Origin of the sequence: Rhodococcus sp. 15-725-2-2b, from assembly GCF_002259075.1 — a bacterium.
In the GTDB taxonomy this organism is placed as follows: Bacteria; Actinomycetota; Actinomycetes; order Mycobacteriales; family Mycobacteriaceae; genus Rhodococcoides.
Genome location: NZ_NPFL01000015.1, coordinates 57,672 through 172,396 on the forward strand (window position 1 = coordinate 57,672; position 114,725 = coordinate 172,396).

Below are 114,725 nucleotides of genomic sequence, written 5' to 3' on the forward strand. Positions count from 1 at the left end.
TCAAGACCACGCCGAGAGCGATGATGGCGGCGAGTTCGACTCCGGCAACTATCCACAGGATCACGTCGCTCATCCTTGCCTGTCGGCCGCATCCGTGGGTGCGCAACCGACCGCGAAGTGCCGTCGATACGCCGTCGGGGTCACCGCGAATGCCGAGCGGAAGTTCTGACGCAATGTGACGGGGCTACCGAATCCGCACAGCGTCGCGATGTTCTCGATACTGCGATCGGTGGTTTCGAGCAGGCTCCGAGCTTCCTCGAGTCGTTTGTCCAGCACCCAGCGAGCGGGGGTGGACCCTGTCGCGAGCTGAAACTGGCGGATGAAGCTGCGTCGGCTCATGCGCGCGCGTTCGGCCAGTCGCTCGATGGGCAACGGCTCGTCCAGTCGTTCGAGTGCCCAGCTCTGTACGTCGGCGATCGTGGTGTCTCCGGCTGCTTCGACGACCGGACGTTCGATGTACTGCGCTTGTCCGCCGTCGCGATGGGGTGCGACCACCAGGCTGCGCGCCACCCGCGTCGCCGCAGCCGAACCGAGGTGCTTGCGGACGATGTGGAGGCAGGAATCGATCGACGACGCAGTGCCCGCAGAGGTCATCACGTCACCGTGGTCGATGTAGAGCACGGACTCGTCGACGCCGGCGTGCGCGTTCCGCTCCCGCAGCTCGGGCATTTTCGTCCAGTGTGTGACGGCGGGGCGGCCGGCGAGCAATCCAGTGTCTGCGACGGCAAACGAACCGAGACACAGACCCGCGATCTCTGCGCCTCGCGTATGCGCTCCGCGAAGTGCGTTCGAGAAGTCAGTATCTATGTGCGGCAACGACTCCGGCCAGGACGTCACGATGACGATGTCGGCCCAGTCGACGGTATCGGGCCCAGCGATCCCGCCGACCGGAAACCCCTCCTCGGTGCGGATCGACCCGGCTTCGTCGGACCACACCCGCGTCTCCCAGTCCGGGGCGAGCCCGAGTCGGGTCACCTCGCCGAACACCATCAGCGGCGCAGCGAGGTGGAACATCGTGATGCCATCGAACGCGTAGAGCGCGATGCGCATGGCTGACTCCGATCTCGAACGTTGGCGCAAATCCATCGAAAGTATGCATCCGTGCCACTCGTGCTCGCAAGGCCGCCACCGCAGGATGAGAGGCGACCGAGATCGCCAGTCGAAGGAGAACACCATGACCGCACCGCGTAGAGCCTTGATCGTCATCGACGTTCAGCAGGAGTACTTCGAGGGTGTGTTGCAGATTCAGTACCCGCCCCGCGACGAGTCGTTGGCCAACATCGTTCGCGCGATCGAAGCGGCTACGGCGCAGGATCTTCCCGTCGCGATCGTCCAGCACGAAATGCCCGAGGGCGCGCCCGCATTCGTCAAGGGCACCCCGACGTACGAGCTGCACCCCGATATTCAGGCGCTCGTGCAGCCGTCCTTCGAGCGGGTCGAGAAGAAGTACAGCAGCGTGTTCGCCGGAACCGGCATCGCGAAGTGGCTGCAGGGCAACGACATCGATACCGTCACCATCGTCGGCTACATGACCAACAACTGCGACCTCGCGTCCAGCGCCGACGCCGAGGCGCTGGACCTGACCGTCGAGATCCTGTCCGACGCCACCGGCGCGATCAATCTGTCGAACGAGGCGGGCACTGTGTCGGCCGAACAACTGCACAAGGCTTTGATGGTGCTCTTGCAGTCGAACTTCGCGGCGGTAGCGACGACGGATCAGTGGATCGACGCCGTAAAGAACGGAAACGAGCTCACCGCGAACAATCTGGTGGTCTCCGCGGCTCAGGGCAACGACGCGGTGGCCTGAGCTTCTACACTTTCCACGTGACTGCGCGGGCGATTACCGATCGGACTCTCGGTGCATGGGTGATCAAGTGCAATCCGCACAAGACCGATCTCGCACCGATGGTCCAAGCTGGACGTGCGCACGAGCACTGGTGCGTCGCTGACAACTACCGAACGCGTCTGATGGCACCTGGTCATCCGGTGCTGTTCTGGGTCAGTAGTCATCCGAGACGCGGAATCTGGGGTGCAGGTCGGTTGACCGGCACCCCGGTCCCCGGCCCGCAGTGGAAGATCTCGACGAACATCGCCTTGTTCGACGAGCCGATCCTCGCGTCGGATATTCGGTCCGTCGCATCATTGTCGAATCTCGAGGTGTTTCGATCGCCGCAGCAATCGAATCCGTCCTGGCTCGACGCGTCCGCGTGGGCGTCGATCCGACCGATGCTGCCTCTCGAATGATGTGATGGCGGTATGGCACTGGAACACGAGCCGACGCAGCACGGGATGTTGGATGTCGGGGACGGTCAACGCATCTACTGGGAGCAATGGGGTCCGTCCGATGGCGTGCCGGCGGTCTACCTGCACGGTGGACCAGGCGGGACCCTGAATGCCAGTCAGTTTCGTCGCCACTTCGACCTGACCCGTGTTCGCGCAGTCGGATTCGAGCAGCGTGGGTGTGGCCGGTCCACCCCGCACGCGTCCGATCTTTCGACGTCGTTGGACACCAACACCACTGCGCACCTGATCGCCGATATCGAAGCCCTGCGTGAGCACCTCGGTGTCGAGGCGTGGATCGTCAACGGCGCGTCATGGGGATCGACCCTCGCTCTTGCCTACGCCCTCGAACATCCGACGCGTGTCCTCGGCGTCGTGTTGTGCGCAGTCACCACGACCGGCCGTGCGGAGGTCGACTGGATCACCGAGGGCGTCGGCGCGATCTTCCCCGAAGCCTGGGATCGGTTCGCAACCTTCGCCGAGCAGTCGGGCGTCGGTTATCGACGGGGCCGAGGCCGAATCGTCGACGCTTACGACCGACTGATGAATTCGCCCGATCTTTCGTTGCGCGACAATGCATCCCGAGAGTGGGCATTGTGGGAGGACGTCCACATATCGATCGGCACCGGCGGTATGAGATGCGATCCCAGGTGGGAGGATGACCGGTTTCGTCTGGCTTTCGTGCGACTGGCCGCGCACTACTGGTCGCACGACGGGTTCTGCGATCCGCCTCTGCTCGATCGCGCCGACGGTTTGCGTGATGTCCCGGGTGTCCTGATCCACGGCCGAAAGGACATCTCGGGACCCGCTGTCACGCCGTGGCGTCTGCATCGACGTTGGCCCGGGTCGACACTCGTCGTCGATGAGGGGGACGGGCACGGGGGCAGGTCCATGGCGGCGCGCTGGGACGCTGCGAACGATGCATTGAGCAACCGGGCCCTGCAGGAGCCGAATGGTGCATGATCGAGAGGTGACTTCTTTCCCGATCATCGACCTGACTCCCGACGAGTTGCTGACCACGACGCGCACCGTTCGCAAGCGCCTGGACCTGACGCGGCCGGTGCCGATGGAGCTGATCAAGGAATGTCTCGAGATCGCTCTGCAGGCACCGTCCGGCTCGAACAAGCAGGGTTGGCAGTGGATTGTCGTCACCGATCCTGATCTTCGGGCTCGCATCGGTGCGATCTACGGCGAACTGTTCACCGCGTATCAGGCGTCCAAGCATTCCGCGTCGGCGCTGTTCGCAGACGACCCGGAACGCGCCTCGGTGCAGAAGCGCGTCGGAGACAGTGCGAGTTGGCTCGGCGAGCACATGGGCGAGGTTCCGGTGCTGCTCATTCCGTGCATCCAGGCCGGCAAGACCCTCCCGGCCGGAAATCAAGCCGGTCTGTGGGGTTCACTCCTGCCCGCGGTATGGAACTATGCCCTGGCTGCGCGGGCGCGTGGTCTCGGAACGGCCTGGACGACAATCCATCTCGCCAAGGAAAAAGAGATCTCCGAGCTGCTCGGCATCCCCGAGGACTTCCATCAGGGTGCGCTGATTCCCACGGCGTACTACACGGGTGAGACGTTCAAGGTCGCTCCGCGGGATCCGATCGAAACGGTGCTGCACGTCGACCGCTGGTGATCCACGGGCAGCCCGTCCCAATCCCGGTAGCGTCGAAAGGCAACTACCTGGGCAGCCCCATCTTGTACTGCAGGGCGTAGGCCAGCTTGCCTGGTTTGTCGTCCGAGTACGGGGCCGAGAGCTTTCCGAATTCACCCTTGCCGGCTGCCTTACCGTCGTTCCACGCGTTCAGAGCGCCGAGTTCCGCTGCGGTGCGGCCACTGTCGATCACCGCGTCTTTGGGAGCCGCGACCTGTGCACGCGACACCGACTCGACGGTGCTGAGGTAGCTCGTCAGGTTGTTGCTGTCCCAGCCGCTGATGTCGACGGCACCCGAGTCGCGAACCCATGCACCCCAATAGAATTCCTGGAAGGGGATGGTTCCGGGGGTGAAGCCGATGTCGCGGGCGAAGTACGTCAGGCTGCGGTATCTGTCGTTCTGGAACTTGGCGAGGCCGACTCCCGACGGGAGTTGTTCCACCGGAACCTCGTTGCCGTCGACGTCGTAGTTCCACACCCACTTCTCGGCCTTCATCCGCGCCCAGAAATCGGATGTGCTCAGGTCACTGAGGTTCGCGGCCACCCGCAGGCGAAGGTGCAGATTCGGTCCACCGTCGGCCGTTTCGTAGAAGGAGGTCAGCGTGTGGTGACCGTCGGTCAGGTACGGCACGCCGCCCGGACCGATGACGACAGTCTTCATGGGCGCGATGGTGTCGGGCGTTTCCTGACCGACGGGGACGGTGCAGGTGAACGACGACGGATTGTCCAGTCGTGCATCGGGCAATGCGGACGCGGCCTCTTCCTGGCCGTTGGCCTCGCACCAGTCGTCGAACTTCTTGTTGATCTCGTCTTTGCCGAGTGTGTATCGCCCGAGCTTGTAGTACACCTCGTCGTATCCGAGCGAGGGTTGTGTCGCACGCACTTCGCCGATCGGCAGGTCGAGAAGCTCACCCGCTTCGGCGCATCGGTAGCCGAGGCCTGCCGACGATCCGGAGGGAAGCAGGTCAGCGACCTGACACAGCGGCGACGCTGCCCGTGCCGGCGCGGCCGTGGCAACGCTGGTCATCGACGCGGATACGACAGAGATCAATGCGAGCGTGCCCAGCAGGGCTGCTCTACGACGCGTGACCATTCGGTGAAACTCCTCTGAGTTCGAGTGAAGTTCTCCGAGAGTGCAGCCCGTGGGTCACCGGTCGATGTCGCAGAGCCGAACCGGAGGTGTTCGAGAGGTGAACGCAGCGCGCCGGTCAGCGATCCTCGCGCAACATCGCGTACACGAGCGTGTCGGTCCATTCGCCCTTGCACCACCAGTTCTGCCGGAAGTGAGCTTCCCGTCGCATCCCGACCCGCGCGGCCAGTCGGGCAGAGGCGTCGTTCCGGCCGTCCAGCTGTGCGCTGACGCGGTGGATCTGGGGTAACGAGAACACGTGCTCGATCAAGGCGGTGACCGCCTCGGTGGCGTACCCGCGGCCCGCAACGTCGGGGGAGAACGTCCAGCCGAGTTCGACGAGAGCCGGGGAACCGTCGACCAACCACGCCTCGACATTTCCCACAACCATTCCCTCGTGCTCAGCGACCATCGCGAGTGCTTGGGTGTGCAGTCCGATTCGCTTCATCCGTTTGCCCACCGCAGCAACCGCATCGGTGTGTGTCCACGCTTCGTGGAGCAGATAGCGGCAGACTTCCGGGTCGCTGTAGTAAGTGAGGATCCTGTCCGCATCGGCGGGTTCGTACAGACGAAGGGTCAGGCGCTCGGTGTGGATGGGCTCGACGGTCATATGTCCGATTCTGCCCGACTTGTATTCACGCTGATTCGAACCCTGGTCCAGGACCCGACGTGTGATGGATGGTGGTGAGTCGAACCTGCCCGCACTCAACCGGAAGGCCTGTACCCATGGTCATGACGTCGTATGCCGCTCCCGCGGGACCCGTGGACGTGAGCGACAGCGATGCCTCCGACATCGGCTCCACACCCGTCTCGCCGAAAGGGTCTGCGTGGCAGCGGTACCGCTGGACCGTCGTGCGGGCTTTGTCGCCGGTCGTCCTCCTTGTTCTGTGGCAGATCGCCAGCGCTGCCGGAGTTCTCTCCGAACGAGTGCTGCCTGCACCGTCACTGATCTTCGATGCAGGTCTGGAGTTGCTGCGCAACGGTGAATTGGCCGACGCTCTGGCCATTTCCGGAACTCGCGTAGTCCAGGGACTCGTGCTGGGTGGGGTGATCGGGGTGGCGCTCGGAGCGCTCGTCGGACTGTCCAAACTTGCCGAGGCAACCGTCGACCCGCCGCTGCAGATGCTGCGCGCGCTACCGCACCTCGGTCTCATCCCGCTGTTCATCCTGTGGTTCGGAATCGGGGAGACTCCCAAGATCCTGCTCGTTGCTCTGGGAGTCGCATTTCCGTTGTACCTGAACACATTCTCGGCGATCCGCCAGATCGATCGCAATTTCCTCGACACGGCCGTCGTACTCGGTTTCTCGTGGCGTCAGCGGTTCACCACGATCATTGCGCCGAGCATCGCCCCGCAACTGCTGGTGGGACTTCGTCAGTCGTTGGCCATCGCCTGGTTGTCGCTGATCGTGGCCGAGCAGATCAATGCCGAATCCGGGCTGGGCTACATCATCAACAATGCACGGGACTTCCTGCGGGTGGACACCATCATCTTCGGACTCGTCGTCTACGCCCTGATGGGAATCGCTACCGACGGCATCGTGCGAGTACTCGAAAAGCGCGCCCTCCGTTATCGATTGGATGCTTGATTCATGACTACGACGACGACCTCCGTCGCCACCCTGCACGGCATCGACAAGTTCTACGGATCCAGCCACGTGTTGAAGGGCGTCGACCTGTCCATCGAACGCGGCGAAATCGTCTCGCTGGTCGGACGATCCGGCTCCGGCAAGTCGACCATTCTCCGTGTCCTGGCAGGACTGTCGACCGACCACACGGGGGAGCGGCGTGTCGCCGGACATCCGGCGGTGGCGTTCCAGGAACCACGACTGTTTCCGTGGCGGTCGGTCCGCCAGAACGTGTCCTACGGTCTGAACACCGCGGGCGTGACGGGTAACGAGGCGCTGATCGCCGCGGATGCCACCCTCGACGAGGTCGGTCTCGCCGACAAGCGAGACGCATGGCCACTCACACTGTCCGGTGGGCAAGCTCAGCGCGCTGCACTTGCGCGGGCGTTGGTGGGGGAGCCCGAACTGCTCCTGCTCGACGAACCGTTCGGCGCTCTCGACGCGCTCACCCGGCTGTCCATGCAGTCGCTGCTGCTCGACCTGTGGGGTCGGCACCGATTCGGCATCCTCCTGGTCACGCACGACGTCGACGAGGCAATTGCGTTGGGAGACCGGGTGTTGGTGCTCGACGGGGGTGGCGTGGCCGAGACCGTCACCATCGACCTGCCTCGTCCACGCGACCGAGGAACAGCCGGATTCTCTCGCATCTGCACTCATCTGCTCGGGGCGCTCGGCGTCCACTGAACCGATCGATTTCACCGAACTCATCGATTTCACTGATACGAAGGATCGTTCACGCATGTCGTCACACGCTCGTTCCCGATCGCTGCGCGCCGTCGGGATACTCGCTGCCCTGTCCCTGACGGTTGTCGGACTCACCGGCTGCGTCTCCCGCGGTAGCGACACCACTTCCACCGAAGCGCCCGAACTCGTCTCGAACGATCAGCTCGCCACCGTCACCCTCGACGTCGGCGACCAGAAGGGTGGCACCGAAGCCCTGCTTCGTGCGTCCGGTGAGTTGGACTCTGCGCCGTACGATGTCGCGTTCTCCACCTTCACCTCCGGCCCGCCGCAGGTGGAGGCCGCAACGGCCGGTCAGATCGACTTCGCGGTCACCGGCAACACACCCCCAGTGTTCGGAGTCGCAGCCAACGCGCGCATCAAGGTCGTCTCCGCCTACAGCAACGACGCGAGCGGGGATCAGATTCTCGTGCCGCCCGATTCGACTCTCGCCACGTTCGCCGACCTGCGCGGCAAGAAGATCGCCGTCGGCAAGGGAAGTTCCGCGCACGGCCATGTCCTGCTGCAGTTGCAGAAGGCAGGGTTGACCACCGATGACGTTCAGCTGGTCTTTCTTCAGCCAGCCGATGCGCTGACGGCGTTCACCTCGGGTGAGGTCGACGCCTGGGCGATCTGGGATCCGTTCACCGCGATCGCGCAGGTCCAGAACGGCTCGATAACGCTCACCACCGCAGAGGGCGTCGCCAACGGCTACGGCTTCGGCATCGCCTCGCAGCAGGCGCTCGACGATCCCGCGGAGAACACTGCCCTGCAGGACTTCGTGGTTCGTCTGGCCAAGGCGTCCGCCTGGGCGAACGCCAACCCGGCCGAGTGGGCGGCGGCGTACTCCACGGCCGTCGGCATCGACCCTGCCGCCGGTGAATTGGCCCAGGGACGAAGCCAGCGACCCGCAATTGCGCTCGACGACACGGTGATCGAGTCCGAGCAGGCACTCTTCGATGCCTTCGTCGAGAGCGGAAGCATTCCCGGCGGCAACACGTTCGCGGACTTCGTCGACACGCGGTACGCCGACGCCGTCGCCGACGCCACCCTCTCCAGCAACTGACGAGCCACCAACTGATCACCCACCACGTCGTAGGAGTTCACTCGTGACCGCACGCATCTTCTGGTTCCTTCCCACCGCGGGCGACGGCCGTTCCATCGTCGGCGCCTCCCACGCATCCGGTAACCTCCGCGAACCCGCCGGGTTTCGTCGCCCGTCGCTGCGCTACCTCACCGAGGTGGCGCAGGCTGCGGACCGACTCGACTTCGAGGGCGTGCTGACTCCGACGGGAACCTGGTGCGAGGACGCGTGGCTGACCACGGCTGCTCTACTGCAGAGCACCCGACGGCTGAAGTTCCTCGTCGCCTTCCGTCCCGGCCTCACACCGCCGACGTTGGCGGCGCAGCAGGCGGCGACGTTGCAGCGCTTCTCGGAGGGACGGGTGTTGTTCAACATCGTTACCGGCGGCGACGACGTCGAGCAGCGTCGGTTCGGGGACTGGATAGACCACGATCGTCGCTACGCCCGCACCGACGAGTTTCTCGAACTCGTCCAACGCATCTGGACCGAGCCGTCGGTCGACCACAAGGGCGAGTTCTTCGAGGTGGCCGATGCACGGGTGTCCGAGGCACCGGATCCGTTGCCGGAGTTCTGGTTCGGTGGTTCGTCCGAGCCGGCTCTCGAGGTTGCGGCCAAGCGAGTGCAGACGTACCTGACGTGGGGCGAGCCGCCGGCCGACGCTCGCGCCAAGATCGAGAAGGTGCAGGCGCTCGCGGATGCCGAGGGCCGCAAGCTCACTTACGGCATTCGCCTGCACACCATCAGCCGTGACACGTCCGAGGAGGCCTGGGCTGTCGCGCAGAAGCTTCTCGACGAGCTTCCCGAGGATCAGGTGTCGCAGGCTCACGCACTGCACTCGTCCTCGCAGTCCGAGGGTCAGCGCCGGATGGCCGCCTTGCACGGCGGCAGCAAGGATTCGCTCGAGATCTACCCGAACTTGTGGGCGGGTGTCGGACTCGTTCGCGGCGGAGCCGGGACGGCTCTGGTCGGTTCGCACGAGGAGGTGGCGAACCTGATCGGGGAGTACCACGATGCCGGGTTCGACGAGTTCATCCTCGCGGGCTACCCACATCTGGAGGAGGCGTACCACTTCGCCGAGGGAGTGCGTCCCATCCTCGACGCGCGAGGAATCACCGTTCCGGCCCGCCGGGTGTAGTTCTCGGTTCGAGTGGGTGGGCTACCAGCCCTGGGCAACACTGCGGGGGAGCAGGTGGCCCATGTGAGCGCGCTTGGTTTCGAGGTAGTGAATGTTCGCCTGCGCCGCGCCCACGACGATCGGTAAGCGGGTACTGACATCGACACCGTGTGCTTCGAGGCCGCGAATCTTGTCCGGGTTGTTCGTCAGCAATCGAACGGTCGTCAGCCCGAGGTCGTGCAGAATGGCTGCCGCGCCGCCGTATTCGCGTCCATCGGCAGGCTCGTCGAGTTCGAGGTTGGCATGCACGGTGTCGAATCCCTCGTCCTGAAGTCGGTATGCGGCAAGCTTCTTCAGCAACCCGATTCCGCGACCTTCGTGACCGCGGAGGTAGACGAGTACGCCTCCTTCGGTGGCGATCCGCTCGAGAGCGGTGGTGAGTTGTGGGCCGCATTCGCAGCGCTGCGACAGGAACGATTCGCCGGTCAGACACTCCGAGTGAACGCGAACCATGGCGTCGTTGCGGACATCTCCCGAGACGAGCGCCACGTGCTCGGCGCCGGTTTCGAGGTCGAGGTAGCCGAACATCCGGAACTCGCCGTGCGGTGTCGTGAGAACGGTCTCCACGATTCGTTCCACACGAGCGGGGAGGGCTACCGGCGCGGGATCGACGAGCCGGCGATAAGCGATGAGTTCCTCGATGGTCAGTACCGGCAGATGCATGCGAGAGCCGAGGCGTTCGATCTCGTGGAACTGCATCATCGAACCGTCGTCGGCGACGAGTTCGGCAATCACACCTACCGCGGGAAGTCCGGCGAGCGCACACAGGTCGACGGCTGCTTCGGTATGACCCGGCCGCTCGAGGACGCCACCGGGGCGTGCCCGGAGCGGTAGGACGTGGCCGGGACGGATGATGTCGGTGGCAACGGAACCGGGATCGGCCAAGACCTGCAGGGTCCTGGCTCGATCCGCTGCGCTGATTCCGGTGGTGATCCCTGCGGCCGCGTCGACGGTCACGGTGTAGGCCGTCTTCTTCGGGTCCTGATTGTTCGACACCATCGGGGGTAGCTCCAGGGCATCTGCCCGTGCGTCGCTCATCGGAGCGCACAGCAACCCCGAGGTGTTGCGGACGGTCCAGGCCGTCCACGCGGGACTGACGCGGTCCGCGGCCAAGATCACGTCGCCCTCGTTCTCCCGATCGGCCGAATCGGTGACGAACACCGGCTTTCCGGCTCGGAGGGCATCGAGGGCATGTTCGACGGTACTCATCAGAGGTCTACCGCCAGTCGGCGAAACTTACTGCCGTGGAACACCATCGGTGCGACGCCGTCCTTGATTTCCAGTTCGTTGATGCGCATCAGAACGATGTCGTGGTCACCGGCTGTGACCTGCTCGGTCACCGAGGCGTCCAACCACATGCTCGCACCGTCGATGAACAGGGCACCGTCCTCCGTCGTCATGGTCGTCAGCCCCTCGAAGCGGTTACCTGTCTTCGCCGCGAGAGTGCGAGCCGCGACGTCGTGGAGTTCGCCGAGAACGCTGATCCCGATTCGCGGTGCTGCCGCGAACTTGGGCCACGTGGTCGAGGTGTCCTGAACGCAGAATGCAACGAGAGGTGGATCGATCGACACCGCGACGAAGCTGCTCGCCGCCATCCCTACCTGTACTCCGTCGATCTCGGCGCAGACGGCGACGACGCCGCTGGGGAACTGTCCGAACGCGTTTCGTAGCACGGACTGGTCGAAGCTTGTGGTGCTCAGGGTCATGATGCATCCGTTCGGGTTCGGGCAGCGGCGAGAATGGTGTCGCCCCAGCGAGTTACGTAGTCGGTGATTCGGGAATCGGTGGTGTAGGTCGAATCGATGAGGTAGAGGCCGGGGGCCGGTGCGACCGCGCCGAGTTCGACGAGAACGTGTTTGAGAAACAGATCGGGTGCCATGGCGTGGGCGGGACCGGCACCCAACATGAGCGGAACGGCAACGACATTCTTCAGTCCGGTGTCGCCTGCGAACTGGTCGAGGAACAACTTCAGCACTCCGGTGTACGTCGCCTTGAAGGTCGGACTTGCGAAGACGACGAGATCGGAGGACGACACGGTGTCCACTGCAGCCCGAACTGCGGCGTCACCCCATCCGAGGAGCCCGGGCCCGAGGGTGATCACGTCGACGGTTCCGCCCGGCTCACCCGTCAATGCGGTGGCGAGAACGCGGGCGGCGTCGAGTGTTCGTGACTCGGGTTTCGGATTGCCCGCCACTACGGTGATTTTCATACGTGAACCTTTCGTTGGGGCGATGACACCAGCAAACAGCACGTGCGTAGCACCCTCGAGACTTCCCGGTTGCATGTCGATTGCGCCGTGTCGTGCTCGGCGATGCAGACCGTCGAGCTGGGGAAACGCCGAAATCCATGGGGCACAACGCCACCTGCATCAGAAGGCAGCGAGGTTCTCTCGGAACGTGGTTCGCGAATAACCGTCGCGAATCGCTCCGCGACGACGCAGCGCCGGAGCGAGACCGTCGGAGATTTCGGCGATGGCTTTGCGTGTGACAGGAGATGCGATGAGGAAGCCGTCTCCGCCGATGAATTCCATTGCCTCCTCCATCTTCTCGGCCACTGTCTCGACCGTTCCGACGAGCTCCATCGATTCCGTGGTCGGATAGTTCGCCACGATCTCGCGCAGGGTCTTGCCGGTTTTCGCCATGTCCGCGAGCGTGCTCTGGTGCCCGTTGTACTGGGTCAGATCGGGAACCGGCGCGTCGATGTCGAACTGTGAGAAATCGGTGCTGCTGAAGTACGACATCGCCGACAGGATGCCGTCGATGTTGTTTCGCTGCACTTCACGCATCCGATCGCGTTTGACCAGAGCTTCCTCGTCGGTATCGGCCATGATGGGGCTGACCAGGAACAGCACTTTGACATCGTCGGGCTTGCGGCCGTACTCGACGAGCCTGCGGCTGATGTCCTCGCGGTATTCCTTCATGGCATCCAGTCCGCGGACATTGGCGATGATGGTGTCGGCGTGTTTTGCACCGAATGCGCGGCCGGCGGGAGAACCTCCGGCTTGGCAGATGACCGGACGCCCCTGGGGGCCGCGCGGCACGTTCAACGGACCTCGCGAGGCGTAGTACTTGCCCTCGAAATCGACCGTGTGGATCTTTTCGTGATCGGCGAACACTCCGGATTCCGAGTCCAGAACCAGGGCGTCCTCGTCCCACGAATCCCACAGTTGCGTGACGACGTCCACCCATTCGTCGGCCATCTCGTAGCGGAGATCGTGTTCGATCTGCTTGGCCAATCCGTAGTTCTGTGCGGCTCCGTCGGCGCTCGCGGTGACGAGATTGATCCCGACCCGGCCCTCTGTCAGATGGTCGAGAGTCGACATCAGTCGGGCGGCCAGGAACGGCGGATAGAACGTCGTGGCGACGGTGGCGATGATGCCGATGCGCTCGGTGGCGTCCGCCATCAGCGGGACGAGGGGCATCGGGTCGAAACGCACCGTGGTGCCGCGGCGTACGGAGCTCTCGAACGTCCCACGGTAGACGTTGGACAGTACCGACGAATCCTCGAGCATGATGTAGTCGAAGCCTGCACGCTCGAGGCTTCGCGCGGCATCGACGAAGAGATCGGGTCGACCGACGTCGGACGCCACGTTGCCCGACCACGGCTGGTTCCAGCCGTAGACCCCGAAGCCCGTCGTGAAGAACCAGCCGAGATGCATCATGCGGCGACGCCTGCGTCGATTCGACCGGTGGCCGACTGCGTCGACACGACGCTGTCGGCGGGAGCGTGGTTGTTCATGCCAATCCCTCTCGTGATGGTGGGCAACGTGACGGTTGCCGATGAAGGAAGCCTGCTGCAATCGCATTACCGAACGTGGCGCGGGCGTAAATGAGTTATTACGCCGCAAACATCACCTGCTCGGGCGGTTTGTCGGTTCCGATAACGCCGCTCGATGTCGGCACGAAGGCTGGTCGAGACCTACGTCACTGCGGCGTTAATAAAGTTCCGGGGGCTCTGACCAGCGGATTCGATCGGCGTAATACTTCAGTTACGCCGGAGGTCGTCTTCAGTAACGCGTGCCGAGAATGCTGTGCCCATCGAGCAATAGCTCTGCTGAAGACAATCGGCTTGGAGGATCGTGATGAGTGGCAACCTGCGCGCAGCGTATGCCGAGATCGACGCCGAACATGTGTGCAAGAGCTTCGATCGTCGCGGCTCGGGATCACCGGCTGTGGACGACATCAGCATGAAAGTGACGTCGAGTTCGGCCATCGGAATCGTCGGCGAGTCCGGCTCCGGTAAATCGACATTGGTTCGGATGATGTGTGGATTGCTCTCGCCCACGACGGGTTCGGTGCGATACAACGGAGCCGAACTGAACGGGGTCCTGTCCTCGAAGGCCGGCAGGCGTGAATTCCGGTCGAAGGTGCAGTATGTCGCGCAGGACACGATATCGTCCTTCGATCCACGCCGAACACTGCGTGATGCGGTACGACTACCTGCCGTCCGGCTTCTCGGTTTGGACAACAAGGCCGCAGACGCACGAGTGGACGAGACATTGGAGTCCCTCGAAATCCACCCCTCGATGGCCGACCGATATCCCTCGGAGGTCTCAGGAGGTCAGCGACAGCGTTTTTCGATAGCCCGGGCGTTGGTCGTTCGGCCCCGGATATTGCTGTGCGACGAGGTGGTGTCCGCGTTGGACGTCTCGGTGCAAGGCGCGATCCTGAACATGCTTCGTCGGTACTGCATCGAATCGGAGTGCGGGCTGGTCTTCGTCTCGCACGGACTTCCCGCTACGGCGTTCATCGCCCGCGACCTCGTGGTCATGCGGAACGGAGTCATCGTCGAGCAGGGCAGCACCGACGATGTCGTCGAGCGACCACAGGACCCGTACACGGCGGAGTTGCTCGACGCGTACCGCGGTGACGAAGCAGTCGAGCAGCTCGCCGTGGCGGCAGCGCGATGAAGACATTTCTCGGACGTCAACGGTGGTGGCTCGGCCGAGTGGCCGTCCTACCGCTGCATCTGTTGGTCTTCGCGGTCGCCGCGTTCTTCCTGGTACGCGCTATCCCGGGTGACCCGGCCCGTGAAGTGGTCGGTCCCGAAGCCACCGAAGCCGATTATCTGGCGACGAATGCCGAGCTCGGTCTCGACGGCAGTTTGTGGTCTCAGTTGATGTCGTATCTGAGCGACCTACTGCACTTCGACCTCGGCAACGCGATCATGACCGGTAGGCCGGTGACAACCGATATCGCAGACCGGCTACCGGGCACACTCGAACTCGCAGGAATTGCGTTCTTCTTTCTCCTGGCGATCACTTTGCTGCTGTCGGCAGTAGTCGTTTCCAGACCCAGATCCATTGCTGCGCGAGCTGTTCGCGGCTACGCCCAAGCAGCCGGAGCCGTTCCGGAATTCGTCGTCGGAGTGGTCGGAATCTTCCTGTTCTACGCCACGCTGCAGGTGGTTCCCGCCCCTACCGGCCGAGTGCGGGCCGGATTGACCGAACCCGAGCCGCTCACCTCGTTCCCGCTGCTCGACGCGATTCTTCGTGGAGACACCGTTGTGGTGTCCTCGATGATCTCGCACCTGCTGCTCCCGATTGCTGTGCTGGTGCTCTCGGTCACCCCGATTCTGCTCAAACAGCTTTTGACAGCGCTCGATTCGAGCCTCACCGCGCAACCGACGATGTTCAAGATCGCCACCGGTTCGGCCCGCAAGTACATCTATGCAAGTGCGTACCGGCGAGCGTTGCCGCCGACCGTCGCGTTGTTCGGCATGGTCTTCGGTTCTCTTCTCGGCGGTGCGGTCATCCTCGAGACCCTGTTCGGCCTCGGCGGAATGGGCCGATACGCCGTCGAAGCTGTCGCGGCGACGGATCTGATTGCGCTGCAGGGATTCCTGCTCGTCGTCGCGGCGATCTCGCTGATCGTGTTCCTGTGTGTCGATCTCGTCAACATGTTGCTCGACCCTCGTCGCAAGCCGGGCCGAGCAGGAGGTGGTTCCTGATGGTTGCTCTGGTACCGAAGAAAGTCGAGTCCGATACTCGCAGTGCGAGGCCGCCGACTCGAAGGTCGGTCTCGGTCGGCACCGTCGTGCTCTTCGTTCCGCTGGCCGTGATTCTGCTGATCACCCTGATCGGGCCGTGGATCGTCCCGTTCGATCCGACCAAGGTCGTCGGCGCACCCTCTCTGTCACCGGATTCCGAGTTTCTTCTCGGCACCGACTCCAACGGACTCGACGTGTTCTCCCGCACCATCGCCGGTGCCCGCATCGATGTGACGATCGCCCTCGCCGTCACGGTTGCCGCAACCGTGGCGGGAATTCTGATCGGACTCACCATCGGAATGAACGAGGCCGGACGCGGACTCGGCGGTTTCCTGGCCCGAGGCGCGGCGCGTTTCCTCGATCTGCTCGAAGCCGTACCCACAGTGATTGTCGCGCTGGTTGTCGTGTCGTTCTTCGGAACGTCCTCGATCACCATGATTTTCACGCTCTCGATCATTCTCGCGCCGATTCAGGCCAGGCTCGTCCGTACCGAAGTACTGCGGGTGCGCGGCGACGCGTATCTCGACGCGGCCCGTCAGGCAGGACTGTCCGAGACGCAACTGGTGTTCCGACACGTGCTGCCGAACTCGTCGGTTCCGGCACTGCAGAACGCGTCGGTCGTGTTCGGCATGACGATCATCCTCACCGCCGCGCTCGGCTTTCTCGGTGTCGGTCTGCCGCCGCCCACCCCCGAGTGGGGTTCGATGATCACCCGCGGTGCAGGCGACGCCGCCATCGGAAAGCTTTGGTCGGCAGGCGCTCCCGCGTTCGCGCTGTGCCTGACAGTCGCCTCGGTGGCTATCGTCGGTCGCAGGCTGACCAAGGGCACCCGCCGCTCCCATTGACAGCGGCCGTCTGCCGCAACGGACAGTGCGGTCCGCGAAAACCTCTCTCGTACCTCATCCCGCGATCGAAGCCGTTGGCTCGACCGGTGATACCCCCCGGCGCTCGTGCACCCAAGAAGGAGACCAACCCATCGTGAAATCCTCATATCGTCTTTCCATCGGACTCAGGTGGACGGTCCCGTTGCTCGTCGGTGCCCTCGCGTTGAGTGCCTGTTCGGACAGCGGAACCGAGTCCTCGGCGTCGACCCCCGGCGAAATCGTCGTGGTGACACCGGATCAGGCGTCGAATGTGGTGCGTGACTACGGCTACACCGCCGGCACCGACAATCAGGACGTCACCAACAACATGCACGCCCAGCTGATTCGCAAGCCGTACGTCGAGGAGGACGGCTCGGATGCACTGGTGCAGGACTACTACAATTTCGAGCCGTACCTGGCCGACAGCTACGAGGTGAGCCCGGATCAGCTCGTCTACACGTTCACGCTCCGTCAGGGTGTGATGAGTGCGCACGGCAACGAGCTCGACGCCGATGACGTGCTGTGGTCCTTCGAGCGCAAGTTCGCCACCCCGGGCGGCGGTATGGCCGGCTATTACAAGCCGATGTTGACCGACCCGGCGACCCAGATCGAGAAGGTCGACAACTACACCGTCAGTTTCACGGTGGAGAAGGCCGGCTACGGACTGACGCTGCTGGCCAACCTCGCCGAGAACATCGGGTCGATCTACGACAGCAACTACCTCATCGAGAACGCCACTCCCGAGGACCCGTACGCCGTCGCGTGGGGTGCCGAGGACATGATGCGCGGCAACTTCGGTTACGGCGCATACATGTTGGAGTCCGTCACTCCCGGCCAGGAGATCGTCATGACGGCGAACCCCAACTTCGTTCTCGGTGAGCCCGAGGTGAAGCGCATGATCCGACGCGTCGTGGCCGACCCCGCGACGAGAGCGAACATGGTCACGCGCGGCGACGCAGATGTCGCGCTGGCGTTGCGCTCGTCGGACCAGGCGACGCTGGAGAGCAACGACGCGGTGACCGTCCCGACGACAACGTCGAATCAGTACCTGTTGTTCTCGATGAACACCACGACGGCTCCGTTCGACGATGTGCGCGTTCGCCAGGCGATGGCATACGCGATCCCGTACGACCAGATCATGTCCGACGTCTTCTTCGGCAGGGCCTACAAGTACAACCACGTACTCGACGACAAGGCGCCGAACTGGGACGGGAGCGATCTTCCGCAGTACGACAGCGACCCCGAGCGAGCCAAGTCGTTGCTGGTGGAGGCCGGCTTGACCGATGGTCTCGAGTTCACCCTCAGTGTGAACAATCAGCTCCCGGCGGCGCAGGACACGGCGATTCAGATCCAGTCCTATGCAGCCGAAGCGGGCATCGACGTCACGATCGCGGAAGTGCCTGCAGCGCAGCTCAATGCCGACACCTTGGCCGGAAAGGTGCAGGCCAGCCTCAGTATCGGTGCGTCGGTCACGATGACCCCGCCGTACTCGCTGCAGTTGCTCACGCAGCCGGGTGGCGGCTCCAATATCGCTCTGTGGAACGACCCAGAGTTCCTCGCGATGGTGGATCAAGGGCTCGATGCCGGTGATGCACTGAGCCCCGAGGCCGGAGCGTTCTGGAATCAGGCAGAGCTCCGCATGACCGAGCAGGCACCCTACATCTTCATCGCCAGGGTGCGGCCCTCGGTGGCCCTCGACGCCGGCATCGGCGGGTTCGTACAGCGCACCGATTTCCGAATCGACTACTCCAATCTGACGCTCGGTTCGTAGAACGCACTCCCACAGGCAGTTCGGTCGGTGGTCATATCGGGCTTCCCGACCGAACTGCGTGCGGAAACGCCCGTGATTCGCGGCGAAATCCGACGGCTACCGAGAACGTGGCCGGGCGAAACATCCGCGCGGTGTAGTTGACCTACACCGAGGAAGAACGACCAGCGAGGAACGAATGTGACCATGACAGACAACAGATTTCATCTCGGTTGGTTCGGCAGCTTCGTCCCGACGTCCTGGAACACCGCATTCGAGGGTTCCGACAGTGGGGATTGGTTGAACGGAGACTTCTACGTCGACTTCGCCAAGACCCTCGAGCGCGCATGCTTCGACTTCCTGCTCCTCGAGGATTCGTCGATGGTGTCCGATACCTACGGTGGCAGCTCGGAAGCGACCCTGAAGACCGGCGGGTGGGCACCGAAAGGTGATCCGATGGCGTTGGCTCCCTTGCTCACCCGGGCCACCAGTCATCTCGGTATCGCCCTGACCGCATCGACGTCCTTCTATCCGCCCTATCTCCTCGCACGCTCGATCTCCTCACTCGATCACCTGTCCTCGGGTCGTATCGGGTGGAACGTGGTGACCTCCAGCGAAGATCGCGCAGCCCAGAACTTCGGTATGGACGCACTACCTCCGCACGACGAGCGCTACGTGCGGGCCGACGAGTACGTGGAACTGGTCGAGAAGCTCTGGGACTCCTGGGATACCGACGCTGTGGTGATGGACCGCGCAACGTCCACCTACGTCGACCACACCAAGGTCCACACCATCGACTTCCAGGGCAAGTACTACTCCTCCCGCGGACCGCTCAACACTCTGCCCTCACCGCAGGGAAGACCGGTCATCACGCAGGCAGGCGGCTCGCCGGCCGGCCGCGACTTCGCGGCCAAACATGCGGACATGATCATGGCGCTCCCCAAAGGTGTTGCAGCGATGAAGGAATACCGGTCCGACATCAGGCGCCGGATGGCACTGCACGGCCGCGATCCCGATTCGGCAAAGGTGATGTACGTGGTCTCTCCCATCCTCGGTGAGACCCACGAGGATGCGCTCGCGCGAAAGGATCGCAAAGCGGCGGCGGTTCGCGCCAATCCTGCGGGGGTGCTCATCGGCTGGTCGGCAAGCATGGAGATCGACTTCTCCACGTTCGATCTCGACAAGCCGATGCCCGAGGACGTGCACACCAACGGACACCAGTCCACGTTGGAGAACTTCCGCAACTGGGCCGACGGCCGAACGCTCCGCGAGGCCTGCGTGGCCTACCGAACCGAATCGATGGAGCTGGTCGGTACACCGGATGCTGTTGCCGCGCAGATGGGCGACGCCATGGCAGAGGTCGGCGGGGACGGGTTCTTGATCTGGAGCCAGCCGCACAACCGGCGCTACATCGGTGAGATCGCAGACGGACTCGTGCCCGCTCTGCAGAGCCGAGGTCTGATGCGGACCGAGTACAGCAGCGATCATCTGCGCGACAACCTGCTCGAATTCTGACCCTCTCACTCGTTTCGTATCTGGAGAAAACTATGACTGCCAACAAATTTCACCTCGGATGGTTCCTCGGAGCCGGTTTCGGCGTCCAGTCCTGGAACCAGCCGTGGTCGGGTACCGGTGCGACCGACTGGATGATGCCCGATCAGTACGTGGACCTGGCGCACTCGCTCGAGCGGGCGTGTTTCGACTTCCTCATCATGGAGGACTCGGTGCAGGTCTCGGACACCTACAAGGGTTCGATGGAGTACTACCTGGCCACCGCATCCGCGGCACCGAAACACGATCCTGCCGTCCTCGCCGGAATCCTGTCGTACACGACCAAGCACCTCGGCATCGTTCCGACCCTGACCACCACCTTCTACCACCCGTACACCGTGGCGCGTCTGATGTCGACGCTCGACCATATCGCCGAGGGACGAATCGGCTGGAACATCGTCACCGGCAGCAACACTCGCGCCGCGCAGAACTACGGATTCGACATGCCCGAACACGATCTCCGCTACGACATCGCCGACGAGTTCGTCGAGCTCGCCTGCAAACTGTGGGATTCGTGGGAAGACGGTGCGGTGCATGCGGACACCTCGCCGGGCGGCATCTACGCCGACCACGAGAAGGTCAACCGAATCGATTTCGAGGGCAAGTTCTTCAAGTCGAGGGGACCGCTGAACACCATCCCCAGCCCGCAGCGTCGGCCGGTGTTTCTGCAGGCAGGTGGTTCGGACAAAGGTAAGGAGTTCGCCGCCAAGCATGCCGACGCCATCATCTCCAATCCCCATGGGACCGAGAAGATGCGACGCTACCGCGAGGACATCCGCCAGGGTGCCGTCGAGGCCGGCCGCAACCCCGACGACGTCAAGGTGATGTACCTGATCTCCCCGATCCTCGGTGAGACGACGGCCGAGGCCAAGGCCAAGCAGAAGCGTCGAGCAGATGCAGCGTCGAGCAACATCGACGCGCTTCTCGCCGGGCGTTCGCACCTGTCCGGTATCGATCTGAGTCAGTTCGACCTCGACGAGCCGTTGCCGGCAGATCTCGAAAGCAATGGGCACCGAAGCAGTTTCGCCGAGTTCAAAGGCGACGGGTCGCAGACCCTGCGCGAGCGCATCACCGGCCACAGCGCCATCGACACCCTCGATTTCGTCGGCACTCCCGACGACGTTGCCGACATGATGGACGGCGTCATGCAGGAGGTGGGCGGCGACGGCTTCCTCATTGCGGGAGCTCCGATGAACCGGCGCTACGTCGCCGAGATCACCGACGGGTTGGTGCCCGCGCTCAAGCGACGTGGACTGACTCGAACGTCGTACGAGCACAGCCACTTCCGCGAGAACCTTCGCGCATTCTGATCGACCGACCGTAGGTCTCGACACAAGAGGAGAAGACATGTTCCACCTTGGTTGGTTCTTGAGCTGGCAGGTGCAGTCGTGGAACCAGATGTGGTCGGGGGAGGGCGGCACCGAATGGAACCACCCCGAGCTGTACATCGACATGACTCGATCGCTCGAACGTGCCGGATTCGACTACATCATGTTCGAGGACGGTTCGTTCGTCCCGGACTCGTTCGGTGGTTCGTCCGAGTGGTGGCTGGCCAATGCGCGGTCGGTGCCCAAGCAGGACCCGAACTCGTTGCTTCCCATTCTGAGTCAGCACACCGAGCGTCTCGGCCTCATCGCCACGATGACGACGTCGTTCCATCCGCCGTACATGGCGGCCCGCACTGCAGCCACGCTCGACCACCTCAGTAACGGGCGCGCCGGGGTCAATCTGGTGACCTCGCACAACGTGCGCACGGCACAGAACTTCGGCTACGAGGAAATGTTCGAGCACGACCACCGGTACGAGATGGCCGACGAGTGGATCGACCTCGTCAAGCAACTGTGGTCCTCGTGGGAGCCGGACGCAGTGCGCCTGGACCGAGAAGCGGGCGTCTTCGCGGATTTCGCCAAGGTCCACAACATCGACTTCAAGGGCAAGTACCACTCTTCGCGCGGGCCGCTGAACACCACTCCGACGCCGCAGGGCCGACCGGTGATCTGCCAGGCCGGCGGTTCTCCTGCAGGCCGCGGCTTCGCAGCCAAACACGCCGAAACCATTCTGGCTCAGGTCGAGAGCGTCGAGGCCATGAAGACATACCGCGACGACGTCCGTGCCCGTATGATCGTGGAGGGGCGGGACCCGGATTCGTGCAAGATCATGTTCATCGTCAGCCCGGTACTCGGCGAGACCGACCAAGAAGCGCAGGACAAGAACGAGCGGATCCTCGACGGCTTCCGCAACAACATCGAGATCAACCTGGCCTCGATGTCGTATGCGAGCGGTATCGACTTCTCGAAATTCGATCTGGACGCGCCGATTCCCACCGTCGAGACCAATGCGGGCAGAGGGACGATGGCCCTGATCGGTGCCAACACCACCGGGATGACACTGCGCGAGGCGGCCAGCTCGGACATCAGGAAGTCCGTGCAACTGATCGGCACAGCCGACGCGGTGGCCGAGCAGATGGGTGATATCGCGGCCGAGGTCGGCGGCGACGGGTTCCTCATCGCAGGAAGCGTGAACCGGCGGTACATCAGCGAGATCGCCGATGGTCTCGCGCCCGAACTGCGTAAACGTGGACTGATTCGTGATGGATATGCGCACGAACTGTTCCGCGACAACCTGATGGACTTCTGATCGTCGCTGCAGGGGTCGGCCCGTCGACGCAGGTGCGACCCGACTCGTATCCCTGGCGCGTGCTGTCGGTCACCGGACTCGGGATGAGCATCACGTTCGTATCGGTGTCGATGCTCCCCGTCGCTCTACCGGATATGAGCGCGGGACTCGGAGCCTCTGCAGCGCAAACTGATTGGTTCATGCTCGCGTACCTGCTCACCACAGCAGTGTTCATTCTGGTGCTCGGCAAACTCGCCGATCTCGTCGGACGCCGCCCGGTGTATCTCGCAGGCTTGGCCTGCCTGACCGTCAGTGCCGCGGTGATCGCGTCGGCGACGGATCCGGACATCGTGATCGGGTTGCGCGTCGTGCAGGGTATCGGCGCGGCGGCGGTGATCACCAACACCACTGCGCTGCTCGTCGAAGCGTTCGAGCCGCAGAAGCTCTCGATCGGTATCGGCTGGAACATCACGATCATGTCGCTCGCCATCTCTGTCGGACCGTTGCTCGGTGGCGTTCTGACCGAAACCGTCGGGTGGCGTGGGGTGTTCGGAATCGTCGTTCCGCTCGGCGTTATCGGGACGGTCTGGGCATGGATCACCCTGCGCCGGACACCGCGGCCGAAGGCAGGGGCACCCCTGGACTACGCCGGTGCGCTGGGCTCGATGGTCATCCTCGGTGGCCTGGTCTACGGGGTGAATCGCGGTGGCAGTGACGGTTTCGGGTCGTGGCAGTCGGTGGTACCGCTCGCCGGTGTTGTGGTCGCTGCCCCGCTGTTCTGGTGGTGGGAGAAGCGAGCCACAGACCCGATCGTGGATCCGAAACTGCTCGCGGACAGATTCCGCGGCAGTGCCTACACCGCATCGTTCCTGGTGACGATGGCGGAAGGCGCGGTGGCCGTGACCATGTCGCTCTACCTCCAAAGTGTCGTGGGCTCGAGTCCCATCGACGCCGGATTGCAGATCACCGCACTCGCCGTCGGCACCACCGTGATGTCGCCGATCGCGGGCACACTGGCCACCCGAGTCTCGACGCGGACGTTGACGACGCTGTCCACGCTCGGCACCGCAACGGTGCTGTCGGTACTTGCCCTGCACATCGCGGGGCCGGCCCAGGACGTCCCCATCGTCGCTCTGTTGTTCGCTCTCGGTCTCAGTGGCGGGATTTTCAAGACGGCCAATGCGGCGGCGATCAACGTGGGGGTGGCACCGAACCGTTCGGGGATGGCGAACGGACTTCGTGTGTCCCTCGACAACACTGCAGTCACCCTCAGCACAGCGCTCGCCCTGGTCCTCGTGGTGTCTGCACTGCCGCCGACGCTGCGTGAATTGGTGTACTCCGGCGACACCGAGATGTTGCCGGACGGCGGATCCGATTCGTTGACAACGGGATTCGTCATCGCCGTGGCCGCCATGGCATTCGCAGCGCTACCGGCGAGCGTGGCGTCGGGCCTACGCGGAATCCATCCGAAGGAACCTGCCGAGCTGTCTCGGCTGCACAGCAGTGATCTACCCACATCGAGAGCAAGGAGCACGGCATGACCAAATTTCATCTGGGGTGGTTCACCAACTTCTCCAACCCGCCGTGGAACACCACCTGGGCCGGCGACGAAGGCAGGACGTGGGCCAACGGCGAATTGCATGTCGACTTCGCGCGGTCACTCGAGCGAGCCTGCTTCGACTACATCATGCTCGAGGATTCGTCGATGGTCTCCGATGCCTTCGAGCAGACGTCGAGGGTGGACCTGAAGTACGGACTGTATGCGCCCAAACACGATCCCGTGACGCTGGTTCCGATGTTGACCGCCTCGACGAAGCACCTCGGCATCATCGCGACGTGTTCGACGTCCTTCTACCCGCCGTGGTTGCTCGCGCGCAGGTTCTCCACTCTCGATCACCTCAGCGGCGGGCGCGTCGGCTGGAACGTCGTGACGTCCAGCGAGGACCGCGCCGCGCAGAACTACGGCATGGACAAGCTGGCCGAACACGACCAACGGTACGAGCGCGCCGACGAGTTCGTCGATCTCGTCAAGCAGTTGTGGGCTTCGTGGGAGGAGGACGCAATGGTCCTCGACCGGGACACCGGCACGTATGTCGATCACACGAAGGTCCATGTCACGAACTTTCGCGGCAAGTACCACGCATCGCGCGGACCGCTGAACCTACCGCGGTCACCGCAGGGCGAACCGGTGATCTGCCAGGCCGGCGGCTCACCGCGGGGTCGTGAATTCGCCGCCCGCAACGCGGAAACCATCCTCAGCGCGGCCAAGGACCCGGCCGCGATGAAGGCGTTCCGCGACGACATCAGGATGCGGATGGAGAAGGAGGGCCGCGATCCGGACAGCTGCAAGATCATGTTCATCACCCAGCCCGTCCTGGCCGACACCGAATCCGACGCGCGCGCCAAGGTGGAGCGTATGACCGCCGATGTCGATTCACGCATCGAGTCTGCGCTGGGCCACATTTCGGCGCTGACCGAAATCGATCTGTCGACCTACGAACTGGACGAGGAGTTCCCCGAACTCTCCACCAACGGACACCGGACGACGCTCGGCGACTTCCTGTCCTACGGGAATACGCCGCGCAAGGCGGCACTGGGCTGGTCCATGAAGAACGTGCACTACGTCGGCACCCCTGACTCTGTTGCCGAGCAGATGGGCGAGACGATGGACTTCGTCGGTGGCGACGGATTCCTGATCACCGGAAGCATCGGCCGACGCTACGTCGGCGAGATCACCGAAGGCCTCGTCCCCGCGTTGCAACGACGCGGCCTCGTCCGTACCGAATACGAGCACGACATGTTTCGTGAGAATCTCATGTCCTTCTGATGCGGTTGCTACGCAGAGACTCGGTGGTACCGGGCCCGGTGTATGCGTTGGCCTTCGTCAACGTGTGCATCGGTCTCGGCTACGGCGTTGTGGCTCCGGTCATTCCGGTCTTCGCCAGAGACTTCGGGGTGTCCGATCTGGCGGCCTCGTCGGTGGTGAGCATCTACGCGTTCACCCGAGTGTTGGCCTCGTTCGGTGCATCCCGTCTGCTGATGAGGTTCGACGAACGCACGATCCTCACCGCGGGACTGCTGCTGGCCGCAACATCCTCGCTGGCAGCAGCATTCGCTCCGACGTTTCTGTCACTGTTGTTGCTCCGGGCCGTCGGCGGCGTCGGAACGGCGATGTTCACCGTGGCCGGGCAGCAGCTACTCTTCCGCTACAGCAGCCCGGAAACCGGAGGCAGAACTGCGTCCGTCTTCCAGTCCGGCTTCCTCATCGGCGGGGTACTGGGACCGGTGATCGGCGGTACGGTCGCTCTCGTCTCGCTTCGGGCCCCGTTCCTCACCCACGCACTGACGCTGATCGTCGGGGTCGCCGTCGTCTGGTTCGCGTTCCGATCCAGTGACAAGAAGGACGCCGTAAACGGTGTCGTGCACGATACGACAACACGACCGGAGCCGATGACGCTGCGAAGTGCGCTCGGCCACCGTGGATTCCGTGCGTCGATCGCGTCGAACTTCGCCAACGGCTGGGTCGGCAACGGGGTGCGGTTCACCCTCATCCCGCTGTTCGTCGCGACGGTGATCGGCGGCAGCCCCTTCGTCTCGGGGTTGGTTCTCGTCGTCGGCGCCGTCGTGCAGATCGTCGTCGTCAAACCTGCGGGCAAACTCGTCGACAGCTGGGGTCGACGGCCCATGCTGGCCTTCGGATCCGGTCTGATTCTGCTCGGGATCGTCGTTCTCGCCCTCGTTCCGACTCTGCCGATCCTGGTGCTGACGATGGTGCTGTGGGGAGTGGGCGGCACGTGCGCCATGGTGGCGAGCGCTGCGACCGTCGGCGACGTGCTGGCGGGGCGAGGCGGCAGTCCCATTGCGGTGTACCAGGTCACGTTCGATGTCGGCACCATGCTCGGCCCGCTCGTCGCCGGTGCCGTCGTCGCTCAGGCGTCCTACTCTCTCGCCTTCACCGCCTGCATCCCCGTCGCGGCGTTGGCCGTCCTACTGGCACTTCGGCCGTGGCGGACCGTCGCCGTGTCGACCCCCGAATCGAAGGTGGTCGTCACCGAGGAATCCGCCGTCCCTGCCCCGACCATTCACGACCACCACTTTGGAAAAGAGGACCGATGTCACAACCGTTCACTCTCGGTTGGTTCACCAACTACCTCGTCCCCGACTGGACCGGACCCTATGCCGGAACCGGTGGAACAGACTGGGCCGACGGAACTTTCGCTGTCGACGTCGTGCGCGCGCTCGAGCGAGCGGGAATCGACTTCGTGATGCTGGAGGATTCGACCGCGCTGACCGATATCTACGGCGGCACGTTCGAGTCCGAACTGAAATGGACGCCCCGGGCACCGAAGCACGACCCGATGGCACTGGCCTCGCGCCTGGCGTACGAGACCGACCGAATCGGCATCGTCGTCACCGCGTCCACGAGTTTCTACCCGCCGTTCTTGCTCACCCGGCTGCTGTCGACCCTCGACCACCTCAGTCGCGGACGGATGGGGTGGAACATCGTCACCTCGACCGGGGACCGAGCGGCACAGAACTTCGGCAAGGACACGCTGCCGACCCACGATGCCAGGTACGAGATCGCCGAGGAATTCGTCGACGTCGCGAATCAGCTGTGGGCGTCCTGGGACGCCGATGCCGCATCCCCGATCGGCCCCGGCCTCGAGTCCTACGTGGACCACACCAAGGTCAGAACCATCGATCACGTCGGCGAGCACTTCTCGGTCCGCGGCCCGCTCAACACCCTGCCGAGTCCGCAGGGCAAGCCGGTGCTGTGCCAAGCGGGAGCGTCGAAGTCCGGGATCGATCTCGCGGCGCGAGTCGCCGATCTTGTTGTCGCCGCGCCGAAGGGGCGAGACGCAATGCGCGAGTACCGAAACACGGTGCGGGCCCGTGCCGCAGAATTCGGACGCAACCCCGACGACATCAAGGTTCTCTACATGGTAACGCCGATTCTGGGGGAGACCGAGGACGACGCGAAGCGCAAGGCCGAGCGCTACTACGAGGCGACCGATGCCGCCATCGCACGCCGGCTGATCATGCTGTCCGGGGACATCGACTTCTCGACATTCGATGTTGACCAACCGATTCCGGACGACCTGAAGACCGAGGGGAGCACCAGCATTCTGGACAACCTGCGGAAATGGGCGAAGGGCAGGTCGATTCGCGAGACCGTGGCCACGGAACGGACGGAATCCTTGCGACTGGTCGGCACACCGGCCGCGGTGGCAGACGAGATGGAGAGTGTCATCGACGAAGTCGGCGGGGACGGCTTCCTGTTCTTCGGGGGCGGCGGCGGAGTGCTCAATCGTCGGTACGTCGACGACGTGTGCGACGGGCTGATGCCCGAACTCGCACGACGGGGCGTCGCAGGCACCGGATACCGCGGTCGCAATCTCCGCGAGCACCTGGCAGGTGCGCGATGAGTACACCGCGCATGCATCTGGGCTGGTTCACCAGCTTTCGTCCACCGGTGTGGAGCTCGCACTGGACCGGATCCGATTCCGATTCCTGGGCCGACGGGCGGTTCCACGTCGAGATGGCCCAGGCGCTCGAGCGTGCAGGATTCGACTATCTGATGCTCGAGGACTCGTCCATGGTGTCCGACATCTACGGCGGCACCACGGAGTTCGATCTGGCGAAGGCGCAGTACGCGCCCAAGCACGATCCGGTCGCACTGGTGCCGATGTTGGCCGCGGCAACGTCGAGGCTCGGGATCGTGACCACGATGTCCACCAGCTTCTACCCGCCGTACCTGCTGGCACGGGTGGTGTCGACTCTCGATCACATGTCCCACGGACGGGTCGGGTGGAACGTGGTGACGTCGAGTGAGGACCGCGCCGCACAGAACTTCGGCATGGACGCACTGCCCCCGCACGACGAACGGTACGAGCGCGCCGAGGAGTTCGTCGAGGCAGTCGACGCGCTCTGGAAGTCGTGGGAACCGGACGCACTGGTGATGGACAAGGCGTCGAACACCTACGTCGATCACACCAAGGTGCACGACGCGAATTACGTCGGCAAGTTCCACCGCACGCGCGGCCCGCTCAACACGCTGCCGATGCCCCAGGGCAGGCCCGTGATCTGCCAGGCCGGTGGATCACCGCGCGGACGCGCATTCGCCGCTCGCAATGCCGACACCATCATCTGCCAGGCTCAGGGCATCGAGGCGATGAAGGCCTATCGTGACGACGTTCGGGCGATGGCCTCGGACGCAGGCCGCGATCCGGATTCGATCAAAATTCTCTACATCGTCTCCCCGGTACTGGGCGACACCGACAGCGAGGCTCGCGAACTGGATGCGCGGTCACGTGAGGCGACCGATGGGCGTGTGCACGCTGCGTTGGCGCACATTTCCGCGGTGACCGGCAACGATCTGTCGACGATGGACATCGATGCACCGCCGCCGGATCTGACGACCAACGGGCACCGCACGACGCTCGCGGACTTCCTCGCGGGTTCGGGCAGCAGCAAGTTCAACGAGGACGGAACTCCGAAGACGTTGCGCCAGTTGGCTGCCACGTGGTCGATCACCTCGGTTCCGCTGGTGGGTACTCCGGACACCGTGGCAGGGCAGATGGAGGAGGTCATCGATGCTGTCGGCGGAGACGGTTTCCTGATGACCGGTAGGCTCGGGCGTCGGTACTACACCGAGGTGACCGACGGTTTGGTTCCGGCCTTGCGTCGTCGAGGATTGGTTCGAGACACGTATGCACACACGCAGTTCCGCGACAATCTGCTGGACTTCTGACTGATCGACACCAGGGGGTCGGTATTCGCACGACCCCCTGGTGTCAGTTCAGGGTGGTGGTACCGGCAGTGACCGTAGACCCGATGATGGCCACTCGATCGGCTCGGAAGTGAGTGAAACTGAGCTCGGACGGACGGCCAGCGGTATCGCGAGTGATCAACTCGCGCAACAATACCGGTGATCCTACCTGCATCTCGAGCAGCTCGGCCGCCCGTTCCTGGCAAGAGATGGCCTCGACGACGGAGCTGCTTCCGCCGTAGGTGGTTCCGAAGATTCGGTGGTGGGCCACGGCGATGGGTGGATACTCGCCGTGGTTGCTCTCGACGCGCTGGATGAATTCGTCGACCTCGAAGTCCGTGATGCAGTAGCCGACACGGAGGTAGAGCGGTTTTGCGTTCATCCGGCCGATCTGTTCGAGCAGAATCACCGACTCCACGTCGCTACCGATGAACTCCTGAATGACCGCAGGTGCAGTGATGCGTCTGCATTCCAGTGTCTCCACCGTGAGTCGGCCTGCATCCGGCATGCCCGCCCACGCTCTCGGGCCCACTTCGCCGTCGCGTACGGCCACGATGTCGTGAGCGATCGACGTCCCAGCTCGACGCGCCCGCAGCACGACGCCATCGTCGGCGAGCATCTGAAGTGCCTTGCGCACAGCATTTCTCGTCGCTCCCAACGTTTCGATGAGATGCTGCTCGGAGAGAACCTCGTCGTGCGGCATCGTGCCGCGGCGGATTCCCGAGCGGATCAGTTCGTACACACGGCGGGGGGAGGTCACGGACTTCGCGCCGCGGTTCGATTGCGCGCGAATGTATCTGGCGCGTTGCTCGTCGGCCTGTCTGCGTAGATGGGCGGCAACGGATCCGGATTGGTCGTCGAAGAAGGGGCGAGTCATCTGTCATCGCCTTTCGGGGATGCGCATGGGAGATCCGAGGTGGCCGCAGCGTCGAGATCACCGATGATGACTACGAGCATATCGGACATCGGCGTTCGACCCGTTGTCAGCGCTGCGGCCTTAACGAAGAAAATTACGAAACAAATACCTGCTCAGGGACGTATGGGCGCGGCGCATGTACTGCGTAATGCGCTGTTTACCGCCGACGCGGCTCTGGGAAACACCGTGCCGCGACCATGGACACCGTACTCAAATCGACGGCGTATCGGCAGGAGTTCCCTATGACGACAACCGCAGAGCGAGAATCGCTTTCGCTTTCCAGTCGCGATCATGACACCGATGACTACTCGCTGGTAACCGACCGGCCGGTTCTCGGTGTCGAGGATCTCACTGTGACGTACGGAACCGGTGACTCTGAGGTGGTCGCGGTGAGGAAGGCATCGTTCGAGATTGCACCCGGTGAGCGAGTTGCTCTGGTGGGTGAATCGGGTTCGGGGAAGTCGACCTTGGCCATGACGATCGCGGGATTGCTCGACGTATCGGCGGGCGCAACAGTCGAATCGACGCGTCTCGAATTCGAGGGTAGCCCGGCCCGGCCGGAGACCGGTCGCAGCGTGCCACGGCGCACCGACGGAATTGCGATGGTGTTTCAGGACGCCATGACGGCACTCGATCCGGTGTGGACCATCGGGGGCCAGTTCAAGCACGTGCTCGCGGGAGCGGGAATCAAGGGCAGGCGTGAGCGTGCGGATACGACCGCGTACTGGCTGAACAAGGTCGGGCTCTCCGACACGAAGCGGGTGATGCGGAGTCGGCCGTACGAGTTGTCCGGCGGAATGCGGCAGCGGGTGATGACGGCTCTGGCGTTGTGCGGGTCTCCGCGACTGCTGATTGCCGACGAGCCGACCAGCGCGCTCGATGCATCTCTTGCTCGCGGAACGATGGAGCTGCTGCAGAACCTGACCCAGGAGCAGGGGACTGCGCTGCTCATCGTCAGTCACGACATCAAGCTGTGCCTCGAGTTCTCCGACACGATGCTGGTCATGTACCGGGGTGAGTTGGTGGAGCAGAAGGCGTCCGCGGAGATCGTCGCGACCGCGACGCATCCGTACACCAAGGGGCTGCTGGGTTGCGTGCCCACGCTCGCGAATCGCTCGGCGTCGAGACTTCCCGTGCTCCGGGATTTCATGCCGGCCTGAGATCGGGTCGGTTCCACGTCGCCTGCAGCCGTCGAACGAGACGGATCCGTTCGTACTCCGAGGCCCGAGCGGTCTCGACTTTCCAACCGCTCAGGATCCCGTCGTTGCCTGGTCCGGCGCGAGAACGATGTCGAATTGCACTCTCGACCAGGTGTTTTCTCCGAGGTCGCGACCGTCGGGGGTGCGGGTTCCGGCAGGCTGTTCCACGAAGTCCTTGATGAGCGAGTCTTTGACGCCGAACACCGAGTCGCGATCGAGCAGTTCGTCGCCGCGTACGAAGATGTGGGTGATCAGGGTCCGCTGCCCCTCGGCGGTGACCATGAAATGCAGGTGCGATGCCCGCATCGGCGAGCGTCCTGCGGCGTCGAGCATCCGCCCGACGGGTCCGTCGAACGGGATGGGGTACGGAGTCGGGGTGAGGCCCCAGAACGCAAACTTTCCGTTCTCGTCGGAGAGCAGGTGACCGCGGGCGGCGACCCGTCCGTCGGAGTACTGGACGTCGTAGAAGCCGTCGTCGTCGGCCTCCCATACTTCGATCCGAGCATTCGCAACGGGATCGCCTGCGATATCGGTGACGGTTCCCTCGACCCAGCAGGCCTGGCCCGGTGCGCCGTGGGAGATGTCCCCGCCCGACTCGATGGCGGGGGCGTCGTCGACGAAGAACGGACCGAACACCGTCGCCTCCGTCTCGCCTGCGATCGCTTCGTTGTTGACGGTCACGGTCTGCATCGAGGCCCCGAAAACGTCGGAGAGCAGAATGAATTCCTGACGTCGGTCATCGGTGATGTGACCGACCTCGGTGAGGAACTCGATGGCCGTGTTCCATTCGTCCTGCGTCAGCCGGACCTCTCGGATGAACGCGTGGAGATGCTCGGTCAATCCCGTGAGCAGTTCTCGCAGTCGCGGATCGGGGGTGTCGGCGAAACTGGCGACGACCTTGTCGGTCAGTGCCCGCTCCCGGCTGCTCTGCTCGGCGGAGATGTCGGTGCGACTGTCGATACCCATGTCAGCGTCCCTCGTTCTCGGAAGTCGTTCCGGCCCAGGCGTTACGGAGCAGTATCATGAGCGATTCAGCAGTGACCGGCCGCGGATTGGAGGCGGGAGCCGCGTCGAGAACGAGTGCGACGGCCTCATCCAGATCGGACTCGTTCATCCCGTAGTCGCGCAGCGCGGTAGGTGCGTCGAGTTCGGTTCGGAGCGACCACAGTCCCTCGACTGCAGTGCTGCTCCCGAAGGCACTCGCGATGCGCTGCTCGGCCGTCGGTGCATACGGAGCGTTGTATTCGAGTACGTGTGGCAGCACGATCGCATGGGTTTGGGCATGCGGCATGTTGTACGTGCCGCCGAGCACATGACAGATCTTGTGGTGCAGTCCGGACCCTGCGGACGCGAAGGCGACCGCGGAAAGGTAAGCGCCGTACAGGGTTTGCTCATGGCCGGATTGGCTGGCGGAATCTCGTTTGATGTCTCGAAGTCCGCTGGACAGTGCAGTGATGGCCTCCACCGCGAGCGTCGAGTTGATCGGATCCGCGCGCGGAGCCCACATCGAGTCGACGGAATGCGCCAGAGCGTTGAGTCCCGACGCCACGCTCAACTCCACCGGCAGGGTCAACAGCGAGAGCACGTCGTAGATCACGGTGGTGGGGAGCACCCGCGCGTCGACGCCGGTGGTCTTGCGCGAGGACTCGGTCAGTCCCCACACGTTCGTGGCTTCCGAGCCCGCGTACGTGGTGGGAACGGCGACGATGGGGATACCGCTGGTGAGGGCGACGGCTTTCGCCAGGCCGGTGGTCGACCCGCCTCCGATGCTGACCAGCAGATCGATGTCGTGCTCGTGAGCTGCGGCTCGCGCCTTCTCCGCCGTCTCGATCGGAACATGCTGGACCACTTCGGAATACATCAGTCGCGGCTCGATCTCGCTGCACACCGAGTTGGCCAGATCGGTCTCGGCGGGGCCGGCGATCACCATGACGGAGGTGGCACCGAGTCGAGCGACCTCGGCAGCGAGATTCGATGCTGCTTTGCCTGCTCCGAACAGAACGCGTTGTGCGAGTGAATCGTGCTCGAATTCGAGCATCCGTGCCTCCGGTGTGTCAGTGAGCCGAGTGAGTGTCAGTGCGAGGGGCGCGGAGTCGGCTGGTAGGCGAGGAGCAGCCACTGGTCGTTCTCCTTGACCCACACGGCGATCGAGTTGTTCACCAGTTCCTTCTCGGTGCCGTTGGCGGTGATACTCGCGTTCATCTCACCGACCACCACTGCGGTGTCACCCGAGACCAGAATGTCGTCGGTGGGGTGGTCGATGCGGTGGTAGACGTAGAAGCCCGAGGTGACCTTCTTCAGGTACGAGTCGACCGTATCGCGGCTGCCGTCGGAGTGGGTGTAGACGAGATTCGGGTGGCAGCAGCTGGTGAAGGCATCGAGGTCGCCGTCGACGATCGCCGTGTAGCGCTTGTTCTCGAGCTCGGAGATCGTGGCCTTGATGGCGTCGATGTCGAGTTCCTGGGCCTGTGTCATGGGTTCTCCTGAAAAGTCGAGCGGCTGCAGGTGTGCCGGTGGTGATGACGGTAGGCAGCCGGACGGTGAGTGTCAACTGTCACAGAACATTCCCGACCGTGACGAAACGGTCTTCCTGTACTTCGGTCGGCGCGAGACCGCCATATTTTCAGCCGAGTAAGTGCAGCTAGAGGCATCTGCATGCCTGTCAGAAGTGGCCCACAGCATTGCGTGCTTGACAAAGTGACCCACTGCACAGTTCAATCAGGACAGGACATTCATGCAGCGCTGGTGGACATTCTGAAGCTCTATGTTCGCCTGCTTGTGCACAGCCGAGTTTCACGCAGCGAAACATCCCGCTGGATTCACAACCCTCATCGCCCGATCAACGGAGAACTCTCGTGACATCACATGGTCAATCGGCTGGGGGACCCGCGCCCTCGACGGGAATCGGGCCCACTCCCGGCAACGAACGATCGACGGCAGGCGGACTGCGCACGGCCCTGAGCGGACGAGCCAGAGGTGCCGTCGCCATCGGAATCGCCACCGTCGTTCTGTTCCTGATCAGCGCAGTACTCGCGCCACAGAGTGTCAGCGGTGGGGCGATCTCCGCGATGCTGCCGTTCGCCGCGATCCTGGCGGTCGTCGCGATCGGGCAAACCCTGGTCGTGCAGCAAGGCGGTATCGATCTGTCGGTACCGGGCGTGTTCTCCCTGTCCGTCGTCGTGGTCACCAAACTCGCGAGCAGCGGCACACCCGGCGCGATCTTCCTGGCAGTAGCCGCGGCCCTTCTCATCGCTGCGGTGGCCGGAGCCGTCTCGGGCTTCGTCGTCGCGCGGTTGAACGTGGCACCGATCGTCGCGACCCTCGGCATGAATGCGCTCCTCATCGGTGCAACCTGGGCGGTCTCCGAGGGTGCCGCCCGCCGTACTCCGACCGGACTGTCCGATGTCATCGGATCGACGCTGCTCGGAGTTCCGGTGACCGTCGTCGTCGCGATCGTCCTGACCGTCGTCGTCGGGGTCGTCGTTCGACTCACGCCGACCGGACGCATCTTCGAGGCCGTCGGTGCCAATCCGCGGGTCGCCGTCGCGGCCGGTATTGCACCGTTGCGCTACACACTGGGCGCGTACTCCGTTGCGGCAGTGCTGTATGCCGTCGCCGGCGTGTTGCTGACCGGCATCGTGAACACCCCGGGAATCAGTGAGGGCAACACCTACCTGCTGCCGTCGGTGGCTGCCGTCGTTCTCGGTGGTACATCGCTGCTCGGCGGTAAGGGCAGTGTGCTCGCCTCGTTGATCGCTGCAGTCTTCTTCACTCAGGTCGACCGGTTGGCCTCGACTCTGGGACTCGCCTACGGCTGGCAGATCCTCATTCAGGCTCTCGCGCTCGGTCTCGGTGTCGCTTTCCACAGCGGTTTCCGGCCCGGCGGCAAGCGTCGCGCCCCGGCCGTCGAGGAACCCAGAAAGCCGGTCGAGGTGGCATGACCGCCGGCACACGGCACCTGGCCCGTTACGACATTCGTTCTTCCCCCTTGACTCGAGGACATCATCGATGAAGCTCACGACCTACACCCTGCGGATGCTCACGCTGCTGCCCGTTGCTGCCCTGATCGCGGGCTGTTCGGTGGGCGGCTTCGAGACCGTGTCCAGCAGCGAGCCACGTCCCGACTGGTGCGGCCCCAACGAGGCCGTCATCGGGTTCGCCGACGGTAGCGGCGGAAACAGTTGGAAGCGAACCAATTTCGCCGAGCTGCAGGACGAGCTCGCCAAGTGTTCCTCCGTCACGGACTTCATCACCACCGATGCCCAGGGTGACACCCAGAAGGCGATCGCGGACATCAAGAGCCTCGGCGCTCAGGGCGTCGACGGCATGCTCGTCTTCCCCGACGCGGGGCAAGCGATTCTTCCGGCGCTGCGCTACGAGTACAAGGCCGGTGTCGCCGTCGTTCCCTACCGGATATCTCCTGGTGGATCCGAGGGCTCGGAGTACACCACGTTCGTGGCCGCCGACTTCGGCGCGATCGGCCGGTTGTACGCCGAGTGGCTGGTGAAATCGCTGCCGAACGGCGAGGGCAACGTGCTGTTCCTCGGTGGTCCGCCCGCGAACTCCCAGGACCTCGCGGAATACGAAGGCATGCAGGAGGTCCTGGTCGATCATCCGGGCATCAAGTTGATCGGCGACCAACCGTTCACCGTCACCAACTGGACGCCCGCGGAGACCCAGCAGGCCACCTCGGCCATGCTCTCGCGGTTCCCCCAGATCGATGCGGTGATGACGGACTTCGCCGCGACCAGCATCATGACGGCATTCCAGCAGGCCGGACGTCCGCTGCCGCTGATCGCGTCGGCCGACTCCAACGGACTGTCCTGCCAGTACGCGCAGCTCAAGGACGCCAACCCCGGGTTCGAGTTGTTCACGGTCACCTCGCAGACCTACATGGTGCGCCTCGCCGTCCAGCACGTCGTGGCCGAAGCAACCGGGGGCATCGCACCCGAGTCCAAGGTCGATGTGCCGGTGGCGTTCGAGGATTCGATCAGCGCCGAACCGAGCGCGCCGATCTGCAACCCGGCTCTACCCGAGGATGCCCTCCTGTCCAGCACCCTCGATCCGCAACGCATCGGAGAGGTTCTGCAATGACACGTCCGATCACACCGCAGCCAGTGCTGTCAGGAGCTTCGATGAACGAGACATTCACGTCCACAACCGTTCTCGCCGAGCCGTACCTTCAGGTTCGCGGCATCGGCATGACCTTCGGCCCCGTCACCGCACTGTCCGGTGTCGACATCGACATCAGACCGGGACAGGTGCACGCTCTTCTCGGCGAGAACGGCGCAGGCAAGTCGACGCTGATGTCGATCATCTCGGGAACTCAGACACCCACGTCGGGATCCGTCGTCGTCGACGGCGTCGAGCGGACCGCTCTCACCCCGGCCGACGCGTTGGCTCTCGGCATCTCCATCGTTCACCAGACTCCGGCCCTGTTGCCGGACCTGACGGTCGCCGAGAACCTCGTGCTGGCCATTCCTCGGACCATGCGTCCCTCGGTGTTCGAGATGGGCCCGTGGGTCACCGAGAAGTTGGCGGTGGTGGGCTGCACCGTCCATCCCGACACCAAGTGCGGCGACCTTCCCATCGCGGAGCGTCAGCTGATCGAGATCGCCAAGGCGCTCGCGACCGACACCAAGGTGCTCATTCTCGACGAGCCGACCGCGCCGCTGGTGCAGGACAAGGTGGATCTGCTGTTCGAGCAGGTGCGCCGGTTCGCCGCAGCCGGGGTGGCGGTCGTCTACATCACCCACCGCATCCCCGAGGTCAGGGAACTGGCGGACACGATGACCATTCTTCGCGACGGCCGGGTGCGCGGCTCCTACGATCCGCAGTCGCTCACCGACGACGAGATCATCACGCTCATCGCAGGCCGCGACGTCGACGCCGTGTTCCCGCCCAAGGGAACCGGGCCGAGCACAGACGGTCTCGTGGTCGAGAACCTGTCGAGCCCGGATTTCGACGACGTCTCCTTCACGGTCGGCGCAGGTGAGATCGTCGGACTCGCAGGCGTCGCGGGCAACGGACAGGTGGCACTGCTTCGAGCCCTAGCCGGCCTAAGCGAGTCCACCGGAACCGTGCGGTTGGGCGGTGATCGGTTGACGCTGAAGTCCTCGGCGGACGCCCACAAGGCCGGCATCGCCTTCATGCCCGCCGACCGCGCGGGAGAAGGGGTGCTGCCGGACTTCTCGATCCGGGAGAACTCCGCGCTCGGTGCGTTCGGTCGCTTCGTCCGCCACGGGATCATCGACAAGAGCCGCGAAAGGAAACTGACGTCGGCGATGGCCGACTCGCTGACGGTGAAGGCACCGAGCGTCGACACGGCGGTGGGAAATCTGTCGGGCGGAAATCAGCAGAAAGTGGTGTTGGCCCGAGCGCTGCTGTCGAAGCCCGCGTTGATCCTGGCCGAGGAGCCGACTCAGGGCGTCGACGCCGGTGCGCGCGCCGAGATCTACCGCGAGCTGCGCGACGCCGCCGACGCGGGCATGGCGATCGTCGTACTGTCCTCCGACGCCGTCGAACTCGAAGGACTGTGCGACAGGGTTCTGGTTCTCTCACGCGGCACCGTGGTCGAATCGCTCAGTGGTGATGCGGTGACCGAGCACAACATGATGCAGGCGATGGTGTCGGCGACCGGTCACCGAAACAGTGCCGCGACATCCGGTGCCGGCGCGGTGGACACGCCGCCCAACAAGCTCGTTCGATCGTTGCCCGCGTACATCCTGCTCGGGGCCATCGTCCTGCTGTCACTGATCGCCACGACGCAGAACGTGCGGTTCCTCGGTGAAGCCAACATCGTGTCGGTTCTGCTCACCACCACGGCGCTCGGCTTCATCGCGCTCGGCCAGATGCTGGTGGTGATGACCGGCGGTATCGATCTGTCGGTGGGACCGCTCACCGGATTGGTGCTGGTCATCATGTCGTTCTTCTGGTTCGACGGGGCCTCGGTGGCGAGTCTGCTTGCCGGTGTCGCCGTCGCGGTGGTGGCAGCGATCGTCGTGGGTGCAATCAACGGCGGACTGATTCGAGGCCTGGGGTTCACCGCCGTCGCAGCAACTCTGGTGACCTACATCGGTATTCAAGGAATATCGCTGCTGCTTCGGCCGGAGATCGACGGATACGTCGACTTCGCGATTCTCGATGCGATCAACTACAGCATCGGTCCGATTCCGGTGGCGTTCCTGATCGCGGTACTCGCCGCCGTCGCGCTCGGCGCGGTTCTGCGATACACGCGACCCGGAATGGCCCTGCGCGCGTCGGGATCCGACAGCAGCATCGCCGAGAAGATGGGCGTGCGCAACGGTCTCACCGTGACCGCGGCCTACATCGGCTGCTCGTTGATGACGATGCTCGGCGGGATCATGTTGGTCGGTCAGGTCGGCGTCGGTGACCCCAACCAGGGGATCGGTTTCACCCTGTCGGCCATCACCGCGGTCGTCGTGGCCGGAACACTGTTGCGCGGCGGTAGCGGTTCGCCGGTAGCGGTACTGCTCGGCGCGCTTCTGCTGCAAGTGATCCTGGCCCTCGCCAACTTCCTGCGTCTGGGCACGGCATGGCAGTACTGGTTGCAGGGCGCCATCGTCATCGTGGCCGCCGTACTGTATGTCGCTTTGCAGCAACGTAATTCGGCCCGCAAGCACTGATCGCCCGCATATCAACGTCCTACAGAGGAGACAACAGTGAAAGCACTCAGGTTCGTCGGAGAGAATCGGGCCGAGGTCGCCGACCTCGACATCCCGACCATAGCGGCGGACGAGGTTCTGATCGCCTCACGATCGGTCGGCGTCTGCCATTCCGATATCGAACTGCTCGAGGGCCGCTACATCATCCCGTTCGAGTACCCGATCATTCCCGGACACGAATGGTCCGGTGAGGTCGCGAAGGTCGGTGCCGACGTCGACGGCTTCCAGGTGGGCGACCGTGTCGTCGGAGAATGCGTCATCGGCGATGACCACTTCGGGTTCTCCATCAGCGGAGCCGCGGCAGAGTTCTTCGTCGTCAAACCCGCATGGCTGCACAAGCTTCCCGACGAGGTCTCGTTCACCAGCGGCGCGCTCGTCGAACCGTTCAGCTGCGGCTACTACGGACTGATGCGCGCCGGAAACGTCAACGCGAGCGACGTACTCGTCGTACTCGGAGCCGGACCGATCGGCCTCGGGGTAGTGGCCGGCGGCGCAGCACTGGGGGCGACGACCATCGTGGTGGAACCATCCGAGGGACGTCGGCAGGCCGCGCTGAAACTCGGTGCCGCCCACGCGGTCACCCCGGAGGAGGTCGACGAACTACTCGACCGAGTCAGCGGCGGCCGAGGTGCCGACGTCGTCGTCGAGGCAACCGGCCGACCCGAGGTGATGGCCAGTGCACTCGAACTCGCCGGGCACAGGGCACGGGTGGTGTACATCGGCATCGACGTCGGACGATCGGCACCGGCGAAACTGGGGCTCATCCAATCCAAGGAGCTCGACATCCGCGGTGCGATCGGCTCGCCGGGCGTGTGGCCTGCGACCCTGCGCTTCATCGCCAGGAGTGGGCTCGATCTCGGTGGACTCGTGACGCGTGAAATAGCGGCCGACGATGCCGTGACCGCTCTCGACGAGGCACAGAAGCCGGCCGAGAACATCAAGGTGCACATCACTTTCGACGCAAGCCTCTGATTTCCGAACCCATACGACACCGAGGACCCTTCATGTCTCGTCTGACCGACAAAGTCGCCATCGTCACCGGATCCGGCAAGGGAATGGGTCGCGCTATGGCGACGCTGTTCGCTGCCCAAGGAGCCGCCGTCGCGGTCACCGACGTCTCCGAGAGCGACGGACTCAAGACCGTCCGGCTGATCGAGGAGCAGGGTGGCCGGGCGGCGTTCTGGCGATTGGACGTCAGTGACGAAGCCGAGGTGTCCTCGGTGTTCGAGCAGGTGACCGCGACGTTCGGAAAGCTCGACATCCTCGTCAACAACGCCGGCATCTCCGGTGTCGACAAGCCAACCCACGAGGTCACCGAGGCCGAGTGGGACGCAGTGTTCGCGGTCGATGTGAAGGGCGTCTTCTTCTGCACCAAGCACTCCATCGGGCACCTGCGGGCCAACGGCGGTGGCAGCATCGTCAACATCTCGTCGATCTACGGGCTCGTCGGCTCGCACGAGATGGCCCCGTACCACGCGGCCAAGGGCGCGGTCACGATCATGACGAAGAAGGATGCGGTGACGTACGGACGCGACGGCATCAGGGTCAACTCGGTGCACCCCGGCACCATTCTGACTCCGTTCGTGCGTGAGCTGGCCGAACGTAGCGAGGGTGGATTGCGCGGCTATCTCGACATCATGGAGCCCAAGCATCCGATCGGTCACGTCGGTGAGCCGGAGGACGTCGCCAACGCGGTGCTGTTCCTGGCCAGTGACGAGGCGCGTTTCGTGCACGGCGCGGCACTGGTGGTCGACGGCGGTTACACGGCGGTGTGAGACCGCATCACTTCTGTCGGCCGACCACGAACCAGATTGCGACGCAGGTCTCGTCGTGTGGGTTGCTCAACCGGTGCGGAATGGACGAGTCGAAGTGGAGACTGTCGCCCGGGCCGAGCACCTGGCGAGCGAAGGCGACCTGAATCTCCAAGCGTCCGGACAGGATATGGATGTATTCCTTGCCGCCGTGGTTCATCAGGTTGTCCGCGGGGCAGGATTCGGTCCCGGCAGGGTAGGTGACTCGGAGGAACTCCACGTCCGGATCGTCGTCCGGGGTCAGGCGTTCCCACCGGACTCCGCCGAGGTACAACTCGGGCCGTTCGTCGGCACGCTGGAGACCCGGGAGCACTCCCACTTCGGGGAGCGGCTGAACCGAGGATGTTCGCGAGCTGCCGTTCGCATGTGCCACCTCGGTGCGGTCCGTGAGCGTCGGCCGTGCCGAGGGCGTGGGCTGTGGGGTCTCGAGGTCGTGTGGTGCCACGTCTTCGGCCATCAAGGAGTCGAGGGACAGACCCAGCTCGGTGACCATGGCATACAGCGTGCCCACCGAGGGTGCCGTTCGGCCGAGCTCGACCTGGGAGATGAAGCTGGGGGACAGGTGAACTCGACGGGCCATCTCGCGCAGCGACATGTTCGCCTTCTCACGCGCTCCGCGTAGACGCAGGCCCATCTGCGCGTTCATCTGAACAGCCGTCTCGGTCGATTCGACCTGGACAGTTTCTTCGGTCATTCTTTCGCCGCCTCCCACCTCTGCCTTCACCGTCTCCCCCTGCTGCCGGGTGTACGCACCCACTGGACGGACGGTAGTGCATCGATTGTCTCATTGCTCGGTCATTCCGCTGTTCCGCGTTCGTACAAAGGTTTTCACGGTGTGACGCTTGGCACTGAACATGTGCAGTGTTACTCTACACTCAAGAAGTAGCGTGCATCACATTCAATGTTCGTCCAGGAGGAATCGTGCCCGACACCATGCAGGCCGCCGTGTACCACGGCGCGCGCGACATCCGCGTCGAGGAGGTTCCCGTTCCCCGACGCGGGTCGGGTGAGGCGCTCGTACGCGTTCTACGCTCGGGTATCTGCGGTACCGACGCCTCGGAATGGGTGGCCGGACCCAAGACCTTTCCGGTACTGCGCCGGCATCCGAACAGCGGGCATCAGGGCCCGTTGATCCTCGGCCACGAATTCGTCGGCGAGGTGGTGGAAGCAGACCCCGACTCCGAGACGAAGATCGGAGATCTGGTGGCCACCGGAGCCGGAATCTGGTGTGGCACATGCCGACGCTGCCGGGAAGGCCGCACCAACCAGTGCGCGACCTACAAGACCTTGGGACTCAACGTCGACGGCGGCATGGCGGAGTACGCGAGCGTCCCGTCGAAGACATTGCGCGCGCTGCCCGAGGGGCTGTCCATCGACCACGCAGGACTCGCGCAGCCGTTGGCCGTCGGGATTCACGCGGCCCGGCGCTCGGGTGCTCGTGACGGGGACAACGTCGTCGTCATCGGTGCCGGTGCCATCGGCTCCTTCGTCCTCGCCGGACTGCAGCACCTGGCCGACGTCGAGGTCACCGTCGTCGACTTCCCGGGGAAGAGACTGGATCGCGCCTCGCGCCTCGGAGCACACCGCACGATCACCCCGTCCGACGACCTCGGCGCGGACATCGTCGAGGCTCTGGGCGGAAAGAAACCCGATGTCGTCATCGAAGCGAGCGGAGCGCCCGGCCAGCTGGTCTCGGCGTTGACCATGGTGGCCGACGGTGGCCGCGTGCTCGCAGTAGGAATTCCCAAAGAGAAACCGGAGCTGGATGTGCATTCGCTCGTCTTTCGAGAGATCACTCTCGAAACCACCTTGGCCCACGTGTGCGACACCGATCTGCCTGCCGCACTGGACATCCTGAACACCGGACCACTCGGCGGAGAGCTGGCCGAGACGCCCGTCGGACTGGCGGCACTGCCCTCGGAGCTGGACAGACTCTCGACCGGCAAGGTCGAAGGCAAAGTCCTCGTCGATCCGGCGATCCGATGAGCGCGCCCAGCAGAGCGGCACTCGTCATCGGTGCCACCGGCATTGCCGGCCAAACGATCTCGCGTCAACTCGTCGACGCAGGGTGGACCACCTACGGTCTGGCCCGCGGCACGGCCAATCCGGTCGAGGGCGTGGTGCCGGTCTCGGCGAATCTGCTCGATCCGGAGTCGCTGGCTGCTGCACTAGACGGGGTCGACCCGGAGATCGTGTTCATCACGGCCTGGATGAAGCAGGACTCGGAGGCCGAGAACATCGAGGTCAACGGGAGCATCGTCCGCAACGTCCTCGGTGTCATGAAGGGCAAGTACGCACTGCGTCACGTCGCGCTGATGACCGGCCTGAAGCACTATCTCGGCCCGTTCGACGACTACGCGACCGGTGTCATGGCCGAAACCCCGTTCCACGAGAGCGAACCCCGGCTGCCGAACCCGAACTTCTACTACACCCAAGAGGACGAGCTGTTCGCAGCGTCGGAGAAGCAGGGGTTCACCTGGAGCGTGCACCGAGCGCACACCGTCTTCGGCTACGCGGTGGGCAACGCGATGAACATGGCACTCACCCTCGGGGTCTACGCCGAGATCTGCCGCGAGACCGGAGCACCGTTCGTGTTCCCCGGCTCGGACACCCAGTGGAACGGGCTGACCGACATCACCGACGCAGACCTTCTCGCCGAGCAGATGATCTGGGCGGCAACACATGCCGAGGGCGAGAACGAAGCGTTCAACATCGCCAACGGTGACGTGTTCCGCTGGCGCTGGATGTGGCCGCAGATCGCGGAGGCATTCGGCGTCGAACCCGTCGGATTCTCCGACGCCCCCAAGCCGCTCGACGACCGCATGGAAGACGCCCCGAAGGTATGGGCGGAGATCGCCGCGAAGCACGATCTGGTCGAAGCCGATGTCGACCGCCTCGCGTCCTGGTGGCATACCGACGGCGACCTGGGCCGCGACATCGAATGCCTGACCGACATGACCAAGAGCCGCAAGGCCGGCTTCCTCGGGTTCCGATCCACGTTCGAGAGTTTCATGGACAAGACCGAAAGCTACCGCGCGGCCGGAATCCTCCCGAGGAGTCAGCGATGAACGAGCAGTCGCAGTTCACGAACAAAGGTGCCATCGTCACCGGTGCCGGCAGCGGAATCGGTCGAGCGGTGGCGCATCGGCTGGCATCCCTGGGTGCGCGTGTGCTCGCCGTCGACATGAACATGGCGGCCGCGGAGCGCACCGCAGCGGAGTCGGACGGCGAGATCCATCCGTTCGCCGCCGACGTGTCCGTCCACGATCAGGTGAAGGCCTATGCGGATGCCGCGACCTCGCTGATCGGTGAACCACGACTGTTCTTCAACAACGCCGGGGTCGAGGGAGTGCACAAGTCCATCGTCGACACCACCGAGAGCGAATGGCGATCGGTGGTCGACGTCAACCTCAACGGAATGTTCTTCGGGCTCAAGCACGTACTCCCACTGCTGCGTCGGTCCGGAGGTGGAGCGGTGGTCAACACCGGTTCGATTCTCAGCCTCAAGGGCGCTCCCGATCGCTCCGACTACGTGGTGACCAAGCATGCCGTTCTGGGTCTGACCCGCAGTGCTGCAGCCGAATCCGCCGCTCACGGCATTCGAGTGAACTGCATCTGCCCCGGGCCGGTCGACACCCCGTTGATGTCGAGGTCCGAAAGTCTGGTCAACCCGGACGATCCGAACTTCGAGCGCGACCGATTCATCGAAGGCACACCACTTCGGCGCTACGGATCACCCGAGGAGATCGCCGAGCTGGTGGTCTTCCTCCTCCGCGAGGACGTCGGCTATCAGACCGGTTCCGCGGTCACCATCGACGGTGGAATCACCGCGGTCTGACGCGGACACCCCCTGCACACAGAACATCGACTACAGGAGAAAGCTATGCGCGCCGCGGTATTTCACGACCGACACGATGTACGGGTAGAAGACGTTCCGGCCCCGAAGGTCGGCCCCGGCGAGGTTCTGCTTCGTCCGTTCTTCTGCGGCATCTGCGGAACGGACCTGCACGAGTACGCCTTCGGTCCGATCGTCATTCCGACCGAACCCCACGCACTCACCGGCGCGAAAGCCCCGCAGGTGTTCGGCCACGAATTCTCGGCGCGCGTGGTCGAGATCGGCTCCGACGTGACGTCGGTCGCGGTGGGCGATCGCGTGTCGGTGATGCCGCTCGTCACCTGCGGCAAGTGCTACTACTGCCGACGCGGACTCAACCACCTGTGTGTGATCATGGCCTGCACCGGGTTGAGCTGGGGCGGCGGAGGAATCTCCGAACTGGTTGCGGTGCAGGAACAGCAGGTATCGGTGCTCCCGGACAGCGTCAGCGACGTCCAGGGTGCTCTCATCGAGCCGGCAGCGGTGGCCGCCTACGGTGTCGACTGCACCGGCCTGCGAGCAGGCGACACCATTCTCATCACCGGTGCGGGACCGATCGGTGCCCTGTCCGCTCTGTACGCACACGCATCGGGTGCGGCGAAGATCATCGTGTCCGAGCCGAATGCGAAGCGCCGAGCGCTGATCGAGGCCTTCGGCATCGCCGAGGTACTGGACCCCACCGTGCAGGACGTGCCCGCCGCGGTCCACGCACTGACCGGCGGTATCGGAGTCGATGCCGCAGCAGAATGCTCGGGCCACCAACACGGACTGACGGCCGCACTCGGCAGCGTTCGCTCCGGCGGAACCGTCGCCCAGGTCGGTCTGCACGTCAAGCCGGCCACGATCGATCCGATGGCCATGTCCAACAAGGACCTGACCCTGGTGGGTACCTGGTGCTACCCGGTGTACGACTGGCCGCGCATCATCGCCCTGGTCGCATCCGGACGCTACCCGGTGGAGAAGGTCGTCAGCGAGATCATCGACGTCGAGAACATCGTCGCCGACGGATTCGAGCGGCTGCTGGACCCGAACGGTGACGCCCAGAAGCTTCTGGTTCGGGTCGGCGACGCACCGGCGTCCTGATCGACACGACAGTACTTGCAGCGACCTTCCGCCCCACGCTAGGAGAAACAATGCACATCGGATTCGCCGGAGTCGGCCGCATGGGTACCCACATGGTGCGCCGCCTCCTCGAGGCGGGCCACACGGTCACCGCCTACGACATCTACCTGACGGCGGAAACCGCGCCGGCCGAACTGGTCGATCTGGGAATGACGATCACCACGACGCCCACCGATCTGGCCCGCGCCGAGATCTCCTTCAGCATGTTGCCCGATGCGGCAGCGACCGAGGAGGTGCTGTTCGGTGAGCACGGAATCGCCACGGCCGGTGCGTCGGAGCACCTCCATGTGGTGATGGGAACGGTAGGGCCGACGGCCGTGCGCGAATTCGCCGAGCGCGCAGCAGGTTCGGGCACCGCGGTGGTCGACGCCCCGGTCTCGGGCAGCGTGAGCCTGGCCGATACCGGGCAGATCACGACGATGGTCGGGTGCGACGACGAACAGTTCACCTACCTCAAGCCCATCCTCGAGGCGGTGACCCGCGCGCAGTTCCACACCGGTCCGGCCGGTACCGCCTCGGTGGCCAAGCTCGCGGTCAATTCGGTTCTCGCAGCACTGAATCAGGCTGTCGCCGAGGCGTTGATTCTCGGTGAATCGGCCGGCTTGGCACCGTCCGCCCTGTACGAGGTGCTGGGCTCGAGTGCGGTGGCTGCGCCGTACGTCGGCTACAAGAAGGAGCACTTTCTCGATCCGGACGCCGCGGGTGTGGCATTTCCGTTGTCGCTCTTGCACAAAGACGTGGGCCTCGGACTTGCATTGGCCCGCGATCATGCCCTCGATCTGCCCCAGGCCACGACCGTCGGAAACGTTCTCGACCGGGCGCTGGATTCCGGACTCGGGGCGAAGGACATGGCCGCAGTGCTCGAATTCCTGAAGCCCGCCGAATCCTGACCGTCAGTCGAGGGCGGCGTAGACCGCGCGCACGTACTGCTCGGCTCGGTCGGAGCCGATGATGCCCGGTCCCATGCGGTTCATCACGTAGGAGATGGTCAGCTTCGAGTCCGGGTGCAGAACGGTCAGCGATCCTCCCCAGCCGCCCCAGAAGCAGACCTTGCCGTCGGGGATGTAGCGCATCGATTCGGGCTGTGGCAGAGCGAAACCCAGGCCGAAGCGCAACGGAATGCCCAGGGCCAGATCGACTCCGTCGGATTGCTCCTCGAAGATCGTGTCGATCGTCTCCGGGCGCAGCAGTCGTACGCCGTCCACGGTTCCGCCTCGGGAGATGACGGACAGGATTCTCGCGACCGATCGGGCATTGCCGTGCCCGTTCAGTGCGCCCATGTCCGCGGCGCGCCACGCCGGGGTGTTCGCCGACGAGGCCTGCACCAACGGACCGAGAAAGGTCCTGCGACGCACCAACGTCGGATCGGGTACGCCATCATCGGTCGGCGGTGGTGGTGGTACGACGTCGGCGATCCGATCCCAGTCGGACTCGGCGGCACCGATCTGGAAGTCGGCACCGAGAGGGCCGGCGATCTCGTCGGCCACGAACTGCCGCAACGATGTTCCGGTGACTCGGCGGACGACTTCTCCGATCAGGTGGCCCTGGCTGGCCGCGTGATAACCCGAGGTAGTGCGCGAATCCCACCACGGTGCCTGCGCCGCCAGCCGCGAGGTCGAGAGTTCCCAGTCGTAGAGGTTCTCTTCGCTGAACGGTCGGTCCCAGCCCGAGACCCCGGAGGTGTGCGATAACAGGTTCCGGATCGCGATGTCTTCCTTGCCTGCGGTCGCGAACTCGGGCCAGTACGACGCCACCGGCGCATCGGGATCGAGCAGTCCGCGATCGATCAGCATCAATGCCGCCAGGCACGTCACCATTTTCGTCGTCGACCACACGTTGGTGATGGTGTCCGACTCCCACGGCAGGCGACGTTCGGTGTCGCGGTAGCCGCCCCACAGGTCGACGGCGGTGTGGCCGTCGATGTCGACCACGATCGATGCGCCCAGTTCGGTACCGCTGTCGAGGTTGGCGCTCAACGCGTCACGTACCGCCGTGAAGCCTGCGTCGCAGTGACCGTCAATCGCCATGCGCTGCACCCAGAATGCGGTGGACCGCCAGTTCGACGTACCCGTCGGCGACGTCCTCGATGCTCAGCTCGCCGCCGTCGTGGAACCAGTTGCTGATGCCGTTGAGCATGTCGGTCAGGGCGAACGATGCCAATCGCGCGTTCGGGACGGTGAATTCACCGCTGCGCATTCCGGCGGTGATCACGTCGCGGACGCGTCGTTGGTACTGGCGGCGGTAGTCCTCGATGACGGTGCGGTGCTCAGAGGTCAGTGAGGCCAACTCGTGCAGGCCGACGATGTACTCCACCCGTCTCCGGTTCAGATGCACCAGGTGCGCGCGCACCAGAGACGACAGGCGTTCGGTGGGGGTCCCGGCCGCGTCGAGCAGCGGCAGGTTCTCCTCGGCCGGTTCCTGCGTGACCGTCAGACAGATCGCGAAGAGGATGTCTTCCTTGGACGGGAAGTGGTGGTAGAGGCTGGCCCCCTTGATGCCGACGGCGTCGGCGATGTCGCGCATCCCCACGTTCGAGTAGCCCTCACGCGCAAAGATATTCGCGGCGTTGGCGACGATGTCGTCTCGTCGTTGTTTGGTGCGAATCTGCCGGGGTAGCGGAGTCACAGCATCGGGCTGCGTCATACGGTTTCCTCCACCGCCGCCAACAGTCGTAGTTCACGCTTGAGGATCTTCCCCTGCGGGTCGACGGGCAGTTCGGCCACGATGTGTACCGACTTCGGGGCCTTGTACGACGCCAACTCGGTGCGGCAGTACTTGATGATCGCGGCCGGGTCGGCGGTCACTCCGTCGCGTGCGATGACGAAGGCGGTCACGGCCTCGGACCAGTAGGGGTCGGGTACTCCGACGACGGCGGCGCGCAGCACGTCCGGGTGCGTGTGGATGGTGCGTTCCACTTCCTGCGACGACACGTTCATCCCTCCCGACTTGATCATGTCCTTCATTCGATCGTAGAAGAACAGGTTGCCGTCGGCGTCGATACGGACCATGTCGCCGGTATGTACCCAGCCGTCCCGGAACACCTCGGCGGTGCGTTCGGGGTCCTTGAAGTAGCCGAGCATCACCGACGGTGTGCGGCAGAGCAATTCACCGATCTCGCCCTCGTTGCCCGCAGGGTCGACAACCTTGATCTCGAGGTGGGTGACGGGCTTGCCGATCCACGACGCGTCGCCGTCGGGGATGTCGTCGAGGCTGGAGAACCAGCCCACCGAGCCGAGCTGCGAGAGTTCCGACTGTCCCCAGTAGGTACCCCAGATGGCCTCGGGTGCTGCGGTGGCCCAGGCGCTGATCGTGTGTGGCGACACCTGGCCACCGTAGGTGAGGCAGCGCCTGACCTGGCCGGCGGCCTCGGGGCCGAACTGCGCGTCACGGGCCAGGGCCAGGTAGAACGTCGGCGTCTGCGCGATGACGGAGATTTTCTCGGCGGCGATGATGCGCAGCGATTGTTCCGGGTCGACTGTCGCAGGCAGAACGAGCGTGGCACCCATCAGCGTGAGGGTTGTCATCGAGCCGAGTCCGGCTATGGTGTGGAACGGCATGACGAACAACCAGGTGTCCTCCGGCCCTGTACGCAGGCCCCAGCTCCACGCGGGCGCGGTGGAGATGAGGAAGTTGCGGTGCGGGATCATCACGCCCTTGGGAGCCGCTTCGGTTCCCGAGGTGTAGATGACCATCGCGACGTCGTTCTCGTCCATCTCGACGTCCGGCTCGGTGGACGGGGTGTTCGCCGTCAGTGTCTCGTATTCGGACCCGAATGTCACCAGGGTGGTGGCGTCGGGCTTCACCGAGGAGATGATCTCGGTGTAGGCCGGATCGGCCACCACCACAGTCGGTTCCGCATGTTCGAGTTGGTGCTTCACCTCGGCTGCGCGGTACATCACGTTGATGCCGGTGAAGGCTGCTCCGGCTTTGAGCGTGCCGTAGTACGCGACCACCACGTCGACGCTGTTGCGAGCCATAGAGGCGACGCGGTCGCCCGTGGTCACTCCGAGATCGACCAGCAGGTTGGCGAACCGGTTTGCACGAGAATCGAGTTCGCCGTAGGTCGTGACCTCGCGGGTGCCGTCCGCCGCGTAGCTGATGAACGCGACCTTGTTCGGCTGCGTCCGCGCATGACGACGCAGCTGATCGCCGATGGTGGCGCGTCCGATGGGGGAGCGATGGTGGGTGGCAGTACCGGGCACGGCGGACTCCTTCAGGTACGAGCTTCTACAGGGCGGGGGAGAGTGCAGCGGAGTCGAACATCGGCTGCGAGAACGTCTCTGCCGCAACGATCTGCTCGACGGGATCGCGAGTGAGCTTGCGCGGGAACGACTTCTCCGGATAGCCGACGGCGATGTGTGCGGCGGTGATGTATTCGTCCGGGATGCCGAGCAGTTCGCGGATGGCCGGTTCCTCGTGGCACAGCAATGTCGTCACCGCGGTGGCGACGCCCTGATCGCGCAGGCTCAGGCACAGATTCTGCACGGTGGGGTAGATCGATGCGCCGCCGACGACGGAGAGTCGGCCGAGTTCGTGGTCGGTGGGGTGCAGTCCGTCCAGCGCGGCGCAGACCACCACGATGGCGGGCACCTCGGCGAGGTGGCGGGCGAAGTAGTCGGCGTCCTGCACGGTCTTGGGCAATGCGCCGACGGCGACGGTTCCGCCGGTGATGCCGGCGAAGTAGGCGTCCCACATCGGCAGGTAGAGGTCGGCGAGGGCCTGCTTACGGGCGGCGTCGCGCACGACGATCCACCGCACGGGCTGACGGTTGCCGCCCTGCGGGCCGAAGCGGGCGACGTCGAACGCGGCCTTGAACACCTCGTCGGGAACGGGATCGCTGAGGTACCGCCTGCAGGTGCCGGTGGTACGCATCGCCTCGGTGAGTTCCATGGGTGAATCCCTTCGCCTGTCCATTGTTAGGTAATGCATTGAAGCATTGTGTGGCGTGTGCCACATTGTCAAGGGTCAAAAAGCTGTGAATATCGAGATCGCGAATCCCTTGCGGGAAATTGCCTAACCGTGGTTAGTTGAGCTGTCGGAGTCGGATGGAGCAGCTCGCAACAGGAGGTACCGGTGTCCACAGACGCAGCAACGGCAGCGGAAACCGTGGGTGGGGTTGATCGGGACCGGGTGGATCGGGACCGACTCTCACGGGCTCTCGCCGCGGCCAACCTGCCCACGCTGGTGGCGGTGCTCTATCAGTTGACCGGCGATCGCACTTGGCTCGCCGATCCGTATCGCCCTACGCGCAGTCGGGGCATGGACGACAACGACACGGGCGGATTCGACGACGCAGTAGCCGACCGCATCCGTGCCGCGGCCCTCGACGCAATCTGCGCCTTCCACGAGGGCGAGCCCATGGCGGTGCCCTCACCCGACTCGGAGCACCTCGTCGAGATGATCAGCCTGGCCGTCGGTGAACAGGTGCCTCCCGAGTTCGGCGTCATGGTCGCCGAGGACATGGGCTTCGTGGTTGCGGAGACTCCGGTGGCCGCACCGAACGATCTGTCGGTGATCGTGATCGGTGCCGGTGTCTCCGGGATGCTCGCCGCCATCAAGCTGCGCGAGGCGGGCATCAGTCACACAGTGCTGGAGAAGAACTCCGACGTCGGCGGTGGCTGGTTCGAGAACACCTACCCCGGTGCGGGCGTCGACACCCCGAGTCACCTGTACTCCTACTCCTTCGCGCCGCGGGCCTGGAGCACGCACTTCGGCAAGCGCGACGAGGTGTGGGAGTACCTCAGCGACGTGGCGTCCGAACACGATCTGCGGCAACGCATTCGCTTCGACACCGAGGTGGCGACCGCCGAGTACGACGCCCAGCGGCAGGGCTGGACCGTCACGACGGTCGACGGCGAGACGCTGACCGCAGACGTGGTGATCACCGCTACCGGTCAGCTCAATCGGCCGAAGGTGCCGAATATCCCCGGCCTGGAGTCGTTCGACGGCCCGATCTTCCACACCGCGAACTGGCCGGCCGATCTGGATCTGACCGGTAAGCGCGTCGCGATCGTCGGTACCGGGGCCAGCGCCATGCAGGTGCTGCCGGCCATCGCGTCGACGGTGGGGCATGCGACGGTCTTCCAGCGCTCACCTCAGTGGGTTGCGTCGAGTGACGTCTATTTCACCGAGATGAGCGACGACGCCAACTACCTCATGGATGTCGTTCCTTTGTATCGCCTTTGGTACCGAACGCGGTTGGCCTGGAACTTCAACGATCGGGTGCACAGCTCGCTGCAGGTCGATCCGGAGTGGGAGCATCCGCAGCGCTCGATCAACCCGGTGAACGACGCCCATCGACGCGTCTTCACCCGCTACATCGAAGCCGAGCTGGAGGGCCGACCGGACCTGATCGAGAAGTCGTTGCCCGATTACCCGCCCTTCGGCAAGCGGATGTTGCTCGACAACGGCTGGTACGCCGCGCTCAAGCGCGACAACGTCACCCTAATCGCCGACGCGGTCGCGTCCATCACCTCGAATTCGGTTGTTGCGCGTGATGGTTCGGAGACCGAGGTCGATGCGGTGATTCTCGCGACGGGCTTCGAGACCCACAAGCTGTTGACGCCGATCGACGTGCGCGGACGATCGGGGGAGTCCATTCGCGATATCTGGGGCCCGGAGGATGCGCACGCATATCTCGGCATCACTGTCCCGGACTTCCCGAACTTCTTCATCACCTGCGGTCCCGGAACAGTATTGGGCCACGGCGGCAGTTACATCACCATCGCCGAATGTCAGGTGCGCTACATCGTCGATGTGTTGATCGACATGGTGGACAAGCGAATCGGAGCCATCGAGTGCAAGGCCGATGTGGAAGCGGAGTACGTCCGCAGGCACGACGAGGCGCACGCCAAGATGATCTGGTCGCACGGCGGCATGGACAACTGGTATCGCAACGAAGCCGGACGCGTGGTCTCGACGTTGCCGTGGCGCATCGTCGACTACTGGGAGATGACGCGGCGGGCCGATCTGGACGACTTCGTCGTGGAGCCTCGACGGGATGAGGCTCGCTGATCAGTTGGATGTTGCCTGCTGCATCGACAGCACGAATCCGTGCCCGCCGCCCGCGTCGCAGATCATCGCCTCGACGCGGGAGAAGCACGTGAAGCCGTTGAAGGCGATGGAAGTGTTGTACTTCAACACTTTCTGACCCTCGGCTCCGAACACCCCCTGGTTGAAACACGTGGGGGTGACGTGTCCCGGGTCGAGGTAGAAGCCCTTCGACAGCATGTCGACGCTGAACGTGGTGTTCGGTGCGCAATCGGTGCCTGCGCCATCGGGTACCGGCGCATCGGATGCCTGGCAGCCGGAGGAGAAAGGGCCCGATCCGATCTTGCAGTACACGTTGCCGGACGGGGACTTCCATGCAACTTGATTGTCGGTCACCGAGTAGCTGGCCGGGTCGACCGGTGTGATGGGCGCGGTGTTGTTCGCGGGATTGTCGGCCGTCGGTTCCGTACCGGTCGCCGAGGGCGTGTCCGTCGATTCGTCGGCACCATCGGTGTTCGACGGCGCTGCGATGGTCACCTGTGGTGGCGTGGGCATCTGTGCGGTGACGCTGGTGCTCTGGGTCGGCGCGGCAGCCGGGGTGTCCTCGCCGCCACAGGCCGTCAGCGCGAAAGCGGTCAGTGATGCGGCGGCAGCGAGGAGGGCGGTTCTGCGGAACACTCGGAGCTCCCTCATCAGAACGCGATGTTGACGTCGCGGGAGATCATGAAGCCTCGGTCGCCGTCGTAGCAGGTGATGCCCGCTTCGGTGGAGCGACAGAAATTGCCGGTGACTCCGATGACCTGACCGTATTGGAGAACCTGGGTGTCGCCGTTGTTCGGATCGCCGACGAAGATGCCCTGGTTGGTGCAGATCTGTTCGACGGTGCCGTCTTGGGTGATCTGCACCCCGTAGGTGTTGTTCGCCGTGTTCGCGCATTCTCGGCCGGTGTTGCCCGGTACCGAGTAGCGGACCTGGCAGCCCACGATGGTCCCGGGAGCGTTGAACGAATTGAATGCGCAGAACACATTTCCGCTGGGTGATTGGAAGAAGTACTGGCCGCCGGGCTGCTCGTAGTCGCGCGCATCGACGTTGACGTCGTCGCGGTTCGGGGCGGGCGGTACTGCTGGTGTGTCCGCAGCGGTGGGTACGGCTTGTACCGGGGTGACTATGTCGGGAGCCTGTGCGATTCCGCCTGCGCCGCTCCCACCGTCGGATTCGGTGGACCCGTTTGCCGACGGAGCAGCCGCTGCGCTGGTGGCAGGCGTGGGTGGGTTGCTCGCCGGCTCGTCGGAGCCGCAGGCCGTGGATGCGAGAGCAGTAGCGGCGATCAACGCGCTCATGGCCACGATGTTTCGGACTTGCCTCATTCGATGGTCCTCACCGGTGGCTGCGGAGTGCGTCACCTCTGATCAATGAATCGAACGGGCCAAGTGGTCTGTTAACGTCAGTCGTGTCACGACCCCATCACGAATCGGTATACGGGTGGTCCTTTTGTCGCTGTGACTGCGATGGTGGGTTCGGTAAAGACTCAAGAACCACTTGATGTTTCAGGTTCAACCTGGAGTTCGTGGTGCGAGGCCACAAGCGGTCCGGTATGTCGTTGTGCGACATGATCGAAAGGCGTGCTGTATGCGAAAGACATTGCGGCGAGCGGTCGTATCGATCGCACTCGTAGTTCCCCTGATGCTCGGCATCGGTACGGGAACGGCCGTGGCAGCTCCGCAGACCACGCTGCTCCAGATTCCGGTGGTCACCGGCTTCCAGATCGCACCCGGTGCCGTGCCCGGCGGGTTGTTCCAGACCATTCCGATGAAGGCAACCGTGGGCGGCGAGCCCGGTGTCGCGCGCTTCTCGGCGTCGACCATTGCGCCGTTCGCCGATCAGTATCCGTACAGGTACTTGAACCTGAACTGGCGAAACCTGGCGACAGGTGCCACGGGGGCGGCTGATCTACGGCATTGGCAGGACGATCCGACACCATCGCCGAGTGGACCCTACGGACGGGAAGATCTGCCCCTCGAGGTAGTCGCAAACACCGGGCCGGGTCCTGTGGTCGTAACGGTGACGCACACGAAGGACTACTCGAACGGCGGTCAGTGGGGCTCGCCGTACCTCGACACTCTTATCCCCGGCGCGGGCGTGGTGCTCGTTCCCTGATTCGACCCCGACGAAAGGTTTCACGATGCAGCCATCGATGCGACGGGCCGCAGCAGTAATTGCGGTTTCGATACCCCTGGTCTTCGGCATTGGTGCCGGAACTGCAACTGCTACTCCGCAAGAGTCGGTACTGCAGGTGCCTGTCGTCACCGGGCCGGAATTCGTCCCTGCGGGCGTTCCCGGCGGGCTGATCCAGACCATTCCGATTCGCGCGGTGTTCGGCGAGAAGCCAGGAGAGGTGCGCTTCTCGGCCGCCGACATCCGGCCGTACTACTACCAGTTCAACTACCGGCACCTGACGGTCAATTGGCGCAACCTATCCACCGGTGAGGTGGGCTCCGCTGGCTTGCGGCACTGGAACGACGAGATCGATCGGACTCAGCCGGCCAATCAGGGTGGTCCGCAGGCCTACCGCCTGCCGACCGAGGTGACGGCTCGGACGGGCGCGGGTCCGGTATTCGTGACGGTGACCCATGACCGAGAGAATCCCGATGCGTCGAACGCTCTCATCCCCGGCTTGGGTGTGTTGTTCGTACCCTGACGCGCGGTGTTGTAAGCGGTCAGGTCCCTAGATCGCCCGCGATATCGGCGGCGGCGAGCATCGAAACCAAGAGCGGCACAACTCGTTTGGCGGCAATTCGATAGTCACCGCGGCCGTGCTGCTCGACGATGTTCGCCGAACTGAGCGTCTTGAGATGGTGATAGATCTGGCCGGACGAGCCGACTCCTACCGTCGCGTGCAGATCTGCCGCGTTCGCCGGGCCGCGCAGAAGCGTTCGCACGATCTGTAGTCGCACCGGATGTCCTAAAGCAGCGAGCACTTCCGATGCGGAAGGAACAGGCAGTTCCACGATGGCGTCGGGGGAGTAGCCGATGTCCCAGCGGACCGTGCCGTGCAGATGCACGTCGCCTTGGTAGGCGATCATGCCGCCGGTCGACGGGGCGGCATCGAGCTGTTCGGGAGCGTCGCGTCGTTCCAGTTCGGCGACGCGGGCTTCCAGCTCTGCCAGTCTCGACTCGAACTCTGTGCTCACACCACGCAGGCTATCCGGTCGAGAACCTCGGGCGAGAGCATCGCTTCGACAATGAGTTGCTGCTGTACGCCGAATTGGGCCATGGCCTGATCGAATCTGTCCGCGGGGAGGCCATCGATCAGCCACACGGCGGTAGCGACTGTTCCGTCGGTACGCCGTAGCTCGAAGCCCTGGGTGAGCACCCCTGCGAGGCTGCCGCCTTTGAACCCGACACCGAGAACGCCGTCACCTGCGGGCTGCCATTCCAGTTGGCGCAGAATGGTGTCGGACGCGTCGCCGTAGGTCCCGTCCGTAAAGGCTCGATACATTCCGTTGAGCTGTTCGGCCGACGCGCCGCGGAAACTGTTCTGAACCCTGGCGGCCTGGTCTTCGTAGGTCGCCGGTTGCGCGGATGCTTCGACCTGGGCCCGGAACTGCGGGTCGAATGCCCACTTCTGTGCGGTCTCCCAGCGGTCTGCGTCGGCGAGTGCGGGGTCGTAAAGCGACAGCATGTCGGCCACCATGCTCGGTAGCTCGAAGTTCTCCCAACCTCCGGCGGCTGCGGCGTCGACAAGTGCCTGATCGCCGAGTCGGTATCGGAGGTAGTCGGGCACCGAGTTGTCGCTCTCCTGGATCATGGCCGAGACCATGTCATCGATGCGAACCGTGGCGTTGGGGTCGGTTGCGTTGGTGCCGGCGTTCGCAATGCCCAACCGGGTCAAAGCCTTCGGATGTGCATTGGCGTCGGTACCGGGCACGTACCAGCGCTCCCAATCCGAAAGGGCCACTTGTTCGTTCGGGTCGATGCTGCCATTGGCGACCGCCTGTGCGTATGCGGCGAGATGCACCACCTTGATCGCGGATGCGAGTACCTGCTCTTGGTCGGCCCGATGTTCGACGGTTCTGCCGCGGCCGTCGTCGATCACGAGACCGACATTGTTGGGCATCTGATCGATCAGTCCGATCCAACCGTCTTCGGTGCCGAGGTCGGTCGAGGTGACAGCTGCGCAATTCTCCGGCGTCGAGGTTGCGGCTTCGGCGGTGTCCGATTCGGTGGAGGTGGCACATCCACTCATCAGCAGGACCGCTGCGCAGGTTGTCGAGACGAGGGTGAGGCGTCGCATCTCGGGCTCCTTGGTTGTTATTCCGTAATTACGGATTAACGATAGAAGAGAATTCTCGGCGCGACAACCCCCGTCGCACCATCTTCGGTGCCTAGCATTCGTAACACCTGTTACGCTGGTCCGTAACAGGTGTTACGGATGTCGGGAGGTGAGAACAAGTGACTGCCGAATCGGACGACACGCGTCACCGCATTTCGCAGGCCGTGTGGGACACGATCGCGGAGTTGGGGATCGAGGCGACGACGGTGCGCGCGGTCGCGACCCGTGCAGGCTGTACGACCGGTTTGATCATGCACCGCTTCGGCTCACGGTCTGCGATGCTGGTGCACGCTCGGCAGTCCTTGTTCGAGCGCACGGCAGCGCGGGCAGACAAGGCCGGTGCCAGTCGCCGAAAGTCCGCGGCGGAGCGGCTGTATGCCGTTGTGTGCTCCGTGCTTCCACTCGACGACGATCGCATTGTCGAAGCCCGAATCTTCACGGGCTTCGCGGCGGCGGCGATCGTGGACACCGATCTGCGGGACCCGCACGTCACCCACACGCGTCAGTGGCTCACTCGCATAGCGGGTCTCGTTGCCGACCTCGGCACTCATGTCACCGATGCCGAGGCCACCGACTACGCCCTGCAGATCGCCATCGCAGTGGAAGGCATCGTGGTCCTGGCGGTGCTCGATCCCGAGACGTATCCGCCGGCGTCGCAGAAACGACTCGCTCAGCGCACGATCGACAACGTGGTCGACCGCAGTGCCGTAACTGACCGGTGACCTTGTACCTACCTCGGATAGAACGGACCTCTATGCCCACTCTCCATCGTGCCCCGCTGGCACGCGTCGATCAGAAAACCCTGTACCGCATCATGGCGCTGCGGGTCGCAGTGTTCGTGCACGAGCAGGGCATCGTCGACGACATCGAACTCGATGGCGCAGACCTGTTACCGACGACGGAGTTGTTCTGGATGCAGGACGACGACGGTGAGGTGCTGGCGACCATTCGAGTTCTCGTCGACGACGCGGTCCATATCGGCCGCGTCGCGACCGCCGTCACTGCGCGGGGTCGGGGCTATGCCGGAGAACTGGTGAATGCTGCATGGGCGGCATATCCCGGGGTCGTCGAACTCTCCGCGCAGGCGCACCTCGAAGAGTGGTACGGCCGCTTCGGCTTCGTTCGCGTGGGGGAGAACTACCTGGACGCTGGAATTCCGCACGTGCGCATGGTGACGAGTGGATGATGCGCCCTCTTCTGTTCTGACCAATGCTGTTGAGCTGCAATGATATTTTGAGCGGTTCAGAACAACGTGGGCGCGGTGTAGCGACCGTGTCGTGCTTCGTTCAGTCGGGCGCTCCAGCGCTGCACGAGCCACATTTCTACGAGCTCGGGGCTGGTGCCGATGTCGGTGGCCCATGCGGTGATGAGTTCGACGTAGCGGTCGTAGCGTCGACGAGTGAAGCCGGTGACGGACGGATCTTCGAGCCACCCTTCGTGGATGAGGGTCGAGACTCCGTATTGATCGATCAGCTGCGCGGGGCCACCGTAGACCGACACCTTCACCGCCCACAGAAACGTGGCCATCAGAGACGTTCCGACACCGGGCGCATCGGGGCATCCTGACCAGGTCGAGTTCGGATGGTCGGGCACTGCGCTGTTGCGGACGCAGCTGTCGAGCACGGCGAGAGTCTTGGCGACGGGGTTCTCGTCGGGACGGCTGAGGTGCGGGTTCATGACGTCTGGGAATCGTCGCATTGCTCTGCGGTGTCGGTGGCTGCCCTGCCAGGCTGCGCAGAGAAACAACAGTCCGAGTGAATCGTGTTCGCCTACAGCCAGATCGGTGCCGAACCGCAGATCGTTGCGCTGCACAGTTGCGCCGCCGTACTCGACGATTTATCCGTCGAGGTTGCGACCGCGCAGTCGAAGATCGTGACCGGCCCGGTCGAGGTGGCCGTTCCACCAATCCAGGTCCACCTCCACGCCGTCGTCGAGGACGTGCAGGTCGTAGCTGCGGTGCTGACACCACTGCACACAGGCTTCTGGTGGCGGGAACCCCTCGTCGAGACGTGACATACCGCCATCGAAGCATCGGGCACCGACACTGTGCGGCTGCTGTCACTCCGATCGGGTTCCTGCGGGTTCGTCGTAGTGATCAGTTCGCGGGTGTCCAATCATTGCCAGTAGCGCCAATTTGTCGGCATCAGGGGTGCCGGGAGCAGCGGTGTACAGGATCAGGTGCTGGTCAAGTTCGACGAGTTTCAGCGAATCGCAGTCCACCGTGATCTCTCCAACGGGTGTGTTCCGAAACGTCTTTCGCAGTGCAGGGGAGACTGCGACGTCGTGCTGTTCCCACAGCCGAGCGAACTCGGGGCTGCCCTCGCGAAGTTCGGCGACGAGCTCGGACACAATCGCGTCCGTGGGATACCGGGTGAGCGCTGTGCGGAGTTCGTTGACCGCACTGCGGCGGAAATGCACGTCGTCGGAAATGCCGTAGAGCCGCCCACTTGGCTGCTCGGTGCCGAGGAAGGCCTTACGGGCAAGGTTGCGGTCACGAGGGGTGAGGCTGCCGAAGTCTTCCATGAGCGCTGCAGCGAGATCGTTCCAGGCGAGTACCTCGAACGCGGCCGACATGACGATGCCGGCGGTCTGAGGTAACCGTTCCAGGAGCGTGAACATGCTGGGCCGAACATCGCGCCGGTGCAGACCGGATCTCGAGGGTGCGGTGCCCGCGAGCGCGTGCAGATGGTCGGTCTCGGTGTTGTCGAGGCATAGGGCAGCCGCGATCCCTGCCAGCACCTCGGCCGATGGGCGTGGTGCGCGGCCTTGTTCGAGGCGCACGTAGTACTCCGTCGAAATATGCGCGAGCACGGCAACTTCTTCGCGGCGAAGACCCGGGGTTCGGCGACGAGAGCCGGACGGAAGACCCACATCCTCCGGTTGGAGCTTTTCGCGGCGGCTACGGAGAAACGCCCCGAGTTCCTGCTTGTCCATGAGTTCGATTGTGCCGCAGGTAGAGCGTCGGACCCTAGTACCGTTTGTGCCTGTCTCCGGTGCCGATGAGCATCGATGATTGCACCATGACCAACGAAACAGCCTCCAGTACAGTCGGCCTCCTGTCCGGCAAAGTCATTTTCATCACCGGCGCAAGTTGAGGAATCGGTGCTGCTGCGGCTCACCTCTTCTCCGCTGAGGGAGCGGCTGTTGTGCTCGCCGCCCGCAACGTCGACGCGCTCGACCAGCTCGTGACGAAAATCCGAACGGCCGGGGGTACCGCCGACGCGGTCTCCATGGACCTCACCGACTCCGACAGCATCCGCGCCGCCGTCAACCGCGTCGAACAGCTGCACGGACGACTCGACGGCGCGTTCAACAACGGTGGCGTCAACCAGCAGCAGATAGGTCCCCTCGACACCACCACCGAAGACGACCTCGACGAGCAATTCACCGTCAACTTCCGTGCCCACTGGACCGCGATGAATGCCGAAGCCGCCCTTATGCGTCGGAGTGGCGGCGGTGCCATCGTGAACACCTCGAGCATCGGCAGCCGTCGTGCCGTTCCGCCGCTTCCTGCCTACGGGGCGATGAAGCGGGCGCTCAACAGCATCACCGGAACCGCAGCGGTCACCTGGGCCCCTGAGGAAATCCGTGTCAACGGTCTGATGCCCGGAGGAACTGCAACAGAAATGATGGACGAATGGGAGGCAAAGACACCCGGTGTCATCGCTGCCAGTAGCGCTGCGTCACCGATGGGTCGCATGGCCGAAGCCCGCGAAGTTGCCGAGGCCGCCGCGTGGCTGCTCAGCGACAGGGCATCGGCGGTGACCGGGGCGATCGTGCCCGTCGACTGCGGTTCGGGGGCCTGAGCATGATTACCACGCTTATGTATTCCGGTGCAACTTCCGGCCAGTCAATCTGGACGTCTCACTTGCGCGCGCATGATAGGAGCAGCTGACATGACCGACATGCCCATCCTTGCAGACACCCCTATTATGTGTATAGTAATCGCCGAGGAAAAATCGATTTGGGGTGGCTCCGGCTATTCGCATACATAGCCTGAGTAACATTATTTACGTCTTGTCCCCGGGTAGTTATGGGGGGGTATCAAATACTGTAGGTATGCATGGCGATCTGACGAAATTGCTCGTGAAATGCGAAATTTATCGAAAGGTACGAAGTTTGCGAAGATTTGTTGGCTAGAATTGCTTCTAGCTCGACGATTGCAACGCCGCCGTCGAGACTCCGGTCGTCCTCGAATGGCACCGATGAATAAACGGTCGACCGCTCTTAATTGCAAAATATCGACCGTGTTATATGGGCTATCTTCGTGAAACGCTTATACAGGAGTTTCGAACTCAGGTATCGAAAATCCACGTGCAGTTAAGAATGCCTCCACGCATGCACGAAATTCACCGTCTCGTGCATCGATCCGAATTCCGGCAGCCATCCACACTCGATCCTCGTCGGAAGCGTTGTGCCAGTCTTCTAGTAACAGGTCGATTTGTTTAATACGTTTTTCGCGCTCATAGGTAAGGTCAGCTCGATCGAGGTGTAATATTGCTATGGTTCGTCTGCCTGAGTCGCTCGAAAATACTGGGAACGGTAGACTTCCAATAAACGTTATACTGCCGACGACATCATCTTTGTACGGATTTATAATCGGAGCGTTCTGCTGATAATAGTTTGACTTATAGTTATTGCAAACTGGGCATGCTAACGTTAGATTATCCCACGCAACAACGTGCTGTGGAAATATGCTTTTGGGTAAGATGTGCTCGACATTTTCCCAAGTAATCCCGTGCATCCGACTCTCGCAGTAAATACACCGTCCGCCCGTCTCAGACTTTAGCGCGGACCGTATTTTCGGGTGAGCGTACCGTCTTAGATTTCTTCGCTGAGCCGGTGTTGCCATGACGAACTCGATGGTCCAAGTGTCCTCGTTGTCCTCAAGGATTTCAGGCTTATTACCCTTGACCAGAGAATTCATGACTGTTCCCCGCTCATTTTGCGAAGGGCAATCATTGCTTTAGGGAATGAGGCCGCCAACCCGCTCTCGTCTAGCGCCAATCGCAGTTGGGTCATGGTATTCGCGTCGAGAGTTCTGCTCGAGAAGGACTCGACCAGCAGGTCGAATCTATCCTCTGCCCAGGTTGGGAGTGTACTTCCAACTCCAAGGACTTCTCTCAAAACGGAATCTGCATCACCCGCTTTATTGATTTGGTCTAGAAGACGGCTCCTTACGCGAGTGCTTCCCTCTTTGTGATCCAGTACATAAACAAATGAGTCCATAACCGAACTGACCACGAATGGGCTATGAGTCGCGACCACGAACTGTGCTCTTGGGAAGGCTGCCAGCAGGTCAGCTAGAAGCTTCTTCTGCAGAATTGGATGTAGATGATTTTCGGGTTCATCAAGCACGACTGTGAAATTCTCATAGATCAAGCTCGTAAGAAAAATCTGCCACGAAATTTCGATAATGGCGGATAAACCGCCCGAAACCTCGTCAATGGGGTACTCGGCCGTGTCGGATCTAATTAAGACTTCCGATCTACGCACGACGAGTCGATCGAATTTAATTGATTCGGGAACAAGTATCCGTAATACATTCTGGAAACCGACCCAAATTTCCCGGGCTTTGGGGTCGCCCTCCACTGAGCTGTTGCCTTCTCCAAAAAGCGCACTGGCGATTAATCCCTGTTTAAGCAACGACATAGGTGTTTTATTAATCACATAGCCTCCTGCGTTGACTTGCCGAAGGCGCAGCTCTTGAGTATACGTCTGCAGCAGGGACTGCGCAGAGAAAGATTGCAAAGGCAGGTCGGTTACCTGCTGGTAGATGCTTAGCTGACGATGAGATGGCAGAAAAAGTCCGTCAACTGGCTGCTGGGAAAATAGAGCGATGTCATACTGACCGAATTGTTCTCCGTCCAGATCATCGCTAGGTACGCCAATTGAAGTCGTTATTCCGTTGTTGTAGATCAAGGTGCCAACTTGGTCCCATCCAGCTGGGACGGTTCCGTCCGGTGTGCTGCGTTCCAAGCGACGCTTCTTCCTGCCTTGTAGAAAACGTGTCCCCGCTTCATCCACGGAAGAGCGCGAGCGCATGTAAGTTCGATGCCAGTTCAAATGCCGTCCAAGCAATCCCAGTAGTGTGGTTTTGCCGCTGGCATTTCCACCTGTAAGAATTGTTAACCTTGGGTGAAATCGTATGTCGATCTGCTCAAACTGCCTCCACTCGTGAACCTCTAAACTCGTGAAACCCAGCGAGGCGGTCGCATTATCCATCGTCGTCCTTTCTTTTCTAGGTTGCTGCTCTGAGCAGCTTCGGTACACCATACCTCTGTTCGTTCGCATCGGCATTATTGTTATCTGTGGCGTGTGCGGGGCCAGAGGTCGAGTTAGGTTGAGCTGGGGGTATTGATGTAGAAAGTTTAAGTTGTTGCTACCCCAAATCCTGACCTGCAAAATTGGACCATCAGCAAAGCATTGACACGATTTGGATTCGCTCCGCACTATTTTTTGGCGCGTTTTTGCCGAGTAGTCGCGGATCGCCGTTTGGTCTTGGCGGCGATTCAGCGTGTCAGTCACTCGTTTAGCGAAATACGTTTGTGATTTTTTGCTTTTTGTGACGCAGTGACCCTACCGATGGTTAACTACATTTAGAAGCGCTTCTGCAAATGAGGATGGTTTCCTCGCACTTGACGCAATCGCGGTATCCGCCAGCATGCGGGGTATGGACGGTTACCCGTTGCGGCAGTCCTTGGCTGTGCACTCTACGAACTTCTCGAAACCTATTAGTCGCAGATTTAGTCGCGGCCCCTTACTCACGCAACAGAGTCGACGGCGACAGCGCTGGCCTTGACTCCCCGCAAGATGTCCGCAATTACCTCGACGTCGTGGTCAGGGAAGAGAGAGTACGCCCCTTCCTTTGCATTGTCGGTGAAGGGCGACTCGAACAGTCGGGCCGGGTCCATGACACCGTTCGCGGTGAGCTCGTCAACGATTAGTGTCACGAACCGGACCTGGTTCACGTCGAAACGCGTGCGGTCGAGATAGCTCTCGAAGGCGTCGAGCGCCGATTGGTGGTCGAGCCCGATCAGGGACCGAATGAACAAACCCAGCCCCGCACTCTCTTGCGTTGCCCGCTCGACATCAACGGCACTGGCACCGCTAGCGGCAAGCATCGCTTCAAGGGCTTCGAGGTCTTCGGTAGTGAGCTGTCTGTTGCGCCGCAGACGCTGCAGGGCAACGTGATCCTCGTGCTGTTTGAGGTAGGCGGCCGTCTTTGCGCGGAATCGTTCCCAGTTGGTTCCGGGTGTGACGCCGGGCAAAGCCACCACGGTCTGTTCGCCGAAGGCGTCCTCGAAGTCGGTGTAGACCTTTGCCTTCTTGATCTTCTCCAGGAAGCGCAGCAGGCCCCGTAGCCTCAACCGGGCGAGTTCGAGCATCGGCAGGGTGACATCGACCCACCACTCATCGCCGGCAATCTCGTCGAGGAGGGCCTCTTGGGCTTTGACCGTGGGGATCGAGAGCTGACTCAATAGACCAGTAGCGATGCTCTGGACTTGTTCACGGATGCGTTCGGCGGCGACTGCGTCGCCTTCGAGCTGCGCAAGCTGTCGGCGCAGGATCAGGAGGTCGAACCGTTTGGCGTCCTCGTCATCGTCCTTGGCCGTCGAGGGCAGCCCGGCGAGGTGCTCCGCCACCTCGGTCGCCGCCTCCGGAGTCAGAGCTTTCCAACAATCCCATTTGGCGTAGTGCTCGACCCATCTGCGGTGCGGTCGCACGAGGAAGTTGTCGAGGGTCATGGCGGCGACGATGGTGTGCAACGTCTTGGCGGTCGAGTCGCGCAGTTCGGGCTCGCCGTTGTCGAGTGCAGTGATCAGTCCCAGGCGGTTCTCGAAGAGTCTCTGGTTGAGTGACTTTTGGGTCGAGCCTTTGGAGCCGGGTAGGTTCTGGCTGAAGAACTCGAGGTTCCCGCAGAAGTCGAAGACGAAGAAGTCTGTCTTGTCCTGACCGGGACCGAACAGATCTGGGCGTAGTCGGGTTCCGCGCCCGATCATTTGCCAGAACTTCGACTTCGACCGCACCATTTTAAAGAAGACCAGGTTGACGACGTCGGGGACGTCGATGCCCGTATCGAGCATGTCCACCGAGATCGCGATGTGGGGAGCTTTGTCGGTCACGGAGAAATCGTCGATCAGGGACTGCGCGTAGCTGATGCCGTGGGTGATGACACGCGCAAACTGGCCTCCGTACCCGGGGTATTGGACGTCGAAGCGCTTCTGGATGAACTCTGCGTGGTCCTTGTTCTTTGCGAAGACGATGGTCTTGCCGAGTCGGTCTCCTGAAGCAACCTTGTGGCCCTGATCCATCAGGATGGCGAGGACCTTGTCGACGGTGTCTTCGTTGAAGAGGAACCGGTTGACTTCCTCGGCGGTGACCTCGTCCGGTCGGTCGTCCTCGCCCCAGTCGAGGGTGTCCCACTGATCCTTCTCGGCGTCGGTCAGGTCGGCGTATTTGATGCCCTGCCGCAGGAATGTCGTCCCGACAGAGACTCCGACGGGTGGCACGAGGTACCCCTCGCTTACAGCTTCATCGAGGCTGTAGGCATCGGTCGGGACACCGTCTTCAAGGTGGAACAACCTGTACGTGTTGTGGTCGACTTCGTCTTTGGGGGTAGCGGTGAGACCGACGAGCAGCGAGTCGAACCACTCGAATATCGCGCCGTACTTTTGATACACGGATCGGTGCGCTTCATCGATGACGATCAGGTCGAAGTATCCGGGCCCGAATTTGCGCAGATTCCCCTCCACTCCGTTGATCAGGTTCAGCATCGTCGGGTAGGTGCAGACGTACACCCGACCGTCCGCGGACTTCTCGGTCACCAGATTGACCGTCGTCGCGGAAGGCAAGCTCGCCTTGAACGCGTTGGTCGCCTGGTTGACCAGTGCGGTCCTGTCCGCCAGGAACAGGACCCGCTTGACCCAATTGGCTTTCATCAGTTGATCGGCCAATGCAATCACTGTCCGCGTCTTGCCCGACCCGGTTGCCATGACGAGCAACGCTTGGCGCTGTTTGCGGTCCAGAGCATCGCCGACAGCTTTTATGGCCCGGACCTGGTAAGGGCGACCAGCGATAGAGGTATTGACCTCGGCGGTGCCCAAGGAAAGCCGGGTCGTGCGGCGCTGGATCAGCAGTTCCAGTTCGTCACTGGTGTAGAAACCTTGGACCTCGCGGGGCGGGTAGCCAGCTGCGTCGTCCCAGATCCAATGTTCGTAACCGCTGGTGTAAAAGATGACGGGGCGGCGACCGAACTGCTTCTGGAGGCAGTCGGCGTAGAGCATGGCCTGCTGCTGACCTACCTGGGCACTCTTGGTTGTGCGTTTTGCTTCGACTACCGCTAGTGGAAAGCCGTCTGCACCCCACAAGACGTAGTCGACGAAGCCCTTTCCCTCCTTATTGGGCATACCGGATACTTCGTACTCACGGTCGCGTGGATCGGTGAGTGGCCAACCGGCTTCGGCGAGCAGGACGTCGATGAAGAGGTCGCGTGTCTGAGCCTCGGAATAGTCGTGATCATCGTGTGCTGCGTTCGCGGCCTGTGCGGCGGCAATCTGGACACGAAGCGTCGCGATCTCCGCATCGTGCGTCGCGAGTAGATCATCCTTCTCGGCCAGCGCCTTCGCGTGTGCTTCGTCTTGTTCCTTGAACTTCTGCGCCAGCTTCGCCAGCTCGTCACGGCTCAGCGGTGCCGCGCTCCGAGCGAGCGCAGGGTCGAACGTCGCCTTCGTCGGCACAGCCTGCGGGTTTGGCGAGTAGCGATAAGCCGCCCACACCATCACGTGGAACAGCTCCCGCAGCACTGCCTGCGAGACGTCACCCCTAATCGGCTTGTTCTCATGGACGGCGGTATTGGCGACCTTACGGATCAGGTTCAGCTTCTGTCCGATCCCTACACCCGTCAGCGCAGCGAAAGCTGAGTCGTTGATCTTCGCCGCCAGATCGTCCCTGTAAGGGACCGACAGATTCAAGACCTCGTACAGGTGATTGACCAACCCCTCGGCCGCACGGCGACTGTAGAAGCACGCAGAGCGAGGGTCGCTAGCCAGGTACGACTCCGCACGGGCGCAATCGGAAAACGCGACGGGAAGCGTGGTTCTGAGAAAGTCGAAGTTACCCATCAGAGCTCCCCTCGGAAAGCACGGGATTGGAGGGAGACAAATAATGAGTCGAGTTGTAACGAAGCATGCCTGTGATGCCTCTTCTGCGCCTCCAACGCAACCATCGCTTCCGCGAAAATAAGTTGCGCGGAAGCATCTGGAAGTGTGATCGTCAGCTGCTTTAGATGGCTTGGACCGAAATTCTGTTGGGCACTCCCCGTCACAAGGCGAGTGATTTGAGTCCGAAATTCCACACTTCCGAGCCAAGCTTGTAAGAAGAGTAGATTCGACTTTTCAGTCTTGGCTTTAAACCTTATTGTGCTTGTGTTCATACACAACGGAAGATCATTTGCACGGATAAAGCCGCCCCGCGTCCTTAAAAGGCCGTCATCGTCGAATGAAATTCCCGAACTTGCAATGACCAGGTCGCCTTCGTCAGCGAGAAAGTGCTGGTATCGCCCGTGTGCTTCATCGACTGAGATATGTCGGGTGGTCTTCGCCAGATTTATCGTCCCGTTCTTCTCAATATTGCCAACGTTAAGAAGCTTGACTCCCTCTTCAGTGAACTGCCATTTGCGGATCCCGGGGCCCTCTTGGAACCAATACGCAGTTTCCAGCGGCACGCTGGTTGATGACAGAGATTTCGCCACAACCATCTCGAAGTACGTGCGCCCAAGTATGTCGAGGTGGGCGAGGACCTGGCCGCGTTTGATGCGGAGGGTGTCTACCTGGTCGAGGATCGCGGCAATGCGACGCTGCTCCGCGATAGGCGGGAACGGGATCTCGATCTGTTCGGTGGTTCGCTTCGACAACTCCTTAAATGTCGCGCCGTTCCCGAGCGATTGAAGGTATTCGGTGCTGGACTTCAGCCAATGGTAAAGAAACTTCGCATCAAGGCTGGGGCCCGGCACGAAGCTCTTGAAACCCTGATTCGTCGCCATAGGCACCGTGTTGACTGCGACGTGCCCGATGGGTGCACGTGAACTGAGCAGAACGGATCCTGCCGGGAGCAGGGTCGTCGCGCAGCTTCGAACACCAGCTTCCGTGAGTGTTCTAGGAGTTCGGGAGATATAAGCACCGTTTAACTTGCTCAAGTCTGCTGGCGTGGCCCACGGCACATCTCCGTTCCAGTTCGCCGCGACGCCAGTCTTCGGAGTCGCACCCGAAACTATCTTGGCGACTTCTCCTAGACGTACCGTCCTCATGACAGCATCGCCTTCAACTCAGCTAACCCTTCGGCGATACTGGCTTCGAGTGCCTCGATGTCAGCAATAATTTCGAGTGGCGCTCGGTGTTCGACCTCGGCGTGAACAATCTCTTTGTAACGGTTCAGTGAGAGGTCGTATCCCTGGGCGGTGATGTCGGCTTTGGGTACGCAGAACGATTTTTCCGCTCGAGCACGGTTCAACTCCGAGCCACCATGCTCGGCCCAGCGTGCGAGCACATCTGGCAGGTCGTTTGCCTCGACCGGATTTCTCTTGTCATCGAGGGAATAGCCGTCAGCCTGAACGTCGTAGAACCACACGTGGTCGGTGCCACCGGAATTGGTTTTGGTGAAAAATAAGATCGCCGTCGAAACACCAGCGTAGGGCCGGAACACTCCGGAGGGCAGCTTTACTACTGCGTCGAGCTTCTGCTCCTCGACAAGCACTCTGCGCAATTCCTTGTTCGCTTTCGACGACCCGAATAGGACGCCGTCGGGAACAACGACTGCTGCCCGGCCACCGGGTTTGAGCAGCTTCAAGAACAGCGCCAAGAACAGCAGCTCGGTCTTCTTGGTCTTGACAACCCGCTGGAGGTCCTTGCTGGTGGCCTCGTAGTCAAGCGACCCCGCGAACGGTGGATTGGCCAGGATTAGCGTGTACTTCTCGGTGTCCTCGCTTGCACCCTCGGAGAGCGAGTCGCGGTAGCGAATATCGGGGGCTTCAATGCCGTGGAGCAGCATGTTCATGCTGCCGATGCGCAGCATTACGTTGTCGAAGTCGTAGCCGTGGAACATCGACCGGTGAAAGTGATTGCGCTGGGTCGCATCGGTCAGGGCTGACGGGTGCGTTTCCCTCACGTACTCCGATGCGGCGACTAGGAACCCGGCGGTTCCGCAGGCTGGGTCGCAGATTTCGTCCGTGGGTGTCGGGGCGGTCATGGCGACCATTAGGTTGATAATGTGGCGCGGCGTGCGGAACTGTCCATTGACGCCCGCGCTGGCGATCTTCGACAGCAGGTACTCGTAGAGGTCTCCGTTGGTGTCGCGCTCGACCATCGGGATGTCGTCGAGCATGTCAACAACCTTCGACAACAGCGCGGGTGTCGGGATGGTGAACCGAGCGTCTTTCATGTGCTCGGAGTACGTAGAGCCGTCACCGCCGAGTGCGCGCAGGAACGGAAAGACTTGTTCCCCGACTATTTTGAACATCACTTCCGCGTCAGCATTCTTGAATCGGCTCCAACGCAGGTTTTCCTGACCGGGCAGGAAAATAGGTTCCTCGATCTTGCCGGTAATGCGGGCCTTCTTCTCGGCCAGGATCTGAAGGTCGTCGAGTCGGCGGATGAAGAGCAACGAGGTCACCTGTTCGATCACCTCTAGTGGGTTGCTGATACCGCCTGACCAGAACGAGTCCCAGACACGGTCAATCTTGATCTTGAGGTCTCCAGTGATCACAGAGTGACAGTAGCGAAGCGGATCGACTGAAGTCGCAGGAACGGCTGACCGCACCGGAAATTCCGTCATACGCTAGGTGCGCGGGCACGGCAAGAACTCGCACGGCCAACACAGATCCGCCAAACGCACACGATGAAAATCTCGACGGGCAGAGCGGCTTGGTCAAGCCTGAACACGTCCGGCGTCACACTTCTGAACATGGTTTGCCCGTCGCAAGATCCCGACCGTCATATTGGCGATTGTCGTGCAGGGTGTCGGTCGACAGCCTCGCAACTGCCTACCTCGATGAGGGCATCGGCTACGAACAGATCAACCCGGGTAACGCACTGGACACGACCGTTGTGTTTGACGTTCCCGCCGGGACCGTGCCTGCCGAGATCGAGCTGCACGACTCTGCGTTCTCGGGCGGAACGACGGTCGCCCTCCGTCGATCGACTCGAACAGCGCTGACTTTTCTGGCCGAACCTGTCTCACTCGTTGCAGTTTCGGCTGCGACCTGAAGGAGGAAACCATGACCAACCCTCAGCTGTCCCTCGTCGCCGCTCTGCTCGACCGGTCAGGCTCGATGCATTCCATCGCCGACGACACCCGCGGTGGATTCGACTCGTTCATCACCAAGGAACGTGAGGCCGACGGTCGGACCATGGTCACGCTGGCACAGTTCGACAACCGGTACGAGCTGGTCTACGACAGCGTGCCCATCGCGGACGTCGACCCACTCGTACTCGAGCCGCGTGGTGGCACCGCGTTGTACGACGCGATCGGCCGGCTCGTCAGCGAGGTCGGTGCAGGGCTGGCCGCGACTCCGGAGAACGAGCGTCCCGGATCGGTGACCGTTTTCTTGATGACCGTCGGTCACGAGAACTCGAGCCGGGAGTGGACGAATTCCGCTGTGCGGGAACTGATCCAGCGGCAGGAGGCTGAGTACAACTGGGACTTCGTGTTTCTGGGATCGAATATCGACGCCGTCGAGGTGGGTGCCGATCTGGGCTTTCAGCCCGGCAAGTCGATGACGTACGTCTCGACATCGGTTGGCGTGACGGCAGCCTTCGATTCGGTGGCGGACTACCAGCATCGAAAGCGCTCGGCCGGTATCGATGCGCATTCGGTGTCGGCCTTCACCCCGGAAGATCGCACGCGAGCGAGAGGGGAGTATGGGCGGTCTTCTACGGTCCCCGCTCGACACCGTCGGCGGTGGTCAGCTCGGCACCGACGTTCTTACCAGGCCACCGATCCGGCGTCGTCGAAGAATCCGCCACGCGGGCCGTCGTCGGGCAGGGTGGCGAGCTTCAGTGCGATCTGCGCACCCTCCTCCGGCGTGCGTGTGGATGCAAATCCGGTGAAATCTGTTGCCACATAGCCTGGGCAGCATGCATTCACGATCACCGCAGTGTCCACGAGCTGCCGTGCGTACTGCACGGTCATCGCGTTCACCATGGTCTTGGATGGAGCATATGCCGCCATTATCGGGCCGGTCTGTAGCGCGAGCGAGCCCATGTTGCTCGAGACATTGACAATGCGGGGCGAGGCATCAGACCGAAGAAGCGTCGGAAGCAATGCGTTCGTCACTCGGATGACTCCGAATACGTTGGTGTCCAGCGTAGTTCGCAGTACGTCGATATCCAGCGTCGTCGGATTCTGTTGGTCGCCGCCGGAAATGCCTGCATTGTTCACCAGTATGTCCAGGTCGTCGATCGAGGCGGCGGCGGCAGCAACGCTGGCGTCTGACGTGACGTCGAGAGGGACGCCGAACGCATCGATGCCCGCAGCACGAAGCTTGTCCACCGCGTCCTGTCGTCGTGCATCGTTGCGGGCCCCGATTCCCACTCTGATTCCCTGCATTCCGAGTCCGTGTGCGATAGCAAAGCCGATCCCTTTGTTGGCGCCGGTGATAAGCGCGGTCTTTGTCGTCATGCGATCCATGGTCGGTGTCGAGCGCAGGTGCGTCCAATACCGATCGACCAACCAGTGATACTCGACGGGTATCACAGCTACGCTGACGGAGTGGACGATCTCGAAACACGCGAACTCCGGTACTTCATCGCCGTTGCCGAGGAGCTGCACTTCGGACGCGCAGCGCAGCGCTTGGGGATCGCCCAGCCACCACTCTCGCGAGCGATCAGCAGGATGGAGCGACGACTCGGCGTCGCCCTCCTCGATCGGAATCGTCGCGGAGTCGCACTCACTGCTGCCGGTGCCGTGCTCCTGAGGGACGCTGCGACGGCGCTCGACGCCGTCGCTGCGGCTGCGCAGCGAGCACGAGCCGCCGGTGCCAGAGTCAAGCTGGTGACCAAAGCCGGTGCGTCCCACGAGCTCTTACGCCGCGTTCTCGAAGCGCACCCCGCCGCCGTCGATGTCGTGTTGTGTGAAGTCGGTGAGCAGGCCGGATATCTTCGCCGCGGTGATGCCGATGTGGCGTTGATGCATCGCCCCGTCGACGACCTCGTCGGGTTCGACTCCGAGGACCTCCTCACCGAGGGGCAGGTCGCGATCGTTCCGCGTGATCACCCCTTGGCCGCGAAAGACGAGGTGGCCATGGACGATATCCGTGACGTCCCGGATCTGCCGATGGCTCGGTGGCCCCTGCTCGACGGCACCTATCCGAGGGGGCCCGGGCCTGAGGTACGCACACAATCGCAGATCGCCCAACTGGTCGCGCTGGGTCAGGCGCTGCTGATGATTCCAGCGTCGAGTCGCGCGTGGCAGTGGCCCGAGCATGTGGCCGTACCTGTCGTTGATGCGCCGGTGATCACGACGGTCATCGCATGGCTGGCCGAAGTCCGATCGCCAGCGGTCTCGGCATTGGTCCGGTCGGCCGTCGATGCTGCGTTCGAGTGACGGAGCGCTGCCCTGCGTACGTGCCGATTTACTGAGGTTACCGACCGCCATATTTCGAGGTGATGCGGCTTTCCAACCATTGCAGGGCGATGGTGGGTGGCAGTGCCATCACGAGGATGAGCACAACCGTGCCCATGATGTTTTCCATCCGCACGAGGCTGACGTTGCGCAAAAGTTCGTATCCGATGCCACTGGACGACGAGAACATCTCGGCCAGAAGCAGTCCCAGGAACGCCAAGCCGAAGGTCATCCGCATGCCCGTCGCCAGCGCCGGGAGCACCGCCGGAATCACGATCTGACGAATGAGTCTGGGCCAGCTCACCCGAAGCGACGCCGCCATCTTGAGATGGATTTTTTGAACCGACGCCGTGGCCTCGACTGCGACGAGGAACATCGGGATGAACGCGGCGTAGAAGGAGAATCCGAATCGGCTCAGTGCGCCGATACCGAGGAACGACAGGAAGATCGGGTACAGCACGATCTTCGGGATGCTGTTGATCGAGTACACGATCGGGGCGATGGTTCGGGTCCAGAACGGATTCAGGCCCAGTGCCAGGCCGAGGAGTGAACCGACGACCGTACTGGCCAGGAACGCGAGCACGAGGATGCGTAGTGAGTCGTAGACGTTGGCTCGGAAGTCGGCGGTACCAAGGTCCGCAGCAAGCGAACGCATGGCCTCGGCGGGGGTCGGGAAGATGAGACTGTCGACGAGAACGGCCGCGATCCACCAGATCAGGACCGCGACGATGGCCACGACGACGGGAGGGAGGAACCGTCGGGCGTTGGTGCGGCCTGCGGACGATGTCACCTTCGGGGGAGTGGTGGGGACGGTGGCTACTCTGTCCAAGGTGCTGCTCATCAGCGGCGCCTCCAATCGAATCGGTTGAGCGCGAGCGAGATCAGCGAGGTCGAGAGCAGAGCGATCGCCGCCACGATGAGGATTCCGGCGTACATGTCGGCGATGTCGAACCCGTCGTAGGCGATCGAGATGAAGTGGCCCAGGCCTTGAGTCGACAGGATGAACTCACTGGCCAACACCGAGATGACGGCGTACGAGAGCCCCAGCTTGAGTCCGGTCACGATGCTCGGAAGCGCATACGGAAGTAGAACCGATCGGAAGTACTGCCACCGCGTGAGCATCAGTGTGGTGCCGAGCTTGGTGACGATCGGCGATACCGAGTTGAAGCCGGTGCGTGCGTTCAACGCGACCACACCGAACGCGAAGATGGTGGACAGAATGGCGATCGGGGCGACGCCGGCACCGAACAGCACGACCATGATGGGGTAGAGCGCAAACGTCGGGACGGCATAGTAGACGTTGAGGTACGGCTGAAACGCCCTGTCCCACAACTCGTACCGCCACAGAACGTAGGCGGCAGCGACGCCGAGTACGGAACTCAGCACGAAGGCGAGGACGATGATTCCCAGCGTTCGGCCCAACTCGTCGATCAGGAAGTCCGGGTCGGTCAGCAGGCTCAGCGCCGTCGAGACCATGTCGGTCACCGGAACGATGTCGAGCGGTGAGGCGAAGAATCTGGCCGCGATGTCGATGGCCACCAGTGCCGCGACGAGGATGAGCACGGTCCATCCCCATGCCGGGAGACCGAGTTGGGTAGCGGGGGCAGGCCGGATGTATCCCGGAACCACGGAGGTGCGCGTGCTCTCGCGCGTGGGCGCACTCATGGTTCGATGCTCATCGTCTTCTTGGCCTCGTCGCGCAGACTGGACCAGATACGTTCGTGCAGAGCCGTCGCCGCCGGGCTCGCGAGAACGTCCTCGGAGCGTGGACGAGGCAGGTCGATGTCCATCTCGTCGATGAAGCGTCCCGGCCGCGCGCTCATCACCAGCACGCGATCGGACAGCAGGACCGCTTCCTGGATGCTGTGGGTGATGAACAGGACTCCACACGTGAGCTTTTCGACGATTTTCAGCAGCTCGTACGACATCACGAGTCGCGTCTGCTCGTCGAGTGCGCCGAACGGCTCGTCCGCCAGAATGAGGTCGGGCTCCATAGACAGGCACCTCGCGATGGCCACACGCTGGCGCATACCACCGGACAACTGGGTGGGGTAGTGGTCGCCGAACTTGCTCAGCCCCACGGTGTTCAGCAGCTCGTCGGCACGAGCTCGTCTCTCCCGCTTGCCGACACCCCGAACTTCGAGCGCGAACGCGACGTTGTCACGGACGGTCCGCCAGGGCAGCGTCGCCGATTCCTGGAAGATCACCGCTGTCTTGGACCGAGGGCCGGTCAGTGGTTGGCCGTCGACGTGCACGGTGCCGCCGTCATGATCCTGTAGTCCGGCGAACACCTCGAGCAGAGTGGACTTGCCACAGCCACTGGGCCCGACGACGGAGACGAATTCGCCTCGGCCGATGGACAAGTCGATCTCGTGCAAGGCGGTGACCTCACCGAATCGTCGGGAGACCGAGGATGCAACGGCGATGGCGGAGGTGGTGTCGGGTCGGGGTCGAGTCGCTGCGTGAGTCACGTCGCTACCTTCTGGTGGGGGGATTTGATGTCAGGAGTCGCAGTCACCGGGCAAGTCGTCTGCGACCCCCTCGGCGAGGAATTCCGGGTGGAACAGGGTGCAGAAATCGGGTTCGCGATCGCTGCCCGACGCTTCGACACCGTCCTGCGCGGACAGGACGGATGCGGGATCGAACCCGCCGCCCCACGTGCCGACAGAGGATGCACGCTTGACGACCGCGGTGGCCGATTCCACGTCGAACCCGGTGTAGTTCGCGTAGATCCGCGCGGCTGCAACGGGATCGGCCTCGATCGATGCCACCGCCTCGGTGTAGCCGGCGTTGATGGCTCGTACGACGCCGGGGTTGCTCGCGGCGTAGTCCTTGGTCGTGGTGATCGTCGACTGCAAGAACCGGGACATGTAGTCGGGGCTGCTGACGATCAGCTTGAAGTCCTCGGGTCGCTGTTCGGCGACGATGGAGGGGACGAGGGCGATGTCGACGTTGCCGGCTTCGAGTAGTGCGAAGCCTTCACCGATTCCGCCGGAGGCAACGCGCTCGATCCGCCCCGGGTCGACGCCTGCGAGAGAGGGAATGAGGCGGGTGAGGGCGTCGGACGCAGAGTTGGGGCGGGTGTAGGCCCAGCGGCGCACGTCCTCGATGGTGTTGATGTTCGGGTTGGAAGCGAGCGCGTAGAAGTTCATCGGGTACGGCCCCTGGGTGCCGCCGCCGACGATGCGCAGTTCGGAGCCGGCCGCGTCGGCCTGCACGATCGACGGGTAGCTGACCTCACCGATGGGGATGTTGCCGTCGAGGAGTGTGCGCATGGTCGCGCTGCCGCCCTTGCCCGGAACGATGTTCTCCACGATCACACCGTGCTTCTCGAACAGTCCTTGCTGCTGCGCGACAAGCCAAGGGATGCTGTAGATTTCGGCCGCTGCCGACACGGTGACGTCGATCGTGACCGGGTTGGCAGGGTCCGCGTCGGGGCCGGGATTCGATCCGCACGCCACGAGCGCGCCCGACAGCGCCGCAGCTGTCATGATCGAGGTGATTCGGCGTAAATGCATCTGCGTCCTCGCTTACTGATCGGCGTGACGATGCCGAAGTGGGAGTGTCGGCTGTCGCACGCACACCTGTAGTGAGACGTACGTAACAGCTACTCCTAGCTAAACATAAGATGTTTAGGGCGTCAAGACGAGGTAAATCGAGACAAATGGCGAATAGACTTCGACGAATCTCGTTAAAGATCTGATGTATTTAGCGGTTTCGCGCGATGCCAGCCGGTTGTCGACTGATAGTGCTCGCCCAAGTCGAACAAGGCACCCTCACGGTGCGCCGCAGCGGTGAGTTGCGCTCCCACCGGCATGCCCGAGGCCGGGTGGAAGCCGACCGGCAGAGCCAGCGTCGGGCCGTCGTGCAACGACCACGGGTAGGTGAATTGTCCCATCCGTCGCGAGAGAACGACCACGTCGTCGCCTCCGTCCCTCGGGGGAACATCGACCGGCATTGCCGGGGTCAGCACCACGTCCACTGCATCGAACGTGGCGGTCATCGCCTCGAGGAATCGTTCGCGGCCACCGAGTGCACGGGCACGCTCGGACTCGGAGATGCTCAGGCCCAGCGCTATTCGCTCCAAGGTCGCGGGTTGGAAGCGGGAAGGCTCGGTGTCGAGTCGGTGCCGATGGCAGCGAGCGAGGTCGCTGTAGACGATCGTGTAGACGATGTCCTGAGCATCGGCTGCATGCCCCAGTTCGATGGGGACGATCTCGTACCCCAGGTCGGCGAACGTGCGCACGGCACTCGCGACGGTCTGCGCGACGCCGGGGTCCACGTCGGCGGTGAGGAACACGCTGGGCACCCCGATGCGTGTCACAGCCAGCGATTCGGACGGGCTGGAGGACAGGACGTCGAACAGAGCCCTGACCTCTGCGACCGACCGCGCCATCGGGCCGACGGTGTCGAATTGCTCGCTCACCGGGAACACACCGTCGTTGCTGATCGATCCCCAACTCGGGCGTAGACCGGTGATTCCGCACGCCGCGGAGGGGAGGCGCACCGACCCGCCGGTGTCGGTGCCCAGGGACCCGTCGACCGATCCGGCGGCCACGGCAATCCCTGAGCCGCCACTCGATCCGCCGGGCACCCGAGTGCGATTCCACGGGTTGTACGACGGTCCGGCGGCCGAGTTCTGGGAGGTGACGCCGACGGCGAACTCGGCCATGTTCAGTTTCGCGACCACCGACCCGCCTGCGTACCGCAGGCGGGTGACGACCTCGGCATCAGCGTTGGCAACTTTGTGCTCGAAGAACTCCGACGCGCAGGTGGTCTCGACGCCGGCCACGTCGATGTTGTCCTTGACGCCGATGCGCAGGCCGGACAGGGGCCCCGGGGTGTCGTTCCGGTCGTCGATCCACCGGACGACACCGCCGAAGGTCCCGTCCTCGATCAGGCCGCGCTCCGGGCGCGCAGCTCAGCCGTCGCGTCCTCGTCGACCGTCCACGAATCGGTGTTCACGACCACACCGTAGTCGCGTCGAGCGTCGTCCTCGGTGAGGTACTCGTCCCAGACGTCGCTGAGCACCTGGAAGGGGTCACGCTCGAACGGGTTTCCGAAGCCACCGCCCGAGGGCAGTTTGATCTCCAGCGTCTCACCGGAGCGAATCGTCTCCTGAGTGACCTTGGAGTACAACACTTCCTCGCGGTCGGTGCCGGCGTTCCTGGTGAACGAGCCGGACACACCGTTGTGTCCACCGAGCGCTCCGGCCGGCGGATCCGATCGGTTGTCGGCCTCGGAACCGAGGAACGTATCGGTCTCCATCAACCACTTGCGCACACTGCCGATACCGCCGCGCCACTTGCCCGGCGCTGGAGCTTCGTCGCGCAATTCGTAGCGCAACGCACGCATGGCGTGATTGAGTTCGAGTTCCTCGATCGGGTTGTTGCGGGTGTTGGCCATCAGGGCATCGACGGCGTCCATCCCGTCCTTACCGTTGCGGCCGCCGTACGAGCCCTCGTTGATCTCGATGTAGACCCAATAGGATTCGCCGTCCGGCGCGATGCCGGAGTAGGCGATGGCGCACAGCGCGGCGGACGACCCCGCGATAGCGTGTTCCGGAAGCACCGGTGCCAGAGCCAGATTGATCGAGTCGAACACTCGGTTGACCTGAGAGAACCGCGCGAAGCACGACGCGGGGAAGTCCGGATTGAAGATCGTTCCCTCGGGGGCATAGGCCTTGACGGGCCGGAAGCACCCGTCGTTCTGGGGAACGAACTCCTCGGTCAGGTCCTCGTCGAGCAGAATCGTCCGAATGGCCGAGACGGCCACCGGCAGAACCGAACCCTCGAAGGGGACGTTGAATGCGGTCGGCACCTGGCTGTTCGAGCCGGTGAGGTCGATGAGGATGTCCTCGCCCTCGACCTGCACCCGCACGGCCACCTTCAACGGCTCGCCGCGGTTCTTGCCGTCGTCGTCGAGGTATCCGATGGGGGCGGTGTAGCTGCCGTCCGGAATCTCGCGAATCTTGTTGCGCAGCATGGACTCGGAGTAGTCCATCCACCGCTCACCCGCACTCATGACGGTATCGAGGCCGTACTTCTCGAGCAGCTCGGTGAATCGCTTCTCGCCGATGCGCGAGCAGGCGATCAACGCTTCGAGGTCGCCGCGGTTCTGCTCGGGGGTCCGGACGTTGTCGAGGATGTGCTGAATGAGGTAGTCGTTGCGGACTCCGGCCTCGTAGATCTTCATCGAGTCCATCAGCTTGCCCTCGGCCCAGACGTCGACGACGTCCATGCACAGGCCGGGGAAGTTGCCGCCGACATCGGACACGTGCCCGGTGCATCCGGCGAAGCCGATGTGTTCGCCCTGCCAGAAGATAGGGATGATCACGCCGTAATCGGGGGAGTGCGCCGCTCCGTGGTAGGGATGGTTGTGCAGCACCACGTCACCGGGCTTGTAGGTTCCCGCCAGGCGACGGTTGACGCCCTTGATGTACGCCGGGATCGAACCGCAGTGCATCGGAGTCGAATCCGACTCGCACAGTTCGCGTCCGTTGATGTCGAAGATGCCCGCGCCGAGGTCCTCGGACTCGCGGATGAGCGAGGAGTACGCCATGCGGTAGAGCACCTGGGCCATCTCTTTGGCCATCGACTGCAGTGCTCCGCCGATGACGCGCAGTGTGATGGGGTCGACCTCGACGTCGTTCCAGGTTCGAGTGGACTCGCCCGCCAGTGACACTCCGGTGGTGGGCATCAGCGCCTTGCTCATGCGGGGTTCCTCTCGATGATGATGTGGCCGACGGCGTCGACGCTGGCGTGCTGATTCATGCCGATGATGGTGGTGGAATCGAACTGCTCGACGATCGCAGGGCCGTGAATCTCGTTGTTCGCCAGCAACAGCGACCGCTCGAAGACCGGAGTCTCCACCCACTGGGGCGCGGACGTGTCGTCCTGCCAGAACAGCGCCTGCGTGGTCGCCTTGATCGCAGCCGAGGAGTCGGCGGTGCCCACCTCGATGTCGGCGATCTGGACGTGGGGGACCGCGCCGACGCCGGTGACGCGCACGTTGATCAGCTGAACGGGCTTGTCGTCGAACCGCTGCGAGTAGGTGCGTCCGTGCACGTCGTGGAATGCCTCGGCGACGGTCTTGACCCACACGTCGTCGATCTCACCGTCCGGTGCGGCGACGCGCAATTCGTAACCCTGACCGACGTAGCGGCAGTCGACGCTGCGTTCGAGCGAAATGTTCTCCGCCGCAACACCGTCCTTCTCGAGCTGCGCGACGGCGAGCGCCGACAGGCGCTCGATCTGCTCCTGCAGCAGTTCGATGTTCGGATCGGCGGACGACGTCCACACCGTCGTCGGCTCCTCGTAGCGGATGTCGGTGGTGAGCAGGCCCACGGCGGAGGTGATGCCGGGGTGACCGGGCACTATCACGCGAGGAATGCCGAGCTGGTCCGCGATCTGCCAGGCGAACAGCGGACCGGCCCCACCTTCGGCGATCAGTGAGAAATCGCGCGGGTCATAGCCTTTGCGCACCGAGTGCAGGCTGATGGCCTCGGTCATAGAATGGGCGAGGATCTTGAAGATGCCCATCGCGGCGTCGTCGAGCGGGGTGTCGAGCTTGTCGGCGATATGGGTCTGAATGGCTTCGCGCGCCAATTCCGGCTGTACTTCCATTGTTCCGGACAGGAAGCTCTTCTCGCGTAGCCATCCCATCATCACCATGGCGTCGGTGGATGTCGGTTCGGTGCCGCCGTGTCCGTAACAGGCCGGGCCGGGAATGGCTCCTGCACTGCGCGGTCCGACGCGGAACATGCCCCCGTCGTCGACCACGGCGATGGATCCGCCTCCGGCACCGATGGTGTCGACCTCGGCCATCGGCACCATCGCGTGGTAGTCGCCGATTCGGGTGTCGAGGAGATGCTTCATGCGTAGCGCGCCGTCCGGTGCCACTCCGACGTCCGCGGAGGTTCCGCCGACGTCGAGGGTGATGACACTGGGGTATCCGGACGCCTTACCGATGGCGCAACCACCGAGCAGTCCGGCGACCACGCCACTGGTGAGCAGCGAGACCGGGATTTCGCTGGCGCTGCGCGAGGTGACGAGTCCGCCGGCGGAGGTCATGAGGTGGACGTCCTCCCCGACCTGTGCCGCCTTCGCCTTGCCGGCCAGATTCTCGATGTACTTCGAGGTTTTCGGTCCGATGAAGGCGTTCAGTGCTGCGGTCGAAAAGCGTTCGTACTCGCGATATTGCGGCGCGACTTCGCTGGAGAGGGAGATGAAGACGCCGGGGAACTCCTCCTCGATGATGGCTCGGACACGCTGCTCGTGCGTGGGGTTGCGGTACGCGTGCAGGAACGCGACGGCGATTGCCTGCACACCGCGCTCACGCAGCAGTCGAACCTGTTCGCGCACAGCATCGTCGTCGAGCGGGGTCAGGACATTACCTGCGGCGTCGATGCGTTCCGGGACCACACGACGGTTGCGACGCGGAACCAGCTGCCATTTCTGCCACGGAAGATCCTGGTAGTTCGAGTAATTGAGGGGACGCTTCTTGCGCGCGATGTGCAGCAGGTCGCGGAAACCCTCGGTGGTGATCATGCCGACGTCGCAGCCGTTGTGCTCGAGCACGATGTTGGTGGCCACGGTGGTGCCGTGGAAGAACATGTCGATGTCGGACGGGTCGATCCCGGCGCGTTCGGCGAGGACCTTGATTCCGTCCATCGTGCCGATCGATGGGTCGTGATTGGTCGACGGGGTCTTGTGGACGACCACCGTGCCGTCGTCGTCCCACAGGACGAGGTCGGTGAACGTGCCGCCGACGTCGACTCCAATGCGTTTCATGCTGCGTCCGTTCTGTCGGTGCCCGAGTGGAGCGGGAAGGCGTGCTCCGCCTGTTGGTACGAAGTAGTGGGATCACCGCTGTGGTGACATGAGTCATAGTGCTGATGATGCGCCGGAAAAGCAATACCTCTGATGTATTGCGTCGGCTTTGTCCAAATGTGCGGCGAAGTCTGTGCTCGAGCGCACGCATCTGCGCTAAAAAGCGGATGTATACGGGGCGGCGATCTTCGCATCCTGGAGCATCGGCCAAGCTAAGCTCGTGCCGACCGGTACCGATCGGTCAGCAGAACCAGTCGAGCATCAGGGGGAAGTCGTGGCCGAACCGGCATCGCTCAAGGCCACTACCAAGAGCGTCCCCGCGTATGCGGTTCTGGCCGGCCATCTTCGCGGTCGCATTCTGTCCGGTGAGCTGCAACCAGGAGAACGACTTCCCGGCGAGGCCGAGCTCACCGCCGAATTCGGCGTAGGACGCAGCACCATCCGTGAAGCCCTTCGGTCCCTGGCCAGCCAGAATCTGATCGAGACCACCAGGGGAGTGACCGGGGGAAGCTTCGTCGCTGTCCCCAGTGTCGGACACATCAGCGAGCACCTGGAAACCGGTGTGGCGCTGATGGCCGCCGCCGAGACCGTCACCGTCGATCAGCTCATGGAAGTGCGCAACCTCATGGAGGTGCCCGCAGCCGGCATCGCTGCGTTCCGCCGCACCGACGAGCATCTCGAGCAGCTCAACGCGACGATCTTCGACCCCAACGACGTGCAGGGACCCGAGACCTTCGCGAAGAACCAGGAATTCCACCTCGTCTTGCTTCGCGCAGCCCACAACCCACTGCTCGAGCTCATCACCGCTCCCGTCTTCCGTGTCCTGTCCGGCCGATTCGGTCGCGATCACGCACCGGAGGGCTTTTGGCAGTGCGTCGACAGCGATCACCGGGGACTGCTCGACGTGGTCGAAGCCGGTGATTCGATGGCGGCCATGGACCTGATGCGTAAGCATCTCGACCACCTCGGTGACTCCTACCGGCAGATGGATCGACTCCGAAACCCATAAACATCTGCTCTTTATCGAGTCGATTCAGGTGATGTCTGCCGATTACCGGTTTCCGCGAACCCTTGACGCCGTAAACATCTGATGTTTATGGTCTAGGTAAGGCACTCGCCAAACTGACACGAGGAGACACGGTGGCAATCCATCCGGCCGTTCTGGGGCGCTTCTTCGACGACTACACCGTGGGGGACGTCTACCAGCACCCCTTCGGACGGACGATCTCGGAGACCGACAACACCTGGGTGACGCTGCTGTCGCTCAACACGAACCAGAACCACTTCAACGCGCATCTGGCATCACAGAACCCGATCACCGATGGGAAGGTCATCGTCAACTCGGGCCTGACCGTGTCTGTGGTACTGGGTCTTTCGGTGATCGACATGAGTCAGAACGCGATCTCGAACCTCGCGTTCACCGACATCAAGATGTCCCACCCGGTCTACGCCGGCGACACCCTGTACGCCGAGAGCATCTGCACGGGGCTGCGTAAGTCCAAGTCTCGGCCCTACGCCGGCATCGTCTCGATGATCACCCGAGGCCTCAATCAAGATGGTGCCGAGGTCATTTCGTGGAAGCGCTCGGTCATGGTCGCCACCCGCGACAGTGGCATCGGGCAGAACTACTTCCCCGAAGCACAGAACGGCCCGCTCGAACTTCCCGCCGACATCGAACTGAAGACGAAGGATTCCGACGCATGAGGCCACTGGAAGACGTCCGCATCATCTCCCTCGAGCAGTACGGCGCAGGCCCGTTCGGCAGCCTGCATCTGGCCGACCTCGGCGCGGATGTCATCAAGATCGAGGACCCCAGCGTGGGCGGCGACGTCGGACGCTACGTCCCTCCGTACAACGAGGGCGAGGACTCGCTGTTCTTCGAGAGCTTCAACCGCAACAAACGGTCTCTCTCCCTCGATCTTTCGACACCGAGCGGGCGAGCGGTGTTCGAGGACCTCGTCCGCACCAGCGACGCCGTCTACTCCAACCTCCGCGGTGACGTGCCCGAGAAGATCGGCATCACCTACGACCAGCTCAAGCACCTCAATCCCGCGATCGTGTGCTGCAGCCTCACCGGCTTCGGTATGACCGGCCCGCGCGCGAAAGAGCCCGGCTACGACTACATTCTGCAAGGTCTCGCCGGCTGGATGAGCGTCACCGGCGACCCGGACGGCCCGCCCACCAAATCCGGTCTGTCGCTGGTCGATTACTCCGGTGGATTCGTCGCCGCCATTTCGCTGCTGTCGGGATTGCACGCAGCCCGGCGTGACGGCATCGGCGGTGACTGCGACGTCTCGCTGTACGACACTGCGATGTCTCTGCTCACGTATCCCGCGACGTGGCATCTCAACGCTGGCTTCGAGCCGATCCGCACGAAGAATTCCGCTCACCCGTCCTTGGTTCCGTTCCAGGCCTTCGAGGCAACGGACGGATGGCTCATCGTCGGCTGCGCCAAAGAGAAGTTCTGGGACCGACTCGTCGTCGCCATCGATCGCCCGGACCTCGGTGCCGATCCGCGGTTCACCAACTTCTCGTTGCGTGGCAAGAACCAGGACGTGCTCCTGCCGATCCTGGAAGAGGTGTTCGCCACGAACACCGTCGAGCACTGGCTCTCGAAGCTCGGCCCGGCCGGGGTGCCTACCGGGCCGATCAATGACGTCGAGCACGCACTGACCGAACCGCACACGCTCGCACGCAATCTCGTCGTCGAGACCGAACATCCGGTGTACAACACCGTGCGTCAGGTCGCGTCCCCGGTGAACTTCGGTTCCGAGGCCAAGCAGTACCGCCGAGCGCCGCAGCGCAACGAGCATTTCGACGACATCATGCGCGACCAACTGGGCTACGACGACGAACGCGTCGCACAACTGAAGGCGGAGGGAGCCTTCGGAACGGCGAAGGACGAGGTGCGGGCGTGACCTCGACGATCCTGGCGGAGTGGGCATCCGGTGTCACCGTCGCCGATCTGTCCGAGGGCGTCCGGCACGCCGCCGCGCGTCACCTGCTCGACGGCGTCGGCAATGCCATTGCAGCGCAACGGTTGGGCTATGGCCGGGCCGGTTGGACGGTGGCCGATTCTCTCGGCGGACCGCCGGAAGCCCGTCCGCTCACCGGTGCACGCGGGTTGTCGGCACCGGCGGCAGCGTTCGCGACCGGAGTGATGTTGCACGCCCTGGACTTCGACGACACGCACGCGGGCGCTCTGGTCCATGCGACGGCCGTATCTCTTCCCGCGGCCTTCGCAGTGGGGCAGCAGGTGTCGGCCTCGGGAGCCGACGTGCTGACTGCCGCCGCGCTGGGCCTGGAAACCGCCTGTCGTCTCGGTGAAGTCAGTCCACACGGATTTCATGCCCGGGGAGTGCACGCCACGGCAGCGGTGGGTCCGTTGACGGCCGCACTCGTTGCCGGTCACCTCTCGAAGTTCGACACCGAGACGTTAGTCAATGCCCTGGGGATCGCCGGGTCGTCGAGTTCGGGACTGCTCGAGTTTCTCGATACCGATGCCGACACCAAGGCTCTGCATCCGGGATCGGCGAGCATGAACGGTGTTCTGGCCGCGCGACTCGCCGCCGCCGGTGCAACCGGGCCCTCGTCGGTTCTGGAAGGTCGACGCGGAATCTACGCTGCGTTGACCGACCGGCCGACGAATTTCGCGGCACTGACCGAGGGGCTCGGCTCGCGATGGGAAGCGACTCGAATCGGCATCAAGCCGTACCCGAGTTGCCAGCTGATGCACGTCACACTCGATGCAGTGTCGGAAGCCCTCGGCGACACAGACGTTCACGCGAGCGATGTCGCCGACATCGAGGTGTTCGTTCACCCCGATTCGAGCCCGTTCGTCTGCGGACCGAACACCGGGGTCGCCTCACCGCGCAGTACCTACGACGGCAAGTTCGACCTGCCGTGGAGTGTGGCGGCGTTGCTGCACGATGGAGCGATCACCGTCTCGACCTACACCGACGAATCCATCGCACGTGAGAACGTCCTCGTCACTGCCCGCAAGGTGCGGGTGACGAACCTACCGTCCGAGGTTCCCGCGGCGGCCGCGTCGGGCAGGGCGGTTCTCACGCTCACCGACGGACGAGTGCTCGACGCCTCCGTCGGCGGTAGTCAGGGATCCGCTGGATTCCCCCTGAGCGACGACCGTCTGCTGGAAAAGTTTCTCGGCAACTGCGGCAACGACTCTCGTGCCGCCGAGCTGTCCGACCGCATCCTCGGATTGGTCGACGAAACCGACCTGACCGCCATTCTCGATCTCGCCGCAGCCATCGCGCCGGCACCGTGACACTTTGATCGACGACACCCCAATCGACAGGACATCATCATGGACTTCACGTACGACGAACAGCAGATGGCATTCCGTAAAGCGTTGCGCACCTTCGTCGACAAGGAAATCATCCCGGTAGCCAACGAGTGGGAGAAGACGGGTCGGTACCCCACCGAGATCGTCGAGCACATGAAGGCCATGGGCCTGTTCGGGATCACGACGCCGGAGGAGTACGGCGGCCTCGACCTGGACAAGGTCTCGTTCACCCTGGTCTACGAGGAGCTGGCCCGGGGATGGATGGGCGTCGCCGGGATTCTCGGCAGCCACAACCTCTCCTGCTGGATGATCGGCAAGCACGGCACCGAGGAGCAGAAGAAGACGCTGCTGCCCAAGCTCGCGTCCGGTGAATGGCGCACGGGAGTCGGCCTGACCGAGCCCGGAGCCGGAACCGATCTACAGGGAATCAAGACCACCGCCAAGCGCGACGGCGACCACTACGTCGTCAACGGTGCCAAGACGTGGATCACCAACGCGCGACACGCGAATGTGCTTCCGGTACTGGTCAAGACCGACACCACCACGACCCCCGCGCACAAGGGCATGTCGCTGCTGCTGATCGACACCACCACCGACGGTTTCGAGGTGCAGCGCGACATGGGCAAGCTCGGATACAAGGGCACCGAATCGTGTGAGATCACCTTCACCGATGTGCGCGTTCCCGTCGATGCTCTGCTCGGCGGCGTCGAGGGTCGTGGTCTGCAGCAGGCACTGTCCGGTCTCGAGATCGGCCGTCTCAACATCGCCGGACGCAGTGTCGGCATCGCTCAGGCCGCCTACGACGCTGCCCTCGAATATGCGAAGCAGCGCACCGCATTCGGTCAGCCCATCGCCGAGTTCCAGGCCATTCAGCTCAAGATCGCCGACATCGCGACCCAGCTGCAGGCTGCGCGCCTGATGACGTACTGGGCTGCATCACAGGCGGATTCGGGTAAGCGCGTCGACATGGAAGCCGGCATGGCGAAGTACTTCGCCTCCGAGGCGGCCATCACAGCCAGCCTCGAGGCCATGCGCATTCACGGGGGCTACGGCTACTCGACCGAGTTCGTCGTCGAGCGCCTCTACCGCGACGCACCGCTGATGGCCATCGGCGAGGGCACCAACGACATCATGCGCACCGTCATCGCGAAGTCCCTCGTCGCGGGTACGGGAGTGATCGGATGAGGTCGGCTCTGACGTACCTCTACGTTCCCGGGGATGTGCCGGAGCGCTTCGACAAGGCACTGGCATCGGGCACGGACGCGGTGGTGTTGGACCTCGAGGACGCCGTCACCGCGGCGAACAAGGACCATGCGCGGGCGACGGTGGCCGAGTGGGTTGCTTCCTGCGAACCGGGTGACGTCCAGATCTGGGTGCGGGTGAACCCAGGGCCGTTGCAGGAGGATGATATTCGTGCAGTGTTGCATCCGAACCTGACCGGCATCTGGCTGCCGAAGGTGTCGTCTGCTCGCGAGATCGAGCAGGCCGACGCTCTTCTGGGCGACAGTAGCGCGGTGGTCTCGCCTCTGATCGAGACGGCCGCCGGAGTGTTCGCCGCTCTGGAGATTGCCCGTGCGCCTCGGGTCAAGTTTCTTCAGATCGGTGAGGTGGACCTCGCCGCCGATCTGGGCGTCGACGGCTCGGCGGAGTCACTGTCGTTCGTGCGCGCTCAGGTGGTGGCAGCCAGCGTGGCGGGCGGAATCGATCCGCCTCCCGCAGCGGTGTCTCGAAACTTCAGAGACGCCGATGCATTCGAGGCCGATACTCGTGCCTTGGCCGGTCTCGGTTTCGTCGGTCGTGCGTGTATCCATCCGGCCCAACTCGCACCGGTGCGAAGGGTCTTCGTGCCCTCGGAGAACGAGGTGCGTGAGGCCGAGGAGATGTTGGCCGACCTCGAACGTGCGGAGTCCGGTGTGGCCGTGGACAGCAAAGGATTTCTGATCGACGAGGCCGTTGCCCGAACCGCTCGACGAGTGGTCGAGCGTGCTGCTGCGCGGTCCGCGATCGGCAGCTGACGTCAGCCGAAGACGATATGAAGCCCGACGCTCGCTGTGGCCCCACCGGCGCTGAGGATGAAGTTGTGTCGTCCTTCGTCGCGGAACACCATCTGCATCGGCAGAAACCAGAAGCGGTTCTCGCCGGTGAAGCCGGTGCCGGGGATCTGCAGGCCCCGTTGATTCACGATGTGTTCGCCGTTGGCGTCGAGCACTTCGAGAGACGCCGGGAAGTCCTTGCCGATGTCGTCGGGCCCGGTCTGCAGTAGCGCGACCAGGCGGCATTCGAGCATGCGGGTGTCGCGCGGGACCGTGCAGGTATCCCAGACGCCGCCGAGAATGTCGAGCATGTCTTCGCTGACTCGCGCGTACTCGGCGAAGAACAATCCGGTGATGATCATCTGCTTCGGCTACCTCTTTCGATCGACACTGGCCTCGGACGCACGAATTTTCACGATGTGTGGGGAGGGATCAGTCGTTCGATGGATTAGGGGTTTCCCAGACCGCTGCGTACATCTCAGACACTAACGGCCACACTATTTTCAGGCCGTCTTCCACGGAGTCGACAGTAGTGGCGAGGTCGCCGAAGAGGACGAACTCGTGGGGAATCACACGACCTGCTGAATCGCGACGCCCGAGCGGATCTGGAATGCGCAGCGCGACTTCCTCGTTCTGGCGGTGCCACGCGGTCGGTGCGTCTGAGAGGTCTCCGAAAGCCCGTTCGTAGGCCGGGAGCGGATCGCTCTGCCCTGCATCGAGAAGGAACCGAAAACCCCAGGTCCGACCCCGAGTGGCCCAGATCAAGCCCTCCGAATGCGCGGGATTGCTACTCACTTCGGGTTCCTGATCACTTTGTCGTTGACGCCCTGCTCGAGATCGAGCTTAAACTGCGTCAGAGTCGCTCTCAGATAGTCGTGCTTCGCCCGCGCCTGCTCGTTCATCTCCTTGAGTTTCGGTCCTACCAACTTGACCGCTTCTCCCACGATCGGCAGCGCCATGGCCGCGATCTTGCCTTTCGTGCCCGCTGCGGCCAACATCTTTTCGATCGGCCCGAATTTTTTATCGGCTAGGCCGGCTGCGAGCAACTCGGCTCCGTCGGCGAGCGATTCGAGCACCTTGAAAGGGATATTGAACTTCTGCTGCCACTGCACGCGACGTTCCAGCGGGAGGAGAGATGCCACCGGGAGGATGAGATCGAGACCGACGCGTTTCGTCAGGTCGATGTCGACCGGCTGCGGATCATCGGACTTGAGCTCGAATTTGGCGGACGAGAGCAGCATGAAGTCTTCACCGATAGATAAGGCTGCCGGAGTCTCGATGAATTCGGCGATGGTTGATCGAAGGTGTTCGACGTCCTCGGCGGCCTCGAGGATTACCAGGTCGCGAAAAGTGTGGACGTCCCAGTCTGGCAACAGGTCAGCTTTCGACAGGGCCAGGATCCAGATTCGCGGGAACTCGACGATGGGCCCGTCCTCGAGCAGGTCATTCTTGAGTCGCAGAAGCCCTTGACGGAAGTTGAACATCAGTGACTTGAGATACAGCTGTTCTTCGCCGCGGTGATCGAGTAATTTCTGGCCGTCCACCAGCAGAATTGCGACGTCGGACCTGAGCAGAGAACGGAAAGTGTCGGTACGCCGGTCGTGTTCTGCCGCGCTGCCGGGCTCCTCTTCGAACCACTCTCCTGGGTAGTCGTGCCACGCCAGCCTGAGGACATCGAACGGCCTCTTCTTGGCTGCGTCGTTGTCTCCGCCTTTGAGTTTGACCGAGAAATAGTAGGTCGTGTTCTTGAAACGGGTGGCCATTGGCGCAGAGGCCTTGTTCTTCATGCCAAGGAAGTTCTTGTAGAGGCGAACCCCTTGGCCGACATCATCAGCAACGAGATCCCAAAGATCGTTCTTGTAGGACCCCTCCTGGGTCGGGCCGAAAAACGACGAAACAAGAACGGTCTTGCCCGACCCGCTCTCACCGAAGACGGCGATGTGCTGCTCTCGAACTTTGGGGAACTTGGCCATGCCAGGACGTTATAACACGACCTGTGGCGGGCTAGTAGTTGGCTGGTCGCGCGACAGTTCACCACAGTTGAGCCCGGCCCGAACTACGGGATGCCTACGGTTCCCAGCCCAACGCCTGCGAGGTGAGCTCGCCGATGGTACCGATGATGACGCCGTACCACCCCACTTGTGTGCCGCCGAGTAGTAGCGACGCGAGCTTCGATCCGCGAGTGCCGAAGCTGTACCGCGCCATGAGTACGGTCGTCAAACCCGTTCGAGCACCGGCAAATCCCATCATGGCGACGTAGGCACCCAAAATGGCCGACCCGGCGGCAATCACCAAGATCAGCTTGCAGAACGTGAACGCGGTGCCGAGTGCAGCGCCGGCAAGCATCGTCGGTGTGAAGATCGTGAACCCCAGCAGCACCATGGCAACGAGAAGAACGGCTTGTGGGCACTGCGGGGTACCGGCGTTACGGGATAGTCGAGGTCGACCGGGTCCTCGGCGACGGCACGAGTGGGTTCCTGGTTAGCTCTGCCGCTCATGCCTCTTCGCCGATGTCTTCGAGCCACAGGCCCGGTCGCTCCGCCAACATGCGTTCCATCACTCGCACACATTCAGCGTCGTCGAGGACGTCGACCTGAACCCCATGCTCGCGTAGCAAGCTTTCCGATGCCTCGAATGAGCGGTTCTCACCGACGACGATCCGAGGAATCTCGTACAGCAGAGCGGTTCCCGCGCACATGAAGCACGGAGACAAGGTGGTGTACAGGACAGAGTTGCGGTACACCGAAGCCGGCAGTCGGCCCGCTCGCTCGATACAGTCGGTTTCTCCATGACGGATTGCGCTGTCCATCTGCACACGGCGGTTCCGGCCCACTGCGAGCACATCACCGTCGTGGACGAGTGCCGCGCCGATCGGAACGCCGCCTTCTTCCCAGCCGATCTGTGCTTGCTCCAGTGCGAGTCCGAGGAAGTACTCATCGTTGCGTGCGGGATCGGTCAAGGTTCCTCCTAGGTGACTACGAACTACGAACGTGATCCGTGTCAGTCGACCAGGCTCCGAACAGATTGCCAATGGGCGTGCAGCCTGTTGTCAACGCGGATCGAGCGGCGGCACGGGGATATCAGCCCGAGTGTTCAGAGAGATGCTGCAGCCCAGAGCATCCGCAATTGCGATTAGACCGTCGAGTTGGACCGAGTCCTTACTGCCTTCGAGAGCTTGGACTGTCGATCGACCAACTCCTGCAAGCAATGCCAGTTCTGCTTGAGTGAGGCGCAATTGATGCCGACGAGCGACGAAGGATTCGGCCAGCTCACTCGAATGCAGTCGGGTTCGTCGTCGTGGGGTGGCCACATTTGCTCCTTGTGCTTGCATCGACATGCATAGAGGAGATTACCCGTGCAAGTTGTCGTGTGGAACCCGCTTGGGCCTGCGTATTAAGGCATAGCGCTCGATCCGAACATCGAATCATGCGTTTTCGCGTGCATTTCCCGGCGATACTGAGCCGACATGGCCTGTACCGAGGACGGGCCCATGCAGTCTCGACCGGCTCGGAGTTGGCATGTCCACGAGAATGTTCATTGCAATCACCGCAATAGCTCTGGTCTGCGCCGGCTGCTCGAGCCCCAACGAGACACCGAGCGAAGCTGTTCCTGTGACGAGCAGTTCCAGCGTCACTGTGTCGGCATCGCCGACCTCCAACGTGGACGTGCCGCCGGCACCTGAACCGCCGCCTGTTCCTCAGCCTCAACCAGTCACCTACGAGTGCGGAGACTTGGACCTGTATCAATCCGGCACCGCCTTGTACTCAGACGGAACGACAGGGTACGAAGCCGAATGCGACACGTTCGTCGCGCCTGCGGCTCCTGAATTGAGATATTGCGATTACGGCGGCACCGCAGTCTTCACCGATGGCTCGTACGCGGTGAACGACCCGAGATGTGCTGCGACCGCGCCGTCGCCCGAGTCCGGGTATCCGTACGACGAGTCCGAAGATCGAAACGGTGATGGCGTGGTGAATGGGTATGAGCGGTGCGGAGTTCTGTGCGGCGAGGAGCCGACCAGCGGAGACATACAGACCCAGTATGGCTGCTAGCAGGGCTACATCACCGGTCCGCAGTGTGAATAGAGGGACCCGCGATCGGCATTTTCCGTACTGAGGATCGCCCGTACGGCATAGTGACCACCATTGTCCGACGCGGTCGAAGGTGGAAGCTCTGTGAGGAACGCGCTCAGAAGCGGCAGCGACAGGTGGGTCGTCGTCGATGTCGAGACTTCGGGTCTGAAGGCGTCCCGTGATCGGGTACTCAGCGTGGCCGCTCTGACGGTCGACGAGGACGGACGCGTCGGACGCGAACTGTCGACTCTGGTCAACCCGGGCTGCGATCCCGGTCCGGTGCACATCCACAAACTGACGCCCGAACGACTCGCCGGTGCACCGACGTTCGACATGATCGCCCCGCAACTCATGGATTTGCTGGACGGTCGAACCATGGTCGCGCACAACGCGAGTTTCGACCACGGCTTCTTGAAGCTCGAATCGATGCGTGCGGGCATCGACATGCCGACGAAGCAACGATTGTGCACCGTGGCATTGTCGAGGCGACTACAACTCGATACTCCCAACCACAAGCTATCCACCCTCGCCGCGCACTGGAAAGTGTTGCAGTCCAATGCACACGACGCCTACGACGATGCCCGCGTGCTGGCGCAGGTGTTCACCCACAGCGCTCGACTGGCCAGGTCGCTCGAACTTCCCCTTCCCGTCGTCACGTGCACCGAGCGCCTGACTCTGTATCCGGACACCGTTCCTCGCACACATTGCACGTGGGAGAACCCCGGTCCTCTTGCTGAGGACGGCGGTCTGATTCAGGGCATGCGAGTCGTGATCAGCGGCGACACGCGCATTCCGCGATTGCGTTTGGCCGCGCAGCTCACCGAAGCGGGCCTGGACGTGATGAACTCCGTCAGCCGGTTCACCAGCGTGGTGGTGTGTTCGGATCCCACAACGGAAAGCCGAAAGGTCGAACGGGCTCGCGCCCATGGCCTTCGGATCATCTCGGAGTCGGAGTTGCTCGACTTGCTCCGGGATGTGCAGCCAGGAACGCCGAAAGGTACTCGGCCGCAGACCCAGCCGAAGCCACCCGTGCAGCAGCCCTCTCCCGTCGATAAGCCCTGGCAGGCAAGGAGGGTCCTGGTCATGGGTGGTTCCCACGCTGAGTCCGTGCTGATGCGGTCGCGCCTGATCCAACTCGGTGCCACACCGGCTGTGAATCTCAGTGCAGGCGTGACCGACATCCTGATCCTCGACGGCGGCGACGGAGATCCCCGAATGCCGAAGGTCAAAGAACGGGACCTGACGCTGCTGACGCCCGCATCGATCGACCGTGAACTGAAGATCGAGGTGCCTGCGCCATTGCCTGCTCGGCGGCCTCGAATCACCCCGCTGGTGCCACGGGGTGGCGTCGTCGACCTCGACCCTGATCGGACAGTGCTGACGGTCAACAGTTCCTGGCGCGCCGTCGACTCCGGACAGGTCGGCGTCGACGTCGTCGCATTCCTGGTCGATGACGACGAATTGGTCTCCAGCGACGAGGATTTCGTCTTCTACAATGCTCCGGCCACCTCGGATGGTGCCGTCTCGATGTCGATCGACGGTGACAGTGAGCAGGGTGTGCGGATCGATCTGGCACTTGTTCCCGAGGACTGCGCACGCATCGTCGTCGCCGCAGCCATAGACGGCGACAGGACGTTCGGCGATGTCGGCGCGGTCTCGGTATCGCTCGATGGAGTCGATTCGACCGTCGCCACTGCCGTGCTCGACGCAGCCACGACCGAACAGTCGATGCTGCTCGCCGAGATCTACCGCCGGGGGAGCGGTTGGCGCTTTCGGCCCATCGGTCAGGGCTACGACGACGGGTTGGCGGAACTAGCCGTCAGATACGGCGTCGAGGTCGATGAGTAGTCCGATGCGAGCAGCGGTCAGTCGTGGCTGTTGAGGTCCACGACCAATCGGATCACGAGTTCGTCGTCGACGATTCGCGTTCGTTGCTCGCAGATGGTGTTCATCAATGCCGTGCCCTCGTCTATCCCGCGTCGGTGGGTGAGAAGTCCATCGATCGAGTCCTCGGCGAATGTCAGTGCCGTTGCTGCTGCGGTGAGTTGACCGTTCGTGACGCCCCGGTTGCCCGTCAGCGCCACGCGGTGAGAGCCGCGCGTGAACGTGGTCACCGCAGGCGGAGTGGGGCCGCCGGTATTGGCCTGCCGCACGCCGGCGATATCCACGCCGGGGAGCAGATCGGAGGTGGCCTTGGCAGGCACCCCGCCGATCGGGTGTACCGCCACCACTCGATCGCCGAGACGTCGCAGAGCCGCGTCGATGGACGCCACCGTCCCGGCGCGATGGGTGGCCACGAGTACTGCGACCGATCCGGTGAGGTATCGCTCCCACTCGTCATCGACGGCGAAGTTCTTCACGTACGGGAGATGGTTCGCAGTCCACTTCGTACCCAGTTCGGTACGGTGCACCATCGCGACGTCCACGGTGGGGAACAGGACGGACCGAGCGAGCGTGGCGGCGAGATTGCCGATCAAGCCGTCCCCGAAGATCAGCAGTGTCTCCGGGGACTCCCTCGCCAGGCACGAGAGCGCGTAGCGCACGACGGCGTACGGTTCGACGAGAGTCGCCCGGGCACTGGACAAACCGGTCGGAAGTAGCGACACCAATCCGCCGCCGACAGCGGACGCGCCGATGACGACGCGCTGCTGGAACAACCCCTCGACGTTGTGGCCGAGGAGGAACGACGAGTCGTGTGGGTGCGTCGGATTGACGACAACACGATCGCCGACGGCGAACCCCGACACCCCGGTACCGACCTCCACGACACGGGCAGCCCCCTCGTGCCCGACGATCGGGGACGGATCGTCTCGGTCACCGCGCACGATCTGAATATCCGTCCCGCACAACGACACCGACTCCGGGGCAATCAGCAGCTCTCCCGGCCCGGGCGTCGGCGTCCGACGCACTTCGACGGTCGAGTGGCTGCCCTGACGAACGATGGCGCGATGAGTCGATTGTGTTGTCATGGAGTCTCTTTCAGATCTTGATGGCGCGCAGATAGCCGTCGGCGATGGCATCGGCTCCGGCCAGAGTGTCGATGTCGCCGGGCTTGCAGAGGTGGATGATCTCGGCGACACGCTCCGAGGTGAGGGAGTCGGCGTACGAGCGTGTCTCCGCGAGTTGTTCCTCGAGCTCACGTCCGTAGAACTCGCACAGTCCCTCCGCGACGCCACCGCCGATGCCGATTCGGTCCAAGCGCGGGTCGAGGGTGATCATGGTCCTGATCAGTTCGGCGATCGGTTCCACCACAATCCGTAGCAACCTGGCCGCGTCTGCGTGTCCGGCCGTAAGCGACGCCGCGAAGGTATCGACGTCGTAACCAATGCCGAGTACCTCCGCCACCGCCTCTACTCCGGGGCCGGACGAGATGGACGACACGTGCCCGATGCCGCCGCATGCGCAGGGCAACGTCCGCACTGCCTCCGGGGCTGAACTCATTGCCCGCAGATGGCCGATCTCACCCTGTAGACCTCGGTGGTCGACCGGGATGGTTCTGTCGGTGAGAACTGCAGTGCGCGCGGCGATTCCGCTGCTGATCGTGAGGTAGGCGATGTGACGGTCGGTAGGTCGAGCGAACCCGAGTGCGAACGACGCCAGCCCAGCCGTCACGTCGTTGACGAGCCTCCATCGCACATCGGGGCGTCGAGAGGTCAGGACGTCGAGCAGGGGAATCTCACCGGTCGGCGCGCCTCCCCACAGGGGCCCGGAACCGAGGGCAACACCGTTCTGCTCGTCGAGCGCAGCGCCACACGAAATGTTGGCCGCAGCACCCTGCGGAACATGGAGATCGAGGGTATCCACCAGTTGCTCCAACAGCTCGTCGGACGGTGTGCCGGGCTGCCTGATCGAGCTGGGAGACGGTAGCCGCTCGGTGGCATCGCCGTGTCGGATGCGCAGCCACGTCCCGCCGAGATCGACCGAGACGGTGGTGCTCACGTCACCCCGTCCACGTCGATCACCAGACCGCCGTCGCTTAGCGCCACCCGCATCGATTCGAAGTCGTGTACGCGGGCAACCTGTGGACCGGACTCGTTGCCGATCGCGATGCACCGCGCGCCGGCGGCATGAGCTGCGGCAATCCCGGCGTCGGCATCCTCGAAAACGATGCACGACTCGATCGCCACACCCAATTGCTCTGCGGCATACTGAAATCCCTCGGGATCAGGCTTGCCGACGGCGACGTCCTCGGCGCACACGGCAACACGCGGCGTCGGAAGTCCGGCCGCGGTGAGGCGTCGCACCATCATCGAACGCGACGCCGACGTCACCACCGCCCATCGGTCCGGTGGCACCGCGTCGAGAAACGTCTGCGCACCGGCGATGGGCCGAACCGGCACCAGGTTCTGGTGTTCGCGTTCTCGAATCCATCGGAGCGCGGCACGGAGGTCTGCAGTGGGGCCGAGTACACGCAGAACGATGTCGGCGGCCAGTCGCCCCGGCAGGGCCTTGGTCATCACGGCCTTGTCGACGCCGTGGCGTTCGGCGAACTCGAACCACACCGCCTCGATCGACTCGTGGGAATCGACGAGTGTGCCGTCCATGTCGAACAGGAATGCAGCTGCCGTGATGGATCCGCGAAGCGGACCGGGCTGCAGACTCATACCGTTGCCTCCGCTCGCATCCCCAAGGCGTCGCCGGCGTAGCGGACGAGCTCGAGATCGTCTGCGGTGGAGCGGCGTAGTCGTTGGTCGCCCGGGTCGGTATCGAGAACCACGGTGCCGGCACCCAATTCGCTGAGGAATTCGATGTCGGTACGGATCTGGTCCACGGTCCCGTACCCGAGGGGACGATTGGGCGACTGCACCGGAGTGTCGGTGGGGAGAAAGTAGATTCTCGGGACGAACTCCTTGTCCTCGTGCAGGGCTCGCGATCCTGCGATGCACAGTTGTCTCGACGGGTGCAATGGATGCCAACCGGTGCCGCGGGTATTGGTCCGGTCGATCGCCGCCGGGCCGTTGCCACCGATCCACAGCGGCGGATGTGGCGACTGCACCGGCATCGGCCCACCGTGGATACGGCGGGATGTGCCGCTGGCACCGGGGGATTCGTAGGTCTCCGACGCCCAGGCGGCTGCCAGGGTGTCGAGTGTGGTGTCGGTCAGCCTGCCCCGGCGGTGGAACGGAACACCCAGAACGTCGAACGCCTGCGCCGTCCAACCCACGCCGACTCCGACGATGAGTCGTCCGGCGCTGAGCCGGTCGATCGTTGCGGTGGCATGCGCGAGATATGCCGGATGGCGATGGCTTCCGATCAGCACTCCGCTACCGAGACGGATCGAGTCGGTCTGCCCGGCAAGCCACGACAGCGTCGTCAGGCATTCGTAGAACGGCGCGGGGGAGCGGCGATTCGCATCGTCGGTCAGTACCACGTGATCCGAGAGCAGGATGTTGTCGAATCCGGCCGATTCGGCAGTGCGTGCCCACCCGAGGAGCCCGTCCGGATCGATCTGTGGCCCGAAGTTCGGCAGATTGAGTCCGTACTTCACAGCGCACCCGGAAACAGTCGACGTGCGCCGGTGTTTCGATCACTGGTGGGCAGGGTGAGGAAATTGCCACCGTTGGCCGTCAGCGGCCGGGCACCGTGCTTGCGTCCGATGTGATGCTCGAACAGTTCCACATTGAGCTCACCGACCGAGACCATTGCCATCCTGGACGTACCTTCCACTTCGAGATCGAATTGCGCTCGCATGAAGCCGCGGTCTGCTTCGATCTCGGTGCGCAGTACCTCGGTTGCGGAGTGCGAGGCCACCAGCTGCGCGATGGTCGCATCGAGATCCGCCACGCTGTACCCGGAATGGTCGAGCCCTCGGCAGGCCGGCAGCAGCGCCGAGGGGATATCGTCACGTCGATGATGCAGCCGGGCGTCGGTGTGACCGAAGTAGCCCGGGGTCTCGGGCCACTGCTGCAGCTCGAACAACGTGCCCCACGGCGATCTGAAGTAGATCCACTTGTTGCCGGCAATCGGACCCTCGGGGACGGTGATCACATCGCCGAGCAACGAAACATCCTGCTGTTCATCGAGGTAACCCGCTGCAGCGTCGATGTCTCCGACGGTGAAGCACAGGTGATTGGTTCCCACATCGACTATTCGCGGCGGGGTCTGTTCGGCCGAAGCCGATGACGTGAACTCGACGGTGACGCTGCCCGAGACCGGCACCGAGGCATCGTCGGTGGCAGTCGAGCCGACGAGCGACGCGACGAAGTCAGCGGCCTGGTGGGCGTCCGGGACAGTGATACCTATTGTGGTGAGCGATGTTTCGATTCTTTCGGTCGTGGTCATGGGATCAGCAGTACCTTTCCTCGGGTTCCACCGGCCGCAAGGAGCGCATGCGCCTGCGGGGCCTCGTCGAATCCGAATTCGCGGGCAACGGGGACAGTGAGCGTGCCCGCCGAGACGAGCGCGGAGATCTCCGCCAGTCCCGGTCCGTCCTCGTTCACATAGCTCTTGCCCGGGGTGATCCCGCGTTGTGGTTGTGGTTGGTCGCCGTCCTCGATCGAGACGTACGCGCCGCCGTCGCGCACGGAGTCGATGGTCTCGACCACGCCTGCGGTGTCGACGACGGCGTCGTACTCACCGGCCTGCAGGTCGACGGGTTTCGCGAACACTCGGCGTGCGCCGAGCGCGAGCAGATCCTCGGTGTCGGACTCTCGCGCGAGGGCGTCCACTCGGTGGCCGCGGCCGATCAGAATCGCCGACGCGATGCGTCCCACCGCGCCCGCAGCCCCGGTCACCAAGACCGACGAGTGCGCTGAGAGGGTGATCTTGTCGAGTTGCTGCACGGCGGTGAGAGATGCGAGCGGGATCGCTGCCGCATGCGCCACGCCGACGCCGGTGGGCGCGTGTGCGAACAGAGATTCGTCGGCGACCACACGCTCGGCATAGGTACCGAAACGATGTGCCGGCTGCGCAACCATCCCGATCACGGTGTCGCCCGGTGCAAATCGAGTCACCGACTGTCCGACGGCGACGACTGTGCCCGACACATCCCAACCGAGGACCGCGGGGTACGTCAGTTCGATCGGTAGAAATCCCGAGCGGGTCTTGAGGTCGACCGGATTGACGGCGGCCGCAGCCACCGACACCGTGATGTCTCCCGGTCCGGCGACGGGTTCGTCCACGTCGGCGACAGTCAGTACTTCGGGTTCACCCTTGGCGGTGATGACAACGGCCTTCATGCGATCTCCTCTCGTTCGGCTGCGGGCACCAACTCGCCCGCGTACCGTGCGTTTTCCTCCGCGGCGGTCAGCACGAGGCCGCCGTCGACGGTGATGGTGGTACCGGTGAGGTAACTCGATGCCGGTCCGGCGAGAAAGACTGCGGCGGCGGCAACTTCGTTCACCCCGGCGGGCCTGCCGAGGGGAATGGCCGGCCTCGAAATCTCCGCGTATGCGGATTCGTCGACAACTCCGTTCATTGCGGTTGCTGTCTCTCCGGGAGCCACCGAATTGACCCGAACACCGTGCCGCGCGAACTCGAGCGCGAGTACCTTCCCCGACGCAGCCAACGCTGCCTTGCTGGCGCAATAGATCGCGCCGCCGGTGATGGGCACCGAATCGTGAACCGAGGTGACGTTGACGATCGAGCCCGCGATGCCGTCCGAGATCATGCGACGACCGACAGCCGATGCCAACGTAAGTGGCGTGACGGTGTTGATCGCCAGGACATCCTCGATCCGTTGGACATCGAGACCGTCGGCCGAGGACCGGTCGTTGACGCCGGCGTTGTTGACAAGGCATCGGATCTCGCCGAACGTGCCGATCGCGCCCTCGACTGCGGCGACCGTGGCCCGCGCGTCACGCAGATCGAGCTGGAGCGCAATCGCGTCGACGGGATACGACGCTCGAATATCGTCGATCAGTCGACTGACTCGGTCGGTGCCGTTGCCGTATCCGAGGATCAGGTTGTGTCCCTCGCGTGCGAGGGCCACGGCGATCGCACGTCCGATTCCGCTACTGGCACCGGTGACGACGGTGTAGCCGGGTCTACTCAACTGCGATCACCACCTTCGGGCGTGACCTGTGGCTTTCGAGACGATCGAAGGCCGCCTTGGCGTCGGACAACGGGACCACGCTGTCGATGAGCGCCGCCAGGGCGGGACGAATGAGCGGGAAGAGCGCCGCAGCACGGCGATAGTGATCGACACCGTGACGAATCCCGATGATCGAGATACCCGCCAGCGCAACCGCTCCGGGGTCGATGGACTCGCAGTGCGCAGCCACGCCGACGAGAATGCACTTTCCACCGGGGCGCAGTACCCCGATTGCAGTGCTCAGTGCGCCGACGCCGCCCGATGCCTCCACGACGATGTCGTAGGGCCCGGTCAGAGCGTCGGCCTCGGTGAAGGTCCGAGCCACCGCGCTCGGGTCGAGGTGCTCGATGCATCGTGGTTCGAGAATGTCGACGGTGACGGGGTAGCGGGAGAGCATGGCCACCGCGAGACTGCCGATGGTTCCCGCCCCGACGACGAGGACCCGATCGCCCGGCGACACCGATGCCGCGTCGACAGCTTCGAGTACGGTCACCAGCGGTTCGATGAGGACATGTTCGGGTTCGGCTGTCACCCGTCCCAGCGAGACCACGGCGCGCCGCGGCATGACGAGGAATTGTGCTGCAGCACCGCCGTGTTCGTAGAGGCCGACCTCGCGAAGATCCGAACACTGGTTTCGTTTACCCGATCCGCAGGCCGTGCAGGACTGACAGAAGAGCATGGTGCTTCCGGTGACCGCGTCACCGGCATCGAGATCGCGGACGCCGCTGCCCGTCCGTTCGACCACGCCGACCCACTCGTGGCCGAAGTGGTGCGGAAAGGACGTCTTCCCGTCGGTCAGGTACGAGGACGTGCCGTGCAACAGTTCCAGATCCGTACCGCACAGCCCGACGTACGAGACAGCGACCACGACGTCGTCCGGGCCGCAGACCGGTGCGTCGAGCTCGACGATCGAAACGGAATGCGGCGCGTCGATCACCGCGGCTCTCATGCGGCCACCCGTGACGCGCGACGACTGACGAACAGCAGCACCACCGCGCCGACGGCGAGGACCGCTCCGATGGCAGGCAGGACCGAGACGCTGCCGCCTCCCGACAGGGCGATGGAACCGATCCAGGCACCCGCTGCGTTGGCGAGTTGGAACCCGGCGATGTTGACGGTGGCCGCGAGGTGGGGCGCTTCACTGGCCGCGCCGATCAACTTCGAGGCCAGTGGCGGGATGATCGAGAAGCCCGCGGCACCGAGAACGAACATCCACGCGAACGCGAACCATGCTGTGCCGCCGAAGAGGAACAGGACGACGAGTGCGCCCGCGAGTGCCGTCAGCGCCGTGTACAGCGTTTTGTCCAGTGCTTTGTCTGCGAAGTATCCGCCGAGCTGGTTGCCGACCACCGAGCCGACGCCGAAGACGAACAGCACGATGGTGACGGTCGATGCGGAGATGCCGGCGTGATCGGTCAGGTAGGGCGCGATGTAGGTGAACACCACGAACAGCGCGGCCTGGCTCAGCGCCGTGAGACCGATTGCCCACAACACCGGTCCGCGGGTGAACACGCTCAGTTCCGAAGTGACACTGCCGGTCTGATGTGACGGTGCTGCTCGTCGGGTCGAGGCGATCAAGGCGGCGGTGACCAATAATTGGAAGAGCGCGACGATGGCGAACGACCAACGCCAACCGAGCTGCGAGCCGATCAGCGTCCCCAACGGAACTCCGAGGACGGTGGCGAGGTTGAGCCCCAGCGTCACGCGTGCGATGACGCGGCCCTGAAATTCCGGTTCCACCAACGATGTTGCCAACACCAGGCACAGTGCGAAGAACGTCGCGTGGGGGAGTGCGGTGATGATTCGGAAGACCACGAGGTTCGCGAAGTTCGGGGCCAGTGCGGTGCCGATGTTGCCGATGACGAACAAGGCCATCAAAGCGGCGATGAGCGGGGTGCGAGGGACTTTGGTGGTGGCGATGGTGAGAAGGGGGCCGCCGATGACCACCGTGACGGCGTAGATCGTGATCAGCAGGCCCGCAGTCGAATCACTCACACCGACATCGGAGGAGATGTCCTGTAGAACTCCGGCGACGAGGTATTCGACGGTCCCCACCCCGAACACTGCGAGCAGCATCCAGATGATGGCCGCGTTCGCGTTGACCGCGGGCGCTTCGTGACGTGTCTCGGTGACCATTGGTCTATCCCTTCGTGGTGTTGTCGTGGCCGGTGTACTCGACGACTGCGCATCCCCAGGTGAACCCGACGCCGATGCCGGTGAGCATGATTCGGTCACCGGGCTGCAGGGTTTCGGTGTGCCGGAGCAGGTCGAGGCCGAGCAACGGGTCGGCAGCACCGGTGTGGCCGATCTCGCGCCCGAGTTCGACCAGCGTCTGGTCGGGCTTGATCTTGAGAGGCTCGAAACACTGCTTGCGCAGCAGAACGTTGCCGAAGTTCGGGACGATCCACCTGCCGATCTCGCCGTGATGGGTCGCCGAGTCACCCAGTGCCGTTTCGGCACAACGGGACAGAGCCGCTGCGTTGCGGGACCAGAACTCGTCGATGGAGTGTGTCGCGGTGAAGCCCGCGACGCGTGCTCTCAGGTCGATGGGCCCGTCGGTGTCGTAGACCGGCATGTCCAGGCTGTCGAAGCCGCGGTGCATCTGTTCGAGGTGCGCATCGCTGACCACGGATGTCGACAGGATGCGGAACGGGCCGAGATCGGGGCCGACGACGGCGGCGGCCGCACCGTCGCCGTAGACGAGTCCGCTGTCGGACTTCCACCGGTCGAACAGCGGCATTCGCCATGCGTCGGACGCGGTCACCAATCCCTTGCCCCGTCCGTCGAACCAACGACCGATCATCTCCATGCCCACGATCGCGCCGGCACATGCGGTGCGGATCTCGATGGGCAGACAGTCGTCGATGCCGAGTTCGTTCTGGATGTACGCACCGCAGTTCCAGGCCTCCAGGCCGTTGTGCAGAACGACAGCGTGTACCAGAAGATCGATCTCGTCAGTGTTGATTCCGCTGTCCTGCAACGCGGCTCGGCCCGCGAGGACGGCCATGTCCGGCGCGGACTCGCCGAGGTCGGGATTCGAGACCGCGACCGACGTCTGCCCGGTCTTCTGGTGCTCGACCGAGTCGAATCGCCCCGCCGCGACCATATCGGCCGCCTGCACTCGGCTTTCGGGTAGATAGGACCCGAAGCCCTCGATGTACAGGCTGTCCCACTTCATGACGCGACCTTCGTCACCGAGACTTCACCGTTGGCCAGCCCGGTGTTCTTGCGCGCGAGAAGTGTCAGCGCGGACGCGATCTCCTCGTTGGTCACATCGTTGGCGAAATGGTGTCCGCCGATACCGACGGGCAGCGGCAGTCGCTGACGTCCGTCTCGATGGCGGACGGTGTCTGCGAGTGCGGCGTCGAGCACGCCTGCGGTGGCCAACACGTCGTTCCAGACGGGGAGGCCGAGCCGTTTCATCACCGTGAGAATTCGGTCCAGATCCTCTCTGCTGAGGCTTCCGCGCAGGAAACCCAGCGCGGAGGTGAGCGCCATGTCGATGCTGACGGCCTCGCCGTGCAGCAGAGCGGGCAGAGCCTCCATCTCGAGTGTGGGCGAGAACGTGTGGCCGTAGTCCACGCACCGTTCGAGGCAGGACTCCCACAGGTTGGGTTGAAGCTCCTCGAGCATGAGGTGGATCGATTCGGCAATGACCTGCGTTGCAGCAGTGTCGAGTTCGCTGGACGTACCTTGAAAATTGTCGGCGATCAGGCGTTGACCGTAGGTTTCGAGCAGCTCGAACAGGTCGACCGACTTGATCAACGCCATCTTCAGGATCTCGGCGAGACCGTTGGACAGGTGTCGGTCGTCGAGGGTGCGCAGGAATGAGCGGTCCACGTAGGTGGCGATGGCGGGGGCGTACGTTCCGAGGCGGTTCTTGCCCATGCCGTAGTTGACACCCGTCTTGACGCCCACTCCGGCGTCGACGAGACCGATCAAGGTGGTGGGAATTCTGATGTACGGAGTGCCGCGCCGATAGACACTCGCGGCGAATCCGACGACGTCGAGCAGCACGCCACCGCCGACGGCGATGACCGGCTCGCGTCGTCGGTCGATACCGAATCCGTTCATCGCGTCGACGACGCGGATGACCGAGCTCCATTCCTTCACCGTTTCGTCGGCGCGCATCGGCACGAACGATGCGGCCACCCCGTGGTGCTCGAAGTATCTCCTGATGCGGTCGCCGTGGATGCGATCGACATTGGAGTCGATCACGACGAGGCGTCTGTCTCCCCGGGTCAGCGGTGCTGCGCTGCAGCCGGTCAACAGCTGGGCGTTTTCCGTCTCGAACAGGTTCCGTGCGGCGATGACGTGGTACTCGACCTGCTTCACCGCCTCGACCTTCCACGCCGAGTCGGTGTCTGCGCTGTGACTGAGTCCGAGTTTGAATGAAGCGGCACTACGCATTTCGATCCCCCTGGACGGTGATGTGCACTCTCGGGCTGTATTCGCTCTCTTCCGTGCGGCGCCGAACCGAAGTTCTTGCAGAAGCGTAAGGGATTCGCTTAGTGATCGCTACAGGAGTAGAGTAGATCACAGCTGAACAGAACTGTTGCGATGTGACACAGGAGGGCCTATGGCCGGCGTGCGAGGACAGGGGCGCAAGTTCGATGTCGACTCTGCGCTGGACAAGGCGATGTTCGCCTTCTGGGAGCACGGGTACGAGGGCACCTCGGTGTCGATGCTGACCGGTGCCATGGGCATCAACCCGCCCAGTCTCTACAGTGCATTCGGCGGCAAGGAGGGGCTGTTCTTCGCAGCGGTGGACCGCTACCTCGCTACGCGCGGGGACTTCATGGCCCGGGCGTTCGCCGAGGAGCCGCAGGCCGCCAAGCTCATCTCACGGCTGCTGTACGACGCGGCTGTGCACTACACCGACGATTCGTGTCCGGGGGGCTGTCTGATCATCAGCTCGGCCGTCGGCGTCACCGACACCAACCGAGGGATAGCAGATCGGTTGCGGGACATGCGCAATGCCAACGTCGCGCTGCTGTCGGAGCGCATTTCGGAGAACATCGCCGACGGCATCCTGCCCCCGTCATGGGAGCCCGTCGACGTTGCGGAATTGATCGGTGTGATCATTCAGGGCATGTCCCAGCGAGCCCGGGACGGCGCAACGCGGGGTCAACTCGAACGCGTGGCCGACAGAACCTTGGCGTCGCTGGGCCCGACCGACGCCTGACAGACATTCGTATCAGGCCACGACCGCCGCGAACATGTCGAGGAACAGGTCGACGTCTGCCGACTCGATGGTCAACGGCGGTCTGATCTTCAATGTGTTTCCGTACGAGCCGGTGGCCGAGATCAACACCCCGCGTTCCTTCATGGCGTTGACCACGCGCAATGCCTCGGCCGCGTCCGGTTCACCCGCCGGGCCGATGAATTCGACTCCGACGAACAACCCCGCACCCCGGATGTCACCGATGGAATCGATACTAGGGGCAAGTCCTCGCAGGCCCGTCAGCATGCGCGAACCCATCGAGGCGGAGTTGGCGACCAAGTCCTCGTCGCGGATCACGTCGAGAACCGCCTGGGCCGCAGCGACAGTCACCGGATTGCCACCGAAGGTGTTGAAGTAGCGCAGGTCTCGTCCGAACGACTCGGCCAACGAACTCAGCATGACCAGTCCGGCAATGGGCATCCCGTTACCCATCGGTTTGCCCATCGTCACGATGTCGGGCAGCAAGCCGTGCCGCTCGAAGCCCCACATCGAGGCGCCAAGGCGCCCGAATCCCGGCTGCACCTCGTCGGCGATCAACAGCCCACCCGCGGCGTGAACGACGTCCGCTGCAGGCTTCAGGAACGGTGTCGGCTCCGGCAAGATCCCGTCGGAGGCGAAGATCGAATCGACCATCAGTGCAGCGAAACCGACACCGCTGCAGACCAAGTCGTCGATCTGTGCCTGCACCTTCTCGGCGAACCACGTGCCCGGATCGCCGTCCACCCGGTACGCATCCGGTGCCGGAACCGTCCGCACCCACTCCGCGTCGCGGACGGACGCCGGACCCATCGACGGCGAACACGCCGCCACATCCACGGTTCCACCGTGATACGCGCTTTCGGTGACGATGATGCCCTGACGGCCGGTCGCGTGCCGTGCGATCCGGAGAGCGAGGTCGTTCGCCTCGGACCCGGTACACGTGAACATCGCCGTGCTCAGGTTTTCCGGGAAAGTGCCGACCAGATTTTCTGCGTAGCCGATCACGGCCTCGTGCAGGTACCGCGTGTGCGTGTTGATCCTCGACATCTGCCGGGTGACGGCGTCGACAACCCGGGGATGGCAATGCCCCACGCTGGCGACGTTGTTGTACATGTCGAGGTATCGAGTGCCGTCGGCGTCGTAGACGTACACACCCTCTCCGCGTACCAACTCGAGCGGAGACTCGTACATCAGGTGGTAGGCGGGCCCGAGGACGCGCCTCCGGCGTTCGACCAGATCGAGCGTGCGAGTGCTGAGTCCCACAGTCGAGGATGCATCGAATCCGTTGACGCTCAGGGCTCCGACGCGATCGAGAGTGGTCACCTCACAACCCCTGCAGCCAGAACGCCCAACGCGGATCCGCCATCTTCATCCTGGCGCGGGCGAGCTTCCAGGTTCCGTACTTGTGGTAGTCGAAATCCCATGCGGTGCTGAGCTTGTGGTTCATGCAATCCCACAGGCCCCACTTCACGTCCGCGAGCGCGCTGCACACCTGCACGCGAGAGATCATCGACCACTCGGCCTTGCCGTAGAACTCCTCGATCAATTCCATCGTCTGCTGCTCGCCGTAGAACATCTCGGTGATCATGACGGCGAGCTCGTAGGCGCGGTCGTTGTTGGATGCGAACTCGTAGTCCACCAGTTTCATCGGCAGGCCGTCGCCGATGAGGATGTTTCCTGGCATCGGGTCGTTGTGACATGCAACCAGATCCAGGCCGGACGCCAGCATCGCGTTCTTCGCCTGCCCGTACTCGGCGAGGATCAGCTCTGCGTCGCGCGGCAACCGCACACCGAGTTCGGCAACCTGATCGAGGTGTTCGTCGATCATGTCGAAGATCGTCTTCGTGATGCTCAGCTTGCTTCCCGAATGAAGCACGCGATACACATCGATCATGCCCATCGGGATCTCGGGACGCTTGAGGTCGCCGTTGGTACACGCCCGGTAGCCTTCCAGGAATTCGATCACCTCCACTCCGGTCACCGGATCGAACAGCACCACCTCCGGCCCGATGTCCAGAGCGCCTGCCCGGCGAGCGGCTTCGTTGGCCAGTGACCGGTCGATGAACGAATCCGTCCCGGCGCCGGGGAGTTTCATGAAGTAGCGCTTGGGTTTCCCTTCGACGGTGATGCGCCAATTGCTGTTCATCAACCCTCCGGGTACCGGAGCGTAGGTGATGTTCAGGCCCTCCCACTCCGCAACGGCGGCCAGAGCCTTCTCCACCTGCCGTTCGGGCTCGGTTCGGGCAGATCCCAGTGCGATCTCGTTCATGGCCACCTCAGATATTCCGTACTCGGTCGTCGAAATGGGGGTCGCGCAATCCAGCCCGCGCTCTCAGGAACTGCCAGTCGGAGAACTTCGAATACTCCTGCGTGCCTGGCCTCATCGCGTCGGCATACGAGCCAATGAGGGCCCACCGCAGGGAGTCGGCGATGCCGTATACACGGGCGCGATCGAACAGCGCACTGTCGAACGATCCCCACATCATCTCGAACACCTCGCGTGCGTCGGTGTCGAACGGACGGATCTCCGCGAGCAAGGCACCGATGTCCTGCAACGGATCCATCAGCGCCGCAAAGTCCCAGTCGACGAGCCGCATACCGCCGTCGTCGAGCATCAGGACATTGGAGACGTTGCCGTCGCCGTGGCAGGGGACCGCGTCGAACCCGGCACCGTCGATGCGGACTCGAGCAGGCGCGAGAGTCCGCAGCATCCAATCGAAGTCGGCCGGGAACAACCCCCCGACCTTCTCGACCAAACCGATCACGTGCGCCAGGTCCTCGAACACCGATGCACGTCTGGTGATTCCGCTGAGCCGGTGAACGGATGTCCGCAGCGCCACCAGCTTCTCCACATTCGCGTCCTCGTCGAACAGATCGAGCGTTGCGGTCGAACACCGTCCGGTGAAGTCCTCCATGACCAGCACACCGGAGGCTGCGTCGGAGAAGAAGACTTTCGGTCCGATGCCCGCGTCGCCGGCCGCGGTCGCCACCGAGAACGTCGCTGCGACATCGATGTAGTCGCGAGCGTGCGGTTCCGTCACTTTCACGTATGCGGCCGAGCCCGCGCCGGAGTCCGCAACCTCGGCCCGCGCCGAATACCGCTCGGAGTCCGCGCCCCACCAACTGGGGCTCGCCATGGTGGTACCGGGGTCCAACGTCAGGTCGCCCGTTGCCCAGATACCCAACTCGCTCAGTGTCTGCCGCACAGTCATCCCAGCACTCCGATCTTGTCAGCGGCCACAGCCGTCGGCCAGTTCATCTCGAATCCCCGTGCACCTTCGAGCCATTTCGTCAGCCTCAGCACCGCCTGGTCGGCGAACCGACGTCCGACGACCTGTATCCCGACAGGCATGTGTCCGGCGAAGCCGAAACAGAGCGCCGAGGCCGGTTGCGCGGTCTGGTTGAACCATGCGGTGAAACTGCAGTGGCCCAACGGTTGTGCCGGGTCGAGCCCGACTTCCTCGGCACCGAAGCCCACTGTGGGAACGACCGGAGAAATGACGAAGTCGAATTCGGACGTCTGCGCCCGAACAGACTCCTGCGAGCGCATCACCGCATCGGTATCTCGCGTGAACTGAGCGGCCGAATACTCCGCCGCCGCCGAGGCCCACTCCGCGACCGCGGGCAGTACCTGCGATCGACGACTCTCGGGAATGGCCTCCCACTCCGTGCGCGCACGAACCTGGAACAGGCGATCCAACGCCGGGTACGGATCCACGCCGAAGATCGGCGGCATGTCGGTGACCACGGCACCCGCTGCACTCAGTTGCATTGCGGCAGAACGCACCACGGCCTGTACGTCGTCGGAAATGGTGGGACCGTAGCCCATGTCGAGCATGACGCCGATGCGAAGCCCGGCAGGAGCGAGAACCGCGTGTATGTCGGAGGTGTCCTCGTACGGCAGACTCCACGTGTCGCGTGGGTCGGGCCTCGAGACGACGCCGTAGAGGTCGATGAGATCGTCGACGGTGCGCGCCATCGGACCGGCCGATCGCATGGTCGACGGAGCAGTGTGCGGAATGCGGCCCTGCGTCGGCTTCAATGCAACGAGCCCGCAGTGTCCCGCAGGCAACCGCACCGACCCGGCGATATCGGAACCGACAGAACCGAACCCGATGCCCGACGCCAGCGACGCACCTGCACCGGCACTGGATCCACCGGTGTTGCGCGAAGGGTCCCAAGGATTACGGGTGATGCCGTACAGCGAGCTGACGCCGGCTGCCATCATCCCCATGTCCGGCATCGTGGTCTTGCCGACGATGACGGCACCCGCTTCCTTCAGCCGGGCGGCCGGCGGCGCGTCGACCGTGGACATCGGCAGGTCCGCATTCGCTGCGACGCCGTGCCGCCACGGCATCCCGATCGCATGGACGCTGTCCTTGATCGTCACCGGAATCCCGTCCAGGCCTCCTCGGGCACGGCCGGATACGAGTCGGTCGGTCGCGGCCGTCGCGGCTGCACGGGCACCCGACTCGTCCACGTACGCCATCGCATTGATCACGGGGTCGGTCGCCGACAGATGCTCCAGCGTGGCGTCGAGCAACTGCACGGGAGTGAGCTCACCGGTGCCGAATGCCGCACGTATCTCGGCGACGGTTTTGGTCAACAGGGGATTCATCGCGTGCCTTTCATGCCGATACCGCGGTTACCGCCGGTACGACCGGAGTGCCGACGAGCCAGCCGCCGTCCACGGCCACGATCTCTCCGCAGATGTGGTCCGAGAGCGACGAGGCCAGGAACAGCACGGTGTCGGCGATGTGCTGCGGATCTGCCCACTTGCCGTTGGGCGTCTGCCCTTCCAGAGCAGCGCGGATGGATGCGTCGTAGATCGCGGTCATGTCGGTCTCGACGAAGCCGGGCGCAACGCCGTTGACGTTGATTCCCATCGGTGCATAGTCGATGCCGACCTGCCGAGTGAAGTTGACCATCGCTCCCTTCGCCGCGCAGTACCCGGCAAATCCTGGATTGGCCCGCAGGCCGCTGATCGACGCGACGTTGACGACCTTGCCGCCCCGCCCGGCGTCGACCATGTGCCGTATCGCCGCTCGGGTGCAGAAGAACGTCCCGTCCACGTTCACTGCGAAAAGTGACCGCCACGCATCGTCGGTCGTGTCGAGGACCGTTCCGGCACTGAGCACTCCGGCGTTGTTGACGAGGATGTCGATGCCCGATCGGCCCGCAACGTCCGCGAAGACCGCGTCGACCTGCCGGGAATCGGAGATGTCCAGCAGGACGGACTCGGCGGTGCCTCCCGCAGCGCAGATCAGATTCGATGTCGATGCGCCGTCGGTGCGGAGTGCATCGCTGCGGTCGGCGATCACCACGTGCGCGCCGGCCGCCGCCAAAGTGGTCGCGACTGCTCGTCCGATGCCGCGGGACCCGCCTGTGACCAGTGCAGTCTTGCCGCTCAAATCGATCATCTGGCTCTGCTTTCTATGCTCGAGTGCGGCTGGTGCCGGCGAGTTCGGAAGATCGGCCGACTCCGATATCGCCGCGCACCATGCGCGCGACCGTCTCGGCGAGCATTTTCACGCCGTCGAGCAGGTCGCTGTCGTGGGTCAGTTCTTTCTCGCTGTGCGAGATTCCGTCGACGCTGGGGACGAACAGCATCACCGTCGGGACGACGTCCTTGAGGTTCACCGAGTCGTGGCCGGCCATCGTGAGCATCCGTCGGGACGACAATCCGAGTGCCTCGGCTGCCTCCTCGGCCAGTTCGACGCCGTCGATCTGGTAGCTCGTGGACGGCCGTAGCGCCGAGGTGTCGACGCTGACCCGCACCTCCCCGTCGGTGTTGACGGAATCGATTGCTGCAAGGAGCTTCTCGTGGGCCTGCTCGAGAACCTCGGGATCGGAGGACCGGATGTCGATGGCCATGGTGACCTTCGACGGCACGACGATGGGGGAGTTGGGTTCGACATCGAACTCGCCGACCGAGGCCAGCAGCGTCTCCTGCGGGAACTGCGTGGTGAGTTCTCGGGTGGCGAGCACGATGCGCGATGCGCCGACCAACGCGTCGTGACGCAGGGCCATGTGCGTTGCTCCGGTGTGCGACTGCTCGCCGTGAACGGTGATCGAGTACTTCCGTGCGGCCCAATTGGCGGTGACGATGCCGATCGTCGTGCCCGTGTCCGCGAGAATGGGGCCCTGTTCGATGTGGATTTCGGCGTAGGACGCGGCCTCGGGTGCATCGTCGTTGCCGTGAAATCCGATATCGGACAGAGCATCCCGCACGCTGACGCCATTGCGATCGGTGACCTTCAGGATGTTCTCGGCGTCGAACTTGCCGATGAAGACCCCGCTTCCCATGAGGCTGGGCGAGAAACGGGAACCTTCCTCGTTGAACCAGTTCACCACCGCGAGGTTGAATTGTGGAGCGACCGAGCCCCGTTCGACGCATTCCGAGACCTCGTACGCGGCGTGTGCCGCGGCGAGGACCCCGTAGGCCCCGTCGTACTTTCCGGCCGTCGGCTGACTGTCGAGATGCGAGCCGACGAGCACGTACGGTGCGCCGGGAACCAACTCGACGGTGCCGTACATGTTTCCCACCGCGTCGACGGTGGTGGTGAAGCCGTGCCGGTCGAACCAGTCGGCAAGGAACCGCCTGGTTCGACCGTCGTCCGCGGTCGCTGCCTCGCGGTGCACGCCGCCGGCGGCGGTGGCACCGAACTGCGACATCGCGGCGAAATCGTCGAGAAAAGTCACTAGATCTTCTCCGGTGCGGGGTTGGCAGCGAGTTCGTCGATCCGGTCCTCGAAGGACAGGTCGACCGGTGCTGTGCGGGTAGGACGCTTGCCGACCGCGAACATCTCGTCGACGCGTGCCTTCTCCTCGGCCGTGATTCCGGTGACCTTGGAGACGATGAGGAAGACGGCCAGGTTGACGGCCATGCCGACGACTCCACCGGTGAGGCTGCCCAGTCCGACGATGTCGTCGGGGAAGATCGCGGTGAGCACCAGGGCGACGGTGAAGCCGGAGATCATTCCGGCGACTGCGCCCTTACCGTTGCCGCCTCGCCAGAAGATGCCGAGGAACAGTGGAATGGCAAGCTGCACAACGCCTTGGTACGAGATCTGCGCGAGGAGTTGCAGACGCGTCATGTTGAAGGTGGCGTAGGCGACGATGGCCGCCGCTGCCATGAACGCGAGCATGCTCGTCTTGGCCACCTTGGTGAGCTGGCTGTCGGAGAGTTTGCGCTTGTCGGAGTTGACGATGTCGTTCGCGATCTGCAGTCCGCAGACCTGCACGCTGCCGTCGATGTGGCCCATGGATGCGGCGAACACCATGGTGGCGGCGAGTCCCAGAAGCCACGTCCCACCGTAGCTCTCGGCAATGGTGAACCAGCCGGTCTGCGGTGAATCGGCGACGGCGGGAATGACCGTGCCTGCGATACCGACGAGCATGAGCAGTGAGTAGAAGACGCCGGAGATCAGCACGGTGCGGATGGTGCCGGACTTGACTGCCCGGACACTGGATGCGGTGTAGATCCGCTGAAAACTCGTCGGCCAGCAGAGCGATCCGACGACACCGGTGAAGATGAGGGCGAAGAGGTAGAACGGGCCGTAGGAGTCGCCGTCGCCGGGGACGCGGAGATACTGGTCGGCCACGTCTCCCAGAGTCGAGAAGCTGATCGGGCCGCCGGCGACACCGGAGAGCAGAATCAGGCACAGTGCCGCGGAGAAGACGTACGCGACGATGCCTTGGAACATGTCGGTCATGATCAACCCGCGCATGCCCATCTTGACGGTCCAGTACTGACGGATGACGATGACGGCCAGGCCGACGAACAGGCACGTGGTGACCGACCATGCTCCGGCACTGGCGATCTGGAAGACCTCGCCGAGTGCCTGCATACCGAGCACCACCCAGGGGAAGAGCGAGACGATACCGATGACGCTGGCGACGATCTTGGTGCCGCGCGAGTTGAAGCGCAGGCCGAGCAGGTCGGGCTGTGAGCGGAGGTTGTACTTCGCGCCCCATCGCCAGGCGCGGGTGGCCATGAAGTACATCATGGCAACACCGAGGCTGGAGTAGGCGAGGCCGTACATGCCGAATACGCCTGCGCCGCTGGCGAGTCCGAAGAACGCGATGAACACAGAACCCGGCCACCACGAGTTGACGTAGCTCATCGCGACATACCAGGGGCCGTAGCTGCGACCGCCCACCGAGTACTCGTCGAACGTCGGTGAGGTCTTCTGTTGGGTGGTGTACAGAATGAAGATGACGACGGCGTAGAAGACGCCGAGCATTCCCAGCATGATCAACATGTCATTCTCCAGTCAGCGGTGCGGTAGCGGGGAGGAGGTCCTCGTCGAGTTCGCCTCGGATGTCCTCGACGATGTAGAGGCCCCACAGGGTCAGTCCGAGCACGACCCCGTTGATCAGCCAGTACATGATGGCGAACGGGATACCGAGGATTTCGTAGCGAATTCCGCTGCCCCACATGTAGAGCGGTGGGAACAGTGCGAAGAGCAGAGCGAGAGCGTAGGTACCGCCGAAGAACGTCATGATGCTCTTTCGGCTCAGGCCGCGAATGTACTCTTTCATGTGCGTCATCCTTGGTTGACTATTTTGAGAACCGAGTCGTGAATTACGCCGTTGGTCGCAATCCCGTTGCCTTTGTCGAAGTCTCGCGCTCCGTCGAGCGAGGTGAAGGTGCCGCCGGCTTCCTCGATGATCACCGGCATGGGGGCAAGATCGTAGATCTGCGTCGTGTAGTCGACCACGGCATCGGCCTGGCCGCTCGCGACCATCATGTAGCCGTAGGCGTCGCCCCAGGTGCGTAGTACGGCACCCGTGGCGTGGAGATCGACGATGGTATCCGGGTGCCAGTCCTCGAGCCAGGTTGCCATCACGTAGGCACCGTCGAGATCGGTCCTGCTCGAAACATGCACCTGCTCGCCGTTTTTCCAGCACCCTTTGCCGCGCTCGGCGTGCATGAGGATGTCGACGCTGGGTAGGTTGATGGCACCGAAGACGATCTCGTCGCCTTCCTCGATCGCAATCAGGTTGGCGTACAGAGGAACTCCGTGCACGAACGATTTGGTGCCGTCGATCGGGTCGACGATCCAGCGGTAGTCGGAGGTGCCGCCGGTTTCACCGAACTCCTCTCCGAGAAAGCCGTCGGTGGGGAAGTGCTCGGCGACGCCGGCTCTGATGTGCGTCTCGATATCGCGATCCGCCTGTGTAACAGGGGAACCGTCCTGTTTCTGTTCGACGGTGAGGCCTGAGGTGTCGAACCAGCGACGAGCGATCTCGCCCGCCGAGCGGGCGAGCTCCACGCCGAGAGCGGCGCGTGCCGACCTGGAATCCTCCACGGTGTTGCACCCTTCGGTAGATGTTGCGTTCTCGGGTAGGTGCAACGATGGGCGTAGACCATTTCTGGTTTTCTCGTCGATACGTGAACGTCGTGTAACGCGTGACCTGGTTGCGGGTCATAGGACACCCGCCGTGTTAATCGTGCGTTAATGCCCAGGTCGAGGGGTGTTGCGCGGGCCTGATTGAAGATTGAAT

The 114,725-nt window shown here is 63.3% G+C and carries 108 protein-coding genes and 3 pseudogenes (1 of these 111 only partly in view); 50 read left to right on the forward strand and 61 right to left on the reverse strand.

The genetic code is table 11. From position 1 onward, the window contains the following. Together CH306_RS16425 and CH306_RS16430 are read right to left on the reverse strand one after the other, a co-directional pair. Window positions 1-73 carry the beginning of an adenylate/guanylate cyclase domain-containing protein gene (locus CH306_RS16425; RefSeq protein WP_179272872.1) on the reverse strand. 764 nt of this gene lie to the left of the window's left edge, so 73 of the gene's 837 nt are visible here — the first part of the coding sequence; the start codon lies at window positions 71-73; the stop codon falls past the left edge of the window. Then, entirely contained in the window at window positions 70-1,050 is a 981-nt protein-coding gene (locus CH306_RS16430; protein ID WP_094647145.1) for a GlxA family transcriptional regulator, read from the reverse strand. Before CH306_RS16430 ends, CH306_RS16425 begins: the two co-directional genes overlap by 4 nt. A gap of 124 nt (window positions 1,051-1,174) precedes the next feature. Between CH306_RS16430 and CH306_RS16435 the strand changes: the two genes are divergently transcribed. From CH306_RS16435 to CH306_RS16450, 4 genes are read left to right on the forward strand one after another with little or no spacing between them, the layout of a single operon-like run. Next, window positions 1,175-1,807, forward strand: a complete 633-nt coding sequence (locus CH306_RS16435) for an isochorismatase family protein (protein ID WP_094647358.1) — start codon at window positions 1,175-1,177, stop codon at window positions 1,805-1,807. 17 nt (window positions 1,808-1,824) lie between these two features. Next, window positions 1,825-2,244 carry an EVE domain-containing protein gene (locus CH306_RS16440; RefSeq protein WP_235387034.1) on the forward strand — a complete coding sequence of 140 codons (420 nt, stop codon included), beginning with the start codon at window positions 1,825-1,827 and terminating at the stop codon, window positions 2,242-2,244. A 12-nt stretch (window positions 2,245-2,256) separates the two neighbouring features. Next, window positions 2,257-3,243 carry an alpha/beta fold hydrolase gene (locus tag CH306_RS16445; protein WP_094647146.1) on the forward strand — a complete coding sequence of 329 codons (987 nt, stop codon included), beginning with the start codon at window positions 2,257-2,259 and terminating at the stop codon, window positions 3,241-3,243. A 7-nt stretch (window positions 3,244-3,250) separates the two neighbouring features. Beyond that, window positions 3,251-3,907, forward strand: coding sequence for a nitroreductase family protein (locus tag CH306_RS16450; protein WP_094647359.1), 657 nt, complete (start codon window positions 3,251-3,253; stop codon window positions 3,905-3,907). Between the two features lie 43 nt (window positions 3,908-3,950). Here the strand turns inward: CH306_RS16450 and CH306_RS16455 are convergent, their stop codons facing one another. Both CH306_RS16455 and CH306_RS16460 read right to left on the reverse strand, forming a co-directional pair. Then, window positions 3,951-5,018, reverse strand: a complete 1,068-nt coding sequence (locus CH306_RS16455) for a ParB/Srx family N-terminal domain-containing protein (RefSeq protein ID WP_094647147.1) — start codon at window positions 5,016-5,018, stop codon at window positions 3,951-3,953. A gap of 115 nt (window positions 5,019-5,133) precedes the next feature. Further along, window positions 5,134-5,664, reverse strand: coding sequence for a GNAT family N-acetyltransferase (locus CH306_RS16460; RefSeq protein ID WP_094630786.1), 531 nt, complete (start codon window positions 5,662-5,664; stop codon window positions 5,134-5,136). Window positions 5,665-5,786: 122 nt separating this feature from the next. Between CH306_RS16460 and CH306_RS16465 the strand changes: the two genes are divergently transcribed. From CH306_RS16465 to CH306_RS16480, 4 genes are read left to right on the forward strand one after another with little or no spacing between them, the layout of a single operon-like run. After that, window positions 5,787-6,641, forward strand: coding sequence for an ABC transporter permease (locus tag CH306_RS16465; protein WP_094647361.1), 855 nt, complete (start codon window positions 5,787-5,789; stop codon window positions 6,639-6,641). Between the two features lie 3 nt (window positions 6,642-6,644). Continuing rightward, window positions 6,645-7,364, forward strand: coding sequence for an ABC transporter ATP-binding protein (locus tag CH306_RS16470; RefSeq protein ID WP_094647148.1), 720 nt, complete (start codon window positions 6,645-6,647; stop codon window positions 7,362-7,364). Between the two features lie 55 nt (window positions 7,365-7,419). Further along, entirely contained in the window at window positions 7,420-8,466 is a 1,047-nt protein-coding gene (locus tag CH306_RS16475; protein ID WP_094647149.1) for an ABC transporter substrate-binding protein, read from the forward strand. Window positions 8,467-8,509: 43 nt separating this feature from the next. Continuing rightward, window positions 8,510-9,619 carry an LLM class flavin-dependent oxidoreductase gene (locus CH306_RS16480; RefSeq protein WP_094647150.1) on the forward strand — a complete coding sequence of 370 codons (1,110 nt, stop codon included), beginning with the start codon at window positions 8,510-8,512 and terminating at the stop codon, window positions 9,617-9,619. Between the two features lie 21 nt (window positions 9,620-9,640). Here the strand turns inward: CH306_RS16480 and ribA are convergent, their stop codons facing one another. The 4 genes from ribA to CH306_RS16500 form a co-directional block, all read right to left on the reverse strand. Then, complete coding sequence (ribA, locus tag CH306_RS16485; protein WP_094647151.1) at window positions 9,641-10,867, reverse strand: GTP cyclohydrolase II; 1,227 nt, start codon at window positions 10,865-10,867, stop codon at window positions 9,641-9,643. Then, window positions 10,867-11,364 (reverse strand): flavin reductase family protein, encoded by a 498-nt coding sequence (locus CH306_RS16490; protein WP_094647152.1) that lies wholly within the window; start codon window positions 11,362-11,364, stop codon window positions 10,867-10,869. The genes ribA and CH306_RS16490 overlap by 1 nt, the downstream gene beginning before the upstream one ends. After that, on the reverse strand, window positions 11,361-11,867 hold the full coding sequence (locus tag CH306_RS16495) for an NADPH-dependent FMN reductase (protein WP_094647153.1): 507 nt from the start codon (window positions 11,865-11,867) through the stop codon (window positions 11,361-11,363). The genes CH306_RS16490 and CH306_RS16495 overlap by 4 nt, the downstream gene beginning before the upstream one ends. 159 nt (window positions 11,868-12,026) lie before the next feature. Then, window positions 12,027-13,319, reverse strand: coding sequence for an NtaA/DmoA family FMN-dependent monooxygenase (locus CH306_RS16500; protein ID WP_094614960.1), 1,293 nt, complete (start codon window positions 13,317-13,319; stop codon window positions 12,027-12,029). 420 nt (window positions 13,320-13,739) lie between these two features. On the opposite strand from CH306_RS16500, the gene CH306_RS16505 reads away from it, so the two are divergent. From CH306_RS16505 to CH306_RS16560, 12 genes and pseudogenes are all read left to right on the forward strand, one after another. Next, on the forward strand, window positions 13,740-14,567 hold the full coding sequence (locus CH306_RS16505) for an ABC transporter ATP-binding protein (RefSeq protein WP_094647154.1): 828 nt from the start codon (window positions 13,740-13,742) through the stop codon (window positions 14,565-14,567). Beyond that, window positions 14,564-15,607 carry an ABC transporter permease gene (locus CH306_RS16510; RefSeq protein WP_094647155.1) on the forward strand — a complete coding sequence of 348 codons (1,044 nt, stop codon included), beginning with the start codon at window positions 14,564-14,566 and terminating at the stop codon, window positions 15,605-15,607. Before CH306_RS16505 ends, CH306_RS16510 begins: the two co-directional genes overlap by 4 nt. Further along, window positions 15,607-16,491: an ABC transporter permease gene (locus CH306_RS16515; RefSeq protein WP_256979219.1), complete on the forward strand. Its 885-nt coding sequence runs from the start codon at window positions 15,607-15,609 to the stop codon at window positions 16,489-16,491. Before CH306_RS16510 ends, CH306_RS16515 begins: the two co-directional genes overlap by 1 nt. Before the next feature lie 133 nt (window positions 16,492-16,624). Beyond that, on the forward strand, window positions 16,625-18,280 hold the full coding sequence (locus CH306_RS16520; protein ID WP_143545383.1) for an ABC transporter substrate-binding protein: 1,656 nt from the start codon (window positions 16,625-16,627) through the stop codon (window positions 18,278-18,280). Window positions 18,281-18,463: 183 nt separating this feature from the next. Beyond that, window positions 18,464-19,771, forward strand: coding sequence for an NtaA/DmoA family FMN-dependent monooxygenase (locus CH306_RS16525; protein ID WP_094647363.1), 1,308 nt, complete (start codon window positions 18,464-18,466; stop codon window positions 19,769-19,771). 32 nt (window positions 19,772-19,803) lie between these two features. Continuing rightward, the gene (locus tag CH306_RS16530; protein ID WP_094647157.1) at window positions 19,804-21,117 is read left to right on the forward strand and encodes an NtaA/DmoA family FMN-dependent monooxygenase; all 1,314 of its coding nucleotides are present in this window, start codon (window positions 19,804-19,806) and stop codon (window positions 21,115-21,117) included. Window positions 21,118-21,154: 37 nt separating this feature from the next. Further along, the gene (locus tag CH306_RS16535; protein ID WP_094619622.1) at window positions 21,155-22,444 is read left to right on the forward strand and encodes an NtaA/DmoA family FMN-dependent monooxygenase; all 1,290 of its coding nucleotides are present in this window, start codon (window positions 21,155-21,157) and stop codon (window positions 22,442-22,444) included. Between the two features lie 59 nt (window positions 22,445-22,503). Next, entirely contained in the window at window positions 22,504-23,964 is a 1,461-nt protein-coding gene (locus CH306_RS16540) for an MFS transporter (RefSeq protein WP_143545384.1), read from the forward strand. Further along, window positions 23,961-25,250: an NtaA/DmoA family FMN-dependent monooxygenase gene (locus CH306_RS16545; protein WP_094647159.1), complete on the forward strand. Its 1,290-nt coding sequence runs from the start codon at window positions 23,961-23,963 to the stop codon at window positions 25,248-25,250. Before CH306_RS16540 ends, CH306_RS16545 begins: the two co-directional genes overlap by 4 nt. Next, window positions 25,250-26,428, forward strand: a pseudogene (locus CH306_RS29515) (MFS transporter); the annotation flags it as partial. The gene CH306_RS16545 and the pseudogene CH306_RS29515, both read left to right, overlap by 1 nt. Window positions 26,429-26,535: 107 nt before the next feature. Next, window positions 26,536-27,849: an NtaA/DmoA family FMN-dependent monooxygenase gene (locus CH306_RS16555; RefSeq protein WP_094647163.1), complete on the forward strand. Its 1,314-nt coding sequence runs from the start codon at window positions 26,536-26,538 to the stop codon at window positions 27,847-27,849. After that, the gene (locus CH306_RS16560) at window positions 27,846-29,174 is read left to right on the forward strand and encodes an NtaA/DmoA family FMN-dependent monooxygenase (protein ID WP_094647164.1); all 1,329 of its coding nucleotides are present in this window, start codon (window positions 27,846-27,848) and stop codon (window positions 29,172-29,174) included. Before CH306_RS16555 ends, CH306_RS16560 begins: the two co-directional genes overlap by 4 nt. Before the next feature lie 43 nt (window positions 29,175-29,217). Here the strand turns inward: CH306_RS16560 and CH306_RS16565 are convergent, their stop codons facing one another. Next, entirely contained in the window at window positions 29,218-30,069 is an 852-nt protein-coding gene (locus CH306_RS16565) for a GntR family transcriptional regulator (protein WP_094647166.1), read from the reverse strand. Between the two features lie 281 nt (window positions 30,070-30,350). Between CH306_RS16565 and CH306_RS16570 the strand changes: the two genes are divergently transcribed. Beyond that, window positions 30,351-31,268, forward strand: coding sequence for an ABC transporter ATP-binding protein (locus CH306_RS16570; protein ID WP_094647168.1), 918 nt, complete (start codon window positions 30,351-30,353; stop codon window positions 31,266-31,268). A gap of 90 nt (window positions 31,269-31,358) precedes the next feature. Here the strand turns inward: CH306_RS16570 and CH306_RS16575 are convergent, their stop codons facing one another. From CH306_RS16575 to CH306_RS16585, 3 genes are read right to left on the reverse strand one after another with little or no spacing between them, the layout of a single operon-like run. Beyond that, window positions 31,359-32,273: a dioxygenase family protein gene (locus CH306_RS16575; RefSeq protein WP_094647170.1), complete on the reverse strand. Its 915-nt coding sequence runs from the start codon at window positions 32,271-32,273 to the stop codon at window positions 31,359-31,361. A gap of 1 nt (window position 32,274) precedes the next feature. Beyond that, on the reverse strand, window positions 32,275-33,345 hold the full coding sequence (locus CH306_RS16580; RefSeq protein WP_094647365.1) for a maleylacetate reductase: 1,071 nt from the start codon (window positions 33,343-33,345) through the stop codon (window positions 32,275-32,277). A gap of 35 nt (window positions 33,346-33,380) precedes the next feature. Beyond that, the gene (locus tag CH306_RS16585; protein ID WP_094647172.1) at window positions 33,381-33,782 is read right to left on the reverse strand and encodes a nuclear transport factor 2 family protein; all 402 of its coding nucleotides are present in this window, start codon (window positions 33,780-33,782) and stop codon (window positions 33,381-33,383) included. A gap of 380 nt (window positions 33,783-34,162) precedes the next feature. Between CH306_RS16585 and CH306_RS16590 the strand changes: the two genes are divergently transcribed. From CH306_RS16590 to CH306_RS16610, 5 genes are all read left to right on the forward strand, one after another. Then, entirely contained in the window at window positions 34,163-35,248 is a 1,086-nt protein-coding gene (locus CH306_RS16590) for an ABC transporter permease (RefSeq protein ID WP_094630777.1), read from the forward strand. 67 nt (window positions 35,249-35,315) lie between these two features. Next, window positions 35,316-36,401 carry an ABC transporter substrate-binding protein gene (locus CH306_RS16595; protein ID WP_094647174.1) on the forward strand — a complete coding sequence of 362 codons (1,086 nt, stop codon included), beginning with the start codon at window positions 35,316-35,318 and terminating at the stop codon, window positions 36,399-36,401. Window positions 36,402-36,442: 41 nt separating this feature from the next. Then, on the forward strand, window positions 36,443-38,953 hold the full coding sequence (locus tag CH306_RS16600; protein ID WP_094647367.1) for an ATP-binding cassette domain-containing protein: 2,511 nt from the start codon (window positions 36,443-36,445) through the stop codon (window positions 38,951-38,953). Window positions 38,954-38,989: 36 nt separating this feature from the next. Further along, entirely contained in the window at window positions 38,990-39,964 is a 975-nt protein-coding gene (locus tag CH306_RS16605; protein WP_094647176.1) for a zinc-dependent alcohol dehydrogenase, read from the forward strand. Between the two features lie 32 nt (window positions 39,965-39,996). Next, window positions 39,997-40,767 (forward strand): SDR family NAD(P)-dependent oxidoreductase, encoded by a 771-nt coding sequence (locus CH306_RS16610; protein ID WP_094647178.1) that lies wholly within the window; start codon window positions 39,997-39,999, stop codon window positions 40,765-40,767. A 7-nt stretch (window positions 40,768-40,774) separates the two neighbouring features. Here the strand turns inward: CH306_RS16610 and CH306_RS16615 are convergent, their stop codons facing one another. Beyond that, a complete protein-coding gene (locus CH306_RS16615; RefSeq protein WP_256981184.1) occupies window positions 40,775-41,560 on the reverse strand; it encodes a helix-turn-helix domain-containing protein in 786 nt (261 codons plus the stop codon). Between the two features lie 164 nt (window positions 41,561-41,724). Between CH306_RS16615 and CH306_RS16620 the strand changes: the two genes are divergently transcribed. The 5 genes from CH306_RS16620 to CH306_RS16640 are packed head-to-tail and all read left to right on the forward strand — an operon-like array spanning window position 41,725 to window position 46,689. Beyond that, window positions 41,725-42,789: a zinc-dependent alcohol dehydrogenase gene (locus tag CH306_RS16620; protein WP_094619634.1), complete on the forward strand. Its 1,065-nt coding sequence runs from the start codon at window positions 41,725-41,727 to the stop codon at window positions 42,787-42,789. Next, complete coding sequence (locus CH306_RS16625; RefSeq protein WP_094647179.1) at window positions 42,786-43,871, forward strand: SDR family oxidoreductase; 1,086 nt, start codon at window positions 42,786-42,788, stop codon at window positions 43,869-43,871. Before CH306_RS16620 ends, CH306_RS16625 begins: the two co-directional genes overlap by 4 nt. Beyond that, a complete protein-coding gene (locus CH306_RS16630) occupies window positions 43,868-44,641 on the forward strand; it encodes an SDR family NAD(P)-dependent oxidoreductase (RefSeq protein ID WP_094647181.1) in 774 nt (257 codons plus the stop codon). The genes CH306_RS16625 and CH306_RS16630 overlap by 4 nt, the downstream gene beginning before the upstream one ends. A 45-nt stretch (window positions 44,642-44,686) precedes the next feature. Then, on the forward strand, window positions 44,687-45,760 hold the full coding sequence (locus CH306_RS16635; protein ID WP_094619637.1) for a 2,3-butanediol dehydrogenase: 1,074 nt from the start codon (window positions 44,687-44,689) through the stop codon (window positions 45,758-45,760). Window positions 45,761-45,810: 50 nt separating this feature from the next. Next, window positions 45,811-46,689, forward strand: coding sequence for an NAD(P)-dependent oxidoreductase (locus tag CH306_RS16640; protein WP_094647182.1), 879 nt, complete (start codon window positions 45,811-45,813; stop codon window positions 46,687-46,689). 3 nt (window positions 46,690-46,692) lie between these two features. On the opposite strand, the gene CH306_RS16645 is transcribed toward CH306_RS16640, so the two are convergent. Genes CH306_RS16645 through CH306_RS16660 form a run of 4 tightly spaced genes read right to left on the reverse strand, consistent with a single transcriptional unit; the run spans window position 46,693 to window position 50,689 of the window. Continuing rightward, window positions 46,693-47,826 (reverse strand): serine hydrolase domain-containing protein, encoded by a 1,134-nt coding sequence (locus tag CH306_RS16645; protein WP_094647184.1) that lies wholly within the window; start codon window positions 47,824-47,826, stop codon window positions 46,693-46,695. Then, window positions 47,816-48,442, reverse strand: a complete 627-nt coding sequence (locus tag CH306_RS16650; protein ID WP_094647186.1) for a TetR/AcrR family transcriptional regulator — start codon at window positions 48,440-48,442, stop codon at window positions 47,816-47,818. The genes CH306_RS16645 and CH306_RS16650 overlap by 11 nt, the downstream gene beginning before the upstream one ends. Next, window positions 48,439-50,001 carry a class I adenylate-forming enzyme family protein gene (locus CH306_RS16655; protein WP_094647188.1) on the reverse strand — a complete coding sequence of 521 codons (1,563 nt, stop codon included), beginning with the start codon at window positions 49,999-50,001 and terminating at the stop codon, window positions 48,439-48,441. The genes CH306_RS16650 and CH306_RS16655 overlap by 4 nt, the downstream gene beginning before the upstream one ends. 25 nt (window positions 50,002-50,026) lie before the next feature. Then, a complete protein-coding gene (locus tag CH306_RS16660) occupies window positions 50,027-50,689 on the reverse strand; it encodes a nitroreductase family protein (protein WP_094647190.1) in 663 nt (220 codons plus the stop codon). A gap of 216 nt (window positions 50,690-50,905) precedes the next feature. Here CH306_RS16660 and CH306_RS16665 point away from each other — a divergent pair, with 216 nt between their 5' ends. Next, window positions 50,906-52,813, forward strand: a complete 1,908-nt coding sequence (locus CH306_RS16665) for a flavin-containing monooxygenase (protein WP_094647371.1) — start codon at window positions 50,906-50,908, stop codon at window positions 52,811-52,813. Here CH306_RS16665 and CH306_RS16670 read toward each other — a convergent pair whose 3' ends face one another. Further along, window positions 52,814-53,467, reverse strand: a complete 654-nt coding sequence (locus tag CH306_RS16670) for a hypothetical protein (protein ID WP_143545385.1) — start codon at window positions 53,465-53,467, stop codon at window positions 52,814-52,816. It lies immediately after the preceding gene. 14 nt (window positions 53,468-53,481) lie between these two features. Further along, window positions 53,482-54,156, reverse strand: a complete 675-nt coding sequence (locus CH306_RS16675; protein WP_094647373.1) for a hypothetical protein — start codon at window positions 54,154-54,156, stop codon at window positions 53,482-53,484. Window positions 54,157-54,418: 262 nt separating this feature from the next. On the opposite strand from CH306_RS16675, the gene CH306_RS16680 reads away from it, so the two are divergent. Next, window positions 54,419-54,946: a hypothetical protein gene (locus CH306_RS16680; protein ID WP_256981185.1), complete on the forward strand. Its 528-nt coding sequence runs from the start codon at window positions 54,419-54,421 to the stop codon at window positions 54,944-54,946. A gap of 136 nt (window positions 54,947-55,082) precedes the next feature. After that, entirely contained in the window at window positions 55,083-55,487 is a 405-nt protein-coding gene (locus CH306_RS16685) for a hypothetical protein (protein ID WP_256981186.1), read from the forward strand. A gap of 19 nt (window positions 55,488-55,506) precedes the next feature. On the opposite strand, the gene CH306_RS16690 is transcribed toward CH306_RS16685, so the two are convergent. Continuing rightward, on the reverse strand, window positions 55,507-55,980 hold the full coding sequence (locus tag CH306_RS16690) for an ArsR/SmtB family transcription factor (RefSeq protein WP_094647195.1): 474 nt from the start codon (window positions 55,978-55,980) through the stop codon (window positions 55,507-55,509). Then, entirely contained in the window at window positions 55,977-57,083 is a 1,107-nt protein-coding gene (locus tag CH306_RS16695) for a serine hydrolase (protein ID WP_094647197.1), read from the reverse strand. Before CH306_RS16695 ends, CH306_RS16690 begins: the two co-directional genes overlap by 4 nt. Window positions 57,084-57,241: 158 nt before the next feature. Between CH306_RS16695 and CH306_RS16700 the strand changes: the two genes are divergently transcribed. Continuing rightward, window positions 57,242-57,844 (forward strand): TetR/AcrR family transcriptional regulator, encoded by a 603-nt coding sequence (locus CH306_RS16700; protein ID WP_094647199.1) that lies wholly within the window; start codon window positions 57,242-57,244, stop codon window positions 57,842-57,844. A gap of 32 nt (window positions 57,845-57,876) precedes the next feature. Then, a complete protein-coding gene (locus tag CH306_RS16705; protein ID WP_094647201.1) occupies window positions 57,877-58,308 on the forward strand; it encodes a GNAT family N-acetyltransferase in 432 nt (143 codons plus the stop codon). Between the two features lie 56 nt (window positions 58,309-58,364). Here the strand turns inward: CH306_RS16705 and CH306_RS29770 are convergent, their stop codons facing one another. Continuing rightward, window positions 58,365-58,934 carry an 8-oxoguanine DNA glycosylase OGG fold protein gene (locus CH306_RS29770; protein WP_373453975.1) on the reverse strand — a complete coding sequence of 190 codons (570 nt, stop codon included), beginning with the start codon at window positions 58,932-58,934 and terminating at the stop codon, window positions 58,365-58,367. Between CH306_RS29770 and CH306_RS29775 the strand changes: the two genes are divergently transcribed. Continuing rightward, a complete protein-coding gene (locus CH306_RS29775) occupies window positions 58,884-59,135 on the forward strand; it encodes a hypothetical protein (protein ID WP_306436744.1) in 252 nt (83 codons plus the stop codon). The genes CH306_RS29770 and CH306_RS29775 overlap by 51 nt on opposite strands. 45 nt (window positions 59,136-59,180) lie before the next feature. On the opposite strand, the gene CH306_RS16715 is transcribed toward CH306_RS29775, so the two are convergent. Further along, window positions 59,181-60,056, reverse strand: coding sequence for a helix-turn-helix transcriptional regulator (locus tag CH306_RS16715; protein WP_094647203.1), 876 nt, complete (start codon window positions 60,054-60,056; stop codon window positions 59,181-59,183). Between the two features lie 164 nt (window positions 60,057-60,220). Between CH306_RS16715 and CH306_RS16720 the strand changes: the two genes are divergently transcribed. Continuing rightward, window positions 60,221-60,928: an SDR family NAD(P)-dependent oxidoreductase gene (locus CH306_RS16720; protein ID WP_256981194.1), complete on the forward strand. Its 708-nt coding sequence runs from the start codon at window positions 60,221-60,223 to the stop codon at window positions 60,926-60,928. Window positions 60,929-61,398: 470 nt separating this feature from the next. Here CH306_RS16720 and CH306_RS29840 read toward each other — a convergent pair whose 3' ends face one another. The 5 genes from CH306_RS29840 to CH306_RS16745 all read right to left on the reverse strand — a co-directional run bounded on the left by CH306_RS29840 (window position 61,399) and on the right by CH306_RS16745 (window position 69,884). Next, window positions 61,399-62,049 carry an HNH endonuclease gene (locus CH306_RS29840; protein WP_094647205.1) on the reverse strand — a complete coding sequence of 217 codons (651 nt, stop codon included), beginning with the start codon at window positions 62,047-62,049 and terminating at the stop codon, window positions 61,399-61,401. After that, the gene (locus tag CH306_RS16730) at window positions 62,046-63,347 is read right to left on the reverse strand and encodes an AAA family ATPase (protein WP_179272874.1); all 1,302 of its coding nucleotides are present in this window, start codon (window positions 63,345-63,347) and stop codon (window positions 62,046-62,048) included. Before CH306_RS16730 ends, CH306_RS29840 begins: the two co-directional genes overlap by 4 nt. 539 nt (window positions 63,348-63,886) lie before the next feature. Further along, the gene (locus CH306_RS16735) at window positions 63,887-67,246 is read right to left on the reverse strand and encodes a DEAD/DEAH box helicase family protein (RefSeq protein ID WP_094647209.1); all 3,360 of its coding nucleotides are present in this window, start codon (window positions 67,244-67,246) and stop codon (window positions 63,887-63,889) included. Then, complete coding sequence (locus CH306_RS16740) at window positions 67,246-68,430, reverse strand: restriction endonuclease subunit S (protein ID WP_094647211.1); 1,185 nt, start codon at window positions 68,428-68,430, stop codon at window positions 67,246-67,248. The genes CH306_RS16735 and CH306_RS16740 overlap by 1 nt, the downstream gene beginning before the upstream one ends. Then, entirely contained in the window at window positions 68,427-69,884 is a 1,458-nt protein-coding gene (locus CH306_RS16745; protein WP_094647213.1) for a type I restriction-modification system subunit M, read from the reverse strand. Before CH306_RS16745 ends, CH306_RS16740 begins: the two co-directional genes overlap by 4 nt. A 251-nt stretch (window positions 69,885-70,135) precedes the next feature. On the opposite strand from CH306_RS16745, the gene CH306_RS16750 reads away from it, so the two are divergent. Together CH306_RS16750 and CH306_RS16755 are read left to right on the forward strand one after the other, a co-directional pair. Next, window positions 70,136-70,384: a DUF4352 domain-containing protein gene (locus CH306_RS16750; protein ID WP_179272875.1), complete on the forward strand. Its 249-nt coding sequence runs from the start codon at window positions 70,136-70,138 to the stop codon at window positions 70,382-70,384. 11 nt (window positions 70,385-70,395) lie between these two features. Next, window positions 70,396-71,244: a vWA domain-containing protein gene (locus CH306_RS16755; protein WP_256981187.1), complete on the forward strand. Its 849-nt coding sequence runs from the start codon at window positions 70,396-70,398 to the stop codon at window positions 71,242-71,244. 32 nt (window positions 71,245-71,276) lie between these two features. Here CH306_RS16755 and CH306_RS16760 read toward each other — a convergent pair. Further along, a pseudogene (locus CH306_RS16760) lies at window positions 71,277-71,807 on the reverse strand (SDR family NAD(P)-dependent oxidoreductase); the annotation flags it as partial. An 81-nt stretch (window positions 71,808-71,888) separates the two neighbouring features. Between CH306_RS16760 and CH306_RS29780 the strand changes: the two are divergent. Further along, window positions 71,889-72,020: pseudogene (locus CH306_RS29780) on the forward strand (LysR family transcriptional regulator); the annotation flags it as partial. 150 nt (window positions 72,021-72,170) lie between these two features. After that, window positions 72,171-72,722, forward strand: a complete 552-nt coding sequence (locus CH306_RS16765; RefSeq protein ID WP_306436746.1) for a LysR substrate-binding domain-containing protein — start codon at window positions 72,171-72,173, stop codon at window positions 72,720-72,722. 37 nt (window positions 72,723-72,759) lie between these two features. Here the strand turns inward: CH306_RS16765 and CH306_RS16770 are convergent, their stop codons facing one another. From CH306_RS16770 to CH306_RS16800, 7 genes are all read right to left on the reverse strand, one after another. Continuing rightward, window positions 72,760-73,581, reverse strand: coding sequence for an ABC transporter permease (locus tag CH306_RS16770; RefSeq protein WP_094647216.1), 822 nt, complete (start codon window positions 73,579-73,581; stop codon window positions 72,760-72,762). Further along, window positions 73,581-74,405 (reverse strand): ABC transporter permease, encoded by an 825-nt coding sequence (locus tag CH306_RS16775; protein WP_045194229.1) that lies wholly within the window; start codon window positions 74,403-74,405, stop codon window positions 73,581-73,583. Before CH306_RS16775 ends, CH306_RS16770 begins: the two co-directional genes overlap by 1 nt. Beyond that, a complete protein-coding gene (locus CH306_RS16780) occupies window positions 74,402-75,166 on the reverse strand; it encodes an ABC transporter ATP-binding protein (RefSeq protein ID WP_179272881.1) in 765 nt (254 codons plus the stop codon). The genes CH306_RS16775 and CH306_RS16780 overlap by 4 nt, the downstream gene beginning before the upstream one ends. 75 nt (window positions 75,167-75,241) lie before the next feature. Then, window positions 75,242-76,258 carry an ABC transporter substrate-binding protein gene (locus CH306_RS16785; protein ID WP_094647220.1) on the reverse strand — a complete coding sequence of 339 codons (1,017 nt, stop codon included), beginning with the start codon at window positions 76,256-76,258 and terminating at the stop codon, window positions 75,242-75,244. A gap of 173 nt (window positions 76,259-76,431) precedes the next feature. Then, complete coding sequence (locus CH306_RS16790) at window positions 76,432-77,640, reverse strand: amidase (RefSeq protein WP_306436747.1); 1,209 nt, start codon at window positions 77,638-77,640, stop codon at window positions 76,432-76,434. After that, window positions 77,637-79,454, reverse strand: a complete 1,818-nt coding sequence (locus tag CH306_RS16795) for a hydantoinase B/oxoprolinase family protein (RefSeq protein ID WP_094647224.1) — start codon at window positions 79,452-79,454, stop codon at window positions 77,637-77,639. Before CH306_RS16795 ends, CH306_RS16790 begins: the two co-directional genes overlap by 4 nt. Then, on the reverse strand, window positions 79,451-81,532 hold the full coding sequence (locus tag CH306_RS16800; protein ID WP_094647226.1) for a hydantoinase/oxoprolinase family protein: 2,082 nt from the start codon (window positions 81,530-81,532) through the stop codon (window positions 79,451-79,453). Before CH306_RS16800 ends, CH306_RS16795 begins: the two co-directional genes overlap by 4 nt. A gap of 313 nt (window positions 81,533-81,845) precedes the next feature. Here CH306_RS16800 and CH306_RS16805 point away from each other — a divergent pair, with 313 nt between their 5' ends. From CH306_RS16805 to CH306_RS16830, 6 genes are all read left to right on the forward strand, one after another. Further along, on the forward strand, window positions 81,846-82,580 hold the full coding sequence (locus CH306_RS16805; protein ID WP_094647378.1) for a FadR/GntR family transcriptional regulator: 735 nt from the start codon (window positions 81,846-81,848) through the stop codon (window positions 82,578-82,580). A gap of 131 nt (window positions 82,581-82,711) precedes the next feature. Then, window positions 82,712-83,275: a MaoC family dehydratase gene (locus CH306_RS16810; RefSeq protein WP_094647228.1), complete on the forward strand. Its 564-nt coding sequence runs from the start codon at window positions 82,712-82,714 to the stop codon at window positions 83,273-83,275. Then, window positions 83,272-84,489, forward strand: a complete 1,218-nt coding sequence (locus tag CH306_RS16815; protein WP_094647230.1) for a CaiB/BaiF CoA transferase family protein — start codon at window positions 83,272-83,274, stop codon at window positions 84,487-84,489. Before CH306_RS16810 ends, CH306_RS16815 begins: the two co-directional genes overlap by 4 nt. Continuing rightward, window positions 84,486-85,856 (forward strand): MmgE/PrpD family protein, encoded by a 1,371-nt coding sequence (locus CH306_RS16820; RefSeq protein ID WP_094647232.1) that lies wholly within the window; start codon window positions 84,486-84,488, stop codon window positions 85,854-85,856. The genes CH306_RS16815 and CH306_RS16820 overlap by 4 nt, the downstream gene beginning before the upstream one ends. 39 nt (window positions 85,857-85,895) lie before the next feature. After that, window positions 85,896-87,059: an acyl-CoA dehydrogenase family protein gene (locus CH306_RS16825; protein ID WP_032395011.1), complete on the forward strand. Its 1,164-nt coding sequence runs from the start codon at window positions 85,896-85,898 to the stop codon at window positions 87,057-87,059. Then, the gene (locus tag CH306_RS16830) at window positions 87,056-87,889 is read left to right on the forward strand and encodes an HpcH/HpaI aldolase/citrate lyase family protein (RefSeq protein WP_094647234.1); all 834 of its coding nucleotides are present in this window, start codon (window positions 87,056-87,058) and stop codon (window positions 87,887-87,889) included. The genes CH306_RS16825 and CH306_RS16830 overlap by 4 nt, the downstream gene beginning before the upstream one ends. 2 nt (window positions 87,890-87,891) lie before the next feature. Here the strand turns inward: CH306_RS16830 and CH306_RS16835 are convergent, their stop codons facing one another. From CH306_RS16835 to CH306_RS16860, 5 genes are all read right to left on the reverse strand, one after another. Continuing rightward, window positions 87,892-88,269, reverse strand: a complete 378-nt coding sequence (locus tag CH306_RS16835; protein WP_094647236.1) for a DUF6941 family protein — start codon at window positions 88,267-88,269, stop codon at window positions 87,892-87,894. A gap of 429 nt (window positions 88,270-88,698) precedes the next feature. Continuing rightward, window positions 88,699-89,880, reverse strand: a complete 1,182-nt coding sequence (locus tag CH306_RS16845; RefSeq protein WP_094647239.1) for a TRAFAC clade GTPase domain-containing protein — start codon at window positions 89,878-89,880, stop codon at window positions 88,699-88,701. A gap of 94 nt (window positions 89,881-89,974) precedes the next feature. Next, window positions 89,975-90,289: a cytosine permease gene (locus tag CH306_RS16850; protein WP_256981188.1), complete on the reverse strand. Its 315-nt coding sequence runs from the start codon at window positions 90,287-90,289 to the stop codon at window positions 89,975-89,977. 112 nt (window positions 90,290-90,401) lie between these two features. Beyond that, a complete protein-coding gene (locus CH306_RS16855) occupies window positions 90,402-90,866 on the reverse strand; it encodes a nucleoside deaminase (RefSeq protein ID WP_094647241.1) in 465 nt (154 codons plus the stop codon). Between the two features lie 90 nt (window positions 90,867-90,956). After that, a complete protein-coding gene (locus CH306_RS16860; protein WP_306436745.1) occupies window positions 90,957-91,244 on the reverse strand; it encodes a helix-turn-helix domain-containing protein in 288 nt (95 codons plus the stop codon). 838 nt (window positions 91,245-92,082) lie between these two features. On the opposite strand from CH306_RS16860, the gene CH306_RS16870 reads away from it, so the two are divergent. Further along, window positions 92,083-93,828 (forward strand): TerD family protein, encoded by a 1,746-nt coding sequence (locus CH306_RS16870; RefSeq protein WP_094647245.1) that lies wholly within the window; start codon window positions 92,083-92,085, stop codon window positions 93,826-93,828. Between the two features lie 17 nt (window positions 93,829-93,845). On the opposite strand, the gene CH306_RS16875 is transcribed toward CH306_RS16870, so the two are convergent. The 11 genes from CH306_RS16875 to CH306_RS16925 are packed head-to-tail and all read right to left on the reverse strand — an operon-like array spanning window position 93,846 to window position 104,422. Then, window positions 93,846-94,949 (reverse strand): alcohol dehydrogenase catalytic domain-containing protein, encoded by a 1,104-nt coding sequence (locus tag CH306_RS16875; protein ID WP_094647247.1) that lies wholly within the window; start codon window positions 94,947-94,949, stop codon window positions 93,846-93,848. A gap of 10 nt (window positions 94,950-94,959) precedes the next feature. Continuing rightward, window positions 94,960-95,919 (reverse strand): ROK family protein, encoded by a 960-nt coding sequence (locus CH306_RS16880; protein ID WP_094647249.1) that lies wholly within the window; start codon window positions 95,917-95,919, stop codon window positions 94,960-94,962. After that, window positions 95,916-96,584: an HAD-IA family hydrolase gene (locus tag CH306_RS16885; RefSeq protein WP_094647250.1), complete on the reverse strand. Its 669-nt coding sequence runs from the start codon at window positions 96,582-96,584 to the stop codon at window positions 95,916-95,918. The genes CH306_RS16880 and CH306_RS16885 overlap by 4 nt, the downstream gene beginning before the upstream one ends. Continuing rightward, window positions 96,581-97,468 (reverse strand): TIGR03619 family F420-dependent LLM class oxidoreductase, encoded by an 888-nt coding sequence (locus CH306_RS16890; protein WP_094630745.1) that lies wholly within the window; start codon window positions 97,466-97,468, stop codon window positions 96,581-96,583. Before CH306_RS16890 ends, CH306_RS16885 begins: the two co-directional genes overlap by 4 nt. After that, complete coding sequence (locus CH306_RS16895) at window positions 97,465-98,262, reverse strand: VOC family protein (protein ID WP_094647252.1); 798 nt, start codon at window positions 98,260-98,262, stop codon at window positions 97,465-97,467. Before CH306_RS16895 ends, CH306_RS16890 begins: the two co-directional genes overlap by 4 nt. Beyond that, window positions 98,259-99,158 carry an NADP-dependent oxidoreductase gene (locus CH306_RS16900; RefSeq protein ID WP_094647254.1) on the reverse strand — a complete coding sequence of 300 codons (900 nt, stop codon included), beginning with the start codon at window positions 99,156-99,158 and terminating at the stop codon, window positions 98,259-98,261. Before CH306_RS16900 ends, CH306_RS16895 begins: the two co-directional genes overlap by 4 nt. Further along, window positions 99,155-99,973, reverse strand: a complete 819-nt coding sequence (locus CH306_RS16905) for an SDR family NAD(P)-dependent oxidoreductase (protein WP_094647256.1) — start codon at window positions 99,971-99,973, stop codon at window positions 99,155-99,157. Before CH306_RS16905 ends, CH306_RS16900 begins: the two co-directional genes overlap by 4 nt. Further along, on the reverse strand, window positions 99,966-100,961 hold the full coding sequence (locus CH306_RS16910) for a zinc-dependent alcohol dehydrogenase (RefSeq protein WP_032395029.1): 996 nt from the start codon (window positions 100,959-100,961) through the stop codon (window positions 99,966-99,968). The genes CH306_RS16905 and CH306_RS16910 overlap by 8 nt, the downstream gene beginning before the upstream one ends. Then, a complete protein-coding gene (locus CH306_RS16915; RefSeq protein WP_094647258.1) occupies window positions 100,958-102,148 on the reverse strand; it encodes an MFS transporter in 1,191 nt (396 codons plus the stop codon). Before CH306_RS16915 ends, CH306_RS16910 begins: the two co-directional genes overlap by 4 nt. Window positions 102,149-102,152: 4 nt before the next feature. Beyond that, window positions 102,153-103,190, reverse strand: coding sequence for a ketoacyl-ACP synthase III family protein (locus CH306_RS16920; protein ID WP_032395031.1), 1,038 nt, complete (start codon window positions 103,188-103,190; stop codon window positions 102,153-102,155). Further along, window positions 103,187-104,422 carry a sedoheptulose 7-phosphate cyclase gene (locus tag CH306_RS16925; RefSeq protein WP_094647260.1) on the reverse strand — a complete coding sequence of 412 codons (1,236 nt, stop codon included), beginning with the start codon at window positions 104,420-104,422 and terminating at the stop codon, window positions 103,187-103,189. The genes CH306_RS16920 and CH306_RS16925 overlap by 4 nt, the downstream gene beginning before the upstream one ends. A gap of 169 nt (window positions 104,423-104,591) precedes the next feature. Here CH306_RS16925 and CH306_RS16930 point away from each other — a divergent pair, with 169 nt between their 5' ends. After that, complete coding sequence (locus CH306_RS16930; protein WP_094647261.1) at window positions 104,592-105,197, forward strand: TetR/AcrR family transcriptional regulator; 606 nt, start codon at window positions 104,592-104,594, stop codon at window positions 105,195-105,197. Between the two features lie 12 nt (window positions 105,198-105,209). On the opposite strand, the gene CH306_RS16935 is transcribed toward CH306_RS16930, so the two are convergent. The 9 genes from CH306_RS16935 to CH306_RS16975 are packed head-to-tail and all read right to left on the reverse strand — an operon-like array spanning window position 105,210 to window position 114,529. Next, complete coding sequence (locus CH306_RS16935) at window positions 105,210-106,538, reverse strand: aspartate aminotransferase family protein (protein WP_256981189.1); 1,329 nt, start codon at window positions 106,536-106,538, stop codon at window positions 105,210-105,212. Between the two features lies 1 nt (window position 106,539). Beyond that, window positions 106,540-107,484 (reverse strand): choline kinase family protein, encoded by a 945-nt coding sequence (locus CH306_RS16940; protein WP_094647384.1) that lies wholly within the window; start codon window positions 107,482-107,484, stop codon window positions 106,540-106,542. Between the two features lie 7 nt (window positions 107,485-107,491). After that, the gene (locus tag CH306_RS16945) at window positions 107,492-108,427 is read right to left on the reverse strand and encodes a phosphotransferase family protein (protein ID WP_094647263.1); all 936 of its coding nucleotides are present in this window, start codon (window positions 108,425-108,427) and stop codon (window positions 107,492-107,494) included. Continuing rightward, complete coding sequence (locus CH306_RS16950; RefSeq protein ID WP_094647265.1) at window positions 108,424-109,833, reverse strand: amidase; 1,410 nt, start codon at window positions 109,831-109,833, stop codon at window positions 108,424-108,426. Before CH306_RS16950 ends, CH306_RS16945 begins: the two co-directional genes overlap by 4 nt. A 10-nt stretch (window positions 109,834-109,843) precedes the next feature. Further along, on the reverse strand, window positions 109,844-110,635 hold the full coding sequence (locus CH306_RS16955) for an SDR family NAD(P)-dependent oxidoreductase (protein WP_094647267.1): 792 nt from the start codon (window positions 110,633-110,635) through the stop codon (window positions 109,844-109,846). A 13-nt stretch (window positions 110,636-110,648) separates the two neighbouring features. Beyond that, window positions 110,649-111,917: a M20 family metallo-hydrolase gene (locus tag CH306_RS16960; RefSeq protein WP_256981190.1), complete on the reverse strand. Its 1,269-nt coding sequence runs from the start codon at window positions 111,915-111,917 to the stop codon at window positions 110,649-110,651. Next, entirely contained in the window at window positions 111,917-113,479 is a 1,563-nt protein-coding gene (locus tag CH306_RS16965; protein WP_094647269.1) for a sodium:solute symporter family protein, read from the reverse strand. Before CH306_RS16965 ends, CH306_RS16960 begins: the two co-directional genes overlap by 1 nt. Window position 113,480: 1 nt before the next feature. Continuing rightward, window positions 113,481-113,759 carry a hypothetical protein gene (locus tag CH306_RS16970; protein ID WP_045199456.1) on the reverse strand — a complete coding sequence of 93 codons (279 nt, stop codon included), beginning with the start codon at window positions 113,757-113,759 and terminating at the stop codon, window positions 113,481-113,483. 5 nt (window positions 113,760-113,764) lie between these two features. Continuing rightward, entirely contained in the window at window positions 113,765-114,529 is a 765-nt protein-coding gene (locus tag CH306_RS16975; RefSeq protein WP_052049432.1) for an inositol monophosphatase family protein, read from the reverse strand. Window positions 114,530-114,725 lie beyond the last annotated feature (196 nt).

What these genes read in the sequence shown, in the direction of transcription:
- CH306_RS16430 (WP_094647145.1), bottom strand. Translation starts at nt 1,050, where the DNA reads ATGCGCATCGCGCTCTACGCGTTCGATGGCATCACGATGTTCCACCTC.
- CH306_RS16435 (WP_094647358.1), top strand. Translation starts at nt 1,175, where the DNA reads ATGACCGCACCGCGTAGAGCCTTGATCGTCATCGACGTTCAGCAGGAG.
- CH306_RS16445 (WP_094647146.1), top strand. Translation starts at nt 2,257, where the DNA reads ATGGCACTGGAACACGAGCCGACGCAGCACGGGATGTTGGATGTCGGG.
- CH306_RS16455 (WP_094647147.1), bottom strand. Translation starts at nt 5,018, where the DNA reads ATGGTCACGCGTCGTAGAGCAGCCCTGCTGGGCACGCTCGCATTGATC.
- CH306_RS16460 (WP_094630786.1), bottom strand. Translation starts at nt 5,664, where the DNA reads ATGACCGTCGAGCCCATCCACACCGAGCGCCTGACCCTTCGTCTGTAC.
- CH306_RS16465 (WP_094647361.1), top strand. Translation starts at nt 5,787, where the DNA reads ATGACGTCGTATGCCGCTCCCGCGGGACCCGTGGACGTGAGCGACAGC.
- CH306_RS16470 (WP_094647148.1), top strand. Translation starts at nt 6,645, where the DNA reads ATGACTACGACGACGACCTCCGTCGCCACCCTGCACGGCATCGACAAG.
- CH306_RS16475 (WP_094647149.1), top strand. Translation starts at nt 7,420, where the DNA reads ATGTCGTCACACGCTCGTTCCCGATCGCTGCGCGCCGTCGGGATACTC.
- ribA (WP_094647151.1), bottom strand. Translation starts at nt 10,867, where the DNA reads ATGAGTACCGTCGAACATGCCCTCGATGCCCTCCGAGCCGGAAAGCCG.
- CH306_RS16490 (WP_094647152.1), bottom strand. Translation starts at nt 11,364, where the DNA reads ATGACCCTGAGCACCACAAGCTTCGACCAGTCCGTGCTACGAAACGCG.
- CH306_RS16495 (WP_094647153.1), bottom strand. Translation starts at nt 11,867, where the DNA reads ATGAAAATCACCGTAGTGGCGGGCAATCCGAAACCCGAGTCACGAACA.
- CH306_RS16500 (WP_094614960.1), bottom strand. Translation starts at nt 13,319, where the DNA reads ATGATGCATCTCGGCTGGTTCTTCACGACGGGCTTCGGGGTCTACGGC.
- CH306_RS16505 (WP_094647154.1), top strand. Translation starts at nt 13,740, where the DNA reads ATGAGTGGCAACCTGCGCGCAGCGTATGCCGAGATCGACGCCGAACAT.
- CH306_RS16510 (WP_094647155.1), top strand. Translation starts at nt 14,564, where the DNA reads ATGAAGACATTTCTCGGACGTCAACGGTGGTGGCTCGGCCGAGTGGCC.
- CH306_RS16515 (WP_256979219.1), top strand. Translation starts at nt 15,607, where the DNA reads ATGGTTGCTCTGGTACCGAAGAAAGTCGAGTCCGATACTCGCAGTGCG.
- CH306_RS16525 (WP_094647363.1), top strand. Translation starts at nt 18,464, where the DNA reads ATGACAGACAACAGATTTCATCTCGGTTGGTTCGGCAGCTTCGTCCCG.
- CH306_RS16530 (WP_094647157.1), top strand. Translation starts at nt 19,804, where the DNA reads ATGACTGCCAACAAATTTCACCTCGGATGGTTCCTCGGAGCCGGTTTC.
- CH306_RS16535 (WP_094619622.1), top strand. Translation starts at nt 21,155, where the DNA reads ATGTTCCACCTTGGTTGGTTCTTGAGCTGGCAGGTGCAGTCGTGGAAC.
- CH306_RS16545 (WP_094647159.1), top strand. Translation starts at nt 23,961, where the DNA reads ATGACCAAATTTCATCTGGGGTGGTTCACCAACTTCTCCAACCCGCCG.
- CH306_RS16555 (WP_094647163.1), top strand. Translation starts at nt 26,536, where the DNA reads ATGTCACAACCGTTCACTCTCGGTTGGTTCACCAACTACCTCGTCCCC.
- CH306_RS16560 (WP_094647164.1), top strand. Translation starts at nt 27,846, where the DNA reads ATGAGTACACCGCGCATGCATCTGGGCTGGTTCACCAGCTTTCGTCCA.
- CH306_RS16565 (WP_094647166.1), bottom strand. Translation starts at nt 30,069, where the DNA reads ATGACTCGCCCCTTCTTCGACGACCAATCCGGATCCGTTGCCGCCCAT.
- CH306_RS16570 (WP_094647168.1), top strand. Translation starts at nt 30,351, where the DNA reads ATGACGACAACCGCAGAGCGAGAATCGCTTTCGCTTTCCAGTCGCGAT.
- CH306_RS16575 (WP_094647170.1), bottom strand. Translation starts at nt 32,273, where the DNA reads ATGGGTATCGACAGTCGCACCGACATCTCCGCCGAGCAGAGCAGCCGG.
- CH306_RS16580 (WP_094647365.1), bottom strand. Translation starts at nt 33,345, where the DNA reads ATGCTCGAATTCGAGCACGATTCACTCGCACAACGCGTTCTGTTCGGA.
- CH306_RS16585 (WP_094647172.1), bottom strand. Translation starts at nt 33,782, where the DNA reads ATGACACAGGCCCAGGAACTCGACATCGACGCCATCAAGGCCACGATC.
- CH306_RS16595 (WP_094647174.1), top strand. Translation starts at nt 35,316, where the DNA reads ATGAAGCTCACGACCTACACCCTGCGGATGCTCACGCTGCTGCCCGTT.
- CH306_RS16600 (WP_094647367.1), top strand. Translation starts at nt 36,443, where the DNA reads ATGAACGAGACATTCACGTCCACAACCGTTCTCGCCGAGCCGTACCTT.
- CH306_RS16610 (WP_094647178.1), top strand. Translation starts at nt 39,997, where the DNA reads ATGTCTCGTCTGACCGACAAAGTCGCCATCGTCACCGGATCCGGCAAG.
- CH306_RS16625 (WP_094647179.1), top strand. Translation starts at nt 42,786, where the DNA reads ATGAGCGCGCCCAGCAGAGCGGCACTCGTCATCGGTGCCACCGGCATT.
- CH306_RS16630 (WP_094647181.1), top strand. Translation starts at nt 43,868, where the DNA reads ATGAACGAGCAGTCGCAGTTCACGAACAAAGGTGCCATCGTCACCGGT.
- CH306_RS16635 (WP_094619637.1), top strand. Translation starts at nt 44,687, where the DNA reads ATGCGCGCCGCGGTATTTCACGACCGACACGATGTACGGGTAGAAGAC.
- CH306_RS16640 (WP_094647182.1), top strand. Translation starts at nt 45,811, where the DNA reads ATGCACATCGGATTCGCCGGAGTCGGCCGCATGGGTACCCACATGGTG.
- CH306_RS16645 (WP_094647184.1), bottom strand. Translation starts at nt 47,826, where the DNA reads ATGGCGATTGACGGTCACTGCGACGCAGGCTTCACGGCGGTACGTGAC.
- CH306_RS16650 (WP_094647186.1), bottom strand. Translation starts at nt 48,442, where the DNA reads ATGACGCAGCCCGATGCTGTGACTCCGCTACCCCGGCAGATTCGCACC.
- CH306_RS16660 (WP_094647190.1), bottom strand. Translation starts at nt 50,689, where the DNA reads ATGGAACTCACCGAGGCGATGCGTACCACCGGCACCTGCAGGCGGTAC.
- CH306_RS16675 (WP_094647373.1), bottom strand. Translation starts at nt 54,156, where the DNA reads ATGAGGCAAGTCCGAAACATCGTGGCCATGAGCGCGTTGATCGCCGCT.
- CH306_RS16680 (WP_256981185.1), top strand. Translation starts at nt 54,419, where the DNA reads ATGCGAAAGACATTGCGGCGAGCGGTCGTATCGATCGCACTCGTAGTT.
- CH306_RS16695 (WP_094647197.1), bottom strand. Translation starts at nt 57,083, where the DNA reads ATGCGACGCCTCACCCTCGTCTCGACAACCTGCGCAGCGGTCCTGCTG.
- CH306_RS16705 (WP_094647201.1), top strand. Translation starts at nt 57,877, where the DNA reads ATGCCCACTCTCCATCGTGCCCCGCTGGCACGCGTCGATCAGAAAACC.
- CH306_RS16715 (WP_094647203.1), bottom strand. Translation starts at nt 60,056, where the DNA reads ATGGACAAGCAGGAACTCGGGGCGTTTCTCCGTAGCCGCCGCGAAAAG.
- CH306_RS29840 (WP_094647205.1), bottom strand. Translation starts at nt 62,049, where the DNA reads ATGAATTCTCTGGTCAAGGGTAATAAGCCTGAAATCCTTGAGGACAAC.
- CH306_RS16730 (WP_179272874.1), bottom strand. Translation starts at nt 63,347, where the DNA reads ATGGATAATGCGACCGCCTCGCTGGGTTTCACGAGTTTAGAGGTTCAC.
- CH306_RS16735 (WP_094647209.1), bottom strand. Translation starts at nt 67,246, where the DNA reads ATGGGTAACTTCGACTTTCTCAGAACCACGCTTCCCGTCGCGTTTTCC.
- CH306_RS16740 (WP_094647211.1), bottom strand. Translation starts at nt 68,430, where the DNA reads ATGAGGACGGTACGTCTAGGAGAAGTCGCCAAGATAGTTTCGGGTGCG.
- CH306_RS16755 (WP_256981187.1), top strand. Translation starts at nt 70,396, where the DNA reads ATGACCAACCCTCAGCTGTCCCTCGTCGCCGCTCTGCTCGACCGGTCA.
- CH306_RS16770 (WP_094647216.1), bottom strand. Translation starts at nt 73,581, where the DNA reads ATGAGCAGCACCTTGGACAGAGTAGCCACCGTCCCCACCACTCCCCCG.
- CH306_RS16775 (WP_045194229.1), bottom strand. Translation starts at nt 74,405, where the DNA reads ATGAGTGCGCCCACGCGCGAGAGCACGCGCACCTCCGTGGTTCCGGGA.
- CH306_RS16785 (WP_094647220.1), bottom strand. Translation starts at nt 76,258, where the DNA reads ATGCATTTACGCCGAATCACCTCGATCATGACAGCTGCGGCGCTGTCG.
- CH306_RS16795 (WP_094647224.1), bottom strand. Translation starts at nt 79,454, where the DNA reads ATGAGCAAGGCGCTGATGCCCACCACCGGAGTGTCACTGGCGGGCGAG.
- CH306_RS16800 (WP_094647226.1), bottom strand. Translation starts at nt 81,532, where the DNA reads ATGAAACGCATTGGAGTCGACGTCGGCGGCACGTTCACCGACCTCGTC.
- CH306_RS16815 (WP_094647230.1), top strand. Translation starts at nt 83,272, where the DNA reads ATGAGGCCACTGGAAGACGTCCGCATCATCTCCCTCGAGCAGTACGGC.
- CH306_RS16825 (WP_032395011.1), top strand. Translation starts at nt 85,896, where the DNA reads ATGGACTTCACGTACGACGAACAGCAGATGGCATTCCGTAAAGCGTTG.
- CH306_RS16830 (WP_094647234.1), top strand. Translation starts at nt 87,056, where the DNA reads ATGAGGTCGGCTCTGACGTACCTCTACGTTCCCGGGGATGTGCCGGAG.
- CH306_RS16835 (WP_094647236.1), bottom strand. Translation starts at nt 88,269, where the DNA reads ATGATCATCACCGGATTGTTCTTCGCCGAGTACGCGCGAGTCAGCGAA.
- CH306_RS16845 (WP_094647239.1), bottom strand. Translation starts at nt 89,880, where the DNA reads ATGGCCAAGTTCCCCAAAGTTCGAGAGCAGCACATCGCCGTCTTCGGT.
- CH306_RS16850 (WP_256981188.1), bottom strand. Translation starts at nt 90,289, where the DNA reads ATGGTGCTGCTGGGGTTCACGATCTTCACACCGACGATGCTTGCCGGC.
- CH306_RS16860 (WP_306436745.1), bottom strand. Translation starts at nt 91,244, where the DNA reads ATGTCGATGCAAGCACAAGGAGCAAATGTGGCCACCCCACGACGACGA.
- CH306_RS16875 (WP_094647247.1), bottom strand. Translation starts at nt 94,949, where the DNA reads ATGACAACACAATCGACTCATCGCGCCATCGTTCGTCAGGGCAGCCAC.
- CH306_RS16885 (WP_094647250.1), bottom strand. Translation starts at nt 96,584, where the DNA reads ATGAGTCTGCAGCCCGGTCCGCTTCGCGGATCCATCACGGCAGCTGCA.
- CH306_RS16895 (WP_094647252.1), bottom strand. Translation starts at nt 98,262, where the DNA reads ATGACCACGACCGAAAGAATCGAAACATCGCTCACCACAATAGGTATC.
- CH306_RS16900 (WP_094647254.1), bottom strand. Translation starts at nt 99,158, where the DNA reads ATGAAGGCCGTTGTCATCACCGCCAAGGGTGAACCCGAAGTACTGACT.
- CH306_RS16910 (WP_032395029.1), bottom strand. Translation starts at nt 100,961, where the DNA reads ATGAGAGCCGCGGTGATCGACGCGCCGCATTCCGTTTCGATCGTCGAG.
- CH306_RS16915 (WP_094647258.1), bottom strand. Translation starts at nt 102,148, where the DNA reads ATGGTCACCGAGACACGTCACGAAGCGCCCGCGGTCAACGCGAACGCG.
- CH306_RS16920 (WP_032395031.1), bottom strand. Translation starts at nt 103,190, where the DNA reads ATGAAGTGGGACAGCCTGTACATCGAGGGCTTCGGGTCCTATCTACCC.
- CH306_RS16925 (WP_094647260.1), bottom strand. Translation starts at nt 104,422, where the DNA reads ATGCGTAGTGCCGCTTCATTCAAACTCGGACTCAGTCACAGCGCAGAC.
- CH306_RS16930 (WP_094647261.1), top strand. Translation starts at nt 104,592, where the DNA reads ATGGCCGGCGTGCGAGGACAGGGGCGCAAGTTCGATGTCGACTCTGCG.
- CH306_RS16940 (WP_094647384.1), bottom strand. Translation starts at nt 107,484, where the DNA reads ATGAACGAGATCGCACTGGGATCTGCCCGAACCGAGCCCGAACGGCAG.
- CH306_RS16945 (WP_094647263.1), bottom strand. Translation starts at nt 108,427, where the DNA reads ATGACTGTGCGGCAGACACTGAGCGAGTTGGGTATCTGGGCAACGGGC.
- CH306_RS16950 (WP_094647265.1), bottom strand. Translation starts at nt 109,833, where the DNA reads ATGAATCCCCTGTTGACCAAAACCGTCGCCGAGATACGTGCGGCATTC.
- CH306_RS16955 (WP_094647267.1), bottom strand. Translation starts at nt 110,635, where the DNA reads ATGATCGATTTGAGCGGCAAGACTGCACTGGTCACAGGCGGGTCCCGC.
- CH306_RS16965 (WP_094647269.1), bottom strand. Translation starts at nt 113,479, where the DNA reads ATGTTGATCATGCTGGGAATGCTCGGCGTCTTCTACGCCGTCGTCATC.
- CH306_RS16970 (WP_045199456.1), bottom strand. Translation starts at nt 113,759, where the DNA reads ATGAAAGAGTACATTCGCGGCCTGAGCCGAAAGAGCATCATGACGTTC.